Source organism: Paraburkholderia sp. Ac-20342 (assembly GCF_017104985.1).
Lineage (GTDB): Bacteria > Pseudomonadota > Gammaproteobacteria > Burkholderiales > Burkholderiaceae > Paraburkholderia.
On sequence record NZ_JAAGPQ010000028.1, the window covers coordinates 1 to 88,489 of the forward strand.

The 88,489-nt window shown below is 64.8% G+C and carries 78 protein-coding genes, 1 tRNA gene and 1 pseudogene; 37 read left to right on the forward strand and 43 right to left on the reverse strand.

The genetic code is table 11. The annotated features are described in order from the left end of the window. Positions 1-146, reverse strand: a pseudogene (locus tag G3N58_RS34175) (aldehyde dehydrogenase); the annotation flags it as partial. 275 nt (positions 147-421) lie between these two features. On the opposite strand from G3N58_RS34175, the gene ppa reads away from it, so the two are divergent. Both ppa and G3N58_RS13755 read left to right on the forward strand, forming a co-directional pair. Further along, complete coding sequence (ppa, locus tag G3N58_RS13750) at positions 422-949, forward strand: inorganic diphosphatase (RefSeq protein WP_167036799.1); 528 nt, start codon at positions 422-424, stop codon at positions 947-949. Between the two features lie 258 nt (positions 950-1,207). Further along, on the forward strand, positions 1,208-3,304 hold the full coding sequence (locus tag G3N58_RS13755; RefSeq protein ID WP_167283891.1) for an FUSC family protein: 2,097 nt from the start codon (positions 1,208-1,210) through the stop codon (positions 3,302-3,304). A 218-nt stretch (positions 3,305-3,522) separates the two neighbouring features. On the opposite strand, the gene G3N58_RS13760 is transcribed toward G3N58_RS13755, so the two are convergent. Both G3N58_RS13760 and G3N58_RS13765 read right to left on the reverse strand, forming a co-directional pair. Further along, positions 3,523-3,840, reverse strand: a complete 318-nt coding sequence (locus tag G3N58_RS13760) for a GIY-YIG nuclease family protein (protein ID WP_167036805.1) — start codon at positions 3,838-3,840, stop codon at positions 3,523-3,525. A 10-nt stretch (positions 3,841-3,850) separates the two neighbouring features. Then, positions 3,851-5,020, reverse strand: coding sequence for a GNAT family N-acetyltransferase (locus tag G3N58_RS13765; RefSeq protein ID WP_167036808.1), 1,170 nt, complete (start codon positions 5,018-5,020; stop codon positions 3,851-3,853). 140 nt (positions 5,021-5,160) lie between these two features. Here G3N58_RS13765 and G3N58_RS13770 point away from each other — a divergent pair, with 140 nt between their 5' ends. Then, on the forward strand, positions 5,161-6,849 hold the full coding sequence (locus G3N58_RS13770) for an NAD+ synthase (RefSeq protein WP_205999410.1): 1,689 nt from the start codon (positions 5,161-5,163) through the stop codon (positions 6,847-6,849). Positions 6,850-6,915: 66 nt separating this feature from the next. Then, on the forward strand, positions 6,916-7,254 hold the full coding sequence (glnK, locus tag G3N58_RS13775; RefSeq protein ID WP_006048444.1) for a P-II family nitrogen regulator: 339 nt from the start codon (positions 6,916-6,918) through the stop codon (positions 7,252-7,254). Positions 7,255-7,547: 293 nt separating this feature from the next. Here glnK and G3N58_RS13780 read toward each other — a convergent pair whose 3' ends face one another. The 4 genes from G3N58_RS13780 to hisQ form a co-directional block, all read right to left on the reverse strand. After that, the gene (locus tag G3N58_RS13780; RefSeq protein ID WP_167036814.1) at positions 7,548-8,702 is read right to left on the reverse strand and encodes a porin; all 1,155 of its coding nucleotides are present in this window, start codon (positions 8,700-8,702) and stop codon (positions 7,548-7,550) included. Between the two features lie 609 nt (positions 8,703-9,311). After that, a complete protein-coding gene (locus G3N58_RS13785) occupies positions 9,312-10,091 on the reverse strand; it encodes an ATP-binding cassette domain-containing protein (protein WP_167036815.1) in 780 nt (259 codons plus the stop codon). A 63-nt stretch (positions 10,092-10,154) separates the two neighbouring features. Further along, positions 10,155-10,868, reverse strand: coding sequence for an ABC transporter permease (locus G3N58_RS13790; protein ID WP_167036818.1), 714 nt, complete (start codon positions 10,866-10,868; stop codon positions 10,155-10,157). Continuing rightward, positions 10,865-11,554, reverse strand: coding sequence for a histidine ABC transporter permease HisQ (hisQ, locus tag G3N58_RS13795; RefSeq protein WP_167036821.1), 690 nt, complete (start codon positions 11,552-11,554; stop codon positions 10,865-10,867). Before hisQ ends, G3N58_RS13790 begins: the two co-directional genes overlap by 4 nt. A gap of 631 nt (positions 11,555-12,185) precedes the next feature. On the opposite strand from hisQ, the gene G3N58_RS13800 reads away from it, so the two are divergent. Further along, positions 12,186-12,896, forward strand: coding sequence for a pirin family protein (locus G3N58_RS13800; RefSeq protein ID WP_205999411.1), 711 nt, complete (start codon positions 12,186-12,188; stop codon positions 12,894-12,896). Between the two features lie 144 nt (positions 12,897-13,040). Here G3N58_RS13800 and G3N58_RS13805 read toward each other — a convergent pair whose 3' ends face one another. Continuing rightward, on the reverse strand, positions 13,041-13,583 hold the full coding sequence (locus G3N58_RS13805; RefSeq protein ID WP_167036827.1) for a periplasmic heavy metal sensor: 543 nt from the start codon (positions 13,581-13,583) through the stop codon (positions 13,041-13,043). Between the two features lie 220 nt (positions 13,584-13,803). On the opposite strand from G3N58_RS13805, the gene G3N58_RS13810 reads away from it, so the two are divergent. Both G3N58_RS13810 and G3N58_RS13815 read left to right on the forward strand, forming a co-directional pair. Then, entirely contained in the window at positions 13,804-14,529 is a 726-nt protein-coding gene (locus G3N58_RS13810) for a response regulator (RefSeq protein ID WP_167036830.1), read from the forward strand. Next, positions 14,513-15,829 carry an ATP-binding protein gene (locus tag G3N58_RS13815; protein ID WP_205999412.1) on the forward strand — a complete coding sequence of 439 codons (1,317 nt, stop codon included), beginning with the start codon at positions 14,513-14,515 and terminating at the stop codon, positions 15,827-15,829. Before G3N58_RS13810 ends, G3N58_RS13815 begins: the two co-directional genes overlap by 17 nt. Before the next feature lie 104 nt (positions 15,830-15,933). On the opposite strand, the gene G3N58_RS13820 is transcribed toward G3N58_RS13815, so the two are convergent. Both G3N58_RS13820 and G3N58_RS13825 read right to left on the reverse strand, forming a co-directional pair. Then, the gene (locus tag G3N58_RS13820; RefSeq protein ID WP_167036835.1) at positions 15,934-16,200 is read right to left on the reverse strand and encodes a hypothetical protein; all 267 of its coding nucleotides are present in this window, start codon (positions 16,198-16,200) and stop codon (positions 15,934-15,936) included. Between the two features lie 102 nt (positions 16,201-16,302). Further along, entirely contained in the window at positions 16,303-17,994 is a 1,692-nt protein-coding gene (locus tag G3N58_RS13825) for a sensor domain-containing diguanylate cyclase (protein WP_205999413.1), read from the reverse strand. A gap of 863 nt (positions 17,995-18,857) precedes the next feature. On the opposite strand from G3N58_RS13825, the gene G3N58_RS13830 reads away from it, so the two are divergent. Then, positions 18,858-20,609 (forward strand): ABC transporter permease subunit, encoded by a 1,752-nt coding sequence (locus G3N58_RS13830; RefSeq protein WP_167036841.1) that lies wholly within the window; start codon positions 18,858-18,860, stop codon positions 20,607-20,609. A gap of 101 nt (positions 20,610-20,710) precedes the next feature. Next, positions 20,711-22,057: a nitrate/sulfonate/bicarbonate ABC transporter ATP-binding protein gene (locus G3N58_RS13835; protein WP_167036844.1), complete on the forward strand. Its 1,347-nt coding sequence runs from the start codon at positions 20,711-20,713 to the stop codon at positions 22,055-22,057. A gap of 197 nt (positions 22,058-22,254) precedes the next feature. Here G3N58_RS13835 and G3N58_RS13840 read toward each other — a convergent pair whose 3' ends face one another. The 3 genes from G3N58_RS13840 to G3N58_RS13850 all read right to left on the reverse strand — a co-directional run bounded on the left by G3N58_RS13840 (position 22,255) and on the right by G3N58_RS13850 (position 25,002). Further along, positions 22,255-22,773, reverse strand: a complete 519-nt coding sequence (locus G3N58_RS13840) for a hypothetical protein (protein ID WP_205999436.1) — start codon at positions 22,771-22,773, stop codon at positions 22,255-22,257. Between the two features lie 170 nt (positions 22,774-22,943). Then, positions 22,944-23,522, reverse strand: coding sequence for a hypothetical protein (locus tag G3N58_RS13845; protein WP_167036846.1), 579 nt, complete (start codon positions 23,520-23,522; stop codon positions 22,944-22,946). A gap of 421 nt (positions 23,523-23,943) precedes the next feature. Continuing rightward, positions 23,944-25,002: a sigma-54 dependent transcriptional regulator gene (locus tag G3N58_RS13850; protein ID WP_205999414.1), complete on the reverse strand. Its 1,059-nt coding sequence runs from the start codon at positions 25,000-25,002 to the stop codon at positions 23,944-23,946. Positions 25,003-25,413: 411 nt separating this feature from the next. Here G3N58_RS13850 and G3N58_RS13855 point away from each other — a divergent pair, with 411 nt between their 5' ends. The 6 genes from G3N58_RS13855 to otsA all read left to right on the forward strand — a co-directional run bounded on the left by G3N58_RS13855 (position 25,414) and on the right by otsA (position 30,318). Continuing rightward, entirely contained in the window at positions 25,414-25,731 is a 318-nt protein-coding gene (locus tag G3N58_RS13855; RefSeq protein WP_205999415.1) for a DUF883 family protein, read from the forward strand. Positions 25,732-25,806: 75 nt separating this feature from the next. Then, positions 25,807-26,073 carry a hypothetical protein gene (locus tag G3N58_RS13860; RefSeq protein WP_205999416.1) on the forward strand — a complete coding sequence of 89 codons (267 nt, stop codon included), beginning with the start codon at positions 25,807-25,809 and terminating at the stop codon, positions 26,071-26,073. Between the two features lie 324 nt (positions 26,074-26,397). Next, on the forward strand, positions 26,398-27,798 hold the full coding sequence (locus G3N58_RS13865; RefSeq protein WP_167036858.1) for a sigma-54 dependent transcriptional regulator: 1,401 nt from the start codon (positions 26,398-26,400) through the stop codon (positions 27,796-27,798). A gap of 206 nt (positions 27,799-28,004) precedes the next feature. Further along, positions 28,005-28,307 (forward strand): hypothetical protein, encoded by a 303-nt coding sequence (locus G3N58_RS13870; protein WP_167036861.1) that lies wholly within the window; start codon positions 28,005-28,007, stop codon positions 28,305-28,307. Between the two features lie 143 nt (positions 28,308-28,450). Continuing rightward, positions 28,451-28,663, forward strand: a complete 213-nt coding sequence (locus tag G3N58_RS13875; protein WP_167283885.1) for a hypothetical protein — start codon at positions 28,451-28,453, stop codon at positions 28,661-28,663. A gap of 224 nt (positions 28,664-28,887) precedes the next feature. Next, on the forward strand, positions 28,888-30,318 hold the full coding sequence (gene otsA, locus G3N58_RS13880) for an alpha,alpha-trehalose-phosphate synthase (UDP-forming) (protein WP_205999417.1): 1,431 nt from the start codon (positions 28,888-28,890) through the stop codon (positions 30,316-30,318). Between the two features lie 293 nt (positions 30,319-30,611). Here the strand turns inward: otsA and G3N58_RS13885 are convergent, their stop codons facing one another. From G3N58_RS13885 to G3N58_RS13905, 5 genes are all read right to left on the reverse strand, one after another. Further along, positions 30,612-32,033, reverse strand: coding sequence for an MFS transporter (locus G3N58_RS13885; protein ID WP_167036869.1), 1,422 nt, complete (start codon positions 32,031-32,033; stop codon positions 30,612-30,614). Positions 32,034-32,124: 91 nt separating this feature from the next. Next, complete coding sequence (locus G3N58_RS13890; protein ID WP_205999418.1) at positions 32,125-32,628, reverse strand: YbhB/YbcL family Raf kinase inhibitor-like protein; 504 nt, start codon at positions 32,626-32,628, stop codon at positions 32,125-32,127. A 295-nt stretch (positions 32,629-32,923) separates the two neighbouring features. Continuing rightward, positions 32,924-33,370, reverse strand: coding sequence for a DNA mismatch endonuclease Vsr (gene vsr, locus G3N58_RS13895; protein WP_167036875.1), 447 nt, complete (start codon positions 33,368-33,370; stop codon positions 32,924-32,926). Between the two features lie 57 nt (positions 33,371-33,427). Then, on the reverse strand, positions 33,428-34,720 hold the full coding sequence (gene dcm / locus G3N58_RS13900) for a DNA (cytosine-5-)-methyltransferase (protein WP_205999419.1): 1,293 nt from the start codon (positions 34,718-34,720) through the stop codon (positions 33,428-33,430). Between the two features lie 278 nt (positions 34,721-34,998). After that, positions 34,999-35,361: a hypothetical protein gene (locus G3N58_RS13905; protein WP_167036880.1), complete on the reverse strand. Its 363-nt coding sequence runs from the start codon at positions 35,359-35,361 to the stop codon at positions 34,999-35,001. A 198-nt stretch (positions 35,362-35,559) separates the two neighbouring features. On the opposite strand from G3N58_RS13905, the gene G3N58_RS13910 reads away from it, so the two are divergent. The 3 genes from G3N58_RS13910 to G3N58_RS13920 all read left to right on the forward strand — a co-directional run bounded on the left by G3N58_RS13910 (position 35,560) and on the right by G3N58_RS13920 (position 37,136). Continuing rightward, on the forward strand, positions 35,560-35,751 hold the full coding sequence (locus G3N58_RS13910) for a CsbD family protein (RefSeq protein WP_167036883.1): 192 nt from the start codon (positions 35,560-35,562) through the stop codon (positions 35,749-35,751). A 296-nt stretch (positions 35,752-36,047) separates the two neighbouring features. Then, positions 36,048-36,269 (forward strand): hypothetical protein, encoded by a 222-nt coding sequence (locus G3N58_RS13915; RefSeq protein ID WP_167036886.1) that lies wholly within the window; start codon positions 36,048-36,050, stop codon positions 36,267-36,269. Positions 36,270-36,428: 159 nt separating this feature from the next. Beyond that, positions 36,429-37,136, forward strand: a complete 708-nt coding sequence (locus tag G3N58_RS13920) for a glutathione binding-like protein (protein ID WP_167036889.1) — start codon at positions 36,429-36,431, stop codon at positions 37,134-37,136. A 134-nt stretch (positions 37,137-37,270) separates the two neighbouring features. Here G3N58_RS13920 and G3N58_RS13925 read toward each other — a convergent pair whose 3' ends face one another. Next, the gene (locus tag G3N58_RS13925) at positions 37,271-37,798 is read right to left on the reverse strand and encodes a hypothetical protein (RefSeq protein ID WP_167036892.1); all 528 of its coding nucleotides are present in this window, start codon (positions 37,796-37,798) and stop codon (positions 37,271-37,273) included. 425 nt (positions 37,799-38,223) lie between these two features. Here G3N58_RS13925 and G3N58_RS13930 point away from each other — a divergent pair, with 425 nt between their 5' ends. Continuing rightward, a complete protein-coding gene (locus G3N58_RS13930; RefSeq protein ID WP_167036895.1) occupies positions 38,224-38,970 on the forward strand; it encodes a YoaK family protein in 747 nt (248 codons plus the stop codon). 34 nt (positions 38,971-39,004) lie between these two features. Here G3N58_RS13930 and G3N58_RS13935 read toward each other — a convergent pair whose 3' ends face one another. The 4 genes from G3N58_RS13935 to G3N58_RS13950 all read right to left on the reverse strand — a co-directional run bounded on the left by G3N58_RS13935 (position 39,005) and on the right by G3N58_RS13950 (position 41,458). Beyond that, the gene (locus G3N58_RS13935) at positions 39,005-39,532 is read right to left on the reverse strand and encodes a hypothetical protein (protein WP_167036897.1); all 528 of its coding nucleotides are present in this window, start codon (positions 39,530-39,532) and stop codon (positions 39,005-39,007) included. A gap of 808 nt (positions 39,533-40,340) precedes the next feature. Next, a complete protein-coding gene (locus tag G3N58_RS13940) occupies positions 40,341-40,796 on the reverse strand; it encodes an Arm DNA-binding domain-containing protein (RefSeq protein WP_205999420.1) in 456 nt (151 codons plus the stop codon). Positions 40,797-40,953: 157 nt separating this feature from the next. Continuing rightward, positions 40,954-41,028, reverse strand: a tRNA-Arg gene (locus G3N58_RS13945). Positions 41,029-41,266: 238 nt separating this feature from the next. After that, on the reverse strand, positions 41,267-41,458 hold the full coding sequence (locus G3N58_RS13950; RefSeq protein ID WP_167050023.1) for a rubredoxin: 192 nt from the start codon (positions 41,456-41,458) through the stop codon (positions 41,267-41,269). A gap of 295 nt (positions 41,459-41,753) precedes the next feature. Here G3N58_RS13950 and G3N58_RS13955 point away from each other — a divergent pair, with 295 nt between their 5' ends. From G3N58_RS13955 to G3N58_RS13975, 5 genes are all read left to right on the forward strand, one after another. Then, complete coding sequence (locus G3N58_RS13955; protein WP_205999421.1) at positions 41,754-42,155, forward strand: DUF4399 domain-containing protein; 402 nt, start codon at positions 41,754-41,756, stop codon at positions 42,153-42,155. Positions 42,156-42,425: 270 nt separating this feature from the next. Next, positions 42,426-44,360, forward strand: a complete 1,935-nt coding sequence (locus G3N58_RS13960; RefSeq protein ID WP_205999422.1) for an ATP-binding cassette domain-containing protein — start codon at positions 42,426-42,428, stop codon at positions 44,358-44,360. 398 nt (positions 44,361-44,758) lie between these two features. Next, entirely contained in the window at positions 44,759-46,744 is a 1,986-nt protein-coding gene (locus G3N58_RS13965; protein ID WP_167050016.1) for a DNA topoisomerase IV subunit B, read from the forward strand. Positions 46,745-46,814: 70 nt separating this feature from the next. Continuing rightward, positions 46,815-49,139 carry a DNA topoisomerase IV subunit A gene (gene parC, locus G3N58_RS13970; RefSeq protein ID WP_205999423.1) on the forward strand — a complete coding sequence of 775 codons (2,325 nt, stop codon included), beginning with the start codon at positions 46,815-46,817 and terminating at the stop codon, positions 49,137-49,139. Between the two features lie 373 nt (positions 49,140-49,512). Beyond that, positions 49,513-49,971 (forward strand): CopD family protein, encoded by a 459-nt coding sequence (locus G3N58_RS13975; RefSeq protein WP_167050012.1) that lies wholly within the window; start codon positions 49,513-49,515, stop codon positions 49,969-49,971. Positions 49,972-50,036: 65 nt separating this feature from the next. Here G3N58_RS13975 and G3N58_RS13980 read toward each other — a convergent pair whose 3' ends face one another. From G3N58_RS13980 to G3N58_RS14005, 6 genes are all read right to left on the reverse strand, one after another. Next, positions 50,037-51,248, reverse strand: coding sequence for a chromate transporter (locus tag G3N58_RS13980; RefSeq protein ID WP_205999424.1), 1,212 nt, complete (start codon positions 51,246-51,248; stop codon positions 50,037-50,039). A 33-nt stretch (positions 51,249-51,281) separates the two neighbouring features. Further along, positions 51,282-53,645, reverse strand: a complete 2,364-nt coding sequence (locus tag G3N58_RS13985; RefSeq protein ID WP_205999425.1) for an EAL domain-containing protein — start codon at positions 53,643-53,645, stop codon at positions 51,282-51,284. Positions 53,646-54,177: 532 nt separating this feature from the next. After that, entirely contained in the window at positions 54,178-55,077 is a 900-nt protein-coding gene (locus G3N58_RS13990) for a PhzF family phenazine biosynthesis protein (RefSeq protein ID WP_205999426.1), read from the reverse strand. Between the two features lie 254 nt (positions 55,078-55,331). Next, positions 55,332-55,796, reverse strand: a complete 465-nt coding sequence (locus tag G3N58_RS13995; RefSeq protein WP_167050004.1) for a RidA family protein — start codon at positions 55,794-55,796, stop codon at positions 55,332-55,334. Between the two features lie 98 nt (positions 55,797-55,894). Beyond that, positions 55,895-57,091: a PLP-dependent aminotransferase family protein gene (locus tag G3N58_RS14000; protein WP_167050002.1), complete on the reverse strand. Its 1,197-nt coding sequence runs from the start codon at positions 57,089-57,091 to the stop codon at positions 55,895-55,897. Between the two features lie 118 nt (positions 57,092-57,209). Next, complete coding sequence (locus G3N58_RS14005) at positions 57,210-57,899, reverse strand: VOC family protein (RefSeq protein WP_205989125.1); 690 nt, start codon at positions 57,897-57,899, stop codon at positions 57,210-57,212. Positions 57,900-58,190: 291 nt separating this feature from the next. On the opposite strand from G3N58_RS14005, the gene G3N58_RS14010 reads away from it, so the two are divergent. From G3N58_RS14010 to G3N58_RS14025, 4 genes are all read left to right on the forward strand, one after another. Further along, positions 58,191-59,645, forward strand: a complete 1,455-nt coding sequence (locus G3N58_RS14010) for a PLP-dependent aminotransferase family protein (RefSeq protein ID WP_205999427.1) — start codon at positions 58,191-58,193, stop codon at positions 59,643-59,645. Positions 59,646-59,851: 206 nt separating this feature from the next. After that, complete coding sequence (gene htpG, locus G3N58_RS14015) at positions 59,852-61,750, forward strand: molecular chaperone HtpG (protein ID WP_205999428.1); 1,899 nt, start codon at positions 59,852-59,854, stop codon at positions 61,748-61,750. Between the two features lie 274 nt (positions 61,751-62,024). Beyond that, entirely contained in the window at positions 62,025-62,741 is a 717-nt protein-coding gene (locus G3N58_RS14020) for a chorismate lyase (RefSeq protein WP_205999429.1), read from the forward strand. Continuing rightward, complete coding sequence (locus G3N58_RS14025) at positions 62,738-63,232, forward strand: DNA-deoxyinosine glycosylase (RefSeq protein ID WP_167049992.1); 495 nt, start codon at positions 62,738-62,740, stop codon at positions 63,230-63,232. The genes G3N58_RS14020 and G3N58_RS14025 overlap by 4 nt, the downstream gene beginning before the upstream one ends. 50 nt (positions 63,233-63,282) lie before the next feature. Here G3N58_RS14025 and G3N58_RS14030 read toward each other — a convergent pair whose 3' ends face one another. Then, entirely contained in the window at positions 63,283-63,597 is a 315-nt protein-coding gene (locus tag G3N58_RS14030; protein ID WP_167049990.1) for a CcdB family protein, read from the reverse strand. Further along, positions 63,597-63,842 carry a type II toxin-antitoxin system CcdA family antitoxin gene (locus G3N58_RS14035; protein WP_167049988.1) on the reverse strand — a complete coding sequence of 82 codons (246 nt, stop codon included), beginning with the start codon at positions 63,840-63,842 and terminating at the stop codon, positions 63,597-63,599. Before G3N58_RS14035 ends, G3N58_RS14030 begins: the two co-directional genes overlap by 1 nt. Positions 63,843-64,058: 216 nt before the next feature. Between G3N58_RS14035 and G3N58_RS14040 the strand changes: the two genes are divergently transcribed. The 4 genes from G3N58_RS14040 to G3N58_RS14055 all read left to right on the forward strand — a co-directional run bounded on the left by G3N58_RS14040 (position 64,059) and on the right by G3N58_RS14055 (position 67,821). Beyond that, positions 64,059-64,520 carry an MEKHLA domain-containing protein gene (locus G3N58_RS14040; protein ID WP_205193393.1) on the forward strand — a complete coding sequence of 154 codons (462 nt, stop codon included), beginning with the start codon at positions 64,059-64,061 and terminating at the stop codon, positions 64,518-64,520. Positions 64,521-64,788: 268 nt separating this feature from the next. Then, positions 64,789-65,733, forward strand: a complete 945-nt coding sequence (locus tag G3N58_RS14045; protein WP_205999430.1) for a spermidine synthase — start codon at positions 64,789-64,791, stop codon at positions 65,731-65,733. Positions 65,734-66,031: 298 nt separating this feature from the next. Further along, complete coding sequence (locus G3N58_RS14050; protein ID WP_167049982.1) at positions 66,032-66,274, forward strand: DUF3311 domain-containing protein; 243 nt, start codon at positions 66,032-66,034, stop codon at positions 66,272-66,274. After that, entirely contained in the window at positions 66,271-67,821 is a 1,551-nt protein-coding gene (locus G3N58_RS14055; RefSeq protein ID WP_167049980.1) for a sodium:solute symporter family protein, read from the forward strand. The genes G3N58_RS14050 and G3N58_RS14055 overlap by 4 nt, the downstream gene beginning before the upstream one ends. 282 nt (positions 67,822-68,103) lie before the next feature. Here the strand turns inward: G3N58_RS14055 and G3N58_RS14060 are convergent, their stop codons facing one another. From G3N58_RS14060 to G3N58_RS14080, 5 genes are all read right to left on the reverse strand, one after another. After that, positions 68,104-68,523, reverse strand: a complete 420-nt coding sequence (locus G3N58_RS14060) for a VOC family protein (RefSeq protein WP_167049978.1) — start codon at positions 68,521-68,523, stop codon at positions 68,104-68,106. A 485-nt stretch (positions 68,524-69,008) separates the two neighbouring features. Beyond that, complete coding sequence (tal, locus tag G3N58_RS14065) at positions 69,009-69,962, reverse strand: transaldolase (RefSeq protein WP_205999431.1); 954 nt, start codon at positions 69,960-69,962, stop codon at positions 69,009-69,011. A 226-nt stretch (positions 69,963-70,188) separates the two neighbouring features. After that, the gene (locus G3N58_RS14070; RefSeq protein ID WP_241017107.1) at positions 70,189-71,409 is read right to left on the reverse strand and encodes a benzoate/H(+) symporter BenE family transporter; all 1,221 of its coding nucleotides are present in this window, start codon (positions 71,407-71,409) and stop codon (positions 70,189-70,191) included. Between the two features lie 94 nt (positions 71,410-71,503). After that, positions 71,504-72,679 (reverse strand): VWA domain-containing protein, encoded by a 1,176-nt coding sequence (locus G3N58_RS14075; RefSeq protein ID WP_205999432.1) that lies wholly within the window; start codon positions 72,677-72,679, stop codon positions 71,504-71,506. Positions 72,680-72,775: 96 nt separating this feature from the next. Next, positions 72,776-73,618, reverse strand: a complete 843-nt coding sequence (locus tag G3N58_RS14080) for a MoxR family ATPase (protein WP_167049970.1) — start codon at positions 73,616-73,618, stop codon at positions 72,776-72,778. Positions 73,619-73,970: 352 nt separating this feature from the next. On the opposite strand from G3N58_RS14080, the gene G3N58_RS14085 reads away from it, so the two are divergent. After that, positions 73,971-74,339: a c-type cytochrome gene (locus G3N58_RS14085; protein ID WP_167049968.1), complete on the forward strand. Its 369-nt coding sequence runs from the start codon at positions 73,971-73,973 to the stop codon at positions 74,337-74,339. Between the two features lie 86 nt (positions 74,340-74,425). Then, complete coding sequence (locus G3N58_RS14090; RefSeq protein ID WP_241017111.1) at positions 74,426-74,779, forward strand: c-type cytochrome; 354 nt, start codon at positions 74,426-74,428, stop codon at positions 74,777-74,779. A 244-nt stretch (positions 74,780-75,023) separates the two neighbouring features. Here G3N58_RS14090 and G3N58_RS14095 read toward each other — a convergent pair whose 3' ends face one another. From G3N58_RS14095 to rsxB, 3 genes are all read right to left on the reverse strand, one after another. Continuing rightward, positions 75,024-75,458, reverse strand: coding sequence for a DUF1841 family protein (locus G3N58_RS14095; RefSeq protein WP_167049964.1), 435 nt, complete (start codon positions 75,456-75,458; stop codon positions 75,024-75,026). Positions 75,459-75,640: 182 nt separating this feature from the next. Next, a complete protein-coding gene (nth, locus tag G3N58_RS14100; RefSeq protein WP_167049962.1) occupies positions 75,641-76,285 on the reverse strand; it encodes an endonuclease III in 645 nt (214 codons plus the stop codon). A gap of 67 nt (positions 76,286-76,352) precedes the next feature. Further along, complete coding sequence (rsxB, locus tag G3N58_RS14105) at positions 76,353-77,222, reverse strand: electron transport complex subunit RsxB (RefSeq protein ID WP_167049960.1); 870 nt, start codon at positions 77,220-77,222, stop codon at positions 76,353-76,355. 241 nt (positions 77,223-77,463) lie between these two features. Between rsxB and G3N58_RS14110 the strand changes: the two genes are divergently transcribed. Continuing rightward, positions 77,464-78,096, forward strand: a complete 633-nt coding sequence (locus G3N58_RS14110; protein ID WP_167049958.1) for a TetR/AcrR family transcriptional regulator — start codon at positions 77,464-77,466, stop codon at positions 78,094-78,096. Between the two features lie 213 nt (positions 78,097-78,309). Here the strand turns inward: G3N58_RS14110 and phaZ are convergent, their stop codons facing one another. Both phaZ and G3N58_RS14120 read right to left on the reverse strand, forming a co-directional pair. Then, positions 78,310-79,590 carry a polyhydroxyalkanoate depolymerase gene (phaZ, locus tag G3N58_RS14115; protein WP_167283851.1) on the reverse strand — a complete coding sequence of 427 codons (1,281 nt, stop codon included), beginning with the start codon at positions 79,588-79,590 and terminating at the stop codon, positions 78,310-78,312. A 179-nt stretch (positions 79,591-79,769) separates the two neighbouring features. Then, positions 79,770-81,659: a glycoside hydrolase family 15 protein gene (locus G3N58_RS14120; RefSeq protein ID WP_205999434.1), complete on the reverse strand. Its 1,890-nt coding sequence runs from the start codon at positions 81,657-81,659 to the stop codon at positions 79,770-79,772. 257 nt (positions 81,660-81,916) lie between these two features. Between G3N58_RS14120 and G3N58_RS14125 the strand changes: the two genes are divergently transcribed. Continuing rightward, positions 81,917-82,162, forward strand: coding sequence for a hypothetical protein (locus G3N58_RS14125; protein WP_167049952.1), 246 nt, complete (start codon positions 81,917-81,919; stop codon positions 82,160-82,162). 406 nt (positions 82,163-82,568) lie between these two features. Here G3N58_RS14125 and G3N58_RS14130 read toward each other — a convergent pair whose 3' ends face one another. Then, positions 82,569-82,721 carry a DUF3096 domain-containing protein gene (locus tag G3N58_RS14130; RefSeq protein ID WP_167049950.1) on the reverse strand — a complete coding sequence of 51 codons (153 nt, stop codon included), beginning with the start codon at positions 82,719-82,721 and terminating at the stop codon, positions 82,569-82,571. 494 nt (positions 82,722-83,215) lie between these two features. Between G3N58_RS14130 and G3N58_RS14135 the strand changes: the two genes are divergently transcribed. Next, positions 83,216-84,397, forward strand: a complete 1,182-nt coding sequence (locus G3N58_RS14135) for a lactonase family protein (protein ID WP_241017108.1) — start codon at positions 83,216-83,218, stop codon at positions 84,395-84,397. A 201-nt stretch (positions 84,398-84,598) separates the two neighbouring features. On the opposite strand, the gene G3N58_RS14140 is transcribed toward G3N58_RS14135, so the two are convergent. Continuing rightward, the coding region (locus tag G3N58_RS14140; protein ID WP_241017109.1) for a DNA translocase FtsK at positions 84,599-88,489 on the reverse strand (3,891 nt) is incomplete at its 5' end.

Consider the following 88,489-nt stretch of genomic DNA (forward strand, 5'->3'; position numbering starts at 1 on the left):
CCGTGCACGGCGCTGTCGATGTCGGCCGCGGTGCCGCGCGCGAGGCGCGTGAACGGCTGGCCGTCCGAGGGATCGAGCACGGCGATCGTGTCGCCGCCGGACGCGGCGCACCACTCGCCGCCGATGAAATGCCGGGCTTCTTCCATGCAGGCTCCTTGACGGTGACGCGCAGCCGTCGTGCGGCGGCGCGAGGTTCGAAGGGGAGACACCAAACCGGAAACACGAGCGAGAGTCGCGAGACGATTATCGCGCCGATCGAACGGGAGAGGCCATTGGCCGATTGGCTATAATGGCGCATTCCGCATTGTCCGGTGCACGGTGCCGCTATCGGGGCGAGAGGGCGGGCAATCCGCACGCCTACCCTCGATCCCGGGCACACCGTACGCCGCATTCCGACTTCCATCCCCTTCAGAGAGCGCTCATGAGCTTCAATCACGTTCCCGCAGGCAAAGACCTTCCGCACGATTTCAACGTCATCATCGAAATCCCGGCGCAAAGCGACCCGGTGAAGTACGAAGCCGACAAGGATCTGGGCCTGCTCGTCGTCGACCGTTTCATCGGCACCGGCATGCGCTATCCGGCCAACTACGGCTTCATTCCGCAAACGCTGTCGGGCGACGGCGACCCGGTCGACGTGCTGGTCATCACGCCGTTCCCGCTGCTGGCCGGTTCCGTCGTGCGCGCTCGCGCGCTCGGCATGCTGCAGATGACCGACGAATCGGGCGTGGACGCGAAGCTGATCGCCGTGCCGCACGACAAGATCTGCCCGATGACGGCGAGCCTCAAGACCGTCGACGACGTGCCGGCTTACCTGAAAGACCAGATCAAGCACTTCTTCGAACAGTACAAGGCGCTCGAAAAGGGCAAGTGGGTCAAGGTCGAAGGCTGGGCGGGCGTCGACGCCGCGCACAAGGAAATCAGCGAAGGCATCGCGAACTACACGAAGTAAGCGCGCGGCGGGGCATCCCGCTCGCCGCAGGCAGGACGCAAACCGCGCGAGTCCGTGAGGGCCGCGCGGTTTTTTCATGGCGTTTGCGCTGCATTCGGCTACCGTGCAATACGACGGCGCTCGACACGCATAACCTCGATGCATCGCCGGAATGAAGCAAACGCATTGTTATAGTTAGGTGTAAACCCTTATCATTCGACACACCTTTCATGCGCGCGCCGCCTCGTATCGCGCGCCTTCTCGGGAACCGCCATCCGGATGACGAACCGCAGCAAATCCCACTCGAACTCGCCGCGCTGGTCGACCCGGCTGCACGCGGTCGTCACCGCGATCTACCGCAAGCGGCCAGTCTGGATGGTGTCGTTCGCGGCGAGCGAGGCGAGTCTGTCCGAGGGTTTGCGGGCCGCGTGCGCTTCGACGGCGATGCTCGCGCTCGGCAACGTGCTGCACGATCCGATCTTCGCGTGGGCCGCGATCGGCGCCTTCTGGACCTGCCTCGCCGATGCGGGCGGCTCGAACCGCGCGCGCTTCGCCTCGATGATGGGCTTCGCGTTGCTGTCGACGCTGTGCGGCGGCATGACCGCGTTCGCGTCCGGCATGGGGACCGCGTTCGCCGCGCTCGCGATGCTCGCGTTCACGACGCTCGGCGCGTTCGGCCGCATCTGGGGCGCGGCCACCTCGCAGGTGACGATTCTCGCGGCGACCGCCTGCGTCGTGATGGTCGACCGGCCGATGCACGACGCGCGCGCCGGGCTCGCGTTTCTCGGCGTCTACGTGGTCGGCTGTCTGTTCGCGGTCGTGCTGAGTCTGACGGTGTGGCGCATTCATCCGTTCGGCGCGAGCCGCGCGTCGCTGCGCGCGGTGTATCTGCGGCTCGCCGACGTCGCCTTCGACAGCGCGCGTCTCGTCGGCCAGCGTGCCGCGCCGGGCGAATGGGCCATGCACGCCGCGCGCTTTCGCGCCGACGCGCGCGCGGCGCTCGAACGTTCGCGCGATGCGCTCGCGAATTTGCCCGCCTCGCGCACGGGCGGCGCCGTCACCTACGACACGCTGCTCGGTCTGCTGACCGACGGCGAGGCGCTGTTCGCGTATCTGATCGCGGTGTCGGGCGCGAGCGAGAAAGTGCCCGACGACCTGCGCCGCACGCAGCGCGCGGCGCGGCTGCTGAATACGATCGGCGAGGTGCTGCGAGATATCGGCGTGGCGGCCGGCGACGCGCGCTGGGAGCGTCTCGCGGATCAGCAACGGCGCTTGCGGCGTCTCGCGAGCCGGCTCGAAGGCGCGTTGCTCGAACCGGTCAAGCTGCAATCGGGCTTCGAGCTCGTCGATTTCGCGCCGCGCGAGCCGCATACCGAACGCTGGAGCGAATGCGCGATGCGGCTCGCCGCGCGCGCCGGGGCGACGCTGAAGGCGAACCTGTCGTGGCAGTCGGTCGGCCTGCGCCATGCGGCGCGCGTGGGCGTGACGACCACGGCGGGCTTTCTCGTGATTCGCGCGCTCGGCCTGCCGTTCGGCTACTGGGCGACGATGGCGACGCTCCTGATCCTGCAGCCGTCGATTGCCGCGACGTGGCCGCGCAGCATCGAGCGCGCGGCGGGCAGCATCGTCGGCGGCGTACTGGCGGCGGCGATCGGCTATGCGATTCATTCGCCGCTCGGCATTTCGCTCGCGGTGTTTCCGCTCGTGATGGCGACGATGGCGCTGCGGCCCGTCAGCTACAGCCTGTTCGTGCTGTTCCTGACGCCGGCCTTCGTGCTCGTCGCCGACTTCGCGACGCCGGGCGCCAACGAGTTCGTGTTCGCGCTGACGCGGCTCGGCAACAACGTGCTCGGCTGCGTGCTCGCATTGCTCGCGACGTTCCTGTTATGGCCGACGCGCGAGAAGCTCGACCTGCGTGTCTATCTCGGCAACGCCGTGCGCGCGAATCTCGCGTATCTGCGCGCGTCGCTCGAAACGCCGTGGCGCCGCGACAAGGACATGGAGCGTCTGCGCCGCGCGGCGGGTCTCACCAGCAACAATGCGGAAGAGGCGCTCGGCCGCGTGCGCCTCGAAAAACTCGAAGACTCGATGGCCGATACGGTGACGCTGACGGTGCTGAGCCTGTTGCGCCGGATGGCCGGCACCGCGACGCAGTTGCGCCTGAGCGCGAACCGGCGCGCCATGCCTGCTGAACTCGGCGCCTGGGTCGCGGCGCTGAGCGAGGCGATCGAGGCCGCCCTGAATCGCACGCTGCAGCCCGTGCGGCTCGACTTGCCCGAGCGCGAGAGGCTGACCTCGCTCGAAGCGGATGCGGTTGGTGAACTGGCGCGCGTGCATCGTCTGTTGACGGAGAAGATGCGTGAGGCGAGGGGGTAGGCCGAGGCGGGGTGTGCTTGCCGCTTGCCGCCGGCTGCGCGGCAGCACGGTGCGGGATTGGCGGGGCGCAGTTATCGGACCGAAGTCAGCGGACCGAAGTCAGCGGACCGAAGTCAGCGGACCGAAGTCAGCGCTACGAAGCAAGCGGCACGAAGTGATCGCGACACAAACGGAGCCGCGCCGAACTCCGAGCCTCGGGTTTCAGGCTTCAAGCCGCATCAAACCACCTCGCCGTCATCCCCCGTTTCAGCCTCGGCAACCGGCGCCGTCGGCACCACCGATTCAAGCGTCCTCAACCCCGCCGCCAGCGCGCGCTTCTCGGGCGGCGCGAGCCGCTTGACCCAATACTCGGCGCGCGATGCGCTCGATCGATCCGCGAGTTCGAACGACGCCAGTACGCGCACCGGCTTGCGCGAACGCGTATAGCGCGCGCCCATGCCGCTCATGTGCTTGTCGAAGCGCGCGGCGACGTCGGTCGCGATGCCGGTATAGACGCTGCCGTCCGAGCATTCGAGCAGATAGAGAAACCACGCCATAAACGCGCCGTCAGCCTTTGAACGGATTGTGTTCGCGCAGCTCGTCCACATAAGCGTGGATGCTGTTCTTTTCGTTGTCGAGGAAATGGCCGACCGCGTCCGCGAAGGCCGGATGCGCGAGCCAGTGCGCCGAGCGCGTGACCGTCGGCAGAAAGCCGCGCGCCATTTTGTGCTCGCCCTGCGCGCCGCCTTCGAACGCGCCGAGCTTTGCCTCGATGCAGAATTCGAGCGGCTGGTAGTACGCGGTTTCGAAGTGCAGGCACGGCACGTGTTCGAGCGCGCCCCAGTAGCGGCCATAGAGCGTGCCGCCGGTTTGCGCGTCGCGCTGATAGACGACGAGCGAGCTCGCGATCGGCTTGCCCTCGTATTCGGCGATCACGAGCAGCAGGTTTTCCGGCATCGACGCGCCGATCATGCGGAAGAAGTCGAGGTTCAGATACGGACTCGAAAAGTGCTCGCGATAGGTTTGCCGATAGCACTTGCTGAAGAAGCGCCAGTCGGCATCCTGAATGTCTTCGCCGCGAATGCGCCGCATGGTGATGCCGGCGTCGTGTACCTTGCGGCGCTCGGCGCGGATGTTCTTGCGCTTCTTCTGTTCGAGCGTCGAGAGGAAATCGTCGAAGTCGCGATAGCCGTCGTTGAGCCAGTGAAACTGCACGCCTTCGCGTTGCATCATGCCGAGTTCTTCGAGCGCGGCGGCTTCGGTTTGCGTCGGAAACAGCACATGCAGCGAGGACACCTCGGCCTGCTCGGCGAACGCCAGCAGCGTGGCCGCGAGATGGCGCAGCGCGTGTTCGTCGGCCGCTAGCAAACGGTTGCCCTGCACCGGCGTGAACGGCACCGCGCACAGGAGCTTCGGGTAATACGGCAGGCCGTTGCGTTTATAGGCGTCGGCCCAGGCCCAGTCGAACACGTACTCGCCGTACGAGTGACCCTTCAGATAGACCGGCGCGGCCGCCGCGAGCTTGCCCGTGCGCGTGTCGGTGAGCGTGACGAATTGCGGCGCCCAGCCGGTGTCGGGCACCGCGCATTGCGTCGCGCTGAGCGCGCTCAGAAACTCGTGCCGCAGAAACGGCGTGGGCTGCGGCTGTTGCGCGAGAAGGGCGTTCCATTCGGCGGCGTCCACCTCGGAGGGCGATGCCAGAATGCCCGTGCGATAATCGATGCGTTGCTGGTTCAATCTGCGTGACTGTTTGCAATGAACGTGCGCTGCCGTGAAGATGCGCGGGCCACGCCGTTCGTTTATCCGGTTGTCCAATTCCGCCGAGCCATCGAGCCGCGGTACCCGCGAGCCGTAATGGCTTGCCTGTCGATCCTGCCATGAAGACCCGAATCGCTCTTGCTCAAATCAATGTCACCGTCGGCGACTTCGCCGGCAACGTCGCGAAGATCGTCGCCGCCGCGCGCGCCGCGCACAACGATGGTGCGAAGCTGCTGGTTGCGCCTGAACTTGCGCTGTCGGGTTATCCGCCCGAAGACCTGCTGCTGCGTCCCGCGTTCTATACCGCGAGCGCCGCGGCATTGGCCGATCTCGCCGCGCAGCTGAAGCCGTTCACGGGGCTGCATGTGATCGTCGGGCATCCGCTGCGGGATCGGGCGCACGGTCATGGTAATGCAAACGCGCCGATCGAGCGCGGCGTGCCACCCGTCGATACGTTCAACGCGGCCTCGCTGATCGTCGACGGCGAAGTGAAGGGCACCTATCGCAAGCAGGATCTGCCGAACACCGAGGTGTTCGACGAGAAGCGCTACTTCGCCTCGGACCCGCAGCCGTTCGTGTTCGAACTCGAGGGCGTGAAGTATGGCGTGGTGATCTGCGAGGATGCATGGCATGCGTCGGCCGCGCAGATGGCGAAGGCCGCCGGCGCGCAGGTGCTGCTGATTCCGAACGGCTCGCCGTATCACCTGAACAAGGAAGCCGTGCGCTTCGACATTCTGCGCGCGCGGATTCGCGAGACCGGCATACCGATGGTCTACGTGAACATGGTCGGCGGCCAGGACGAACTCGTGTTCGACGGCGGTTCGTTCGTGCTCGACGCGCAGGGCGAACTGGTCGCGAAGCTCGCGCAGTTCGAGGAAGCCACGGCGCTCGTCGAGTTCGACGGTGCCACGCCGGTGCCGGCCGCGATCGCGCCGGAGCAGTCGCTCGAAGCGCAGGTGTACGCGGCGCTCGTGATGGGCGTGCGCGACTATATCGGCAAGAACGGGTTTCCGGGGGCGCTGATCGGGTTGTCGGGCGGCGTCGATTCGGCGCTCGTGCTGGCCGTCGCCTGCGATGCGCTCGGTGCCGACAAGGTGCGCGCCGTGATGATGCCGTCGCGCTATACGGCCGACATCTCCACCACCGATGCCGCCGAGATGGCGCGTCGCGTCGGCGTGCGCTACGACGAGATCGCCATCGCGCCGATGTTCGACGCGTTCCGCGGCTCGCTCGCCGAAGAATTCGCGGGCCGCGCCGAAGACGCGACCGAGGAAAACATCCAGGCGCGCATTCGCGGCACGCTCTTGATGGCGTTGTCGAACAAGTTCGGCTCGATCGTGCTGACCACCGGCAACAAGAGCGAGATGGCGGTCGGCTACTGCACGCTGTATGGCGACATGGCCGGCGGCTTCGCGGTCATCAAGGACATCGCGAAGACGCTCGTGTACCGGCTGTGCCGCTATCGCAATGCGGCCACCACGTTCGCGACGCGCGATGTGATTCCCGAGCGCATCCTGACGCGCGCGCCGTCGGCGGAGCTGCGCGAGAACCAGACCGACCAGGACAGCCTGCCCGAATACGACGTGCTCGACGCGATCATGCGCATGTACATGGAAGAGGACCGCTCGCTCGCGGAGATCATCGCGGCGGGCTATGCGGCCGACGACGTGAAGCGCGTCACGCGGCTCATCAAGATCAACGAGTACAAGCGGCGTCAGGCGCCGATCGGCATTCGCGTCACGCATCGCGCGTTCGGCCGCGACTGGCGTTATCCGATCACGTCGCGCTATATCGAGCCGGTGGCGTGACGCGCGGCGTAGAATAAAAATCACCCATTTCCCTTTCACTTTCCCTATCACGAGACGAGGTTCGCCATGAAGCGCATCACCGCAGTCATCAAACCGTTCAAACTCGACGAAGTGCGCGAGGCGCTCGCAGAAGTCGGCCTCACCGGCCTGACCGTGACCGAAGTCAAGGGCTTCGGCCGTCAGAAAGGGCATACCGAGCTCTATCGTGGTGCGGAGTATGTGGTCGACTTTCTGCCGAAGGTGAAGATCGAAGTCGTCGTCGCGGACAACCAGTGCGATCAGGTGATCGATGCGATCATCGGCGCGGCGCGTACCGGCAAGATCGGCGACGGCAAGATTTTCGTCGCGGACGTCGAGCGCGTGATCCGTATCCGCACCGGCGAAGAGAACGAAGCGGCGGTGTAAGAGGGCGGTTTCACGGGCCGCCTGCGAGGTTCAAGGCCCACTTTCAAGGCCTGTTCACGCTGCATGTCCCGGCTGTCCTGCGCGGCTGCGTTGCGTGCATGACGAGCAAGCCGGCAAACCGTGGACACCCCACGGACTCGCCAGGCCGAAAAACTCGTCTCCAATAAAAAACGGTGCAATACCCTTGCGGGCATTGCACCGATACGCGCCTCTCGCAGCAGCGTGAAAAAGATTCTCTTGGAGAAATCTGTATTGACGCCCCGAGGGTCGTCCCCTCGGGGCACACCGTTCGCTTAGAACGAGTGCTGGATACCTGCGTACACGCCGGTTTGCGCGTGGCCCGGCAGCGGGTTATCCGTTCCGGCCGAGGTGCCCGCGTTGTTCGCGTTCAGGCCGAAGTTGGCGTTGCTGCTGTTGCGTACCGTTGCAACCTGCAGGTCGAGCAGTGTGCGCTTGGACAGGTTATACGAACCGCCGACCGTGTAGATCGTCGCATTGCCCGCGCCATTGTTGCCGTTCACGTGGTAGACCGCTGCGATCAGCGCAGCAGCCGGCGTGGCTTGCCACGTCACACCGCCCCATTCGTGATTGAGCGTGGTCGGCTGGCCATACGCGACGCCGGTCGCGCCGGCGGAGCGCACAGCCTGGTAAGCAGCCTGAATCTTGAACTGGCCGAGGAACACGTTCACGAGCGCCGAATATTCGCGCGATGCCGAGAATACGCCATTGCCCGTGTTAGCCGAATTGATGCCGTTGTTGGCGACCGCGCCGCCCCACAGGCCGCCATTCGTCGGGTTGCGGATTTCGTCGTAGAGGCCGCGGACCTGGAACAGCGAGTTCGTGTAGGTGACCTGAGCGCCTGCTTCACGGCCTTGCGGCGTCGTGCCGTTGCCGTTCCAGCTCGTCGCGTTCGACAGGGCGTACTGACCATAGAAATCGAAGCCGGCGATCTTCGGCGACTGGTAGGCGACGTTATTGCTCGACTGCGGCCAGTTGCGGCTACGCACGAGCGATGCCGATGACCAGTTCGATTGACCGAACGGGTCGAAGTCCCACACGCCGTTCGAGATGAAGAGCATGCGGCCCATCGTGAACGTACCGTACTGGTCGTTCGACAGACCCACCGTTGCCCAGCGATTGAAGAGGCCGCCGTTGCCCGGACCCGCGCCCGTCATCGTGTTGAACGAGCCCTCCAGCTGGAACAGCACCTTGTTGCCGCCACCGATGTCTTCGACACCCTTCAAGCCCCACAGGCTGGTACCCCAGTCGCCGCTCTCGGCCTTGAAGCGGTTGCCGCTGCCGGTGGCCGCGCCGTTGGCGGGACCGGTCGGCACGCCCGACATGTACTCGAGGCCCGCATCGAGGCGGCCGTACAGCGTGACGCTGCTCTGAGCGTGTGCGACAACGCCGGCCGACATCAGCGCCGCGGCGAGCAAAGCTTTCTTCATCTTCTCCTCCATACCCTGTCAAAAAATGAAACCCAGTACTGCGAGTGGTGTTCGGACGCGATCTGCACCGAACAGAAAGCGGTACCAGGGGAGATGGCGGGCGGATAGGGTCTCCTGCCGTGACGCGTAGCCTGGGGCTATCTGTGCGTCATGCCGATCCCTCGCCGACCGGTTCTCCTCTGTGTTTTGAAGTGAAACTACTTTTAATCAACTTTGTTTTGCTACTTTGGTTACTAATTTATCAAAAATAACTTTGGCTGGGAGAAGAAATTGGCGCCGTGCTCCGGCTGTGTCGCCAAATTGCAATACGAATGTGCGCCACGTCTCTCCGGTGCCGCTCGGGAAAACGCGCAAAGCCTTGTCTTACAAGGGACTCACGATTAGCCTGGGGTCGTATTAAGGATTGCCACTATTGACGCCCGGAAAGTGGCAGGTTAAGGCAAAAAAGCAACGCTTAGCGTTGTTTGGACGAGGTTTTTGGTGCTCCGAACGGTCGCCGGCGAACAGAAACGGGCAATAAAAAAGGCGCTCGTAAGCGCCTTGTAAAATTACTTCGACTACACATCACGGCATCGGTGCGATGCGGGATGCGTATCGGACTGCATCGGTTTATTTGAGGCTACCGGAAAGGAACTGCCTGAGGCGCTCGCTCTTCGTATTCTTGAACACTTCGTCGGGGTGGCCTTCTTCTTCGACGCGGCCCTGATGCAGGAACATCACGTGATTCGACACGTTGCGCGCGAAACCCATTTCGTGGGTCACGACGATCATCGTGCGGCCTTCCTCGGCGAGCTTCTGCATGACCTTCAGCACTTCGCCGACGAGTTCGGGATCGAGCGCCGAAGTCGGTTCGTCGAACAGCATCACGTCGGGATGCATCGCCAGGGCGCGCGCAATCGCGACACGCTGCTGCTGGCCGCCCGACAGGTGCGACGGATACTGCTTTTCGAGACGCGGCGCGAGACCGACCTTCTCGAGATATTCGCGCGCGCGGTCCTCGGCTTCCTTGCGTTTCAAGCCGAGCACATGCACGGGCGCCTCGATGATGTTCTCGAGCACGTTCATGTGCGACCACAGGTTGAAGTGCTGGAACACCATCGCGAGTTTCGTGCGCACGCGCTGCAACTGCTTCGGGTCCGACACGCGCAACGCGCCGTCCCTGGCCGTTTGCGTGCGCACTTCCTCGCCGTCGACGACGATGCGCCCGGCGTTCGGCTGTTCGAGAAAGTTGATGCAGCGGAGCATCGTGCTCTTGCCCGAGCCGGACGAACCGATCACGCTGATCACGTCGCCGGCATCGGCCTTCAGCGACACGCCCTTGAGGACTTCGTTGTCGCCGTACTTTTTGTGAAGCTCGTCGACGAAGAGCTTCTGCTTCTTGGTGTTCATCAGGATCCTTGACGAGCTTGCCTGCCCACGGACGCGGTCTCTAACCGCGATGTCCAACGTTACTTACTTGCCTTGCGGCCGCAGGTAAGCGAGCCAGCGGCGTTCGGCGCGGCGGAACAGCCACACGAGCGCGAAAGAGATGCACAGGTACAGCAGCGCGGCGATGCCGAACGCGTTGAACGACTGATAGGTCGCCGAGTTCACGTCGCGCGCGATCTTGAGAATGTCCGGCACCGTCGCCGTGAAGGCGACCGTGGTGGCATGCAGCATCAGGATCACTTCGTTGCTGTAGTAGGGCAGCGCGCGGCGCAGCGCCGAGGGCAGAATCACGCGCCGGTACAGCGTGAACGACGACATGCCGTAGGCGCGCGCCGCTTCGATCTCGCCGTACGGCGTCGCCTTGATCGCGCCCGCGAAAATCTCGGTGGTGTACGCGCAGGTGTTCAGCGTGAACGCGAGCAGCGTGCAATGCATGCCGTCGCGGAAAAACGCGTTGGTCAGCTCGTTGTTGCGGATGATGTCGAGACTGTAGAGACCGGTGTAGCAGAGCAGCAACTGCACATAGAGCGGTGTGCCTCGGAAGATGTACGTATACAGCCACACCATGCCGGAGAGCCATTTCTTCTTCGACACGCGCGCGACCGCGAGCGGCACCGACAGGCAGAAGCCGAGGCCGATCGACACCACCAGCAGCCACAACGTGATCGCGACGCCGGTGAAGCGATAGCCGTCGGTGAACAGATAGTTGCGCCAGTATTCCTGAATGATCTCGATCATAGATCCGCCTTTCGCACGCCGGTCGAGTAACGCTTTTCGAGGTACATCAGCACGAAGTTCGACACGGTGGTGATGACGAGATAGATCGCCCCGGCGAGCAGGGTGAAGAAGAAGAACCGCAGCGTGCCCTTGCCGGCGTCCTGCGAGGCCTTGACGACGTCGGCGAGACCGATGATCGACACGAGCGCGGTCGCCTTCACCATGACCTGCCAGTTGTTGCCGATGCCGGGCAGCGCGAAGCGCATCATCTGCGGGAACATCACGCGCGAGAACACCTGCCAGTTCGTCATGCCGTAGGCCGCGCCCGCTTCGAGCTGGCCGCGCGGCACGGCGAGGAACGCGCCGCGGAACGTCTCGGTGAAGTACGCGCCGTAGATGAAGCCGAGCACCGCGACGCCGGCCACGAACGGATCGATGTCGATCTCGTCCCAGCCGAGCGCGTCGGTGAGGTTGTTCAGCCAGATCTGGATGCTGTAGAACAGCAGCAGCATCAGCACGAGATCGGGCACGCCGCGCACGAGCGTCGTGTAGACGGTGCCGATGCCGTTGGAGAGGCGGTTTTTCGACAGTTTCGCCGCCGCGCCGAGCAGGCCCAGCACGAAGGCGAGCACGAGCGACAACACCGCCAGTTTGACGGTCTGCCAGGTGCCGCTGAGAAGCAGCGGGCCGTAGCCTTGAAGGAACATATGAAGTCCTTGACGACGCGCTTGTGACGCATCGCGAAAGACGCGGCCCGTGTTGCGCCGCGCGGGCCGCGAGCGTTCGGCTCGCCATGACGCGCGGCGCACAGCGTGCCGCTGTGCAAATCATGCCGTGGGAGCGTTGGCGTTCCCGCGGCGCGCTTTTGGGACTTTCGTCTCGAATGGGTTTGAATCTACTGCCGGTTTCTGCCACTGCCGCCGTTGCTGGCGACCGGGCTCGCCTTCCTTGTTGCCGACTCTAGTACGAAGCCCCGCTCACGCCCATGCGGGCGAGTCCCGAGTCTCGCGGATACTGCCTGCCGGTTCGTCTCGCGCGGTGTCGAGTGTTGTTTGCGCCGAGGTGTCCTGAAGGGCCCTGAGCGACGCATGGAACGTCCGAGCGCCTCGAAAAGGGCGGTATTTTACCCGAACAGCGCCGGGGTGCCAGTCCGGGACGTCCGTGGACCGGCACGAGCGGCGGCGGGCGTTGTGCGTGCGCGACGTTACGGCGGGTTTTGCCGCCGGCAGCGATTGCTCGCACCGGTGGAACGGTCCAGTGCATGTGCGCCGATTGTTTGGCGATCGCGTTGGCCCTACATTGTCTCCATCAACTTGTTTCTTTACCGGGAGATTTTCCATGATCGAGATTCGCCGTTCCGAAGAACGTGGCCATGCCAACCACGGCTGGCTCGACTCCTACCACAGCTTCTCGTTTGCCGATTACCGCGATCCGCGGCACGTGCATTTCGGCCCGCTGCGCGTCATCAACGAAGACCGCATCGAGGGCGGCCAGGGCTTTGGCGCGCACGGCCACCGCGACATGGAAATCGTCACGTACGTGCTCGAGGGCGCGCTGGCCCATCGCGACAGCATGGGCAACGGCTCGACGATCCGTCACGGCGACGTGCAGCGCATGAGCGCGGGCACCGGCGTGCAGCACAGCGAGTTCAACGCCTCGCGCGACGAGCAGGTGCATCTGCTGCAGATCTGGGTGCTGCCGAGCCGCGCGGGCGACCAGCCCGGCTACGAGGAAAAGCGTTTCGATGCCGACAGCAAGCGCGGCCGCCTGCGCGTGATCGCATCGCCCGACGGCCACGACGGCTCGGTGACGATCCACGCGGACGCCTCGATCTACGCGGGTCTTCTCGACGGCGCCGAGACCGCGCAGTTTGCGCTGCCGAAGGGGCGTCTCGCCTACGTGCACGTCGCGCGTGGTGCGGTGACGGTGAACGGTACGCTGCTCAAGGCGGGTGACGCCGCGAAGCTCAGCGACACCGACACGGTCACGCTCGAAAACGGCGAGGACGCGGAAGTGCTGCTGTTCGATCTGGGCCAGCTGAACGGCTGATTGCTGCCGCGCCCGCTTCGATGGTGAGGCTTTGGCGCGGCTTTAACCGCCACCAAAGAACAACGCCACGGAAGATTGCTTCCGTGGCGTTGTTTCATGCGCGAGGCGGCCTTTCGGCTGGCCCCGCGCTACCTAGCGTGACGCTTACTGACTGGCGGCCGGCGCCGACGCCGCGCCCTTCTGAGCCTTGTGATGCTGCCAGCGCTCGTGCATCTTCTCGCGGCGTTCTTCCATCCGCGCGAAGCGCTTCTTCAGCGCGGTGCTGACGGTGGTCTTCTGCTGGTCGTTCAGCGCGTTATAGAACTTGAGCCAGGTGTCGCTGGTTTGCTGGCGCAGTTGTGCGTCCTTCTGCTCGATCTGCTGGTGCGTCGCGGCCATCGCGTTCAGGTCGAGGATGGGCTGCTGCTGCGCCGCCTTGAACTGTTCGCGAGCCTGCTGGTGGTTCGCGCGCATCGCTTCGTGATTCTGCTTCATCGTATCGAGCGCGCTTTGCCACAGCTTTTCCTGATCCGCGTTCAGCTTCAGCTGGTCGTGGAGCTGGGTCAGTTCCTTCATGAAGTGGCCGTGCCAGCCGCCGGGGCCGCCGTGCGCGTGCTCCGCGGGCTGGGCGGCATAAGCGGCGCCCGCGCCGAGGGCGAGAGCGGTGGCGGCAACAGCGAGAACGCGCGACATCTTTTTGGTGGACATATAAGGCTCCTTGTAATGGAATAGCCGACGATGCAGCCGGTCATGAGGACTCGCCTGCATTCGGTAAGGCACAGCGTAGAGAACTGTGCCGGGCACTGTGTTACGTGCTCCGGTGCGGCTATTACCAGGCATTACGCGAGGCTTTCACCGTAACACCCGGTAACCCTTGACGCTGTTTGGAAAACGAAATCCCTTTCTGCTGCGCGTTAAACTTCATTCCATGGCTACTCAAATCCTGGTCGTCGACGACGACGTCGAATTGCGCGATCTTCTGCGCGACTATCTCGCCCGTCAGGGTATCGAAGTCTCGGTGCTGCACGATGCGGGCTCGCTCGAGCGCCGCCTCGAACGCGAGCGTCCCGACCTCATCGTGCTGGACCTCATGATGCCGGGCGTAGACGGGCTCACCGCGCTGCGCAAGCTGCGCGCCTCGGGCGACGATATCCCCGTCATCATGCTGACCGCGCGCGCGGACGACGTCGACCGCATCGTCGGTCTCGAACTCGGCGCGGACGACTATCTCGGCAAGCCGTTCAATCCGCGCGAACTGCTCGCGCGCGTGCAGGCGGTGCTGCGGCGCCGCCGCACGCTGCCGTCGGCGGCCGCGCCCGAGCAGCGCGAGCCGTTCAGCTTCGGCCGCTTCACGCTCGACTTCCAGTCGCGCACGCTGCATCACGAAGACAAGCCGCTCACGTTGTCGGGCAGCGAGTTCGCGCTGCTGAAGATTTTCGTCAATCATCCCATGCGCACGCTCACGCGCGAGCGCTTGCTGGAATTGCTGCATGGTCCCGAGTACGACGGCACCGACCGCGGTATCGACGTGCAGGTGTGGCGCCTGCGCCGCATTCTCGAAACCGATCCGTCCACGCCGCGCTTCATCCAGACGGTGCGTGGCCGCGGTTACGTGTTCGTGCCGGACGGCGAGCAGCATGCGTCGGCCCATTGATTCGCTGTTCGGGAGACTGGCACTGCTGGTTGTCGGCGTGCTGCTGCTGTCGCATTTTGCGTGGTACGCGCTGATACGGCTCGAACGCTCGCAGTTCCAGACGCGCTACGCGGTCGAGGAAGCGATCTTCCTCGTCGACGCGGTGCGTCAGCATGTCGCCCGTACACCGGATCAACCGTTGCCGTCGCGCGTGAAGCTCGTCGATCCGGCGAGCCCCGACGTGCCGCCGGCAAATTCCACCATGCCGGCGCCGCTCTCGCGTTTCGTCGAAGACGTGCGCGACCGCATGCCGGACGGCACCCAGGTGCGCGTGGGTCCGCAGGGCCATCCGCCCACGCTGTGGGTGCGCGAGGCGAACGATAGCAGCTGGATCGTCGTGCCCGTGCAGCCGCTGCGCATGCCGCACTCGCTCGACCGCACGGTGCTGTGGCTCGTCATGATTTTCTCGTTCGCGGTGATGGCCGCGGTGTTCGCCGCGTGGGCCTTGCAGCAGCCGCTGCGCTCGCTCGCGCAGGCGGTCACGCGCTTCGGCCGCGGCTTGCCGGTGTCGCCGGTGCCCGAGCGCGGCCCGCGCGAATTGCGGCAGCTCACGCACGGCTTCAATCAGATGGTGCAGGAAGTCGCGCGCACCGAGAACGATCGCGCGGTGATGCTGGCCGGTGTCGCGCACGATCTGAAAACGCCGCTTGCGCGCCTGCGGCTGCGTGCCGAGATGATGGACGACGCGAAGACGCGCGACGGCGTGGTGCGCGACGTCGATTCGATGACGCATATCGTCGAGCAGTTTCTCGTGTTCGCGCACGACGGCGCGGATCGCAGCGAACCCGTCGAAGTGGATGCGCAATGCGAGCGGGTCGTGCGCAGCTATCGGGCGGTGGCCTCTGGCGCGCCGACCGTGGAGACGGAACTCGCCGCGGGGCCGTCATTCCTGCTGCCGGCCGCCACGCTCGACCGGATTCTCTCTAACCTGCTCGATAACGCGCATGCCTATGGCGCGCCGCCGGTGATCGTGGCGACCGCGCGCACGGCGCAGGGCTTCATGCTATCGGTGAGCGACAGCGGCAAGGGCATTGCCGCGCAAGACATCATCAACGCGAGCCGGCCGTTCGTGCGGCTCGATCCGGCGCGCGGCGGCAACGGCCATAGCGGGCTCGGTCTCGCGATTGTCGAGCGGCTCGTGCGGCGCGCGGGCGGCGAATGGGAAATCGGCAATCACGATGGCCGTGGCTTGCGCGTGCTGATGAGCTTCTCGTTCGAGATGCTGCCGAAGGTGGCGGCAACTTCGGAGCATGCCTGGTAAATGCCACGATAAATGGCTGGGGAAGGCGAGGCACGGTGGGGGCGATGTTCGCGGCACGCGGCCTTGCGGCCACGTGACTCGCGCCTGATTGCACCCCCGGCGTCTTAATCCGAGAACAGCGTATTGAGCGCGTTGGCCGTTTCGCTGTCCACCGTATTCCACGTGACCGATTCCGCCTCGAAGATGTAGTGCGTCGTGTATTTGCCGAGGCGCGCCAGTATTTCCTCCTGAATCAGTTCCGGCGCGACCGCCAGTTTCAGATACCACGCGGTCGACGACAGGCGCGTCTGAAACGCACCGTATTCGGCCAGCAGGTGGTCGAATGCATCAGCATCCTGATCGCGACAGACGATGACCAGATTTCCCTTCATGCGAATCTCCCGTTAGAGCAGTAGCGACAATTCCAAGATCAGGATCGATGATACCTGCTTCGCTGCGAGAGGCTCGGAGATGGCGTCGACGGATGCGCCTGCTTACCAGGCGTTGACCGCCGTGCGCGTGGGCGGCGCGGTATCGTCGGGCGGCAGCGCCTCGGTGCGGTCGCGGCCGCCGGTCTTGGCCGCGTAGAGCGCGGTGTCGGCACGGCTCATGAGGCGCTCGGGCAGATCGTCCGGCGACAATTCCGTGATGCCGATGCTCACGCTCAGGCTGACCGAGGGCGGCAGCTTCGGCGACGGCGCGGCCTTCAGCGCGAGGCGCAGACGCTCGACCACTTCGCGGCCGCCGGCGAGACCGGTGGCCGGCAGCAGCAGGCCGAACTCCTCGCCGCCGAGCCGGCCGATGGCGTCCGAGCCGCGCAGCTCGGTGCGGCAGGTATCGACGAAATGTTCGAGCGCGCGGTCGCCGGCCGCGTGGCCGAAGCGGTCGTTGATCTGCTTGAAGTGGTCGAGATCGGCGATCGCCATGCACAGCGGCTCGCGGCCCGCCTGCGCGCGGTCGATCTCGCGGCGCAGCAGGTCGAGGAAGTAGCGCCGCGACAACGCGCCTGTCAGCGCATCGTGACGCGCCTCGGCCGACAGCAGCGTATTGGCCGATTGCAGCTGCTTCGCGAGATCGCGCGTCGCACGATGGTGGCGCCGCTCGCGCACGTAGGACACGGTAATCACCCACGCGAGCGCGACGGTGCCGGCCAGCGTCAGAAACACCAGCAGATGATCGCGCTTGTGATTGCGCAGCAACTCGGGCCACGCCGCGAGCGGATCGACCAGATGCGCGGACAGCCCCGAATTCAGGCCGCTGCGGTTCTGATACAGCGCCGGCGCCGGCTGTTCGCTCATGCCGAAGAACTGCGCGGCCGCGGCCGCCGGGACCCACGGCGCCTGCTCGCGCAACTGCGTGTCGACGCGGATGCGCATCTCGGGAAACGTCTCGCGCCGATAGATGATGCGCCGCTCGGCGGGGCTCATCTGCGTGATGCGCGAGCTCGGTATCGCGCGGCCTTCGAGCGCGCTGTCGTGCGCCATGATGATGACGCCGTTGTCGTCGGTGACGAAGGTGCCCGCGTGCGCTACCCAGTGACGCAGCCGCGCGATGCCGACCTTCGCGACCACCACGCCGACCAGCAAGCCGTCCGAGTAGACCGGCGCGGCGATGAAGATGCCCGGCTCGCCGCTCGCGCGGCCCACGCCGTAGGCTTCCGAAAACGCGCCGAGCAGCGCGTTGGTCATATAGCTGCGTGTGCGCATGTCCACGCCGACGAGCGACGGCTGGATGCCGGCCGGATTCGAGATCGTGGCGCTCGACGCCACGCAGATGCCGTTCGTGTTGACGATCCAGATCTGGTCGAGCCCGGAGAAGCCCTGCGCGTCATGCAGGAACTGGCTGACCGCCGCCATCTGCGGATTGCCGAGCAGCGCGGCGCGCAGGGCGGGTTCCGCCATCCCCGCGTTCACGGCATAATTCTGCGATTGCACGAGGGCGCGCTGGACTACGTCCATTTCGGCCATGGTCGCGGGGATGGCGCGGGACATCGCGAGGTCGCTGGCAATCACCTCGGCCATGTTGTCGACGATCGACGTGGACATTTGCCGCTGGCTGTGCAGAGCCGCATCCAGTTCCTGCTGTACCATCCGGTCCGCGACCATGCCAGCCACGAACCAGCAAACCAGTACGATCAGCGCGAAGCTGACCGGTCCGGCTATCTGGCGCAAGGTTGTCCTGTTCATCGACCCTCTGATCCGTCTGTCTGTGACATGCAACTTGCTCATTCGCGGCAACGCGCGGGTGCGGTCTGCGGCCCTTGCGTCGGCACCTGGCCGGGGCTGCTCGCCCGCCTTGCGGCCGATGCCCTGGTGGGTCCTATGGTCGATGTGTTTGCCGCTGGTCTGCCGCCGTGTTTGAAACGGCTGACGATTCAAACACGGCGCGAACACGGCGGCCCGGCAAGAATCGTTTGAAAACAGGTGCGTCGTTTCCTGATTCTAACCGTCATGAGGCCCGGCGCCATCCTTATTGCAGGGATGCGCACTGCATGGATCGGGCCGGTCAGGTTCATAACGGCAGGCGCCTCGTTTTCTTGATGGCTGCATCGGTCTCGCAGGCGGATTCGTCAGGATTCCCGATACGCTGCGATTACCGTGTATGTCGTTTGCGCGCCACGTCTTGCGATACGGTGCGCGCGCGGATCTGCCATCGCGCAGCGCGGCGAGGTACAGTGCGGCGCGCTGCCGATATGGCGCAAACAGGGGCGGTTGTAAGGCCCCGGTAACCCTGTCTCGCAATTTGCGGGGAAAGGTTGTATCTGAAACATAGGATGGTGTAGTGTCGTGCCGTCCAAAATGAGGAAAGCCCGCCGGCCTTCGGGCGGCGTCCGCGGCGACAGGTATCCGTGTGATGGTTGTGCTCGCGGGCGGCTCGTTCGCGAACATGTCCGTTGCCGGACCACGTGTCTTCAACGCTAACGATTTACCACGCACGCGCGTTTTGCCATGCCCGATTTCCACTTTCCGGACCGATCTGTTGACCGCCGCGTTCAAGTCGCGACCTCCTTCGAGCGATCGCATGCCTGTTTCGAAAGAGGGGGCATCTAATGGATTTCAGCTTTGACCTCAAACGCACCGCCAATGCGTCGGCATGGCGCGTGCTGCCCAACCGCTGGGACTTCGTCGCGTTTCCGCTGATCATCTGTCTGATCGCGATGGCGTCGATCGGCTTTCACGAGACGCTCGCGCCGATGTCGACGCTGAAGACCCAGGCGATCTCGCTCGATCCGTCGAACCTGCCCGAGTACGCGATGCGCACCACGCTGCGCATGCTCGCGGCGATGGTGGCCTCGCTGATCTTCACGCTCATTTACGGCACGCTGGCCGCCAAGAGCCGCCGCGCCGGCCTCGTGCTCGTGCCGATTCTCGACATCCTGCAGTCGGTGCCGGTGCTCGGCTACATTTCGTTTACGGTCACGTTCTTTCTCGCGCTGTTTCCGGGCCGCGTGCTCGGCGCCGAGTTGGCCGCGATCTTCGCGATCTTCACGAGCCAGGCGTGGAACATGACGTTCAGCTTCTATCAGTCGCTGCGCACGGTGCCGCGCGATCTCGACGAAGTTTCGCGCGGCTTTCATCTGACTTCGTGGCAGCGTTTCTGGAAGCTCGAAGTGCCGTTCTCGATGCCGGGCCTCATCTGGAACATGATGATGTCGATGTCGGGCGGCTGGTTCTTCGTGGTCGCTTCCGAAGCGATTACGGTCGGCAACAACACGATTACGCTGCCGGGCATCGGCGCCTATCTGGCGCAGGCGATCAGCGACAAGAACCTGCACGCGATCGGCTGGGTGATTCTCGCGATGACGGTCGTGATCCTCGCGTACGACCAGTTCCTGTTCCGTCCGCTCGTCGCGTGGGCCGACAAGTTCCGCATGGAAAACACCAGCTCGGGCGACGCGCCCGAATCGTGGCTGCTCGACCTGATTCGCCGCACGCACCTGATTCACCGGCTGCTCGTGCCGCTCGGCTGGCTGTTCGCGCACGCCGCGCGCATGCGTTTCCAGCTGCCGGCGTTCAGCGCGCCGCGCTTTCATATTCCGCAGAGCGAGAAGAACTCGAAGGTCGGCGACATCGTGTGGGCGGCGCTGGTGCTGATCGCCACCGCCTACGTGGTGTATCGCGTGTTTCTCTACGTGCGCACCGGCGTCACGCTCGACGAGATCGGCCATGTGCTCGTGCTCGGGCTCATCACGCTGCTGCGCGTCGTGGTGCTGATCGCGATCGCCTCGGTCATCTGGGTGCCGATCGGCGTGCTGATCGGCCTGCGCCCGGCGCTCGCGGAAAAGATCCAGCCGCTCGCGCAGTTTCTCGCCGCGTTTCCGGCGAACCTGCTGTTCCCGGTGTTCGTGATCGTGATCGTGCGTTTCCATCTGAACCCGGATATCTGGCTCTCGCCGCTGATCGTGCTCGGCACGCAGTGGTATATCCTGTTCAACGTGATCGCCGGCGCGAGCTCGTACCCGAACGACTATCGCGAGGCGGCCAAGAATTTCCATATCCGCGGCTGGCAGTGGTGGCGTCAGGCGATGCTGCCGGGCATTTTCCCGTACTACGTGACGGGCGCGATCACCGCGTCGGGCGGCGCGTGGAACGCGAGCATCGTGGCCGAGTTCGTGCAGTGGGGCGATACGAAGGTCGCGGCGCACGGGCTCGGCGCGTATATCGCGCAGACCACCGCGGCGGGCGATTATCCGAAGATCATCGTGGGCATCGCCGTGATGTCGCTGTTCGTCACGTTGTTCAACCGTCTGCTGTGGCGTCCGATGTACGCGTACGCCGAAGGCAAGCTGCGGCTCGATTGAGCGTCCCCGAACCTGTCGCTGCGCGCCGGGCCCTCGTGGGCGGCCAGCCAGACCCGAGGGGCGGCGCGGCGTTTTGATAAGAGAAATGAAGGCATAACGCGATGCAAAATCCTAAAGCTGCTATGACCGCCGCGCCGATCCAGACACCGCCGAAGCCCCCGCGTCTCGGCGACGAAATCCTGCGCGTCAAGGACGTGTGCCGCGGTTTCAACAAGACGCAGGGCGAGCTGCTCGTGCTCGACGATGCGAATCTGTCGCTGTGCGAAGGCGAGATCGTCGGGCTGCTGGGCCGCTCGGGCTCGGGCAAGTCGACGCTCCTGCGCATCATCGCCGGCCTGATCGAGCCGACCGGCGGCGAAGTCACCTATATGGGCAAGCCGCTCCAAGGCCCGGCGAAGGGTGTCGCGATGGTGTTCCAGACCTTCGCGCTGTTCCCGTGGCTGACCGTGCTGCAGAACGTGGAGGCGGGTCTCGAGGCGCAGGGCGTGGCCGCCAGCGAGCGCCGCACGCGCGCGCTCGCGGCGATCGACCTGATCGGTCTCGACGGCTTCGAGAACGCGTATCCGCGCGAGCTGTCGGGCGGCATGCGCCAGCGCGTCGGCTTCGCGCGGGCGCTGGTGGTCGATCCGACGCTGCTGCTGATGGACGAGCCGTTCTCCGCGCTCGACGTGCTGACCGCCGAAACGCTGCGTACCGACCTGCTCGATCTGTGGACGCAGGGCCGCATGCCGATCAAGGCGGTGCTGATCGTCACGCACAACATCGAGGAAGCGGTGTTCATGTGCGACCGCATTCTCGTGCTGTCGTCGAACCCGGGCCGCGTGATCGCCGAGATCAAGGTGCCGTTCAAGCATCCGCGCAACCGTCTGGACCCGGCGTTCCGCAAGCTGGTCGACGACATCTACGCGAAGATGACCGCGCGCCAGACCGACGAGCAGACCAAGAAGGGGCTCGAACTGCATAGCTGGCTGCCGCATGTGTCGACCAACCTGATGGCCGGTCTGATCGAAACGCTGGCCGCCGCGCCGTACCACGGCCGCGCGGACATGCCGGAAATCGCGCGCTCGCTGCATCTCGAGGTCGACGATCTGTTTCCGATCGCCGAAGTGCTGCAACACCTCGGTTTCGCCGACGTGCGCGAAGGCGATATTTTCCTCACGCCGCCCGCGCGCGTGTTCTCCGAGTTCGGCACGCAGGAACGGAAGATGATGTTCGCCGAGCATCTGCTGCGGCACGTGCCGCTCGCCGCGCGAATCAAGAAGGTGTTGAACGAGCGGCCGGGGCATCGCGCGCCGCGCGTGCGCTTCGAGCAGGAGCTGGAAGACTTTCTGTCGGATAGCGCCGCCGAGGAAACGCTCGATGCGGTCATCAACTGGGGCCGTTACGGCGAGATTTTCTCGTACAACGACCAGACCGAAATTTTCAGCCTGGAAGACGTGGAGTCGTAAAGCGCGGAATTTTGTGCGCGCGATTCGGCCGGCAGATTTGGCTTGCAGGTTCAGCCGGCAGGAAGCGATTCGAACGATAGGCTCGCTTGACCAAGCGGCGGGGCGGATTGAATCGACTGCGCCGCTCTTTGCCACCAACCAGATGGTCGGCCTGACGGAAACGGCCCGCCCGGCATAGCCGGGCGGGCCGTTTCTGCTTATTGCAGCGTGCCCCAGCGTGCGACCGCCGGCTCGGCCGAGGCCCACTTCCAGCCCTTGTCCTGATGGCAGGCGCTCGCCGTGAACCACATTTCCGGCGCGTTCGGACCGTCGCCGTCCTGCACCGAGAATACGAACTCCTTGCAGAGCGCGAGCGCCGAACTGAAGGCGCGCGTCACGCGCACCTCACCGTGGCCGTTCTCGATCGGCAGCGTATGCTTGACCGACCACGGCCGCGTTTCGCCGACCGGCATCGCGCCCGCCAGCGCCGCGATCAGGTCCTGCTGGTCCTGGTGCATGTTGCGCATATAACGGGCGACGACTTCATCGGTCGCGGCCTGCACGGCGACGCCGACGCCGAGCGCAACGGCCGGATTGCTCGTGACGATCCCCGACGCGACACCCGCCGCGGCACCGCTTGCCGCGCCGATCGAGCCGCAGCCGCTCGAGAGCAGGCTCGCGGCCACGCACAGCACGCCGGCCGCGATGTGGCGCAGGCGGTTGCCGGCCAGCGTCAGCGTGCCTGGGGGCGTGGCGGTGCCGGTAGCGCGAGGGGCTGGATCAGACGTGGCTTCGAGCGAAGCATGACGACGTACCTGACGCACGGGATGCGCGGCCCGAAACGGCAACCGGAGCCGGAGCGCAAACCAGGCTGGCCGGCGCCTCGCAGCCTTGAGCGAAAGCCTCGTCATTGCAGCGAGCCCCAGCGCTCGGTAGCCGGTTCGGCCGAGGCCCAGCGCCAGTTGCTGCCGTCACGGCAGATCGACGCGATATAAAACGCACTGCTCGCGGGCACATTCTGGGTCGCGTTCTGATCGACGGAGAAGACGATTTCCTTGCAGTCGAGCGGACCGGTGCTGATCAGGCGGCTGACTGTCACGCGGCCGTGTTCGTCGTCTTCGATCGGGAAGGAGTGCGTGATGCTCCAGGGGGCCACCGCGCCGACGTCGAGCGGTCCTGCCGCGGTTGCGATGCTGTTCTGGGTGTTTCTGTGGACCACGCGCTCCGAGTACTGCACTCCGGCACGCGCCGCGGCCACCGCGCCGAGACCGATGCCGGTCGCGACCGCCGCATTGCTGGTGACCTTCGCCGCGACCGCTGCACCCCCGATACCGGCGCCCGCCACCGCGCCTTCCGAGTACAGCGAGCTGCAACCACTCAATGTCGATGAGACCGCCAGCGCGAGCGCGACAAGCGCTGTTGCGTGAGGGCGCTTGCGCGCGGCAGCGGATTTCGCGTTGCCGGCCCACACCATGTTCTTTTGCATTTCTTTTGTCCCTGCTCGTACAGGTGTCGTCGCTCACGCGCCAGGCAGCATGTGAACGAGCGGCACGTCGTTCCTGTCGTTCCCGTCGTCCCAATACGCAGCGGAATTGTGCAGGATGATATTTGTAATGGGCAGTGGGAAAATGCAAGAAATTGCAAAACATCGTGCATGGCACGGCGTTTTCTGTTTTTTCTTCGGGGTTTGCCGGCGAATTGTATTGGCGTATTGGCGTTTGGGCGGATTCGCTCATCGGCGCGCGAGGCGGCTCGCACCATGCGGCGAAGCTATACGCGCGAACTTCGGCATCCCGGTGCGAATGGGCATCGTGCCCGGCAACGAATCGCGGCGCGAACAGCGGATTTACCACCGGCACATGTATTCGATGCCCGCCATCAATGCCCGTTATCGACGCACCGCCTCGCTACTGCTCGGCCTCCTCTTCGCCGTTCTCGTCGCCGTATGCGCTCAGGCGGTTGTACAGCGTTTTCAGGCTCACGCCGAGCGCTTTCGCCGCGCGCCGCTTGTCGCCGCCGCAATACTTGAGCGTGCCGAGAATGATCTGCTTTTGCGCATCGGCGAGCGGCGTGCCGATCCACACGCTCATCGCATCGCCCTGCGTGACCGCTTTCTTGACCCGCGATGCGAGATGCGGATGCGGCAGCTCGACCGTCTTCTCCGCGAGAATGAACGCGCGATACACGGCGTTCTTCAGTTCGCGCACATTGCCCGGCCACGACCAGGCGCGCAGCGTTTCGATCGAACGCTTGCTGAAGCTCTTGCCGGTGCTTTCCTGTTGATTCAGCTGCGCGAGGAAATACTGCGCGAGCAGTTCGCGGTCGTTTTCGCGCTCGCGCAGCGGCGGCGCGCGCAGCGGAAAAACCGCGAGCCGGTACATGAGGTCTTCGCGCAAGCCGTTTTCCTTCACGGCCACGGCGGGATCGCGATTGGTCGCGGCGATCACGCGCACGTTGCCGCTAATCAGCTCGTTGCCGCCGACGCGATAGAACGTGCCCGTCTCGAGCGCGCGCAGCAGTTTGACCTGGCGCACCGGCGCCATTTCGGTGATCTCGTCGAGAAACAGGGTGCCGCCGTTCGCGTGTTCGAAGTAGCCGATGCGGCCCTGGACCGCGCCGGTGAAGCTGCCTTTCTCGTGGCCGAACAGTTCGGCTTCGATCAGTTCATCGGGAATCGCGCCGCAGTTCACGGCGACGAACGCGGCCTCCTTGCGGCTGCTGCGCTCGTGGATCGTGCGGGCGATCAGCTCCTTGCCGGTGCCCGATTCGCCGATGATCAGCGCGGTCGCGTCGGTATCGGCGACGCGCTCTATCTGCTCGTAGAGATCGAGCATCACCGGCGACGAGCCGTATAGCAGCCCGTACGATTTCAGTCCCGCGACGCCGTCCGCGACGCGCTGCTTCGCTTGTGACGAAGCATGGCCGCCGGCGGAGACGGTGGGCGAGTCCAGATCGATTGACGCCATAAAGAAGGGGAGTCCTGTGCAAATGAAGTTCGTCTTGCGGCGCGCAGGCCTTGAGATGCGAGAGACCGTACAGCCACTATCCCACAAAAGTCGATTTAACCACTTCGGTACGGTTTCCGGCAATCGACGCGGCCGCGCGAGAAATATTGCCGCGCACAATCGGTCGAAACTGCCCGAATGCCGCATTTGAGCGCGATTAAAGCGGCAAATTTGCCGGGCATACGCTTTGCGCCATGGATTGGTTCATCGACTCGCGGGAGCTTCGTGTGGCTTGAGTGGCACGCAGAAGAGGGAACGAAGCGCGTGAACGGTGCCATCGCCGGGTTCCGCGATCGGCGCGCGCGTGCCGCGATCGGCGTCACCAAACTCATACGAATGACGAACCGGACGAGACCAAACAAGGAGTGAACGATGACCGACACGACGCAACAACTTGCACTCGGCAGCCAGAAGATCGTCGAGGATTTACGGGTGCTGCTGAGAGACTCGGAAGAAATGCTGCGGCTTGCCGGCAACGTGCCGGGCGAGGGCGTCGACGCGTTGCGCGAGCGGCTCGGCACGCATGTCGAGCCGCTGCAGTCGGCGCTCGGCGATGCGCAGCGCAACGTGCATCGGCGCTATCGCGGGGCGGCCGTCCGCACCGAACGCTATGTGCGCCACCACCCACGGCGTGCGATCGCGCTCGCGGCGGGCAGCGGTTTCCTGCTCGGCGCGCTGGTTGCGCGTTAGCCGTGGCGTGAAGGCGCATCGGCTCGCGGCATCCGCATGCCCGGCACTCTTCCCACTACGACCAAGGAGTTCACCATGGCACGACCCACGATTGGCATCTTCGGCGCACTGATGGCGCTGGGCGGTTTCCTCGCGATTCGCTATGTGCAGAACCGACGCGCGGGCCAGTTTGCCGCCGCTCGCGACCTGAGCCGCTGGGAAAACGAGGGCGGCGCGGTGGCAACGCCGCGCACCCTGGTGAGCGAGGCGGCGGTGACGTCGGGCGCGCACGGTACGAATGGCACGAACGGTTCGGGTCAGGCGCACGGCGAAGGCGGCGCATGGCCGTTTCCGCGCGGCTGAGTTGCGATCGGACCCAGGATCGGACCCGCGATCGAGCCGCACGCGCCTGCCGCGTGCCGCCTGAGCGGGATTGCTGGGCGGCGTCCCGACGGCGTTATTAAACGAATCCTATAAAGCCGTATAATGGGCAAATAGGCAACAATAAAGCGCCAATTCCGCAGGTTTTTCGCGATATTGTTGCGCTTTTATTCGCAGTGGTCGGCCGGACGTGAATTCGGTGTGACTCCAGCGCGGTTCCGGGTCACGCAGCCGGCCTGCCTGGCGGCATGCGATCCGCATGTTTCGCTCCTTTCTTGACCCACGCTTGCAGGCTTTCGAGACGCGATGCCACATGTACTGATTGTCGATGACGACGCAGCTACCCGCGAGGCGCTTTCCGCAATCATGGGGGGAGACGGCCTGACCACCGCCACCGCGGGCGATTTGCGCGAAGCGCGTATTCAACTGGTCCGGCAGATGCCGGACGTCGTATTCACCGACCTGAAGCTGCCTGACGGCAGCGGGGTCGATCTGTTCGAAGACCTCGATCCGCGCTCCGGCGTCGAAGTGATCGTGATTACCGGTCACGCGACCGTGGAGTCGGCGGTCAGCGCGCTCAAGATGGGCGCCGCCGACTACCTCGTGAAGCCGATCAACATGCAGCGCGTGAAGGCGATCCTCTCGCGCCTGCCGCGCGCCGGCGACCTCAAGGCGGAGATCGGCACGCTGCGCGGCGAGTTGCGCCGCATGGGCCGCTTCGGTCTGATGCTCGGCAATTCGCCGGCGATGCAGGAGGTCTACGACCAGATCAGCCGAGTCGCGCCGACGGCGGCCTCGGTCATGCTGGTCGGCGAATCGGGCACCGGCAAGGAGGTCGCCGCGCAGACGCTGCACGAGTTGAGCCTGCGTCGCAAGCATGCGTTTCTCGCGGTCAATTGCGGCGCGATTTCTCCGAACCTGATCGAGTCGGAAATGTTCGGCCACGAGCGCGGCTCGTTCACGGGTGCGGACCGCCAGCACAAGGGTTATTTCGAGCGTGCGAACGGCGGCACGCTGTTCCTCGACGAAATCACCGAGATGCCGATCGAGTTGCAGGTGAAGCTGCTGCGCGTGCTCGAAACCGGCATGTTCATGCGCGTCGGCACGACCCGGGAAATCGAAACCGATGTGCGCCTGATCGCGGCCACCAACCGTGATCCGGAGCAGGCGGTGCTCGAAGGCAAGCTGCGGCTCGATCTCTATCACCGCCTGAACGTATTTCCGATCAGCCTGCCGCCGCTGCGCGATCGCGGCAAGGATGTCGAACTGCTCGCGCAGGCGTTCCTCGACGAACTCAACGAGCGCCATGACACGAAGAAGCATTTTCCGGCCGCGGTCAAGGAGATGCTGCTGTCGTACCCATGGCCCGGCAACGTGCGCGAGCTGAAGAACTACGTGCAGCGCGCGCACATCATGTCGGGCGCCGATTCGGACAGCACCGCGACCGTGCCGTTGCAGATCACGCTGTCGAAGCCCGCAGCCGGCACCGCTATCACGATTCCGTTCGGCACGTCGCTCGCCGAAGCGGACCGTCAGCTGATCCTGGCGACGCTCGAACAATGCGGCGGCGTGAAAACGCGCGCCGCGGAAATTCTCGGCATCAGTCTGAAGACGCTGTACAACCGCCTCGTCGAATATGGCAACGATGCGCGTGAAGACGGCGACGCCGCCGACGAATCGCGCGCGCTGGGCGGCGCGAACGCCTGATTCGACGCGGCGATTGGCGTAGAACGCTGCGGGTTCGCGCCAGTCGCGTTGAGCGGCGCCGGTTCGCCCGGTGCTTCGCTTCGATAAGTCTGAATCAGCACGCTAACCCGGCACGCCAAACCTGACTCCCCAGACGACCGCGCGCGCATCGCAAAACGGCACAGCCTTTGCTGCGTTTCAACGAAACGCAAAACGAGGACACCGACATGCCGCGAGACGTTGCCGCTCCCGAGCCGCCGCTGCCGAAGCGCGCTCACCGGCCCGAGCCGGTCGAGCCGCCCACTGCGCCGCCCGATCCGGGCGAACCCGATACGCTTCCAACGCCGGGCCCCGACCCGATCGATCCCGACGAACCGTTTGCACCGCCGATCGGCGATCCGCCGCCGCAGCCGACGCAAGCGCCTCAGGCCAATGCACGTCCACTGCGGCCGATGCGCTTGCGCCGCCAGAAGCGCTGGCCGCATCGTCACGGCAATCCGCGCACCGGACCTCGCGCCGCGACAGGCTAAATCATGCAAAACGCCCCGTTCGCGGCGGCGAATTGATGTACTTGTTACAAAGCCGAGGCATTTTTTACCGGCAATTTGCCGTCACGCCCCCTAGACTGTATGAATGCCGCCACAGCGGCGAGCTTCCCCTGGAGGCATCGATCATGCGGCATCCCGCATTGCGACGTTCCGCGCGGCACTCGAAGCGCGGTCCCCGGCAGGGCGACGGCAACGCCGAGCCGGCCGTGTCGCCGGACCCGGCCGGGCAGAACCGGATCGCTCCGCATACGCCGCCGGACGGCGAACACAATCAGGGCGGGGTGCGTCAGGAAGGGCTCGAATACCAGCGCGACCTCGGCTCGGAGCAGGACGCCTGAGCCCCGGCGGCCACTTCGGGCAGGCACGAGGACCGGTAAACAAGGCTTCCTGTTTCATCATATAAGACAGAAAAAACTTCTTCGCGATGGTCTGTGGTCGCGCGTTTTTGCTCGTCCAACGCAGTTGAATATATTTTTATTTTCGAGATACCGCGGAAATCGGCACGCCACTTGCGTGCACCGTTTTGGCACATATCCGCATACAACGAAACAATGGAGTACCAATGAGCAGATTGATCGTGGTATCGAATCGTGTCGCACCGATCCAGGAGGCGCGGCCCGCGGCGGGCGGGCTGGCCATCGGCGTGCTCGACGCGTTGAAGGAGACCGGCGGCGTCTGGTTCGGCTGGAGCGGCGAAACGGTGGGCGAGCCGTCCGCCCCGGTGATCGAAAAACAGGGCAACGTGACCTACGCGACGGTGGGCCTCACCAAGCGCGACTACGATCAGTACTACCGTGGCTTCTCCAATACGACGCTGTGGCCGACCTTCCACTATCGCAACGATCTCTCGCGCTACGACCGCCAGGAGTACGCCGGCTATCAGCGCGTCAACGCGACGCTCGCGAAGCAGCTCAAGGAGCTGCTCGAACCGGGCGACATCATCTGGGTCCATGACTATCATCTGCTGCCGTTCGCGCGCTGCCTGCGCGAACTGGGCGTGCAGAACCCGATCGGCTTTTTCCTGCACATTCCGTTTCCGGTGCCCGAGGTGCTGCGCACGATTCCGCCGCACGACGAACTCGTCAAGGCGATGTGCAGCTATGACGTGATCGGCTTCCAGACCGAAGCCGACCGCCAGTCGTTCGTCGACTACATCGAGCGCGGCCAGCACGGCACATCGAGCGAAGACGGCATGGTCCACGCGTTCAATCGCTTCCTCAAGGTGGGCGCCTATCCGATCGGTATCTATCCCGATGCGATCGCCAGGGCCGCCGAGCAGTTCATCGACCGCAAGCCCGTGCGCAGCCTGCGCGACGGCATGCGCGGCCGCAAGCTGATCATGAGCGTCGACCGGCTTGATTACTCGAAGGGGCTCGTCGAGCGTTTCCAGGCATTCGAGCGGCTGTTGCTGAACGCGCCCGGCTGGCATGGCCGCGTCTCGCTCGTGCAGATCGCGCCGCCGACCCGCGCCGACGTGCAGACCTATCAGCGCATCCGGCAGACGCTGGAGGGCGAGGCGGGGCGCATCAACGGCCGTTTCGCGCAGCTCGACTGGACGCCGATCCAGTATCTGAACCGCAAATACGAGCGCAATCTGCTGATGGCGCTGTTCCGCCAGTCGCAGGTCGGCTACGTGACGCCGCTGCGCGACGGCATGAATCTCGTCGCGAAGGAGTACGTGGCTTCGCAGGACCCGGCCGATCCGGGCGTGCTCGTGCTGTCGCAGTTCGCGGGCGCGGCCGAGCAGTTGCCGGGCGCGCTCGTCGTCAATCCGTTCGATCTCTCGCAGATGGCCGAAGCGCTCGAACGTGCGCTCTCGATGCCGCTCGCCGAGCGCCAGGCGCGTCACGCGGACATGATGAAGCCGATGCGCGAGAACAACCTGTCGGTGTGGCGCGATACGTTCCTCGACGATCTGCGCAACGTCGCGACCGCGTCTTCGGTGAGGGCCAAAGCGGTAAAGCTCGCTGACGTGACGGCATCGTCGTCGTAAGCGCAGGGGCGTCGTCCGCGCTGGTGGCCGCGGATGGCGCCCATGCCGATCACGTCTGATTCGCGGTAGCGCGCCAGGAGACCTGGAGCAATACGTGGAGCAATGAAGGAAGGGCGCGCATCGCGTCGTGCGATGCGCGCCCTTCGTTTGCGTGGGCCTATGGGCCGCGTGTGTTTCTACGCGTGTTCATGCGCTTGCGTGCACGCGCATGAACACGCGTATAGGCACGCAAGCACGACCGCGGGAACGTGAGTACGCGACTAGGCGACCACACGACCACACGCGCAGCAACCTCAATCCGGCTGCGTCACCTTCTGCATGATCCGCATCGTGCTCACGAGCGCGGCTACTGCCGAAAAACCCGCGGCGACATACAGCGCAACGATCGGCCCGTTCTGCGGCGCGACGCCGAAGATCAGCGCGACCAGGGCCGCGCCCAGCGTCTGTCCGGTCAGGCGCGCGGTGCCGAGCATGCCGCTCGCGCCGCCGCTGCGCTCGCGCGGCGCCGAAGACAGCATCGTGCGATTGTTCGGCGACTGGAAGATGCCGAAGCCCGCGCCGCACAGCGCCATGCGCCAGGCGATCTGCAGCGCGTCCGGATGCGGGCCGAGCGTGGCGAGCAGCAGCAGCCCGGCCGTCATCGCGGCGAGCCCGATGCCGCCGAGCCAGCCGGCCGACACCTTGTCCGACAGCACGCCGGCAATGGGTGCCGCGATGATGATGATCGCGGGCCACGGTGTCATCAAAATACCGGTTTCGACCTGCGACAGGCCGAGCGTTTCCTGCAGCATGAACGGCAGCGACACGAACGCGAGCATCTGCGCGCAGAACGAACAGACCGAGGTGCCGATCGACAGCGCGAACACCGGGATGCGCAGCAGGTCGATCGGCAGGAGCGGCGCGGACTGCCTGAGCTGACGGCGCACGAAGAAGTAGCCGATCACGAGTGCGCCGAGCGCTTCGAGCGTCACGTAGCCGAAGAGCTCGCCGTGACCGAGGCCATCGACCGCGAAAATCAGCAGGCCGAACACGAATGCGTTCATGACCGCGCTCAGATAGTCGTACGGCGATTCGTGGCCGCGGTTCAGCGGCAGTGCCTTGATGGCGCAGACGATCGCCGCGACGCCGATCGGCACGTTGATCGCGAACAGCCACGGCCACGAGGCGACGGCAAGCACGCCCGAGGCGACCGTCGGTCCGATCGCCGACGACACCGCGACCACCACCGCGTTGATCGAGACGCCGCGCCCGAGCTGCGCGGGCGGATAGATCATGCGCACGAGCGCGGTGTTCACGCTCATCACGCCGGCCGCCCCGAAGCCCTGGAACACGCGCGCGAGCGCGAGCGTCGTCAGCGAGGTCGAGACCGCGCAGCCGAGCGAGGCGACCGTGAAGACGATCAGCCCGGACAGATAGATGCGCCGGTAGCCGATGCGATCGCCGAGCGAGGAGAACGGCAGCAGCGTGATCGTGATCGCGAGCTGGTACGCGTTGACGACCCAGATCGACGAGGCGGCGCTGGCGTTGAGGTTGCGCGCGATGGTCGGCAGCGCGACGTTGGCGATTGCGCTGTCGAGCACCGCGAGCGTGAGCCCGAGCGCGATGACGAGCATCGCCCAGTAGCGTTGCGGAATCGGCAGACCCTGGTGTTCGGCACCTTGTGCCGGCGAGGCGGCGAGGGTGGAGCCGTCGTTGCGCGAGGATTGTGCGTGCATCGATTGTTCGAGTTGTGATGGGACGGCTGCGCAGTCGCGCGACCCGGCGTGAAGGCCGCTTCGGCCCACGCCGGCGCCGCATCCTGCTGCGTTATTTGAGTTCGTAAAGGCCCGTGTGAGTGGTCGAGTCGATTTCGTTCAGGTGGGTCATGAAGCGCGCCACCGCGTTGGTGGTGTCCGCGTTGACCGGCAGATGCGGCACCTTCAGCGCATGCAGCCGGAAGATGTAGCGATGCGTGCGATCGCCGCGCGGCGGCGCAGCGCCGCCGAAGCCGACCGTTCCGTAGTCGTTGCGCACCTGCAGCGCACCTTGCGGCAGCAGCGCGCCGTCGGCCTTGCCGGCATTGCGCGGCAGCGCGCGCGCATCGGCCGGAATGTTGACGACGACCCAGTGCCAGAAGCCGCTGCCGGTCGGCGCATCGGGATCGTGAACGGTGAGCGCGAAGCTTTGCGTGTCCGCGGGCGGAGCTTCCCATTGCAGCGACGGCGAGATGTTTTCGCCGTCGACGCCGAATGCCTTGTCGTCGTATTCGTGGGCTTTCGGCATGAAGCCGTTGGTGGGAAAGTCGTCGGACCAAAGACGGAAGTCAGCCATGATGTGCCTCCCTTGTTGATTGGTTCTGCGAGCGTCGGAGCGTGCGCCTGCGAGGCGGACGAAGGCACCTGGGCGGCCCGCCGACGTGTTGCGCAACGTGCGGCGCAGGCGCCTGCACGCATTGCGGATGCAGGGCGATACGTACGCCGATACGCATTCCGGGAACCCCTCGACAGCCCCCCGAAAGCGCTCCGAACAAGCCTTTCGAGTGTATCACCAGCGGCCGCCGGACTACCGCACGAGACGTGGGCAGCGCGCGCTTTTCAGCCGTCCTGGCGCGTTCTAACGCTGTTTTTCATCCGCGTTCTTCGAACTCCGGCGCGTCGCTTTTGAGCCATGCGACGAGCCGTTCGAGCACGCCCGCGATATCGCGATTCGCGCCGCGCAAAGCGCATTCCCATACCACGGCGACGCGCCAGCCGCTCGCGAGCAAGGCGGCGTGCACCTTCTCGTCGTTGCTGCGATTGCGGCCGATCTTCTCGCGCCAGAACTCGGGCCGCGTCTGCGGCCATTTGAACAGATGGCAGTCGTGGCCGTGCCAGAAGCAGCCATGCACGAACACGACCGCGCGATAGCGCGGCAGCACGATGTCGGGCCGGCCCGGCAGATCGCGGGCGTCGAGCCGGAAGCGAAAACCCTGCCGGTGCAGCAGGCTGCGGATCAGGATTTCCGGCTTGGTGTTGCGCCCGCGAATGCCGGACATCATGCGGCTGCGGGTCGCGCTATCGACGATATCGACCATCGTCAGCGTCCCGGCGAAGCATGCGCGGCGCGCCGGCTGCCTCGCGTGCGGGACCGCTCACGCATGGAGCGGCCAAGACTGTTTCGAACCATGGCGGGTCGGACTCGCGAGTAGGGTTTGCAGATGCGGCTGCATGATACGCGCCACTTCGCGCATCACCGGCATCACGACGCTGTTGCCGAACTGGCGGTAGGCCTGCGTATCGCTGACCGGAATCCTGAAGGTGTCGGGAAAGCCCATCAGGCGCGCGCATTCGCGCGGCGTGAGACGGCGCGGCCGCAGCGCTTCGCCCTGATAGACGAGGATCTCGGAGCCGTCCTTGTGATAGCGCGCCGAGAGCGTGCGCGTGACGCTATCCGGATACGCCATGCCGAAGCCGAAGCCGTTGCCGGCCGCACGATGCTTTGCCGCGTAGTTCTGCAGATAGGCCCATAGCTTCGGTGTGAGCGTGTACTTCGGCTGTACGCGGCGCGCGGCGTGGTCGAAGAAACGGTCGTGGTCCCACGGCAGCACGGGCTCGCTGCCGTCCGTGCGATGCAGGATCGAGCCGAGGCGCGGGCCGTGCTCAGGCAGGCGCAGGTCGTCCCACGAGAACCCAGTCTTGCCGCGAAAGCCGACGATGATGATGCGCTCGCGATGCTGCGGCGTGAAATGCTGCCCGTCGATCACGCGGTAATGCACTTCGTAGCCGAGTTCGTCGCGCAGCGTTTGCAGGATCACGTCGAAGGTGCGGCCCTTGTCGTGCGAGAGCAGGTTCTTCACGTTTTCGAGCAGGAACGCGGCGGGGCGCTTCGCCGCGATGATCCGCGCGACGTCGAAAAAGAGCGTGCCCTGGGTCGTGCATTCGAAGCCGTGCGGACGCCCCAGCGCGTTTTTCTTGCTGACGCCGGCGATCGAAAACGGCTGGCACGGAAAGCCGCCGAGCAGCACGTCGTGGCTCGGCACGTCTTCGGCGGGAAAGGCGACGATGTCGCCGATCAGCTCATGCTCCGCGCTGCCGGAATAGTGTTCGCCGTAGTTCTCGCAGTAGGTGCGTGTCGAGAACTCGTTCCACTCGCTCGTGAACACGCATTCGCCGCCATGCGCCTCGAAGCCCATGCGAATGCCGCCGATGCCCGCGAACAGATCGATGAAGCGAAAGCGCGCCGCGCCGCTCGTGTGGTTCGCCGTGCGCGCGCCCTGTTGCAGCAGATCGCGCAAAGCGGGCTCCAGCATCGCGGGACAAGGCGTTTCGCCTTTTTCCCAGCGCCGTACCGTTTTGATGTCCTTGCCGACGTGGGCGGCGATTTCGCGTTGAGTGAAGCGGGCGCGCGCCTGCCGGAGCAGGTCGAGCGGAGCGGCGAGGGTCACGTGGCGTCCTTGCTGGGAATATTTGCGGACATTATGACCTAAGGTTGTCCCATTTCCCTATTTTTACCGCCGATGCTCAAGGAATTCTCCGCGGGTTCGCTTCGTCACGACATTCATCGGTGGAGAAATGTGCTTGTCACGGTTCGGCGTGTAGGCTTGTCTTGTGACGCCGGTTCCCTGCGTTGCACTGTGTGTTTATGGCCGCGCCCCGTGACGGTGTGCGCGGCCAATTTTTTTGCGGCGGCGCTTGCAGAGCGACGAACGTGGAACGCAGCGCGTCAGACGGGGCGGCCCGTTTGCGAGGAACCGCTGGAGCGCGCCGAATACGCCGCACCTGACGCGTGCTCGTGCGGCAACGGCGCGGCCGCCGCCGGAGCGAACCGCTCCCATTCGGGCAGCGGCGCCGATTCGAGGCGGTCGAGTTGCAGCAGCAGGCTGTCGACCTTGCAGAACTGCGCGTGCGAGAGATGGCCGACGTCGAACAGCGCATGCAGGCGCTTGCGCCAGTAAACGGCGGGCAGAATCGGACCGCCGAAATCGCCGCGCAGCGACACCGGCATGACGCGTGCGATGTGCGCGAGGTCCTGGTCGATCAGCGCGGCTTGCGATGATCCCGAAAGCGTCGTGAGCAGGTTGTCCATGGCTCCTCCATGATTTTTGTTACGGCCGTGCCCGGCGCGACTTTAGGCTGCTCATGAGAAATTTTTCGCTATCGCGGGCATGCGCGGCGCGATTCCGCGCCGCGCATGACGGCGTTCTCGGGCATAGCCGTTGCTGTACCGCGATACCGGCGCAATGCCGCGCCGGCATGTGGGCTTATCGCGGAAACGGAGTCGCATATGAACAAGGATCAAGTGAAGGGCGTAGGCGAACAGATCAAAGGCAAGATCAACGAAGCCGTCGGCAAGGCGACGAACGACCCTGCCAAAGAGCTGAAGGGCCATCTGCAGCAAGGCGCCGGCAAGGTGCAGAAGGCCTACGGCGACGCGAAGGAAGAAGCGAAGGACGAGGCGAAGCGCAACAAGCCGTAAATTTTGCCCGGTGTGGTTTGCCGTCGGAGCAAAGGCGTCGCCGAGGCGGCGGCGCCTTTGCGTTTTATGCGGTGCGTACCTTGATGTGCTGGTTTGACGTGGCGGTGCCGTGCGTCGACACAACGCGGACGGCAAGCGGACGGAGAGCGGACGGCTCGTGACGGGTATTGCAGATACGGCGGTTTGCGCCGTGGCGTGTGCCGGTGCCTGGGAGTAACCCGCGATGTCGATGGCGGACGTTCCGTGCGCGGCGTGTCGCCTTTAGACTGGGCGCATCCCACAAGGAGATCGCGCCCATGACACCCGAAAAAATGCTTTCGATGTTCGAGCGGCAGTACCTGGAAGGCAAGACACCGGCCGATCTCGAAGCGGCCTGCGCGAGCTTCGCCGCCTGGCTCGCGGCGGCGTGGGAATTGCTCGACGGCAACGAAAAGACGCTGCTGCTGACGGTCGGCGCGGCCTTGTGGCGCGACGGATATAACGTGCGAGCAGGGACCGCGACCAAGGATTTATGGTGAGCGGTCCGGTGTGGGCGGCGACGCGAGGCCGGGGAGCGAGGTAGCGAAGCCGGAAGGCGACGGCGTCGCCCGCGAAGATTTTGTCGCCGCGCGCGTTGCGCCGTGTCGGTTTATATTGGCCGGTCTTGAAATTTCTCTCGCATGAGGCGACCCAATCCCATGACCGATTTGTCCGCTTTCCCGATTACGAAGAAATGGCCCGCCGAGCATCCGGAGCGGATTCAGCTCTATTCACTGCCGACGCCAAACGGCGTGAAAGTCTCGATCATGCTCGAAGAGACCGGCTTGGCGTACGAGCCGCATCTGGTGCGCTTCGATACCAACGATCAGATGACGCCGGAATTCCTGTCGCTGAACCCGAACAACAAGATCCCGGCGATCCTCGATCCGAACGGCCCCGACGGCAAGCCGCTGCCGCTGTTCGAATCGGGCGCGATCCTGATCTATCTTGCCGACAAGAGCGGCCAACTGATCGCGCAGGACGCGGCCGGCCGCTACGAAACGCTTCAGTGGGTGATGTTCCAGATGGGCGGCATCGGCCCGATGTTCGGTCAGGTCGGCTTCTTCCATAAATTCGCCGGCAAGGAATACGAGGACAAGCGTCCGCGCGATCGCTACATCGCCGAGTCGAAACGGCTGCTCGGCGTGCTCGAACAGCGCCTCGAAGGACGCAAATGGGTGATGGGCGATCAGTACTCGATCGCCGATATCGCGATCTTCCCGTGGGTGCGTAATCTCGTGGGCTTTTACGAGGCAGGCGAGCTGGTCGGCATTCAGCATTTCCCGAACGTGAGGCGCGCGCTCGCTGCTTTTATCGAGCGGCCGGCCGTCGCGCGCGGCTTGAATATTCCGCAGCGTCCGGCTTGATCGCGGGGCTCGGGCCGGGCGGGTGACGTTGAGCCCGGCCTTGAGTGGAAGCGGGTAGGGGGAACACGGAGGAACGCGGATCGCCGGGTTGGGCCGCCGCGGGGCCGTGCGACGGCGGGCGCAGCGGCGAATGCTCAGGCCGCTTCGACGAATACGCCGTCGGCAAACACGATCCACGTTGCCTTGTCGTGACGGGCCCGCTCTTTCACGATCTTCAACTCGTTTTCGGTCAGTGCCAGCACGTTGACCAATTCCATCATGAAGTGCACGGCTGGAGCGGGGGCAGGGGCATGCCCCAAGCCGGCTTTGTGCGCGGCCACGATTTTTACCTGGGCTCGTCGGAACTCGGCGGAAAGATCCACGGGCGGTTTCTTCTCTCTTGCAATCTTCTCCTGCAACGAGATGTTGACCGACGCCGCGATGAAATTGCCGGCGACGCCGCTGAAGAGCGCGAGCATCGAGGTCATGAAGATCTTTTGAGCTTCTGTCCAGCCCGGCAGAATGAATGCGCCCGTCATGAAAGCGATAAAAAACATGACGATGCCGCTAAAGAGCACGATGCGCGCGTTCTTTTTCTCGATGTTCGATGCTGCCCAAAAGGCAACGGCAAGAAGCACGAGATTGATAGCCACGCCGATAGCGATGGTCGATGTCGCAGACATGTTCATGTTCTGTATGTAGTCGGTTGAGTGTGCGAGCGTGTTGGCGGTTTATGGTAATGGAAGTGGTTGGGGCTTTTTATGCGGCGGCGATAAATAACGAAAAAAGAACTCGCGCCACGAAATGCAAGTACATCGCTAATTTCAATGGGACGCCTGGCGATTGCACGACGAATCCGTTCTGCTTTTCAGCGTGGTCCGCGAATAGGTTCGGGAACGTTCTCGGTGCGAGCAGCTTTGGCGATACCTTTGCCACGCTGATCGGGCGTTTTCATATCTGGTGCTCACGCGTCCATGTCGTGTGACGTGCCGCGAGCCGGCGGCACGGCACGGTGCGGCGCGGTTCCGGTGCCGAGGCATGCTAGGATCGTCAGCCGTCGGTCGCCTTTCGGTCGGTCCACCCCATGCGATGAAAGCGAGTTACCAGGATGCCCATCAACTATCTCCGCAGCTTCACGGCGCCTGAACGGACGGACGCCACGAATCGCCGCCTCGGCCGATCATTGGCGTTTGTCGCGGGGGCGGCGAACGCCGGCGGTTTTCTGGCCGTTGGCCAGTACACCTCGCACATGTCCGGGATCGTCTCCTCGCTGGCCGATAATGCCGTGCTCGGAGAGGCGGGCCTGTTCGTTTCGGGGCTCGGTTCGCTGCTTGCGTTTCTCGTTGGCGCGGCCGCGTCGGCCATCCTGATCAACTGGGGGCGTCGCCGGCGCCTACGCAGTATTTACGCGACGCCGCTCGCGATCGAGGCCGTTCTTCTGCTGTGTTTCGGGCTGCTCGGCGCCAATCTTGAACATCATCGCCTGCTCTTTCTGCACCTGACTGTCGGCGTGCTTTGCTTCGTCATGGGACTGCAAAACGCGATGATCACGAAAATTTCCCGCGCGGAAATTCGCACCACTCACGTCACCGGCCTGGTCACCGACGTCGGAATCGAACTGGGCAAGATGTTCTACTGGAACAGGCGACCGGTGGCCGGCGAAGGTAGCGTCCAGGCGGATCGGCAAAAGCTCGCGCTGCTTGGTTCGCTGCTTCTGGCGTTCGTCGCCGGCGGCGTGGCTGGCGCATTGGGTTTCAAGCATCTGGGATTCATATCGACGGTGCCGCTTGCGATCGTCCTGCTCACGTTAGCGGCGGTGCCGCTGCTCGATGATCTATGGGGCGAGCGCTGTTAGTCCGGCGAGCGCACAGGGTCGCCCACGAACCCGACTATTCCTTTGCCTTGGTTGCCGGGGCGGCGCGCTTGAGTTTTTTCGGGGCATCGCTTTTCCCCAAGCCCCAGTCGTCATACTTTTTCATGCAGAACATCAGCACGAGAATGCAGAGCACATAGACGCCGACGGTCCAGTTGTTATCGGGGTGCTCGGAAATCGTTAAGAATGCCGCCGAGGAGATGCCAAGCATCAACGGCGTGAGGGCTTCATCCGGACCCTCGGTGAAGAGCATGTAGCCCAAGTCAATCCCGGCCGAAATCCCCAAGGCTTTGCCGATGTATTGGAACGTGTGGATCGAAAGCAGGTGCGCCATAAACGTCGACTGCTCAAGCGCCTTTTGGTCCCACACATGGGGAATCTGCAGCGTTTGCATGAGTTCCGCCGCGCCCTTGAGCAGGAGGGTGGCCATGAGGGTCGCACCGATCAGGCATTGAAGCCCCACTTTGACTGTGTGCGCTATGCGGGTAACGGGATTGAGTGCCTCTGTGTGTTCGTCGTTTTCGGTGGTCGTTTGGGAGTTCATTATGGGTTTGCCTGATGCGGTGACGGTATTGCCTGCTCGTCATAACGACCTCGTTGGCGAAAACTGAAGACTTCGTGCTCGTCTGTGCGAATGCGGGGGTGTGGTTTATCGGGTGTTTTGTGCGGTTTTTCTGTTATTGGGTCAATGAGCGGGGTGACCGCGTTCCGGACATGCCGGGTAATATCCGTACCATGATGGAGACGATGGGCGGGACTGTCGAGATTGATGAGTATCGGTAGGGTACGGGTTGGCGCGGGCAGAAAAAAGCCCCGCAGTGCAAGGCGTACGGTTTTTTCTCCGGGAAACCTTGGGGGACGCACACGCTCTATCAGGTTTCCGTGAGCGAAAGCTTCTTCGAGCAGTTTCCCGAGTGGCGCGTATACCTCAAGCCGTAGCGGGCGAGAGATCAAGTCGTTCAAAGAGGGCCTTTAGCGCTAGCCAGGACATTGCTCAATGTCCATGGCCGCCGCCGTGACCTCCGCCGCCATGTCCACCGCCATGGCCGCCGCGACCGCCTTCCCAGCGCCCGTGGCCGTGATTCCAGTCTCTATGACGGTAGTCGCCACGGTGGTAACCACCTCCACCGCCTACCCATACGTTGACGCCACCATAGCCGTAGCCGGGCGCATAGCCAGGACCGTAAGCGTATCCAGGGTCGTTGTATCCATATCCCGCAGGGTATGCGGCGCAACCCGAGAGTGCAGCCAACAACCCCACTACCAACGCGATTCTAATCATGATGTGCTCCTTTCTTCCTTGTAAGAAAGGGCACTCACGGCCTTAGTTCGCGAGGAATTGTGACCGCTGATTACGGTTGCTTACGAGTCGTCCTGCCGGCGACTCCGGTGCTCGGCGGGAAGCGCCGGCTAAATACGATAATTGATGACCTCCGAATCGCGATTCTCGCAATCACTATCGGTTTTTTGCAGTGGCTCGCTTCTTCATACGTTGCGGTGGTTTCGGATTCCAGTGCCCGCGCACGCTTCACTTCCTTCTTCTGCTCCGACGGATCAGTGCCCGCGGTCAATAGTTGCCGAGCGACTAGGCATGCCTTTCTGGCGTCTGCGAGACTTACCTCAGGATAAACGCCGAACGAGGCCAGTTTTTCCTTGTCGTCAAACCGGTACTTCATCCGCCAGTAGCGCGAGCCGTTTGGCATCACCTGAAGGTAGAGCCCCTTGCCATCGGCCAAGCGGTAGGGCTGTTCAGCTGGCTTGGCCTTGCGGATTTGAAGCTCGGTCAGCGGGGCAATCTGCTTGGGCATGGTTTTGGGGGTATCGATTTTGGGGGTATTCGGAGATATCCCCAAACAATCTGGCTTGTATTGGGAAACCTTGGTCAATGATTGGCAGCAAAAAGCCCCGCAGCGCAAGGCATACGGGGCTTTTCTGGGAAACATTGGGAGACGCTGGGAAGCTATCTGGTCCCCCTGACAGGAATCGAACCTGTATCTAGCGCTTAGGAGGCACTTGTTCTATCCATTGAACTACAGGGAGAGAGGACCGAAGCGGATATAGCGGATATCCGCGAGGACATGAAGTCCAAATTCGCCAGCGAGGGCAAAGTATATCAAACCCGCTCCGGCAAAAGGAGCGCCTGCCCACGACCCCGCAAAAACAAACAGCCCGGCAGACATCGTCTGCCGGGCCGCATGGCCTTTCTCCGGGCCAACCGCGCGGCGCTTATTCACACGCCCAAGCGTGCCGCGCCGCCGTGCAATTCAACCCGCCTGCCTCAAAACTCCACCACTGCGAACTCTGCCTTGCCGACATCGCACAGCGGGCAGCGCCAGTCTTCGGCGATATCGGCGAAGCGCGTGCCGGGCGCGATGCCTTCCTCGGGCAGGCCTTCTTCTTCGTTGTAAATCCAGCCGCAAATCAGGCAGACCCAGCTCTTGTATTCAGTCACTTCGATTACTTCACTCACGACGTACTCTCTCTTTCAATGCAATGGCCGGCTTGGTCCGCCCCTTTTTGGGGCGGCGCGGCGACCCGCAATATTACCGGAATTCGTCACCCCGGCCTCGAACGGCCCGGGCTACGCCTCGCGCAACGCGCCTTCGCTATCGTGGACGGGCCTCGTCATACGCAGCGTGTATGCTTGATCCGCAGCTATTTCATTCGACAGGCGCGCCGCGTGCTTCGCACGCATTGCGGCGATTCGCCTCAGGCGAGCGTGGCGTCACCACGTGCGCGATTGTCCTTTCTGAAAGGAGAAAACGATGTTTAAAAACAGTTGGTTGGCAGGTATCGCAGCGGTAGGGCTGCTGGCCGTTTCGGGTGTGGCGCAGGCCGCGAGCGTCTACTTCGTGCAGCCGGCCGATGGCGCGACGGTGAGCAATCCGGTGCATGTCGTGTTCGGTCTCGACGGCATGAAGATCGCGCCGGCCGGCACGATGACGGAAGGCACGGGGCACCACCATCTGCTGATCGACGGCAAGCCGCTGCTGAAGGGCGAGGTTATCCCCGCGACCGACAAGTCGCTGCACTTCGGCAAGGGACAGACCGAAACCGATCTGACGCTGCCGTCGGGCGACCATACGCTGACGCTGCAATTCGGCGACGGCATGCATCGCTCGTATGGTCCCGAGATGAGCAAGACGATCACGGTTCACGTGAAATAAGCACGTCGAGCAAGCACGTGAAATAAGCCGCCGTTCCGGCAAGCAGGGCAGGCGCGCACGCTGCCTGCCCGCGCCGTTTGTGTGGCGCGTGCTCGTGCCTCGTCCATGCGTTGCATGGCGCGTCGCTCGTACGAGTTCGCCCGCGCTTCCCTCACGTTTCCCCACGCTTCCCTCGCGTGTCCCCCCGGACACATCCCGGCGACCGGCTCCGCGCCCGGCACACCCGGTACAATGAGCGGCTTCGGCTCATCGCTGTCTTTTCCCATTCCCATGTCGCTTTACACCATCACCGGAGCCCAACTGGCGTTCGGTCACGTCGCGCTGCTCGATCACGCGGATTTCTCGCTCGAAGCGGGCGAGCGCGTCGGACTGATCGGGCGCAACGGCGCGGGCAAGTCGTCGCTGCTGAAGATCGTCGCCGATCTCGCCAAACCCGACGACGGCCTCATCACGCGTCAACAGCATCTGAGCACGGTTTACGTGCCGCAGGAGCCCGAGTTCGACGCCGACGACACCGTGTTCGACGCGGTCGCCGCCGGTCTCACGGAGGCGCGCGCGCTGCTCGACGAATACGACGCGGTCGCGCATCAGCTGGCCGACACGCCCGAGGGCGCGGAACACGACGCGCTGCTTGCGCGCATGAATACGCTGCAATCGTCGCTCGACGCGACGGACGCCTGGAGCTGGAGCACGCGCGTCGCCACCACGCTGCAGCAGATCGGCCTGAACGGCGAGGCGCGCGTCGGCTCGCTGTCGGGCGGCATGCAGAAGCGCGTCGCGCTGGCGCGCGCGCTCGTCGTGCAGCCCGACGTGCTGCTGCTCGACGAACCGACCAACCATCTCGACTTCGACGGCATCCGCTGGCTCGAAGAACTGCTGGTGTCGCTGCGCGCGGGGCTGCTGTTCATCACGCACGATCGCGCGTTTCTCGACCGCGTCGCGACGCGCATCGTCGAACTCGATCGCGGGCGGCTCCTGTCGTATCCGGGCAATTTCTCGGCCTATCAGACCCGCAAGGCCCAGCAGCTCGAAGTCGAGCGCATCGAGAACGAGAAGTTCGACAAGCTGCTCGCGCAGGAAGAAGTGTGGATTCGCAAGGGCGTCGAGGCGCGCCGCACGCGCAGCGTCGGCCGTATCGCACGGCTCGTGCAGATGCGCAACGAACGCGCCGAGCGCCGCAACGTGCAGGGCAACGTCAAGCTCGACGTCGGTCAGGGCGAGAAGTCCGGCAAGATCGTCGCGGAACTGACGGACGTGACGAAGCGCTACGGCACGCGCACGGTGATCGACCGCTTTAGCGCCACGGTCATGCGCGGCGACAAGATCGGCTTCGTCGGTCCGAACGGCGCGGGCAAGACCACGCTGCTCAAGACGATCCTCGGCGAACTCGCGCCGGACGAAGGCAAGGTGCGCACCGGCACGAATCTGCAGGTCGCGTATTTCGACCAGATGCGCGCGCAGCTCGACCTCGAAAAGAGTCTCGCGGACACCATCAGCCCCGGCAGCGAGTGGGTCGAAATCAACGGCCAGAAGAAGCACGTGATGAGCTATCTCGGCGACTTCCTGTTCGCGCCGGAGCGCGCGCGTTCGCCGGTCAAGTCGCTGTCGGGCGGCGAGCGCAACCGGCTGCTGCTCGCGCGTCTGTTCGCGCGGCCGGCCAACGTGCTGGTGCTCGACGAGCCGACCAACGACCTCGACATTCCCACGCTCGAACTGCTCGAAGAACTGCTGATCGACTACGACGGCACGGTGCTGCTCGTGAGCCACGACCGTGCATTCCTCGACAACGTCGTGACCTCGGTGATCGCCTCGGAAGGCGAGGGCAAGTGGCGCGAATACGTCGGTGGCTTTACGGACTGGCAGACCCAGCGCGATCGCTCGGAGCAGCTTGCGCTCGACGCGCAGAAGGACGCGGGCAAGGAAGCGCCGAAGGACGCCGCGGCGAAGGACAGCGCCGCGGGCCGCAATGCGCAGCGCACCGTGAAGCTGTCGTTCAAGGAGCAGCGCGAACTCGAAGCGCTGCCGCAAATGATCGCCGACCTCGAAACCGAGCAGAAAGCGATCGGCGCGCAACTCGAAGACGGCTCGGTGTTCGCGAGGGATGCGCGCGAAGGCGCGCGTCTGACCGAGCGTTATGCCGAGATCGACGAAGAGCTGCTGGTTGCGCTCGAACGCTGGGACGAGCTGGAAAACCGGCGCAAGTAATCGGTTCGGCGCAGGGCGGCGGGCGTGCCTGCACCCGCCGCCCCGCGCCATGCAGCGCTTTTCCGCACCTCGTGCGCGCCGCCGCGCGCATGTCTCCGTGCCCTGGCGGGCCTTGTCCGGACGGCCAATTCCGCGCGCCGTCAATTGCCGACGTTATCGAAATCAGTACAATACCCCGCGAACAGGCTGCCCCGGCAGGCGCGCCGGCCGGGTTGCGCGAGACCGCGCGAGCGGGTGCGCCAGCGGCAAGCCGCGCGACAAAACAGCTTGCCCGCAGCGCGGGCACCTCGCCTAACCCCGTTGTTTCGTTTCGCTTTTTTTGAAAACTCAACGTATTGTCCACGGACCTGTCCACAGGACCTGTGGACAACGATGAACCGAGACGCACCGAGTCAATCATGTCCACGAAAAAGCCAAACGCCGCGTATAGCGAAGCGTCGATCAAGGTGTTGAAGGGTCTGGAGCCGGTCAAGCAACGACCCGGCATGTATACCCGCACCGAGAATCCGCTGCACATCATTCAGGAAGTCATCGACAACGCCTCGGACGAAGCCCTCGGCGGCTACGGCCGGCAAATCACGGTCACCCTGCATGCGGACCATTCGGTCTCGGTCGAGGACGACGGCCGCGGCATTCCATTCGGCATGCATCCCGAAGAGGGCGTGCCGGTCGTCGAAATCGTGTTTACGCGCCTGCACGCGGGCGGCAAGTTCGACAAGGCCGCCGGCGGAGCCTACACGTTCTCGGGCGGCCTGCACGGCGTCGGCGTGTCGGTCACGAACGCGCTGTCCACGCGGCTCGACGTCACCGTGTGGCGCGACGGCAAGGTCGCCGAACTGAGCTTCGCCAACGGCGACGTTGCGAAGCCGCTCGTCACGCGCGCCGCGGCGAAGGGCGACAAGAGGTCGGGCACGCGCGTGACCGCATGGGCCAATCCGAAATACTTCGACTCGCCGAACCTGCCGCTCGGCGAATTGCAGCGCCTGTTGCGCTCGAAAGCAGTGCTGCTGCCGGGCGTCGAAGTCACACTCATTAACGAAAAAACCGGCGAACAGCAAAGCTGGAAATACGACGACGGCCTGCGCGGCTATCTGCTCGAAGGCATGAACGGCAGCGATCTGCTGATTCCGCTGTTCGAGGGCGAGCGCTACGCGGAAAGCTCGCGTTCGAGCGAAGAGACGTTCGCCGAAGGCGAGGGCGCGGCATGGGTCGTTGCATGGAGCGAGGAAGGCCCGCTCATGCGCGAGTCGTACGTGAACCTGATTCCGACGCCCGCGGGCGGCACGCACGAGTCGGGTTTGCGCGATGGTCTTTACCAGGCGGTCAAGAGCTTCGTCGAATTGCATAACCTGCAGCCGAAGGGCGTGAAGCTGCTCGCCGAAGACGTGTTCGCGCGCGTGTCGTTCGTGCTGTCGGCGAAGGTGCTGGACCCGCAGTTCCAGGGACAGATCAAGGAGCGCCTGAATAGCCGCGACGCGGTCAAGCTCGTGTCGTCGTTCGCGCGGCCCGCGCTCGAACTGTGGCTCAACCAGCACGTCGAGCACGGCAAGAAGCTCGCGGACCTCGTCATCAAGCAGGCGCAGGCGCGCACGCGCGCGGGGCAGAAGGTCGAGAAGCGCAAGAGTTCGGGCGTGGCCGTTCTGCCGGGCAAGCTGACCGATTGCGAATCGACGGAAATTGCGCGCAACGAGCTGTTCCTCGTCGAGGGCGATTCGGCCGGCGGCTCCGCGAAGATGGGCCGCGACAAGGAGTACCAGGCGATCCTGCCGCTGCGCGGCAAGGTGCTGAACACGTGGGAGACCGAGCGCGATCGCCTGTTCGCCAACAACGAGGTGCACGATATTTCGGTGGCGATCGGCGTCGATCCGCATAACCCGGACGACAAGGTCGATCTGTCGAACCTGCGCTACGGCAAGATCTGCATTCTGTCGGACGCGGACGTCGACGGTTCGCATATCCAGGTGCTGCTGCTCACGCTGTTCTTCAAGCATTTCCCGCAACTGATCGAGCGCGGCCATGTGTGCGTCGCGCGCCCGCCGCTGTTCCGCGTCGATGCGCCCGCGCGCGGCAAGAAGCCCGCGCAGAAGCTCTATGCGCTCGACGAAGGCGAGCTCGAAGCGATTCTCGACAAGCTGCGCAAGGACGGCGTGCGCGAGAGCCAGTGGTCGATCAGCCGCTTCAAGGGTCTCGGCGAAATGAGCGCCGAGCAGCTGTGGGACACGACTATGAATCCCGACACGCGCCGCCTGCAACCGGTCGCGCTCGGCGAACTCGACTACGACGCGACCGTCGCGCGCATGACGATGCTGATGGGCAAGGGCGAAGCGGCGTCGCGCCGCAGTTGGCTCGAAGAGAAGGGCAACGAAGTGGAAGCGGACATCTGAGCGCCGCGTTGCAGCTTCAGCGCCACCGCCGCATACGACACTTCAAGCCAAACACGGATACGGAATCTAGATGGACGACGATAACACTCTCGACCTTTTCAACGAGCCGCCGCCTCCGGAGGGCGACTTTCTGACGCTCGGCAACTACGCGGAACGCGCCTACCTCGAATATGCGGTCAGCGTGGTCAAGGGCCGCGCGCTGCCGGACGTTTGCGACGGCCAGAAGCCGGTGCAGCGCCGCATCCTGTTCGCGATGAACGAGATGGGCCTCGGCGACAACGCGAAGCCGGTCAAATCGGCGCGCGTGGTCGGCGACGTGCTCGGTAAATATCACCCGCACGGCGACCAGTCCGCGTACGACGCACTCGTGCGTCTCGCGCAGGACTTTTCGATGCGCTATCCGCTGATCGACGGCCAGGGCAACTTCGGCTCGCGCGACGGCGACGGCGCGGCGGCGATGCGCTACACCGAAGCGCGCCTCACGCCGATCGCGAAGCTGCTGCTCAGCGAAATCGACCAGGGCACGGTCGACTTCATGCCGAACTACGACGGCTCGTTCGACGAGCCGAGGGTCCTGCCGGCGCGTCTGCCGTTCGTGCTGCTGAACGGCGCATCGGGCATCGCGGTTGGTCTCGCAACCGAAATCCCCTCGCACAACCTGCGTGAAGTCGCGGGCGCGGCGGTCGCGCTGATCCGCAATCCGAAGCTCTCGCATGCGGAGTTGATGCAGCACGTGCCGGGCCCGGACTTTCCGGGCGGCGGCCAGATCATTTCGAGCGAGGCGGAAATCGCCGCTGCTTATGAGACCGGCCGCGGCAGCCTGAAGGTGCGGGCGCGCTGGAAGATCGAAGACCTCGCGCGCGGCCAGTGGCAACTCGTCATCACCGAACTGCCGCCGAACACGGCCGCGCAGAAGGTGCTCGAAGAGATCGAAGAACAGACCAACCCGAAGATCAAGCTCGGCAAGAAGGCGCTCACGCCCGAGCAGTTGCAGACCAAACAGACGCTGCTCGCGCTCGTCGACGCGGTGCGCGACGAATCGGGCAAGGATGCGCCGGTGCGTCTCGTGTTCGAGCCGAAGTCGAGCCGCATCGACCAGACCGAGTTCGTCAATACGCTGCTCGCGCATACGAGCCTCGAATCGAACGCGCCGCTCAACATGGTGATGGTCGGCGGCGACGGCCGGCCGCGTCAGAAGGGCTTGAGCGAAATCCTGCACGAGTGGATCGCGTTCCGCTTCGCGACGGTCACGCGCCGCACGCAGTATCGTCTGTCGAAGGTCGACGACCGGATTCATATTCTCGAAGGCCGGATGATCGTCTTCCTGAATATCGACGAAGTGATCCGCATCATCCGCGAATCGGACGAGCCGAAGAGCGCATTGATGGCCGCGTTCGGGCTCACGGACCGCCAGGCCGAAGACATCCTCGAAATCCGGCTGCGTCAGTTGGCGCGGCTCGAGAAGATCAAGATCGAGAAGGAGCTGGCCGAGTTGCGCGACGAGAAGGCCAAACTCGAAGAACTGCTCGGCAGCGAATCGGCGATGAAGCGTCAACTCATCAAGGAAATCGAAGCCGACGCGAAGCAGTACGGCGACGAGCGCCGCACGCTGATCCAGCAGGAAAAGCGCGCGACCTTCGAAGCGCGCGTGGTCGACGAGCCGGTCACGGTCGTGGTGTCTCAGAAGGGCTGGGTGCGCGCGCTGAAGGGCCACGGGCTCGACGCGGCGGGCTTCAGCTTCAAGGCCGGCGACGGCCTCTATGCGGCGTTCCAGTGCCGCACGCCCGACACCTTGATCGCGTGGGGCAGCAACGGCCGCGTCTATTCGGTCGCGGTCGCGCAACTGCCGGGCGGGCGCGGCGACGGTGTGCCGGTCACGTCGCTGATCGAACTCGAATCGGGCAGCCATCTGATGCACTACTACGCGGCGTCGGCGGATCAGGCGCTGCTGCTCGCGTCGAGCAACGGCTTCGGCTTTATCGCGAAGGTCGGCGACATGGTGAGCCGCGTGAAGGCCGGCAAGGCGTTCATGACGATCGACGCGGGCGCCGCGCCGCTCGCGCCGATGCCGATGCTGCCCTATGCGGTGCAGGTCGCGTGTCTGTCTTCGGGGGGACGTCTGCTCGTGTTCGGTCTCGACGAGATGAAGACGCTCTCGGGCGGCGGGCGTGGCGTCACGCTGATGGCGCTCGACGACAACGAGGCGCTCGTGCAGGCGCTCGCGATCGACAAGGCCGGTCTGGTGCTGATCGGCACGCGTCGCGGCGGCCGCGTCGACGAAGAGAAGCTGGCCGGCGCCGAGCTTGCGGCGCACGTCGGCAAGCGCGCGCGCAAGGGCCGCGCGCCCGGGAGCAAGATGAAGCTCGACGGCATGCGTCCGGTGTTGCCGGCCTGACTCACGAAGCCGATGAGGGCGCCACTGAAAGAGCCGCCAAGCCCGTTTAACAAACTTTGACATGAGAAACCGGTGCGCGCCTGCTAGCATGCGGGGCGCTCGCGGGTTATCGCAAAAAAGTTCGTGCGGGACGTGGCAGCAGACTGTCGCAAGCGAACGCACAGCGATGGTGTCGCGGCGGCCCGCCGGCGCCGCGACAGAAATGAAGCAATGCAACGTAGCAATACGGCGAAGCAATATAACGAAGCAATACGGCACAATTATTCGCAGGCCCCCGGAACTGCCCGCATCACGCATGGTCGAACGCGCTCAGTGGCGGCTGAGCAAGATCAAGTGTCCTAAACGGTATGGCGTCGTGGGAGAGGAAAACTAAATGAACAAGGCTATCGAGGCGGCGCTCTTTCTGCATCTGCTCGGCGTGGCGGTGTGGGTTGGCGGCATGGTGTTCGCGCATTTCTGCCTGCGTCCGGCGCTCGGCGATCTCTCGCCCCAATTGCGTTTGCCGCTATGGGAATCGGTGTTCGGCCGCTTCTTCAACTGGGTCGGCGTCTCGGTGCTGGTGATTCTGATCAGCGGTGGCTTCCTGCTGATGCAATTCGGCGGCGGTCATGCCACCTGGCCTTTGCATGCGATGGCCGGCCTCGGCATCGTCATGATGCTGATCTTCGGGCATATCCGCTTCGCGGTGTTTCCGCGCATCCGCCGTGCCGTGCAGGCGCAGAAGTGGCCCGACGGCGCGCGGGCGGTCGGCACGGTCCGGCGTCTCGTGCTGATCAATATCGTGCTCGGCGTGGTGACGATCGGCGTCGCGGTGCTGTCGCGCGGGTTCTGAGCTTCATGTGAGCCCGGGCGGCTCCATCGCTCCAAACAGACAATGGCGAAGGCGCGCCAAGCCGTCTACCCGCTCGGCGCGCCGAACGCGAGCCACAGTCCGCACATGACCGCCACGGTCCCATACACGGCATACACCGGTACCTTGAGCTTCGCGAAGCAGGTCGCGGAGAACAGCGCGGTCAGCAGATAGATCGGCTTCAACGGCACATGCGCGGCGATGCGCAGCACCGCCACCGCGAGAAACGCGGTTGTGACCGCGCGCAAAATCTTCATGCCATGCTCGAAGCGCGGGTTCGTCTTCAACTGATGCAGATGCCGCTGCGCCAGCACGACGAGGCAGCCCGACGGCAGGAACAGCGCGAGCGTCGCGATCAGCGCGCCGGGCCAGCCGCCGATGAGATAACCGAGGAACGGCACCACGTTCAATAGCGGCCCGGGCGACAACGGCGACAGCGAGAACGCCAGCGTGAAATCGTTATCCGATACGCCGATCGCGGGCGTCACGAACAGGATCTTCAACACCGGTAACGCCGAGAAGCCGCCGCCGAACAGCGTCATGCCCGCGCCCGCGAGGCGCGGCCACAGCAGCGCGAGTTCGTAGCGATGCGGCACGGGCAGCGCGAACAGCACGAGCAGCAGACTGAGCGCGGCGAGCAGCCGGTAGTCGCCGCGTGCGAGCGACACCGCGAGCCGCGTGTCGCGCTCGCGGCTCGCGAACCAGCCGGTGCCGAACGCCGCGCCGAGCATCACGACGTAGGCCGCCGCATTGTGCGCATAGAAGAGCGCGACACAGCCGAGCACCGCCGCGCTCCATTCGAGCTTGCCGCGCACGAGCGCGCGCGTTTGCTTGTACCAGGTTACCGCGATCAGCGTCGCGAGCACGACGCTGAAGTGCTGCAACAGCGTTTGCGAGGCGATCGCGTGGATGAGCGGGGTGCGGTAGAAGATCGCGAACAGCGTCATCAGCGTGAAGAAGGGCAGCACGCTAGCGATGCCCGCGACCCAGGCGCCGGCGCGTCCGCGCAGCGCGTGGCCGAGTTGCACGGCGACGTTGCAGCCGACCGGCCCGGGCACCATCCACGCGAGCGCGATCAGGTCCGCGAAGGCGACGCGCGAGAGCCGCTCCTCGCGTTCGACGTAGTGATGTTCGAGCTGCGCCATCAGCGCGAGGCCGCCCCACGAGAGCGCCGACAGGCCGAACACGACCCGGAACAGCGTCCCTAGCGGCTCCGGCTGCCGGCGTCCGGCGGCATCTTCGTTCGTGACGGTCTGCATGGCGCCACGGGAGCCCGTGCGCGGGCCCCGTCCTTAAGGGTTGGTGCTCGACACGCTGCTCGTGTTGTCGGTTTCCCGCGTGGCGTGGCGGTCGCCCGCGTTGCCGGGGCCGCATACGCCGAAGCGTTCGAGCAGTGCCGGGATCGCCTCCACCGGCACCGGCCGCGAGAACAGGAAGCCCTGCGCCTCGATATGGCCGAGCGCCGCGAGCCATGCAATCTGCTCTTCGGTTTCCGTGCCCTCGACCACCACCGTGAGTCCGAGCGAGCGCGCGAGATTGACGATCGCCGTGACCATCACGCAGACGCTGCGGTCGCCCGGGATGGCCTGGACGAACGAGCGGTCCACCTTGAGCGTATCGACCGAGAAGCGGTTCAGATACGAGAGCGACGAATAGCCGGTGCCGAAATCGTCGAGCGCGATACGCACGCCGAGACGCTTGAGCGCGAAGATTTTTTCGGAGACGACTTCGGGATATTCCATCATCGTCGTCTCGGTGATTTCGAGTTCGAGGCGGCGCGCCGAGATGCCGGTTTCCTCGATCGCGTGCGAGATCGTTTCGTACAGGTCGCCGCGCCAGAACTGCACGGCCGAAATGTTCACCGCGAGCGACAGCGTGTCGTAGCCCTGTTGCTGCCACTGCGCGAGTTGCCGGCAGGCGGTTTCGATCACGAAGTCGCCGATCGGCACGATAAGGCCGGTCGATTCCGCAACCGGAATGAACTCGTTGGCCGGAATCAGCCCGTGCTGCGGATGATTCCAGCGCACCAGCGCTTCGAAGCCGGTAATGCAGCGCTGCGTCAGATCGATCTTCGGCTGATAGGCGAGGAACAGCTGGCCTTCGCTGAGCGCGACGCGCAATTGCTGTTCCCACTTCATCAGATGGTCCGCGCGATGCGACAGATGCGGCGAATAGAACTGGTAGCAGTTCTTGCCGGCGTCTTTCGCGCTGTACATCGCGAGGTCGGCTTTCTTGAGCAGGTCGATTTCGTTTTCGTTCGCGACCGAGTACAGCGCGATGCCGATGCTCGCATGCAGTACGAACGAGCTGCCGCGGACCTCGAACGGTTTCGAGAACGCTTCGCCGGCCGCTTCGGCGAGCGCGACCGCGCGCTTCTCGACGTCGTCGCCCTTGAGCACGACGACGAACTCGTCGCCGCCGATGCGCGAGAGCGCGCCGCCTTCGCCGACCGCCGCGGCGAGGCGCGAGGCGGTCATCTGCAGCACGATGTCGCCGGCATTGTGGCCGAGTGTGTCGTTGACGGTCTTGAAGTTGTCGAGATCGATGAAGAGGATCGCGAGACGCCCGAGATTGGACGGCTGCGCGACGTCGTGGCGCAGCGCCTGCAGCGTCGCGTAGCGGTTGCGCAGGCCGGTCAGCAGATCGTATTCGACGAGGTGCGTCATCTCGCGCTCGCGGCCGAGCAGCTTGCCGATCAGTCCGGTCGCGACCGCGAAGAAGCTCAGCATCGCGAGCGAGATGAAGCTCGCCATCAGCAGATAGACGTTGCGCGTGTGGTTGTAGTCGGCGAATTCTTCGGCTTGCGAAAGACCGACCAGCACGCCGAGCGGATAGCCGTCGATATGCCGGTACGAGACGATGCGCGTGACGCCGTCGATCGAATCGACGTAGGTGCCCGACACGTGTTCCGAAGTCGGATACGTGCCGCTCGCGGTGAAGGTGCCGCTCGCATCGTTGGTGCGGCCGGTGCGCCGCGCGAGCACGGTGCCGTTGTCCGAGATCACCGCGATCACGCCTTCGCGGCCGATGGCGGCGTTGTTGTAGAAGTCGGACGTGAAATAGCCGGGGTCTTCCGAGACCACGACGACGCCCGCGAACGAGCCGTCCGGATGATTGAGGCGGCGCGTCATCTGCAAGGTCCAGTGACCCGACACGCGGCCGAGCACCGGCTTGCTGATGTACAGCTGGTCGTCGTTCTCGTGTTCGTGGACCTTGAAGTGCTCGCGGTCGGACAGATCGATGTGCTTCGGGTTGAGTTCGGCCGTATTGGCGATCAGCTTGCCGTGTTCGTCGATCAGCGAGACCTGGACGAGTGTTTCGCTTTGCACGACGCCTTTTTCGACGGTGCTCGCGAGATCGAAATGATTCGGCGTTTTTTCAAACTCGTATTTGACGAAGCGCGTGATCTGATCGACCTGGTGAATCGCCTTGATCGTATGCTGTTCGAGTGCCGCGGAAAGAATCGCGGAAGAGGCCATGGCCTCGCGGTAAGTCGCCTCTTTTTCCACCGACAGCCGCGCGAAAATCACGGTCCAAAGCAGGATCAGGACCAGCACGCCGAGCGCGGGAATGACGAGCAACGCCCGCCGGCGCGTGAATGCCGGGTCGCGGCGCGGCCTGGCTTCGCGCGGGTCGGAGAAGCGGGACTGACTCATCGTGAGGCCCGTTGCCGGGTATGGGCTCGGCATGAATGCCCGGGCATCGACTGCGCTGATTTCATGGATGGCTGCATGGTGACCGAGAGGGTGCCAAAGCTGCTGCGCAGAAGGGGCGGGCGTGGCGCCGTGCCTGACAGTCCACAGATCATCGAATTCCTTCCGATATTACTGAATGAGGTTGGATTAAGGAAGCGTCAGGGCATGGGGTATACGCTGGCGCGGCGCGCACTTGCCTTGAACCGGATTGGCCCTGCATGCCGGCAATGTTTATGCCGCAATACATGCGTGATTTCTCGAATAGGTTTTCTCGAACGGCATGGACCTGCGTGGGTTTTCCGGTCGCGCATCGGTCATTCAATATGCATCGGTTGCAATTGCCATGCCTTACGATGCGGCCTTTTGTGGTTCGGCGCGGCAAGATAGGGCGTCAGGTGATGCCGCCCGAGCGTGCCTGCGCCTTGCCCGAGTGATGTCGCTATGCAACGTGCGTTGCTTGCGGCGTCGCTCATCGGGCCGCTTATCGGGCCATTCACGTCAGCCGGCACGTACCGTCGACGATCGTCACCGAAGGCCCGCCGATCCAGATCTTGCCGCGCGCATCGTCGTAAAGAACCGACACCTCGCCCGCGCGCCCGAGCACGGTGCCTTGACGCACCGTGTAGCGCGGGCCGGGCCGCCGTTGCTGCGCGTTCAGCAGACCCGCGAGCGCGGCGTTGGCGCTGCCCGTCACCGGGTCTTCGCCGACGCCGAAAGCGCGGCCCGCCATCAGGCAGCGGACTTCGAACGTCGCGGGACCCTCGGCATCGTGCGGGCCGTAGACCGCGAGCCCATGCGTGTCGGCCGCGTGCACGAGGTCGGCGAGCGCGGCCGCGTCGGGTTCGAGCGCGAGACAGCTGCGCGCCGAATCGACCCGCACGACGAGCCACGGCGCACCGTTGTCGACCGCGCACGGGGCGGCGCTGAAATCGATCGCATTGCTACGTAAAGCCGCCGCAAGTGTTTCGTAATGGCGTTCGGCCAGCGGCGTGACGCGCGCGGGCGGCGCGGCGAAGGCCCATGCGTTGCGTGTGCCGTCGGCGTCATGCAAGGCTTCGAGTTCGATGAGCCCGACGCCGCACTGCTGGATCAGCTTGCCGTCCTGCTTCGGCCGATAACCGCTTTCGAGCAGCGCATGCGCGGTGCCGAGCGTCGGATGGCCCGCGAACGGCAATTCGCCGCCCGGCGTGAAGATGCGCACGCGATAGTCGGCGGCCGGATCGGTGGGCGTCGAGAGAAAGGTGGTTTCGGACAGATTGGTCCAGCGCGCGATGGCCTGCATCTGCTTCGTATCGAGCGCGTCGGCATCGAATACGACGGCCAGCGGGTTTCCTTTGAACGGCGTCGACGTGAAGACGTCGACCTGTTTGAAACGGACGGTGTGAGCGGGCATCGGCATGATTCGGCGCATCCGGCGTGAAGGGCGTTCGCGGATTCTATCCGTGTCCGCGCTGCCGATCCAGTTCGCTCGATAAGCCAAACGCGCCGCAGGTGGCTCACACTCTGCGGCGCGTTTCAAATGCCATGCGCGGTGAATTGCGCGTGAACGGTTCGTTAATTGTTTGCGACGGCGGGCCGATGCCGACGGCATCGCCGTGCCATGTCACGCTCCGCGCGGATCGGCACGACCCGTCGATGCGCGATGCCTTATTCGACCTCGGCGATCATCTCGATCTCGACGCATGCGCCGAGCGGAATCTGCGCGACGCCGAACGCCGAGCGCGCATGCTTGCCGCGCTCGCCGAACACGTCGGCGATAAGTTCGGACGCGCCGTTCGTGACCAGATGCTGCTCGGTAAATTCGAGCGTCGAATTGACGAGGCTCATCAGCTTGACGATGCGCTTGACGCGGTTCAGATCGCCGACGTGCGCATGCAGCGTGGCGAGCAGATCGATCGCGATCGAGCGCGCCGCAGCCTTGCCTTCTTCGGTATCGAGCGTCGCACCGAGCTTGCCGGCCCACACCTTGCCGTCCTTTTTGGCGATGTGGCCGGACAGGTAAACCGTGTTGCCGCTTTGCGCGCTCATCACATAGGCGGCGGCCGGCGCGCCCGCCGACGGCAGTTCGATGCCCAGTTCCTTGAGCTTGTCGTACACGTTCGATTGAGCCATGTTGAGTCCTCGATTCAGTGAGATTGCGTTAATGAAGACGGGGCGAAGTTTGCGCGTACAGCGCGCCGGCTTCGCCCCGATGCCGCCTGGGCGGGCGTTCAGAGCTTCGCGCGCACGAGCGCGGCGAGACGCGCGACACCTTCGTCGATTTTAGCCGGCGGCACCGTGACGAACGACAGGCGCAGCGTATTGTGCTGGGCCTCGTTCGCAAAGAACGGGCCGCCCGGCACGAACGCGACGTTCTGCGCGACCGCTTCCTCGAGCAGCTTCATGCTGTCGATCTGCGCGGGCAGATCGACCCAGATGAACATGCCGCCTTCCGGACGGTTCCAGCTCACGCCCTCAGGCATGCAGCGCGCGAGCGCGGCGAGCATCGCCTCGCACTGGTTGCGATACAGCTCGCGGATGGTCGGCACGTGCGTGTCGAGAAAGCCGTCCTTGATGACTTCGTGGACGATGCGCTGCGTGAAGCTCGGCGTGTGCAGGTCGGTGGCCTGCTTGGCCTGCACGAGCTTGAAGATCAGCTCTTCGGGCGCAATGATGAAGCCGACCCGCAGACCCGGTGCGAGCACCTTCGAGAACGAGCCGAGGTAGACGATGTGATCGGGCGCCATCGACAGCATCGTCGGCAGCGGTTCGCCCGCGTAGTCGAGCGCGCCGTAGGGGTCGTCCTCGATCACCGGGAACGGTGCGGTCTTGGCGAATTCGGCGAGCGCGCGGCGGCGCTCGACCGGCAGGCGGCGGCCGGTCGGATTCTGGAAGTTCGGCTGCGCGTAGAGCAGGCGCGCGCCCTGGGTCAGTTCCGGCTTCAGGCCTGCGGGGATCAGCCCTTGCTCGTCGGTCGGCACCTGCACGTAGCGCGGCTCGTACATCGAGAACGATTGCAGCGCGCCGAGGTAGGTCGGCGTTTCGACCAGCACCGGGCTATCCGGGCAGACCAGCACCTTGCCGAGCAGATCGAGCGCCTGCTGTGAGCCGGTCGTAATCAGCACCTGCGACGCTCGGATCTGCACCCCGTTGCTCGAATAGCGCTGCGCGATCCATTCGCGCAGCGGCAGATAGCCTTCGGTCGCGCTGTATTGCAGCGCGGCGGCGGGCGTGTCGCGCAGGATGCGGTCGGCGGCTTCGCGCATGCGCTCGGCCGGGAAGGTGGCCGGCGCGGGCAGGCCGCCTGCGAACGAAATGACCTCGGGCCGCTCCGTTACCTTCAGGATCTCCCGAATCGCGGAGCTCGTGAGCTTGCGCGCGCGTTCGGACAATTGCCACGTCGGGGCTTTCAGGTCGCTTTGGTCCATGCTCTCCTCTGCTTGGTATTTCTGGAACCGGTCAAATTATCGATTATCGCGCGACTCGGCGGGGAGCGCCGCTGGAGCAGGCCACCGGGCACGAAACCGCGGGGTCGCACGCGCTGCTTTATGCGAGGGTCCGCGGGCCCTCGGGTGTTTCGAATTCGGCGACGAGCGCCGCGGCGCCGTCGCCAGGCTGCACGTCGAGCAGATGCGCGGCGCCGAGCCAGCGCAATTGCTCGCCGATCAGTTTGGCCTGCGGATGCACGGCTCTCAGCGTCTTCAACGCGAGATTCGCCGGCGCCAGCACCTGCGACGGCTGCCGCGTCGTCTCCCACTGGATCAGCGAGGGCAGCACGCCGTCGCCGGCACCTTGCCAGGCCGGGAACGCGCCGTCGTCGGGCACGGTCAGGCCCCATGTGAAATCGCCGCGCGTCATCGGCACGACCGGCGCAATGCGCTGCGGATACTGCGCCTGCCAGGTTGCGAGATGCCTCGGCCGCTCGACGCGCGCGACCCAGTGCGACAGATACGGCCCGTTTTCGAGCCGCGCGTGCGTCGCCGGGTCGTCGAGCGCGAAGAAGCGCGGGCGCGGCGTGCCGCTCCCGGCCTCCGCCGGCGCATGCGGATCGAGCGCAATCACTTCCAGATAGACGCCGCCCCACAGGCTCAGCAGGCGGTTGTGCGTGCGCATCAGCGGATGCGCGCCGCCGCCCGCCGGCGCGACGCCGAGTCTCGCGGCGACGTACTGGACACCCTCGTCGAGGGTGCGGGCGGAAATCACGAGGTGATCGAGACTGAGCGAATGAGCTGTCATGGCTAAGCGACGCGGAGCGGCGAAAACGGGGGGCTGGCAACGAGGCCGCAGCGCGCGAGGTGTAATAAAGGCGGCGCTGCCGGGGCCGTAAGCATAACCGTTTGCCGGATCGGCGGGCCATGCGGATGGCTGGCGGAGCGTGGTTTGCAGTCCGCGGCGGCGCGCTTGCAACGTATTTGCGAGGTCTGCGCGCCGCGCCATCACGCTTCGTGACGCTTCAATGTAGCGGCCGCAACCGGCACAGTAACGGTACAATCGACACGATACTATTCGGTACAGTTGGAGCCCGTCATGTCCGTCCCGCTTGCCCAGATTCCCGCCCCACACGACACGGCGTCGCTGACGCTGGTCGAGCAGCTCGTCCAGTGGGCGTGCCGCCGCATCGAGGAGCGCGTGTTCCGCCCCGGCATGCGCATGCCGTCGATCCGCAAGCTCGCGCTCGACAAGGGCGTGTCGCGCTTCACGGTGGTCGAGGCGTACGAGCGGCTGGTCGCGCAAGGCTATCTGGAATCGCGGCGCGGCTCCGGCTTCTACGTGCGCGAGCGGCAGAGCAGCGCGACGTTCAGCGAACGGCCCCCGCGCGCCGAAACCTTGCCGGCGCCGGCGAATATCGACGTGGTCTGGCTGCTGCGCAACATGCTCCACACCGGCGCGCGGCCCGAGCGCAGCCCCGGCCTCGGCTACCTGCCGGCGCGCTGGCTCGACGGCGACCTGATTACCAACGCGCTGCGCACGCTCGGCCGGCAAAGCGGCGCGCAGATGCTCGGCATCGGCACCGCGCAGGGTTTTCTGCCGCTGCGCCAGCAATTGCAGACGCGGCTCGAGGAACTGGAGATCGGCGCGTCGCCCGAGCAGATCGTGATGGTGTCGGGTGTCACGCAGGCGATCGACCTGATTTCGCGCATTTACGTGAAGCCGGGCGATGCGGTGATCGTCGGCGATCCGGCGTGGTTCCAGATGTTCGCCTGTTTCGCCGCGCAGGGCGCGCGGCTCGTCGGCATGCCGTACACGCCGGACGGCCCCGATCTCGACGCGCTCGAAGCGCTCGTGCAGGAATGGCGGCCGAAAATGCTCGTCATCAACTCGGTGCTGCAGAACCCGACCGGCACGTCGCTCTCCGCCGCCCAGGCGTTCCGCATCCTGCGCCTCGCCGAGGCGTACGACTTCATCGTCGTCGAGGACGACATCTACGGCGACCTGTGCCCGCCCGGCTACCCGGGCACGCGGCTCGCGAGCCTCGATCAGCTGAAGCGCGTGATCTACCTCGGCAGCTTTTCGAAGACGCTCGCGCCGAATCTGCGCGTCGGCTTTATCGCGTGCGGGCCGGACGTCGCGCGGGTGGTCAGCAACCAGAAGATGCTGGTCGGCATGACGAGCCCCGAGCTCAACGAGCGCGTGATCTACAAGATTCTGACCGAAGGCCACTACCGGCGGCACGTCGAGCGCGTGCGCGCGCGGCTCGACGGCGTGCGCGACAAAGCCGTGCGGGTGCTCGAAAAGACCGGCCTGAAACTGTTTCTGACGCCGACGGCCGGCATGTTCCTGTGGGCCGACACCGGCGTCGACGCGGGCGCGCTCGCCGCGGCCGGGCACGAGGCCGGCTTCCTGCTGACGCCGGGCGGGCTGTTTTCGCCGCAGCAGTCGCCGAGCACGTGGATGCGCTTCAATATCGCCAATTGCGGCGATCCGGAATTGCCGGCGTTTCTGAGCCGCTATCTCGACGGCGTCGCGCGCCGCCCGGCCTGAACTGTCCGGCCCCCCTTGAAACCGCGCCGGGGCGTCCCCATTTGCGCGAACGATCCGGCGCGGCCTCGCTCGCACTTTGATGTGAGCCTCGGCCCGCCCGCGGGACCCGGACGCGGGTTCGAACCCCGGTTCGCCGCGGTTCGATACCTTGTCGCCCGGCACCCCATCGCCCGAAACCTGATTCGCAACAGAGAGGAAGTCCGACCATGGCCCAAGAAACCATGAGCTTTCAGGCAGAAGTGAAGCAGCTTCTGCAACTGATGATCCATTCGCTGTACAGCAACAAGGAAATCTTTCTGCGCGAGCTGATCTCGAACGCGTCCGACGCGGCCGACAAGCTGCGCTTCGAAGCGATCGAAAACAGCGCGCTGTACGAAAACGATCCGAACCTGCGGATTCGCGTCTCGTACGACAAGGCTGCGCGCACCGTCACGATCGACGACAACGGCATCGGCATGAGCCGCGACGAAGCGATCGCGAACCTCGGCACGATCGCGCGCTCGGGCACCAAGGAGTTCTTCGGCAAGCTGTCGGGCGACCAGCAGAAGGATGCGGCGCTGATCGGCCAGTTCGGCGTGGGCTTCTACTCGGGCTTTATCGTTGCCGACAGGATCACGGTCGAGACGCGCCGCGCCGGTTTGCCGGCCGCCGAAGGCGTTCGCTGGGAAAGCGCGGGCGAGGGCGATTTCGCGGTCGAGCAGATCGAGCGCGCCGCGCGCGGCACGACCATCACGCTGCATCTGCGTGCCGACGAGGACGAACTGCTGTCGTCGCATCGCCTGAAGTCGATCATCCAGAAGTACTCGGACCACGTCGCGCTGCCGATCCTGATGCAGAAGGAAGAGTGGGACGCGGAAAAGAGCGAGATGGTCACGAAGGACGAGGACGAGACCGTCAACCAGGCGAGTGCGCTGTGGACCCGCTCGAAGAACGACATCAGCGACGAGCAGTACAGGCAGTTCTATCAGCACATCTCGCACGATCATCAGGACCCGCTCACGTGGACGCATAACCGCGTCGAAGGCCGCAGCGAATACACGCAACTGCTGTACGTGCCGGCGCACGCGCCGTTCGATCTGTGGAACCGCGAGCAGCGCGGCGGCCTGAAGCTGTACGTGAAGCGCGTGTTCATCATGGACGACGCCGAGCAACTGCTGCCCACGTATCTGCGCTTCGTGAAGGGCGTGGTCGATTCGGCCGATCTGCCGCTCAACGTATCGCGCGAAATCCTGCAGGAAAGCCGCGACGTGAAGGCGATTCGCGAAGGCGTGACGAAGCGCGCGCTGTCGATGCTCGAAGAACTTGCCAATTCGGACAACGACGCCGACAAGGAAAAGTACGCGGGCTTCTGGAAGGAATTCGGCCAGGTGCTGAAGGAAGGCATCGGCGAGGATTTCGCCAATCGCGAGCGCATCGCGAAGCTCGTGCGCTTTGCGACGACGCATACGGGCACGGCCGAACAGACCGTGGCGCTGGCCGACTACGTCGCGCGCATGAAGCCCGAGCAGAGCAAGATCTACTACGTGACCGCCGATACCTGGCAGGCCGCCGCGCATAGCCCGCACCTCGAAGTGTTCCGCAAGAAGGGCGTCGAAGTGCTGCTGCTGACCGATCGCGTCGACGAATGGATGCTGTCGTTCCTCAACGAATTCGACGGCAAGCCGCTGCAAAGCGTTGCGCGCGGCGACCTCGATCTCGGCGCGCTGGACGACGAGGAAAAGGCGGCGCAGGAGAAGGTCGGCGAGGAGTTCAAGCCGCTCGTCGAGAAGATGAAGGACGCGCTGAAGGACAAGGCGAAGGACGTGCGTCTGACGTTCCGCCTGACCGATTCGCCGTCGTGCCTCGTCGCCGACGACGGCGAAATGAGCGGCTACCTGCAGCGCATGCTGAAGGCCGCGGGCCAGGATGCGCCGTCGTTCCATCCGATTCTCGAAGTGAATCCGGAGCACGCGCTCGTGAAGGGCCTGCATGCCGATAGCGCGAATTTCGACGACTGGTGCCATCTGCTGTTCGATCAGGCGCTGCTCGCGGAAGGCGGCTCGCTCGAAGACCCGGCGAGCTTCGTGAAGCGCACCAACGCGTTGCTGCTGTCGCGCGCGGGTTGAACGTGAGTCGGGGGCGTTGATGCCGTTGCTGGATTGACGCTCCTTGGTTGAAAAATGCGCTGCTTCGGCAGCGCATTTTTTTTGCGCCCGAGGTTTTGCGCCCGATCAGGCGAACGGGTGCGGTGAGTTGTTTCGCTTGGCTGGTTTTTGTCTGACGCGTTTTTCGCATGCACTGGTGCGTTTGCATTTGCGTTATGCGTCAGATTGCAGAAGTGGCGTCGTGAACTGCCGCGATGAAGAGGGCTGCAAGACCGCGCCGCTATAATCCGACACCATGCCTATCCGTTTCGATCCCGCCGACGCGCACTGGCGTGTCGCACCTTTGCCCACCTTCAGCGCCGCGCAGAAAGACTGGCTGACTCGCGGCGGTTCCCTGACTGCTCATCTGCGTGCGCTCGGCGCGGTCGCGGTGCGCGTGACGCGCGAAGCGGTCGCGCTGCCATGGGCCGACGAAGCCGCCGCGCTCGGACTCGCGCCGCGCGCGCCCGTGTGGGTGCGCGAGGTCGTGCTGTCGGTCGAGGGCGTGCCGTTCGTCGCCGCGCATAGCGTGACGCCGCGCGCGGCGAGCGTCGGCGTGTGGCAGGCGACGCGGCGGTTGCGCACGCGGCCGCTCGCCGAATTGCTGTATAGCGACACCAGCGTCGCGCGCTCGTCGCTGGTGAGCCGCAGGGTGGGGGCGCGTCATCCGCTGTATGCGCTGGCGGCGCGGGAAATCGGCGCGGGCGTTTCGCGCGCGCCGCATGCGCTGGTCGCGCGCCGCTCGGTGTTCGAGCGGCATGGCGCGCCTTTGATGGTGACGGAGTGTATGTTGCCGGCGCTGTGGGAGTGCGTGGGGGCTTGGGGTGTTGCTGGGGCTTCCGGGGTTTCGGATGAAGAGCGCGGTGCCGGCGCACGCGGAGATCCCGTGCACGCCGCGCATACGGCCTATGCCCACCAGCGCGAACACGGCCGCCCGCTCGCGCGATGCCGTGACGAAGGCCATCGCTCATGACGCTCAAGCGCTGCTTTCCGCCGGTCGTCGATGCCCATACGCGGGTGCTGATTCTGGGCAGTTTGCCGGGCGAGATGTCGTTGGCGCATGGGCAGTACTATGCGCATAAGCAGAACAAGTTCTGGGCGCTTGTTGGGGAGGCAATAGAGCAAAATCTGGTCGGTATGGACTATGCAACTCGTCTCGATAAGCTGCTCGAATACCGCATCGGTTTATGGGACGTCGTTGCAGAGGCCCGTCGTATCGGGAGTCTCGATAGCCGCATACGCGACCATGCGAGCAATGACCTGGTCGCTCTTGTCGATACATTGCCGAATCTGGTCACCATCGCCTTCAATGGCGGGACCGCAGCCAAAATCGGCATGAATGCGCTTGGCGAGCGCGGTGGGCAATATAGACTGCTCCGCCTGCCATCAAGCAGTCCCGCCTATGCCACAGTCCCATACGCAGAAAAGTTGGCCGTTTGGCGGCAACTGCGGGAATCGAATTGACGCGTCCGAACGTGGTCTCGCGTCAGCGGGAATCCTGGCGTGTCTGGTGGTTACCAACGGCCAAACAATCGGTCTAGCGCTGAAATAATCTCGTCTTGCCGGTGATGCAGCGACGTAACGGATTGGCTTAATTCAGTGCGTGGAATCGCGCTCAGTGTCGGCGTATCCAGCATGCACTCGATGCCTTCGATCGTGAAAACAGGTATCAGGTCAGGCGGAAGAGGAACTGGGGCAAAGCTGTCCAATCGTCGCAACGGGATAACCACGCGTGTCGCCAGACCGGATAAATGGTTGCCTTGGACATCAACAACATAAGGCACCGCTGGACGTTGGCCCGGATTGGGAAATACGTCGAAACGGGCCATCAGAACGCCCGGTATTGAGCGAGCGGCAGGCCATCGCGCTCAACCATCTCGTTATAGGCCTCGATAAAACCGGCGTACTTGATGGCCCACTGGCGATCCTTTTCCACTTGAACGGCTTGACGCAGTGCCCGCTCGCAAGTTTGCGAGAAATTGATACCGAGTGCCTTGGCATCCTTGTAGACGTCTTCGGGCAGGCTAATGTTCGTGGCCCGACGAGGAGTCACATCGGCGGCTGGATGACGCATGGCGTTGCTCATTATGTGGGTGAATTATGCGCATTTTAGCCCACATAAAAACGTTGAATCTTGATTGGTGAGCGATTGGCCATGCGAGCAACGATTTGGCCGCTTTGGCCGTACGGTTGAACGACGGTACTGTCGGTCAGGCCTGCGGGGTTGGGAGCGGCGGAGTTGGCCCCTTGATAGAATCGCCCGCATTCAATGACAACGGTAACCGATACGATGACGGCATCTCTGAGCAGCGACCTCGACTTCTTCAATCTGCTGGCGGATAACCATTTGCGGCTTGTCGGCACGCCGCTGGTCGAGGGCGGAATCTCCGGCGCCGACGCGGCCCGCTGGCTCTACGAAAGCGCGCCGTTCTGCGTGCTCGCGCACAACACCGACGCCGACCCCCGTTTCATCTACGCGAACGAAGCGGCTCAACGCTGCTTCGAATACGACTGGGACGGCATGACGGCCTTGCGTTCGAGGCTTTCGGCCGAACACCCGAATCGGGACGAGCGCGACAGGTTGCTCGAATCGGTGCGATTGCACGGGTTCGCGACCGGTTATCGCGGCCTGCGCATCTCGAGTTCGGGAAGACGATTCTGGATCGAGGACGTCACGGTCTGGAATCTGCTCGATAGCGAAGGCGTTTATCGGGGGCAGGCCGCAACGTATCGCAACTGGCAGGACGCCTGAGCGCGGCGACAGACGCTTCGGGAGCATCGTATCGGTCTACGGGACGTCGCTGCCAAGGCGCGTCGCGATGGCAGTTTCGCTAGCCGTGTAGTCGATCGATACCGGCTTCTGCGTCTGCCATCGAGCCACCCCGCGCATGCTTGCGTTCCCCATGCGCGCCAGTTCGAAGTAGGGCGGCAGCTTGTCTGCGATTGACGCCGAGTGTTGCCCCGTCGAATGCTATGCTCTCGTTCGACCAAAAATTGCGCCCGTGGCGCGACATCCTCACATGACGAAACTGATCAAGCGCGCTTCGGCCGAGGCGCGTGCTTTCCGTAACCGCGATGCCGACGCCGATGCCGTTGGCGGCAAGCAGAAAATCGCCCGTAATGCCCGCAGTACTTCCCGCGGCGCGGGCCGCACGAACGGCGCCGATAACGACCTGCGCGACGCGCCGCAAATCGAAGCCCCGCGCAAGCCGCGTTTCGCGCCGGTGACGTTCTCGGAAGAGGGCGGCGTGCGCTACCTGCATTTCGGCACGGAATGGGTGCAAGGCGCGATGCGTCTGCGCAAGCCCGATCACATCGAACTCGAATACGCGCAGCAGATGATGGCCTGGCTGCTGTTCCTCGAAACGCCGAAGCGCATCGTGCAGCTCGGTCTCGGCGCGGCCTCGCTGACCAAGTTCGCGCACCGCTTCCTGAAGCGCGCCAAGGTCGAGGCGATCGAAGTGAATCCGGCGGTCGTCGTGGCCGCGCGCACGATGTTCGAGTTGCCGCACGACGACGCGCGCCTGACCGTGCGCGAAGCCGATGCCTGGGACTTCGTCAACGACGGCGCGAACCACGGTACGATCGGCGCGCTGCAGATCGACGTCTACGACGCGACCGCGCGCGGCCCGGTGCTCGACAGCGTCGCCTTCTATCGTGCGGCGCGTGCGTGTCTGAGCGACGCGGGCATCGTCACGGTGAACCTGTTCGGCGACCATCCGAGCTTCGTGCGCAACATGAAGCGTCTTAACGAGGCATTCGACGGCCGCGTGGTTGCGCTGCCCGAAGTGCACGACGGCAATCGCATCGCGATCGCATTCTCGGGCCCGGCGCTCGAGGTGCCGTTCGCGAGGCTCGAAACCCGCGCGAAGCTGATCGAAGCGCAACTCGGCTTGCCGGCGCGCAAGTGGATCAGGGGGCTGCGCGAATCGACGGGGCAGAGCGGCGCTTCGTTTGCGATCTGATCGCCGTAGCGGCTGGCTGAGGTAAGCCGGCCGGCGAGCCGCATCGCGGCGGCGCGTTGCCGCCGCATGGCCTCGCGTGCCGCTACGTGCCCCGGCATGCCGATACATACCGCTACGATATGCGCCTTGCCGCGCGCCGTTGCGCCTCGGGTCGTCCCTGCTTGACCGGGCGTTCGGGGCTCCTATACTCTTTCGAAGCTTTCGGGGCGTCCGTGGCCGACCGCGGGACGACCACCCGCTGTGATTCCACCTCCCGTCGACCACGGGCAAACAATTCAAATAGGAAAGAGGAGACGTCATGGCTCACGACGCCGACGTGAAGAAGGCCAGCAAGCACTGGCTCTGGCTGTTGCTGCTGCCCTGGATCGCGATGATCTGGGTGCCGTCCTACAACAAGGTCGAGCCGCAGCTGTTCGATTTCCCGTTCTTTTATTGGTATCAGCTTCTCTGGGTGCTGATCAGCGCGGTCATTACCGCGTTCGTCTACAACAAGACCAAATCCCGCTATACGGGCCGCTCGCAAGGGGGCGCACAACAATGAACCCCATTGCAACGTTCGTCTTCGTTCTGTTTTTTATCGGCGTCACGATTCTCGGTTTCGTCGCGGCGCACTGGCGGCGCGGCGATCTGGCCCATCTCGAAGAGTGGGGGCTCGGCGGCCGGCGCTTCGGCACGATCGTCACGTGGTTCCTGCTCGGCGGCGACCTCTACACCGCCTACACGTTCGTCGCGGTGCCGGCGCTCGTGTTCGGTGCGGGTGCAACCGGTTTCTTCGCACTGCCGTACACGATCCTGATCTATCCGTTCGCGTTCGTCGTGTTCCCGAAGCTGTGGAGCGTCGCCAAGCGCCACGGCTACGTGACCTCGGCCGACTTCGTCTCGGCGCGTTACGGCAGCCGCATGCTGGCGCTCGCGATCGCCGTGACCGGCATCGTCGCGACGATGCCGTACATCGCGCTGCAACTGGTCGGTATCGAAGTGGTGATCGGCGCGCTCGGTTTCGACACGACCGGCTTCGTCGGCGATCTGCCGCTCATCATCGCGTTCGCGATCCTCGCGGCCTACACGTACACCTCGGGCCTGCGCGCGCCGGCGATGATCGCGGTGGTCAAGGACATCCTGATCTACGTGACGATCTTCGCCGCGATCATCGTGATTCCGCCGCAACTGGGCGGCTTCGGCCATATCTTCGGCGCGGTGCCGCCGGCCAAGCTGCTGCTGAAGTCGCCGGACGTCTCGAATCTGAACGGCTATAGCGCCTACGCGACGCTCGCGGTCGGCTCGGCGCTCGCGCTGTTCCTGTATCCGCACTCGATCACGGCGGTGCTGTCGTCGAAGTCGGGCAACACGATCCGCCGCAACATGGCGCTCTTGCCGGCCTATTCGCTCGTGCTCGGTCTGCTCGCGCTGCTCGGCTTCATGGCGCTCGCGGCCGGCGTGAAGGACATGCCGGAGTTCGTGCCGTATTTCAAGGCATTCGGCCCGAACTTCGCGGTGCCGGCGCTGTTCCTGCACTTCTTCCCGTCGTGGTTCGTCGGCGTGGCGTTCGCGGCGATCGGTATCGGCGCGCTGGTGCCGGCGGCGATCATGTCGATCGCGGCGGCGAACCTGTACACGCGTAACGTGCACAAGGAGTTCATCAACCGCAACATGACGCACGAGCAGGAGACCAACGTCGCGAAGCTGGTCTCGCTGATCGTCAAGGTCGGCGCGGTCGCGTTCATTCTCGGCCTGCCGCTCACGTACGCGATCCAGCTGCAACTGCTCGGCGGTATCTGGATCATCCAGACGCTGCCGGCGATCGTGCTCGGTCTCTACACGCGCGTGCTTGACTACCGGGGCCTGCTGATCGGCTGGGCAGCAGGCATCGCGACCGGCACGTGGATGGCGATTTCGCTGAAGCTCGCCGGTTCGATCTTCACGATCCACCTGTTCGGCATGGCGATTCCGGGCTATGCGGCGGTGTGGTCGCTGATCGTGAACCTCGTGGTGGCGGTCGTGGTGAGCCTGCTCGTGCGCGTGGTCGGCATGCAGGGCGGCGAGGACCGCACGAGTCCGGAAGACTATCTGGACATGGCCGAAAGCTGATGGATTTGCGGCTTCCGTCGTTCCGGAGCGGTTCCGGATTTTGATGGCATGCTGAAAACGCAACGCCCGCAGACGAAAGTTTGCGGGCGTTGCTGTTTGTGTGGCGCTTCGTGGCGGGGTGGCGGAGTCGTTTTGCGACGCGTTCATGGTGCGTCACCAGGGCTTGGCTTTGGTTTTGGCCTCTGGCCGGTGCCCCGGCCGTGACCGCCTACCGTGACGCCCGGCGCTGGGCCGGATGATGCCGCGCGGTACGTTCGCCGTATGACTGCCGCGATGCGCCGCTCAAACCTGCGGCGGCAGCGTGACCATCCACTTCAGGCCGAAGCGGTCTTCCACGATGCCGAACCCTTCGCTCCAGAACGTCTTCTGGAACGGCATCACGACCTGACCGCCATCGGCGAGTGCGTTGAAGCTTTTTTCGGCGATGGCGCTGTCTTCGACGGTCAGCGACAGACTGAAGCCGTTGAACGAACCGGCTGCGGGATCGCAGGCGCCGTCGGAGGCCATCCAGAAGGTCGTGCCGAGCTGCACGTTGGCGTGCATGATCTTGTCCGCGAGTTCGGGGCGCGGCGGGTTGTTCGGGTCGGGCGGCGCATCCCTGAAGTGCATCTTGAAGATCACCTGAGCGCCGAGCTTTTCGCTGTAGTAGTCGAGCGCTTCCTCGCAACGGCCGTTGAAAAACACGTAAGGCTGAACGTACATGATCGTCTCCTTGAAAGATCAGGCGTGGGCCGACTGCCGCCGTTTCTCCGCGCGTGACGGCGAGACGGGGCGGGTGTGGGGTCGATTGTAGTCGTCTGCCGTGCGTGGTTTGTGACGGTGAGGCGCAGGAGTAGGCGGCGTGGTGTGGGAGCGTGCGGACGTCGGGTGCCTTGCGAGTTGGGTATCGGCTTGGGCTGCACAAACGGCAAACGGCGAGAGGCAAACGAAACGGCCCTGAACCGCGAGGTTCAGGGCCGTCCTGTGATGATGCCTTGCGTTGCCGCTGGCCGCCGCGCGACTGGCCGCTTCATACTGCAGAGCGGCAGAGCGGCAGAGCGGCAGAGCGGCAGAGCGGCAGAGCGGCAGAGCGGCAGAGCGGCAGAGCGGCAGAGCGGCAGAGCGGCAGAGCGGCAGAGCGGCAGAGCGGCAGAGCGGCAGAGCGGCAGAGCCGACGGGCCACCGCAACCGCGGCTACGCTCCGCTCATCAACGCAGCGCGTCGATCAGCTTCTCCAGCTTCACCGCATCCGCCGCAAACGCGCGGATACCCTCGGCGAGCTTCTCGGTCGCCATCGCATCGTCGTTGACGAGGAAGCGGAACGATTTTTCATCGACCGGCACGCGCTCGATGTCCGCGTCGCCCGACATTTGCGCCGACAGCTTGCGCTCGACCGGGTCGCCGCTCTCCTGCAGCTTTTGCAGCAATTCCGGGCTGATGGTCAGCAGATCGCAGCCGGCCAGTTCGAGAATCTGCGAGGTCGTGCGGAAGCTCGCGCCCATCACCTCGGTCTTGTAGCCGAACTCCTTGTAGTACGCGTAGATGCGGCGCACCGACTTGACGCCCGGATCGTTGGCGCCGCCGTCTTTCGCTTCGTCCCACGCGCTGCCGGCGTTCTTCTTGTACCAGTCGTAGATGCGGCCGACGAACGGCGAAATCAGTTGCGCGCCCGCTTCCGCGCAGGCGGCGGCCTGGGCCAGCGAGAACAGCAGCGTCATGTTGCAGTGGATGCCTTCTTTCTGCAGCACCTCGGCCGCGCGCACGCCTTCCCAGGTGGACGCGAGCTTGATGAGCACGCGCTCGCGGCCGATGCCATGGTCCTTGTACAGCGCGATCAGCTCGCGGCCCTTGGCGATCGAGCCTTCGATGTCGAACGACAGGCGCGCGTCGACTTCGGTCGACACCCGGCCCGGGATGATCTTGAGGATTTCGGTGCCGAACGCGATCAGCAGCTGGTCGATGATCGCGCCGACCGGCTTCGACGCATGCGCCTTGACGGTCTTTTCGAGCAGCGGCCGGTAATCGTCCTTCTGTACGGCCTTCAGAATCAGCGACGGATTGGTGGTCGCGTCCCGCGGCTTGTATTGCGCAAGCTGCTGGAAGTCGCCGGTGTCGGCCACGACGGTGGTGTATTGCTTGAGTTGATCGAGTGCGGTTGTCATGTTCGAGCCTTCTGGGCGCGCGTGCGCCGTGGTTCAGGAGAAATGAGATTGCCGCCGTACCGGCAGGAAGAGCCGGTGCCGGCGGCCGCGGGTCACGCCGCAGCGCGTCCCATGATAGGGCTGGGACGCGCTGCCGGATGCATCTATTCTATGGCGGATCGTCGAGGACGGCATAAACGGCGGGCCTTTGCGATCCGTTCGCGCGCATAGGCCGTGCCTGGGCGCTTCAGGCGCGCCGCGCGTTCAACACCACTTGCGTCACCACGCCTGCGACCAGCCCCCAGAACGCCGAGCCGATCGACAGCAGCGTGAGCCCCGAGGCGGTCACCATGAACGTGACGAGCGCGGCTTCGCGCTGCCTCGCGTCCTGCATCGCGTTGGCGAGGCCGCTCATGATCGAGCCGAACAGCGCGAGCGCCGCGACCGACACGACCAGCGCCTTCGGCAACGCGGCGAACAGCGCGGCGATCGTCGCGCCGAAGATGCCCGCGAGCAGATAGAAAATGCCGCCCCAGACCGCCGCCGTGTAACGCTTGGCGGGATTCTCGTGGGCTTCGGGGCCGGTGCAGATCGCTGCCGTGATCGCCGCGAGATTGATGCCGTGCGAGCCGAACGGCGCGAGTAGTAGCGAGGCGATGCCGGTCGTCGCGATCAGAGGCGCGGACGGCGTCGTGTAGCCGTCCGCGCGCAGCACCGCGATGCCGGGCACGTTCTGCGAGGCCATCGCGACCACGAACAGCGGAATGCCGATGCTCACGCTCGCCGCCACCGAGAGCGCCGGCATCGTGAACACCGGATGCGCGAGCGCGATGTGAAAGTGGCTGAAATCGAGCAGCCCGAGGGCGCCGGCGGCGATCGTGCCGGCCACGAGCGTCGTGACGATCGCGTAACGCGGCGCGAAGCGTTTGACGATCAGGTAGGTGAAGAACATCGTCAGCACGAGCGCGGTCTGGAACTGCGCGGCGCGGAAAATCTCGATGCCGATCTCGAACAGGATGCCCGCGAGCAGCGCCGCCGCGATGCCGGCCGGAATCTTCTTCATGAGCGTGTCGAACCAGCCGGTCAGGCCGACCAGCGTCAACAGCGCCGCGCAGACGATAAAGGCGCCGATCGCCTGCGCGTAGTCGACATTCGGCAGCGACGATATCAGCAGCGCCGCGCCCGGCGTCGACCACGCGATCACGATCGGCGCGCGAAAGCGCAGCGACAGGCCGATCGTGCACAGCGCCATGCCGATCGAGAGCGCCCAGATCCACGAGGAAATCTGCGCGTCGCTCAGATGCGCGGCCCGGCCCGCCTGGAACATCAGCACGAGCGAACTGGTGTAGCCGGTCATCGCCGCGACGAAGCCGGCGACGATCGCGGACAGCGACGTATCGGCGAGCGGATTGAGACGCCCGGGCGGCGTGGTGGCGGGGGACAGCTGGGGTGAAGGAGGCGAACTCATGCGAATACTTTCTTGTTGTCGAAGTTAAAGCGGAGTGATTCTGCTGCGTGGGCGACGTCGGCCACGCGGAGGCGGGTGGCCTGCGCCCAGGGTGTCATTTGCTCAACACGCGCATGGCCGTCTCGAGCCCCGCGAGCGTGAGCGGATACATGCGATGCCCGAGCACCTCGCGGATCGCGCTAACCGACTGCCGGTACGGCCATAGCGCTTCCGGCTCGGGATTGAGCCACGCGAAGTGTGGGAAATGATCGGCGAGGCGGCGCAGCCACACCGCGCCGGCTTCGGCGTTGTTGTACTCGACCGAGCCGCCCGGCTGCAAAACCTCGTACGGGCTCATGGTCGCGTCGCCGACGAAGATCAGCTTGTAGTCGGGCGTGAACTTGTGCAGCACGTCCCACGTCGGCGTGCGCTCGGCATGGCGGCGCCGGTTGTTCTTCCACAGGAAGTCGTACACGCAGTTGTGGAAATAGTAGAACTCGAGGTGCTTGAACTCGGCCTTGGCGGCGGAAAACAGCTCCTCGGTGCGCTTGACGTGGTCGTCCATCGAGCCGCCGACGTCGAGCAGCATCAGCACCTTCACGTTGTTGTGCCGCTCGGGCACCATCTTCAGATCGAGCCAGCCGGCGTTCGCCGCCGTGCTGCGGATCGTGTCGGGCAGATCGAGTTCCTCGGCCGCGCCTTCGCGCGCGAAGCGGCGCAGCCGCCGCAGCGCAACCTTGATGTTGCGCGTGCCGATTTCGACCTGGTCGTCGTAGTCGCGATAGGCGCGTGCTTCCCAGACCTTGACCGCCGTGCGGTTGCAGGCCGCGTCGCCGCCGATGCGCACGCCTTCCGGGTTATAGCCGCCGTTGCCGAACGGCGACGTGCCGCCCGTGCCGATCCATTTGCTGCCGCCTTCGTGGCGCTCCTGCTGCTCGTCGAACAGTTCCTTGAGGCGCTCCATCAGCTTGTCGAGGCCGCCCATCGCCTCGATCTGCGCCTTTTCCTCGGGCGACAGATCGCGTTGCAGCTTCTTCTTGAGCCAGTCGAGCGGAATGTCGAAGGCGAGTTCCGAGGTGGCCGCGACGCCGTTGAAATAGGCGCCGAACGCCTGGTCGAACTTGTCGAAGTACTGTTCGTCCTTCACGAGCGTGATGCGCGCGAGGTAGTAGAACTCGTCGAGCGACGGCGCGATCACGTTGGCCTTCAGCGCTTCGAGCAGCGTCAGGTATTCCTTCACCGAGACCGGCAGCCTGGCGGCGCGCAGCGAGTAGAAGAAGTCGATCAGCATGCTGGGTGTCCTGCGGCGGCGGAAGGTCGGGCGGCGCTGCGGCCGGGCGGGCTCGAAAGGGCCCGGTGGCGATCGGCAGCGCCCACGCGACGCGGGTTAGCGGTTGTTACGGTTCATGAAGAGCAGCCGCTCGAACAGGTTCACGTCCTGCTCGTTCTTCAGCAGCGCGCCATGCAGCGGCGGAATGATCTGCTTCTGGTCGGCCGAACGCAGCGCTTCGGGCGGGATGTCCTCGGCGAGCAGCAGCTTGAGCCAGTCGAGCAGCTCCGAGGTGGACGGTTTCTTCTTGAGCCCCGCGACGTTGCGCAGTTCGAAGAAGCTCTGCAGCGCCGCGGCGAGCAGTTCCTTCTTGATGCCGGGGTAGTGCACCTCGACGATCTGCTGCATCGTCGTCGCGTCCGGAAACCTGATGTAGTGGAAAAAGCAGCGGCGCAGGAACGCGTCGGGCAGCTCCTTCTCGTTATTCGACGTGATGATGACGAGCGGGCGATGCTTCGCGCGTACCAGCTCGTGCGTCTCGTAGACGTAGAACTCCATGCGGTCGAGTTCGCGCAGCAGGTCGTTCGGGAATTCGATGTCGGCCTTGTCGATCTCGTCGATCAGCAGCACGCTCTGCTCGTCGGACTCGAACGCCTGCCACAGCACGCCCTTGACGATGTAGTTGCGGATGTCCTTGACGCGCTCGTCGCCGAGCTGCGAATCGCGCAGGCGCGAGACCGCATCGTATTCGTACAGGCCCTGCTGGGCCTTGGTGGTCGACTTGATGTGCCATTGCAGGAGCGGCATGCCGAGCGCGGCGGCGACTTCCTCGGCGAGCATGGTCTTGCCGGTGCCCGGCTCGCCCTTGATGAGCAGCGGACGCTTGAGCGTCATCGCGGCGTTGACCGCGAGCTTGAGGTCGTCGGTGGCGACGTACTGCGATGAGCCTTCGAAACGCATGGCGAGATGCTCGTGTTCGGGAAAAAACCCAGTATAAGTCAGAAGACCTGTTGCCCTGAAACCGGCTCGCGTAAGGTGTCGGGCGGTATCGGGCCCCGCCGTGTGCCGCGTTGCGCGGGCGCCGCGCCACGCCCGTGCGTGGGCGCGTGCGGACGGCCGTAGAAGCGCCTGCGCGGCATGCTGGACAAGGCGCGCGGGCAGGTGGCGCGGCGCTTCGGCGTCTGTGGACGTTCGGCGCGGCGTCGCGGTACAATGGGCCCGATTTTTTGCCTGCGTGGCTACCCTACAAAAAGAACGGCGCGGGCCGTTGCCTTTCTGGGCGCCCGTTTCCCCTCAAGCCAGGTTACATGCTATGAACAAATTCGTCGGCAAACACGTCGTGATCGCAGCGTTGTCGGTGCTCGCGGGCTATGCGGCCAGCGCGCAGGCAGCGGATGTCGTCGGCAATGCGAAAGCGGGCCAGGACAAGGTCGCGATGTGTATCGGCTGCCACGGTATTCCCGAATACCGCACGGCATATCCGGAAGTGTTCCGCGTGCCGAAGCTGGGCGGCCAGAATCAGGCCTACCTCGAAAACGCGCTGCATGCCTACAAGAAGGGCGACCGCCATTTCGACACGATGCACGCCATCGCGGCCTCGCTGTCGGATCAGGACATTGCCGACATCGCCGCTTACTACGCCGCGCAAACTGCCGCTTCGCAAAACAATCCCGACAAGTGATCGGCGTCGTTAGGCGTAGGTCACCAGCTAATCAAATTCGCGGGATAGGAGATCTCATGATTAAGCCCCAACAGGCACTCCACACGATGTTCAAGGCTGCATGCGCGTCGGCGGCAGTGATCGGTCTGGTTGCAGCGAACGCCGCGCACGCGGCCGACGCGTCCAACGGCAAGGTGCTGGCCGACAGCCACAACTGCGCGGCCTGCCACGGCGTCAACCTGAACAAGCCCGTCAGCCCGGAGTATCCGAAGCTGGCCGGTCAGCATAGCGACTACGTCTACTGGGCGCTGCGTCAGTATCAGATGGGCACCGGCAATCCGCATTTCGGCCGCAACAACGCGATCATGCAGGCGCAGGTGCAAAGCCTGTCGCTCAGCGATATGAAGGACATCGCGGCGTATGTCGAATCGCTTGACGGCGATCTCGTGCAGAAGAAGTAAGCCCGCCTGAAGTCAGGTCGACGTGGGCGCCGGGTGGCCGGCGCTTGCTCCCGCGAGATTCGTCGTGCAATCGTGTGATTGCACGAACGGAGAACGAAAAACACCCCGCCTTGGCGGGGTGTTTTGCTTTGGGGGCCAGGCTTTGGCTGGCTCTCGGGTGCGTACCTGAGGTGTGTTGCGTGTCGATGAACGAGCCCGGGCCGGCGCCTCGCGCGCAGTCATGCTCGGCAGGTGCAACGTGGGCTCAGTCGCGCGTCGCGCGCCGTTCGATCCGTTGCAGATACGCGTCGGTGTCCGGCGGCGTGCCGGTGCGCTGTGCTTCCCAGATGGTCTCGCCGAGGCAGTCCATGATCGCGTGCTGCGCGTCGTGCGTCGAGCCGAGGCGGGCGGCAAGCCGGTCGTGCGCCGCGCGGATGCCGGGCGGCTGGTCGATCGACAGTTGCTCGGAGATCGCCAGATGCATCGACAGATGCAGGAACGGGTTGGTTTGCCCGCGCTCGGGCGAATAGTCCTGCGCCTGGGCGGCGGCGCCGTCGCTCAGATCGGCGTGATATTCCGGATGCTCGACGATCCAGTCGGCGGCGATGGCCTCGAGCGGCGTCAGAATTTCGCCCTGACGCTGCTTGCGCCAGGTATCGGTGAAAAAGAGGCGGACTTCGTCGCGGCTGGGATTGAACATCGTGGAACCGGTGCGTGGGAGTGGGCGCGTCGCGTGCGCGAGCCCGTTATTTTACGCCGGGGGGGCGATGGGGTGCGGGTGGGCGCTGGCGGTGCTTCCGACGGAGCGCGGCCGAGCCGCGTCGCGCGGGCGCCGCACCGTTGTTTGCGCCACGCCGCATCGCCTTTCAAACCGCAAACCGCTCACAGATCGGGCGGCGGCGTCTTTGGGCGGAACTCGCACAGCGGCTCGATCGCGCAATGCCAGCATTCGGGCCGGCGCGCCTTGCACACGTAACGCCCATGCAGGATCAGCCAGTGATGCGCATCCTGCCTGAACTCGGCGGGGGTGAATTTTTCGAGCGCCGTCTCGACCGCGCGCACGTCCTTGCCCGGCGCGAGCCCGGTGCGGTTGGCGACGCGGAAGATGTGCGTATCGACGGCGATGGTCGGATGGCCGAACGCCGTGTTGAGGATCACGTTGGCCGTTTTCCGGCCGACGCCGGGCAGACTTTCGAGCGCCTCGCGATCCTCGGGGACCTCGCCGCCGTACTGGTCGAGCAGGATGCGGCAGGTCGCGATGACGTTCTTCGCCTTCGTGCGATACAGGCCGATCGTCTTGATGTAGTCCGCGACGCCTGCTTCGCCGAGATCGAAGATTTTCTGCGGCGTATTCGCGACCGGAAACATCTTGCGCATCGCCTTGTTGACCGACACGTCCGTTGCTTGCGCGGACAGTAGCACCGCGATCAGCAGTTCGAACGGCGTCGTGTACTCGAGCTCGGTGGTTGGATGCGGATTCAGGCTCTGAAGCGTTTCGTAGATAGCGCGGCGTTTGTTCGCGTTCATGCGGAGCGTGTCGGTGGGTGGGGGGCGGCTCGGCTAACCGGGCGAATGTGCGCGGTTTCGCATGCGCTCAGCGCGGCTCGGACGGTTTGGGCGGCTTGCCGTTCCCGGGCGCCGTGCCGAGGCCGAGACGGTGGCGGCGCGCTTCGGCGGCGTCGATCTGGGCCTGCACGTCGGCGCTGACGTTCTCGGTGTTGAGCGGTCCCTGGCCTGTCGCGGTCATTTCTTCCTTCTTCTTGCGGGCGCGTTCGAGCGCGGCCTGGATGATTGCGCGTTTCTTCGCTTCGGCGTCGGCGGCGGTAGCCGTAACCGGGGCGGCAGGCGCTGCCGCGCCACCCTCGGCTGACGCCGCGGCCGCTACGCTTGCCGGACTCACCGCGGCGCCGGCGCTGCCAGCTCGCCGCGCCGCAGCACGCGCTTCGGCGGCGTCGCGTTCGCGCGCAAGACGCGTTTCGTGGCGGTGATGCCGCTCGCGCGCGGCATCGGCCTGGCCTTGGCTCCACGCATCCCAGCCGGTCGCCTCGCCGGTGACGGGCAGCATCGCGATGCAGTCGACCGGGCAGGGCGGCACGCATAGATCGCAACCGGTGCACAGTTCGGCGACGACCGTGTGCATCTGTTTCGGTGCACCAACTATTGCATCGACTGGACATGCTTGCATGCAAAGCGTGCAGCCGATGCAAACCTGTTCGTCGATAACCGCCAGCGGCCGTGCGCGTTCGACGCCATTGGCGGAATTGAGCGGAAGCACCGGTTTGCCGAGCAGCGCGGCGAGGCGCGCGATGCCTTCGGCGCCGCCGGGCGGGCACTGGTTATAGTGCGCGGCGCCGCTTGCGACGGCTTCGGCATAGGGGCGGCATGCGGGATAACCGCACTTCGTGCATTGCGTTTGGGGCAGCAGATCCTCGATGCGATCCGCGAGTGTTTTGACGTCTGTCACGGTTGCGGCGTGGGGGTTGGGTGTGCGTGCGCACAGCCTGAACTAAATAGCACATTATCGCCGATTTCCCCGATTGCCATTCGCAATCCATGTGCCATAATCGAAGCGCTTTTTCGAAAGACCGCAGAAAAGGGTGTGTTCCCCAACCATAACGCGCCCGCTCAACGCCGCCAGCGCGAAGTCCGAGGAGAGAGGCTGGCAGCGCGATCCGGATAACGCGGCTCACGAAGACGATGCCACCATGAATCAGCCGAAAATCAAAAGAGATCCTGAAGGCACGCGGCGGCGCATTTTGCTTGCGGCAGCCGAAGAGTTTGCAAATGGTGGGCTGTTCGGCGCACGCGTCGACCAGATTGCCCGCCGCGCGGAAACCAATGAACGCATGCTCTATTACTACTTCGGTAGCAAGGAGCAGCTGTTTACCGCGGTACTCGAGCATGCGTTCAGCGCGCTCAACGAAGCGGAGCGCACGCTCGAACTCAACGGCGTCGCACCCGTCGAGGCCGTTACGCGTCTTGCGCATTTCGTTTGGGACTACTATCGCGATCATCCCGAACTGCTGCGTCTCATCAACAACGAGAATCTGCACGAAGCACGCTATATGCAGAAGTCGACGCGCATCCGCGAAATGATCTCGCCGATCGTCGCGACGCTCGGCGGCATTCTCGAACGCGGTCAGCGAGCAGGGCTGTTTCGCACGAACGTCGATCCGCTGCGCTTTTACGTGACGCTTTCGGGCATGGGCTACTACATTGTGTCGAACCGCTTCACGATCGAAGCGACGCTCGGCCGCGATTTCAGCAGCGCCGCCGAACGCAGCGAAGTGATCCAGATGAATACCGAGTTGCTGCTCGCGTACCTGTTGCGCAAGTAGCCGGGTGGGGCGAGGCGATCCGAGGCGGTGCGCGCCGCGAACGGCTATCGCAGCGGAGTTTTGGGCGCTCGCAACCGGCCACGCAAAAAGCGAACAAAAATCAGTATCACGAACCAGGTTGAGAAGCACCGGGTTGAGAAGCCGGCTCAATAGAAAAGCCAACGGCCTCAGTAGAGGCCGTTGGCTTTTTCAATGCTATTGCACGTTTAATGCTTAGGCTTCGACTTTCTCTTTCGTCGTCCTGGTGGTCTTGCTGTTGTGCGCGAGAATGAAGTCGCGCAGTTGCGGATAGATGATCGTGCGCCAGCGGCGTCCCGAGAAAATGCCGTAGTGGCCGCATTTTTCCGCGGTGAAGTGCTGTTTGTGCTTCGCGGGAATGCCCGAGCACAGATCATGCGCGGCGTAGGTCTGTCCGTCGCCGGAAATATCGTCCAGCTCGCCTTCGATCGTAAACAGCGCGGTTGTCTTGATGTCCTGCGGCCGCACGCGTTCGCCGCCGACATCCCACGTGCCCTCGGCAAGACGGAACTCCTGGAACACGACGCGGATCGTGTCGAGGTAATAGTCGGCATCCATGTCGAGCACGGCGTTGTATTCGTCGTAGAAGCGGCGATGCGCTTCGGCGTCGTCTTCGTCGCCGCGCAGCAGGCTCTGGTAGTAGTCCCAGTGCGAGGCCGCGTGGCGCTCCGGATTCATTGCGACGAAACCGGTGTGCTGCAGGAAGCCCGGATACACCTTGCGGCCCACGCCCGGATAATTCGGCGGCACCGTGAAAATCACGTTGTTTTCGAACCACTCGTACGAATGCTGCGTGGCGAGCGAGTTGACCGAGGTCGGGCTCTTGCGCGCGTCGATCGGGCCGCCCATCATCGTCATGGTGCGCGGCGTGTCTTCGCCGCGGCTCGCCAGCAGCGCAATGGCGGCGAGCACCGGCACGGTCGGCTGGCACACGGAGATCACGTGCAGATTCTTCGCGCCGATGTGGCGGATGAATTCCTGGATATACGCGACGTAGTCGTCGAGGCGGAATTGGCCGGCTTCGAGCGGCACCATGCGCGCGTCGATCCAGTCGGTGATGTAGACCTTGTGGTCTTGCAGCAACGTGCGCACGGTGTCGCGCAGCAGCGTGGCGTGGTGTCCCGACAACGGCGCGCAGACCAGCACGGCCGGCTCGTCTTTCAATTGATTGACGGCATCGCTGTCGTCCGCATAGCGCTTGAAGCGCATCAGGCGGCAGAACGGCTTCTCGATGATGGTCTGCTCGACGATCGGGATGTTATGACCGTCTTTGACAATCTGGTGGATGTTGAACTCGGGCTTTTCGTAATCCTTGCCGAGCCGGTACAGCAGTTCGTAACCGGCTGAGAGGCGCGTGGCGCCCGGCACGTAGGCTAAGGGACTGGCAGGATTCGCGAATGATTTCGACGCGGCCTGGGCCCAGGCGGTGAGGGGGCTCAACATCGCCCGCTGGAATTCGTGCAGTTGATAGAGCATGGGTGCTCCGTTTTAGGCGGTTCGCATTGGGCTTCGCAAACACGCGTGAGGCGTTGCGGCGGGCCATTTTGGTTGTGGGCGCATTGTTTTTGGCCGACAGTCGGATCGATGATATCGAACTATGTAAATTTGTGCAACGCAACAATTCGCGCACACACGGTACGCAAACTGTCACTGGATCATGCTAGTGGCGATGCTGCTGCGCCGCTATCAGGGCTTGCCTCACCCTCGAGGGCCATCTCGCGTGCGCCGTTATGCGGCGGCTGGCCGGTCGCCAGGGCCATTTCCTGCTCGTGTTTCATCAGGTTCAGCCCGGTGTGCACGAGCGCTACATGCGAAAACGCCTGGGGGAAATTGCCGACGAGCCGCTTCGCGGCCGGGTCGTATTCCTCGGCGAGCAGACCGACGTCGTTGCACAGCGCGAGCAGGCGCTCGTACATCTCGATCGCTTCGCTCACGCGGCCCTGCAGCGCGAGGTTGTCGACCATCCAGAACGAGCACGCAAGAAAGGTGCCTTCGCCGGGCGGCAGGCCGTCGTCGTATTCGGTGGTGCGGTAGCGCATCACGAAGCCGCCGTGCATCAGGTCCTTCTCGATCGCCTCGACGGTGCCCTTGATGCGCGGATCGCGCGGCGGCAGGAAGGCGACCAGCGGCATCAGCAGCACGCTCGCGTCGAGCTGGTCGCTGCCGTAGTGCTGCACGAACGCATTGCGCTCGGGATTCCAGGCTTTCTCGCAGACTTCCGCGTGAATCTCGTCGCGCGTCGCGCGCCATTCGTCGAGCGGGCCGTCGAGCGCGAACATGTCGGCCGAGCGGATCGCGCGATCGAACGCGACCCACGCCATCACTTTCGAGAACGTGAAGTGCCGGCGTCCGCCGCGCGTTTCCCAGATGCCTTCGTCGGGCTCGCGCCAGATCGTCGCGAGGTGCCCGAGCATCGCGCATTGCACGTTCCAGGCGGTGGCGTCCGCCTGCAGGCCGCCGACGCGCGCGAGATGCAGCGCGTTCATCACTTCGCCGTAGACGTCGAGCTGGCGCTGGCCGACCGCGTTGTTGCCGATGCGCACCGGCTTCGCGCCCTGGTAGCCCGGCAGCCAGTCGATTTCGAATTCGGGCAGGCGCCGCTCGCCGGCGATGCCGTACATGATCTGCAACTGATCCGGCGCGCCTGCCATCACGCGGCCGAGCCAGCTGCGCCACGCGCGCGCTTCGTCGTAGTAGCCGCCGCGCATCATCGCGAGCAGCGTGATGGTCGCGTCGCGCAGCCAGCAGTAGCGGTAGTCCCAGTTGCGCGAGCCGCCGAGCTGCTCCGGCAGCGAGGTCGTGGGCGCGGCGACGATGCCGCCGGTCGGTTCGTAGGCGAGCGCCTTGAGCGTAATCAGCGAGCGGCGGATCGGTTCGGCCCAGCGCCCCTCGACGGTGCCGCGCGCCGACCATTCGAGCCAGTGATTCTCGGTGCGCGCGAGCGCCGTATGCGGGTCGCGCGCCGGCGGAATACGCAGATGCGACGGCGCATAGGCGAGCGAGAACGGCACGCGCTCGCCTTCGGTCACGGTGAATTCGGCGATGGTTTTCATATCCTCGCCGCGCAGCTCGACCGGCGTGCGCAGCACCGCGTTGTCCGGGCCGACGATTGCCTTGATGCCGCTGTCCTGTTCGAGCCGGTCGACCCACGGAATCGAGAAGCCGTAGTCGAAGCGCAGCACGAGCTCCATTTTCATGCGCACGGTGCCGCGCTTGCCGACGACGATGCGGATCATTTCCGACCAGCCGTTGCCGGGCGGCATGAAGTCGATCAGCGTGACGGCGCCCTCGGGCGTTTCGAAGTCGGTTTCGAGGATCAGCGTTTCGCCGCGATAACGGCGCGTGACGGTGGGCGCGGCATCGTTGGCCGACGTGTCGGGCGCGATCAGCCATCGGCCGTTGTCGGGCGTGCCGAGCAGCGCGGCGAAACAGGCGCCGGAGTCGAAGCGCGGCCAGCAGAGCCAGTCGACGGAACCTTCGCGGGAGACGAGCGCGGCCGTGTGGCCGTCGCCGATGAGTGCATAGTCTTCGATGAGTGCGGGCATGTCGGAAAACGTGTCGTGATGGCGGACGGCCGGAAACGGTACTGCGGGTGGGTACCGCGGGTGCCGCGCCTCGAAAGCCGGTTATTACCGGACCTGCATGAACTGGGTTGGTTCATCGCGTGGTGCGGCAAAACGCGATTGGTAAATTGTCAAATCCATGCTTAGAATTGAACCTCATGCCGATGTCCGGTGCATACCGGGCTGCGAATCGGCCTTGCTCATGGCGCATCGAGACGCCGTTTCCGAGGACGAAAGCCATGCTGAACCCGTCGAAATCCGATTGCATCACGATTCTCTCGGCCGCCAGCCAACTTGCCGACGACTCGATGCTGCCACTCGATCATGGCCACCTTGGCCTGAGCCGCAACTGCATGCTCGCGACCGCGGCGTTTCTGGTCGAGCGGGCCTGCTTCCGGCGCTATCAGGAAGACGACGGTCATTATGCCGTTGGCGCCTTGTCGCTGCAGGGGCGTTTGCGTCTCGACCAGCTTTCGAACGGTTGAGCGGCACTGCGTACGCACGCGGTTTGACGCGCCGCTTTATCTGAATCGGGTTCTATCGTTCCGCTCACGACCGACACGGGGTGCGCAAGCGTGGGTGGCGCGCTCGCGTGGTTGCTTTGGGCCGCTTTGCGCGTGTTGCCCGTAGCCGATAGTCCGTGGCATGTACCGCCGGGAGTGCGTGCTTCGTTGCGCGCTATTGCCATTGCCATGTTCATGCTGCGCAGCGACATGCGCGGTAAGCGGCACTGTGCGAGACGCAGTGCGATGCGCGGCGACAGGCTCCGCGGCGTTGTTGCAGCCGCACTTGCGCTACGCCGCCGCAACTTCTCCACCGCGCACTTCGTGGCGCGCGAAGCGTTCCGCTGCCGGACGCAAGCCGCGCTCCCGATCTCGCGTTACGCGCCGCTCACAGGTGCGACGACCCCACGCCGAAGATGCCGATAATGCCGATGATGATCAGATAGAGCGCGACGATGTAGCTCAACAGGCGCGGCATGACCAGAATCAGAATGCCGGCGATCAGCGAAACGAGCGGACCGAGGCTCAGTGTGACGTTCATGAAGACTCCCAGGGTGAGACGCGTGATACGCGATTGGAAATTGAAAAATGTCCCGTGGTGCGGGACGGTGATTGTCGGCGAAAATGGCTTCGCATGAGTTTGTCTTTACCTGGGATCGGTCTCGCTCAGGTCTCCCCCCGGTCTTGCCTAGGCCGCATGGCTGGCTGTATTCGCTGCATGATCCGACCGGACGCTCTTATACTGGCTTTGGCAAGAACAACGCAGAACGACGCTCGACCCCGCGCGCGGCAGACGGGGCAGACCAGACACCGCGATTACTGCTATCACCGTTCTTACCCGCCGACCGATGTCGAGGAGGTTCCATGCTTCGCCGTTGCCGTGCCGCCGCGCGTAGTGTCATACGCCGCGTGATGCCTCGTGTTTGCGCTTCAGCCTGTGCTCCCGCTCCGGCCGTCCCCCCTCGCGCGGACCGCGCCGCCAAGGCGGCTTCATGGCGTGCAACGTGGCCCGTGCCACGCCACGCCGCCCGTTCGATGATAAAAGGTTTCGTGCTTATGGTCTCGATTGCTGCTTCGCCAGCGTACGCGCAAGATTCCGGCCCGGTCCCCGCCGACGGCGTCTACAATCTGCTGGTCGGCACTTATACCGGCGGCAAAAGCGAGGGCATCTACGTCTATCGTTTCGACACGAAGACGGGCGCGGCGACCCAGGTGTCGGTCGCGAAGACGGTCAATCCGTCGTTCCTCGTCGTGAGCCGCGACCGCCGCTTCGTCTACGCGGTCAACGAACTGCCCGGCGATAACGGTCCAGCCACCCAGCGCGGTGGCATCAGCGCATTCGGCTTCGATGCCGCGCGCGGGCAACTGAGGTTTCTCAACAAGGTGTCCTCGGATGGCAACGATCCGTGCTACCTGAGCTTTTCGCCCGACCAGAAGTTTCTGCTGACCGCGAACTACTCGGTCGCGCCCGACCCGGGCGGCAGCTTCGCGGTGTTTCCGTTGCAGTCCGACGGCCAGGTCGGTGCGTCGGTGCAGACCGTGCACCACGAGGGCGGCGGACCGGTGAAAGGGCGGCAGGACGACTCGCACGTGCATTCGACCGTGTTCTCGCCGGACGGCCGCTTCATGTTTGCGCAGGACCTCGGCGCCGACAAGCTGTACGCGTACCGCTACACGCCGCAGGGCAGCCCCGGCCCGTTCGCGCCGGCCGACTGGAGCTACGCGCAGCAGAAGGCCGGCACGGGCCCGCGCCATCTGGTGTTCGGCGCGGACGGCAAGCATGTGTATCTGACGAGCGAACTGGCCGGCACGGTCAGCACGTTCGACTATCGCGACGGCCGGCTCGCGCTCGCGCAGACACTCTCGCTGAGCCAGCCCGGCTTCAAGGGCGCGGTGGGCGCCGCGGCGATCCATCTGTCGCCGGACGGGCGCTTCGTCTATGCATCGAATCGCGGCGACGCGAACGAGATCGTGATCTTCGCCGTCGATCCGGCCAACGGGCATCTGAAGCCGATCGGCCATCAGTCGAGCCTCGGCAAATCGCCGCGCGAGTTCGCGATCGATCCGAGCGGCAACTGGCTGATCGTCGGCAATCAGTTGAGCGATACCGTGTACGTGTTCAGGCGCGATCCCCGGACCGGTTTGCTCGATCCGACGCCGAAGCAGCATTTCGAGCTGGGTTCGCCGGTGGATTTCAAGTTCGCGTCGCCGTCGTGATGAGGGATGCACGCGCGTGATTCGACGGAGCGCGTGCAATAAGAAAACGGACCGCTCACAAGCCCTGTGAGACGGTCCGTTTTTTTATTGTTCAGCCGACTTTTCCTGGTCTTCCTGGGTCGCAGCATGGCTGCGAATCGCAGGCCGATCGCTCGCTGTCCGGTTTCATGCTGCGATCCGTTCTGCCGATGCCGCCGGGCGTTACTCCGCCGGCCCCGGCGCCAGCACTTCGCGGCTGCCGTTAATGCTCATCGCCGATACGAGCCCCGCCGTTTCCATCTGCTCGACGAGCCGCGCCGCGCGGTTGTAGCCGATGCGCAATTGCCGCTGCACCGACGAGATCGACGCGCGCCGCGTGCGCACGACGAACGCGACCGCTTCGTCGTAGAGCGGATCGGCTTCCGCATCCGGCGTTTCGCCGAACAGGTCCTGGGCCGCGCCGCCGTCGGCGGCGGGGCCGTCGAGAATGCCTTCCTCGTACTGCGGCTCGCCGAACTGCTTCAGATACTCGACGATCGCATGCACTTCCTCGTCGGCGACGAACGCGCCGTGCACGCGCTGCGGGTAGCCGGTGCCCGGCGGCAGGAACAGCATGTCGCCCTGGCCGAGCAGCGACTCGGCGCCCATCTGGTCGAGAATCGTGCGCGAGTCGATCTTCGACGACACCTGGAACGCGACGCGCGTCGGAATGTTCGCCTTGATGAGGCCGGTGATGACGTCGACCGAGGGCCGCTGCGTCGCCAGAATCAGGTGGATGCCGGCCGCGCGCGCCTTCTGCGCGAGCCGCGCGATCAGCTCCTCGATCTTCTTGCCGGCGACCATCATCAGGTCGGCGAGTTCGTCGATTACGACGACGATCAGCGGCAGCGGCGCGAGCGGCTCGGGCGCGTCGGGCGTCAGCGAGAACGGGTTGCCGAGCTTCTTGCCCTTGGCTTCGGTGTCGCGGATCTTCTGGTTGAAGCCCGCGAGGTTGCGCACGCCGACCGCCGACATCAGCCGGTAGCGCTTCTCCATTTCGCCGACGCACCAGTTCAGCGCATTGGCCGCGAGCTTCATGTCGGTGACGACCGGCGCGAGCAGGTGCGGAATGCCTTCGTAGACCGACAGCTCCAGCATCTTCGGATCGATCATGATGAGGCGCACTTCCTCGGGCGTCGCCTTGAACAGCAGCGAGCAGATCATCGCGTTGATCGCGACCGACTTGCCCGAACCGGTCGTGCCCGCGACCAGCATATGCGGCGCCTTGGCGAGATCGGCGACGACCGGGTGGCCAGTGATGTCCTTGCCCATCGCGAGCGTCAGTTGCGAATGCGAATTCTGGTAGACGCTCGCTTCGAGGATTTCCGAGAGGCGGATCGTCTGTCGCTTCGCGTTCGGCAGTTCGAGGCCCATGCAGGTCTTGCCGGGGATCGTCTCGACCACGCGGATCGACGTGAGGCCGAGACCGCGCGAGAGGTCCTTCATGAGACCGACGATCTGGCTGCCGCGCACGCCGAGCGCCGGCTCGATCTCGAAGCGCGTGATGACCGGCCCCGCCGATGCGCCGACCACGGTCACGGGCACCTTGAATTCCTGCAGGCGCTGCTCGATCAGCTGGCCGGTCTCGCGGAGCTTTTCGTCCGAGATCGGTTCGACGCCGGCGTCCGCGCGCGCGAGCAGATCGAGCGGCGGCAGTTCGACTATCGACGCGGCCGGTGCGTGGAATTCGAAGCCGTTGACCGGAGCGTGGCCGCGCAGCGGCGGGCGCTGGGCGGTGGCCTCGGCGGGGGCGGCTGCGCTGTCTGCGCTGTTTGCGCCGTTTGCCGTGGGGGGCGTGTCGGCGATCGGCGAGGCGGGTGCAGGCGTCGGGCCTGATGCGGTGGATGGTGAGTTCGCCGCGAATGCGCCGGGTGCGGCGGGTGTTGTGGCCGTTGCCGGTGCGGCAGGTGTCGCGGTGGGAACGGTGGTTCCGGCAACCTGCGTGGGTAGCGCGGTGGCGAGTGCGTCTGGCGTAGCCGGCGCGATGGGCGCCAACGACGATGTGACCGGCGTTGGCGTTGGCGTCGGCGCGGTCAGCGTGCTCGGCTCGACTGCGGACGAGGCCGGTACGGTTGGCCCGAACGACGGTACGGGAGTGGCCGGTGCCGCTGCGGGTGTTGTGGCGATCGGCGGGACAGTGGCCGGGGTGTTGCCGGTGGCGCTTCCATGCGCGCCGAGCGACGGCCCGACGCTGGGTGCCGTCGCGCCGAAACCCGGGAAGCGCACGACGTTCGAAGCGACGCTTTGCGCCGGGGTGGGTGTGGCGGGGAGCGCTGCGTGGGTTGCCGTTGCCGCTGTCGCGGTCGCCGTGTGCGTTACGTCAGGCGTCGGCGGTGTGCTCGCGGGTTCGGTCGCCGTGGGCAGGGCAGGGGAGCGTGCGGCCATCGTCGAGGACGATGTTGCAGGTTCGCTTGCCTGCGCGCCCGTACCCATAGTCGCGCTTGCAACGGGAGACGACAGCGTGGCGGGAGAAGACTGCGCAACCGCACCGGGCGATGCGACCGCCCCGGATTGCGACGCATCGGGTTGCGACGAACCCGACGGCGACACGGGGCGTTGAGCCGCCACGGCCCCGAGCTTGCTCTCCCAAGGCACGAGCGTTTTGTCGACCACGATTTCGGCGGCGGGAGCCGCCGGCTGCGTCGGTGCCCCGGTTGCGGTGGTGGCTGAATCGACGGTTGGCGCGGGTTCTTCCTTTCGCGGCGCTGGGGCGACTGTGCTCGCGGCGGCGACTACGGTCTGCGCAGCGGCGAGAGATTCCGCGCTAGGTCCGCTGACCGGTTTGATCGTTGCATCGGCTGGTGCCGTGTGACTGCTGTCCCGCGTCGCCGAGTGTGTCGCATCGTTAGCGACGGGCGCTGCGTCTTCCTGTGAGGCATTGCCCTCCAGCTGTGCAGCAAAACGCTGAAACGATGTCGACGCGCCGCCGATTGACGCCGGATATTGCGGCGCGGACGAGAGCGGTGGCGTTTCGATCGGCGCCGACTCGCGAGGCGCGGATTCGGCGCGAACAGCCGCAGCGGACATAGCCACGACAGGCGCGGCTTGGACAGCCGCGGACTCCACCAAAGCCGCCGCCGATACCGCCGACGCATGCACCGCCTCTCCACTCGTCGCGCTTGCGTTTTGCACGGCCGCCGGAGTTTCGGTCGTGTTGGCGTCGGCCACCGACTCGGCAGTCTCCATGACCTGTGACGCAACGGCTCCCGGCGCCGGAGTTTCGGTCGTGTTGGCGTCGGCCACCGGCTCGGCAGTCTCCATGACCTGTGACGCAACGGCTCCCGGCACATGAATAACTGGCGGCTCGGTCGGCCATTGCGCGACAGGCGCGTTGCTGTCCTCGACGGGTGCATCGGAAGCGGCTATCGCCGTTTCCTCAGCCACGGCAGCAGCGGCTGGCAATGCAACCGGCGCTGTTTCGACCGACGGCTCGGCCGGCGTTACCGCCGGTGCACGCCCGACCACCGGCTCCGCAGATGCCTGCGCGACAGACCCGGCCGAAACCGCCTGGACCGGATCGCTACCCGGCGCCTCGCTGGCCGGCCTGGGCGCCTCGACCGGCATCGCCGCCTGCGCGACATCGCCAGGCTTGACGCCATCCACGCCACGGCTGCGCGCGAGGCTCACGCCGGCCATATCGGTCCAGCGCGCGGTGTTTTCCGCGATGCTGCGCAGTGTTTCCTCGACGCTCGCGGGCTCGGCAACGTTCTGCGAGTTCGTCGCCGAGTGCGCGAAACCCGGCGCGGGCCTGCGCGTATCGGACGGCGGCGTGACGCCGCCGGCGTGCGCCGCGTTTGAGAGCGGCTGACGCGATGTCGTTGTCCGGTTGAACGAACCCGCCGCATCCGCCGCACGTTGCAGCGACGCCGCGCGGCTGCCGCGCGTCGAAGCATGGATCGATTCCCCCGCCATGCCGCCGCCCGGCGCAGAGCGTACCGCCATCGCCTGCGCGGCTCTGGCCGACACGCCGGATGCGGCGGCGGCCGTTGCCGCCAAAGCCGCACTGGAGCCGATCGGGCGCTGCTCGCCGGAGGCGCGCCGGCCAACCTGCAACGCTGCGTCGCGAGCCACGGC

What these genes read in the sequence shown, in the direction of transcription:
- ppa (WP_167036799.1), top strand. Translation starts at nt 422, where the DNA reads ATGAGCTTCAATCACGTTCCCGCAGGCAAAGACCTTCCGCACGATTTC.
- G3N58_RS13755 (WP_167283891.1), top strand. Translation starts at nt 1,208, where the DNA reads ATGACGAACCGCAGCAAATCCCACTCGAACTCGCCGCGCTGGTCGACC.
- G3N58_RS13760 (WP_167036805.1), bottom strand. Translation starts at nt 3,840, where the DNA reads ATGGCGTGGTTTCTCTATCTGCTCGAATGCTCGGACGGCAGCGTCTAT.
- G3N58_RS13770 (WP_205999410.1), top strand. Translation starts at nt 5,161, where the DNA reads ATGAAGACCCGAATCGCTCTTGCTCAAATCAATGTCACCGTCGGCGAC.
- glnK (WP_006048444.1), top strand. Translation starts at nt 6,916, where the DNA reads ATGAAGCGCATCACCGCAGTCATCAAACCGTTCAAACTCGACGAAGTG.
- G3N58_RS13780 (WP_167036814.1), bottom strand. Translation starts at nt 8,702, where the DNA reads ATGAAGAAAGCTTTGCTCGCCGCGGCGCTGATGTCGGCCGGCGTTGTC.
- G3N58_RS13785 (WP_167036815.1), bottom strand. Translation starts at nt 10,091, where the DNA reads ATGAACACCAAGAAGCAGAAGCTCTTCGTCGACGAGCTTCACAAAAAG.
- G3N58_RS13790 (WP_167036818.1), bottom strand. Translation starts at nt 10,868, where the DNA reads ATGATCGAGATCATTCAGGAATACTGGCGCAACTATCTGTTCACCGAC.
- hisQ (WP_167036821.1), bottom strand. Translation starts at nt 11,554, where the DNA reads ATGTTCCTTCAAGGCTACGGCCCGCTGCTTCTCAGCGGCACCTGGCAG.
- G3N58_RS13800 (WP_205999411.1), top strand. Translation starts at nt 12,186, where the DNA reads ATGATCGAGATTCGCCGTTCCGAAGAACGTGGCCATGCCAACCACGGC.
- G3N58_RS13805 (WP_167036827.1), bottom strand. Translation starts at nt 13,583, where the DNA reads ATGTCCACCAAAAAGATGTCGCGCGTTCTCGCTGTTGCCGCCACCGCT.
- G3N58_RS13810 (WP_167036830.1), top strand. Translation starts at nt 13,804, where the DNA reads ATGGCTACTCAAATCCTGGTCGTCGACGACGACGTCGAATTGCGCGAT.
- G3N58_RS13815 (WP_205999412.1), top strand. Translation starts at nt 14,513, where the DNA reads ATGCGTCGGCCCATTGATTCGCTGTTCGGGAGACTGGCACTGCTGGTT.
- G3N58_RS13820 (WP_167036835.1), bottom strand. Translation starts at nt 16,200, where the DNA reads ATGAAGGGAAATCTGGTCATCGTCTGTCGCGATCAGGATGCTGATGCA.
- G3N58_RS13825 (WP_205999413.1), bottom strand. Translation starts at nt 17,994, where the DNA reads ATGAACAGGACAACCTTGCGCCAGATAGCCGGACCGGTCAGCTTCGCG.
- G3N58_RS13830 (WP_167036841.1), top strand. Translation starts at nt 18,858, where the DNA reads ATGGATTTCAGCTTTGACCTCAAACGCACCGCCAATGCGTCGGCATGG.
- G3N58_RS13835 (WP_167036844.1), top strand. Translation starts at nt 20,711, where the DNA reads ATGCAAAATCCTAAAGCTGCTATGACCGCCGCGCCGATCCAGACACCG.
- G3N58_RS13845 (WP_167036846.1), bottom strand. Translation starts at nt 23,522, where the DNA reads ATGCAAAAGAACATGGTGTGGGCCGGCAACGCGAAATCCGCTGCCGCG.
- G3N58_RS13850 (WP_205999414.1), bottom strand. Translation starts at nt 25,002, where the DNA reads ATGGCGTCAATCGATCTGGACTCGCCCACCGTCTCCGCCGGCGGCCAT.
- G3N58_RS13855 (WP_205999415.1), top strand. Translation starts at nt 25,414, where the DNA reads ATGACCGACACGACGCAACAACTTGCACTCGGCAGCCAGAAGATCGTC.
- G3N58_RS13860 (WP_205999416.1), top strand. Translation starts at nt 25,807, where the DNA reads ATGGCACGACCCACGATTGGCATCTTCGGCGCACTGATGGCGCTGGGC.
- G3N58_RS13865 (WP_167036858.1), top strand. Translation starts at nt 26,398, where the DNA reads ATGCCACATGTACTGATTGTCGATGACGACGCAGCTACCCGCGAGGCG.
- G3N58_RS13870 (WP_167036861.1), top strand. Translation starts at nt 28,005, where the DNA reads ATGCCGCGAGACGTTGCCGCTCCCGAGCCGCCGCTGCCGAAGCGCGCT.
- G3N58_RS13875 (WP_167283885.1), top strand. Translation starts at nt 28,451, where the DNA reads ATGCGGCATCCCGCATTGCGACGTTCCGCGCGGCACTCGAAGCGCGGT.
- otsA (WP_205999417.1), top strand. Translation starts at nt 28,888, where the DNA reads ATGAGCAGATTGATCGTGGTATCGAATCGTGTCGCACCGATCCAGGAG.
- G3N58_RS13885 (WP_167036869.1), bottom strand. Translation starts at nt 32,033, where the DNA reads ATGCACGCACAATCCTCGCGCAACGACGGCTCCACCCTCGCCGCCTCG.
- G3N58_RS13890 (WP_205999418.1), bottom strand. Translation starts at nt 32,628, where the DNA reads ATGGCTGACTTCCGTCTTTGGTCCGACGACTTTCCCACCAACGGCTTC.
- vsr (WP_167036875.1), bottom strand. Translation starts at nt 33,370, where the DNA reads ATGGTCGATATCGTCGATAGCGCGACCCGCAGCCGCATGATGTCCGGC.
- G3N58_RS13905 (WP_167036880.1), bottom strand. Translation starts at nt 35,361, where the DNA reads ATGGACAACCTGCTCACGACGCTTTCGGGATCATCGCAAGCCGCGCTG.
- G3N58_RS13910 (WP_167036883.1), top strand. Translation starts at nt 35,560, where the DNA reads ATGAACAAGGATCAAGTGAAGGGCGTAGGCGAACAGATCAAAGGCAAG.
- G3N58_RS13915 (WP_167036886.1), top strand. Translation starts at nt 36,048, where the DNA reads ATGACACCCGAAAAAATGCTTTCGATGTTCGAGCGGCAGTACCTGGAA.
- G3N58_RS13920 (WP_167036889.1), top strand. Translation starts at nt 36,429, where the DNA reads ATGACCGATTTGTCCGCTTTCCCGATTACGAAGAAATGGCCCGCCGAG.
- G3N58_RS13925 (WP_167036892.1), bottom strand. Translation starts at nt 37,798, where the DNA reads ATGTCTGCGACATCGACCATCGCTATCGGCGTGGCTATCAATCTCGTG.
- G3N58_RS13930 (WP_167036895.1), top strand. Translation starts at nt 38,224, where the DNA reads ATGCCCATCAACTATCTCCGCAGCTTCACGGCGCCTGAACGGACGGAC.
- G3N58_RS13935 (WP_167036897.1), bottom strand. Translation starts at nt 39,532, where the DNA reads ATGAACTCCCAAACGACCACCGAAAACGACGAACACACAGAGGCACTC.
- G3N58_RS13940 (WP_205999420.1), bottom strand. Translation starts at nt 40,796, where the DNA reads ATGCCCAAGCAGATTGCCCCGCTGACCGAGCTTCAAATCCGCAAGGCC.
- G3N58_RS13955 (WP_205999421.1), top strand. Translation starts at nt 41,754, where the DNA reads ATGTTTAAAAACAGTTGGTTGGCAGGTATCGCAGCGGTAGGGCTGCTG.
- G3N58_RS13960 (WP_205999422.1), top strand. Translation starts at nt 42,426, where the DNA reads ATGTCGCTTTACACCATCACCGGAGCCCAACTGGCGTTCGGTCACGTC.
- G3N58_RS13965 (WP_167050016.1), top strand. Translation starts at nt 44,759, where the DNA reads ATGTCCACGAAAAAGCCAAACGCCGCGTATAGCGAAGCGTCGATCAAG.
- parC (WP_205999423.1), top strand. Translation starts at nt 46,815, where the DNA reads ATGGACGACGATAACACTCTCGACCTTTTCAACGAGCCGCCGCCTCCG.
- G3N58_RS13975 (WP_167050012.1), top strand. Translation starts at nt 49,513, where the DNA reads ATGAACAAGGCTATCGAGGCGGCGCTCTTTCTGCATCTGCTCGGCGTG.
- G3N58_RS13980 (WP_205999424.1), bottom strand. Translation starts at nt 51,248, where the DNA reads ATGCAGACCGTCACGAACGAAGATGCCGCCGGACGCCGGCAGCCGGAG.
- G3N58_RS13985 (WP_205999425.1), bottom strand. Translation starts at nt 53,645, where the DNA reads ATGAGTCAGTCCCGCTTCTCCGACCCGCGCGAAGCCAGGCCGCGCCGC.
- G3N58_RS13990 (WP_205999426.1), bottom strand. Translation starts at nt 55,077, where the DNA reads ATGCCCGCTCACACCGTCCGTTTCAAACAGGTCGACGTCTTCACGTCG.
- G3N58_RS13995 (WP_167050004.1), bottom strand. Translation starts at nt 55,796, where the DNA reads ATGGCTCAATCGAACGTGTACGACAAGCTCAAGGAACTGGGCATCGAA.
- G3N58_RS14000 (WP_167050002.1), bottom strand. Translation starts at nt 57,091, where the DNA reads ATGGACCAAAGCGACCTGAAAGCCCCGACGTGGCAATTGTCCGAACGC.
- G3N58_RS14005 (WP_205989125.1), bottom strand. Translation starts at nt 57,899, where the DNA reads ATGACAGCTCATTCGCTCAGTCTCGATCACCTCGTGATTTCCGCCCGC.
- G3N58_RS14010 (WP_205999427.1), top strand. Translation starts at nt 58,191, where the DNA reads ATGTCCGTCCCGCTTGCCCAGATTCCCGCCCCACACGACACGGCGTCG.
- htpG (WP_205999428.1), top strand. Translation starts at nt 59,852, where the DNA reads ATGGCCCAAGAAACCATGAGCTTTCAGGCAGAAGTGAAGCAGCTTCTG.
- G3N58_RS14020 (WP_205999429.1), top strand. Translation starts at nt 62,025, where the DNA reads ATGCCTATCCGTTTCGATCCCGCCGACGCGCACTGGCGTGTCGCACCT.
- G3N58_RS14025 (WP_167049992.1), top strand. Translation starts at nt 62,738, where the DNA reads ATGACGCTCAAGCGCTGCTTTCCGCCGGTCGTCGATGCCCATACGCGG.
- G3N58_RS14030 (WP_167049990.1), bottom strand. Translation starts at nt 63,597, where the DNA reads ATGGCCCGTTTCGACGTATTTCCCAATCCGGGCCAACGTCCAGCGGTG.
- G3N58_RS14035 (WP_167049988.1), bottom strand. Translation starts at nt 63,842, where the DNA reads ATGCGTCATCCAGCCGCCGATGTGACTCCTCGTCGGGCCACGAACATT.
- G3N58_RS14040 (WP_205193393.1), top strand. Translation starts at nt 64,059, where the DNA reads ATGACGGCATCTCTGAGCAGCGACCTCGACTTCTTCAATCTGCTGGCG.
- G3N58_RS14045 (WP_205999430.1), top strand. Translation starts at nt 64,789, where the DNA reads ATGACGAAACTGATCAAGCGCGCTTCGGCCGAGGCGCGTGCTTTCCGT.
- G3N58_RS14050 (WP_167049982.1), top strand. Translation starts at nt 66,032, where the DNA reads ATGGCTCACGACGCCGACGTGAAGAAGGCCAGCAAGCACTGGCTCTGG.
- G3N58_RS14055 (WP_167049980.1), top strand. Translation starts at nt 66,271, where the DNA reads ATGAACCCCATTGCAACGTTCGTCTTCGTTCTGTTTTTTATCGGCGTC.
- G3N58_RS14060 (WP_167049978.1), bottom strand. Translation starts at nt 68,523, where the DNA reads ATGTACGTTCAGCCTTACGTGTTTTTCAACGGCCGTTGCGAGGAAGCG.
- tal (WP_205999431.1), bottom strand. Translation starts at nt 69,962, where the DNA reads ATGACAACCGCACTCGATCAACTCAAGCAATACACCACCGTCGTGGCC.
- G3N58_RS14070 (WP_241017107.1), bottom strand. Translation starts at nt 71,409, where the DNA reads ATGAGTTCGCCTCCTTCACCCCAGCTGTCCCCCGCCACCACGCCGCCC.
- G3N58_RS14075 (WP_205999432.1), bottom strand. Translation starts at nt 72,679, where the DNA reads ATGCTGATCGACTTCTTCTACTCGCTGCGCGCCGCCAGGCTGCCGGTC.
- G3N58_RS14080 (WP_167049970.1), bottom strand. Translation starts at nt 73,618, where the DNA reads ATGCGTTTCGAAGGCTCATCGCAGTACGTCGCCACCGACGACCTCAAG.
- G3N58_RS14085 (WP_167049968.1), top strand. Translation starts at nt 73,971, where the DNA reads ATGAACAAATTCGTCGGCAAACACGTCGTGATCGCAGCGTTGTCGGTG.
- G3N58_RS14090 (WP_241017111.1), top strand. Translation starts at nt 74,426, where the DNA reads ATGTTCAAGGCTGCATGCGCGTCGGCGGCAGTGATCGGTCTGGTTGCA.
- G3N58_RS14095 (WP_167049964.1), bottom strand. Translation starts at nt 75,458, where the DNA reads ATGTTCAATCCCAGCCGCGACGAAGTCCGCCTCTTTTTCACCGATACC.
- nth (WP_167049962.1), bottom strand. Translation starts at nt 76,285, where the DNA reads ATGAACGCGAACAAACGCCGCGCTATCTACGAAACGCTTCAGAGCCTG.
- G3N58_RS14110 (WP_167049958.1), top strand. Translation starts at nt 77,464, where the DNA reads ATGAATCAGCCGAAAATCAAAAGAGATCCTGAAGGCACGCGGCGGCGC.
- phaZ (WP_167283851.1), bottom strand. Translation starts at nt 79,590, where the DNA reads ATGCTCTATCAACTGCACGAATTCCAGCGGGCGATGTTGAGCCCCCTC.
- G3N58_RS14120 (WP_205999434.1), bottom strand. Translation starts at nt 81,659, where the DNA reads ATGCCCGCACTCATCGAAGACTATGCACTCATCGGCGACGGCCACACG.
- G3N58_RS14125 (WP_167049952.1), top strand. Translation starts at nt 81,917, where the DNA reads ATGCTGAACCCGTCGAAATCCGATTGCATCACGATTCTCTCGGCCGCC.
- G3N58_RS14130 (WP_167049950.1), bottom strand. Translation starts at nt 82,721, where the DNA reads ATGAACGTCACACTGAGCCTCGGTCCGCTCGTTTCGCTGATCGCCGGC.
- G3N58_RS14135 (WP_241017108.1), top strand. Translation starts at nt 83,216, where the DNA reads ATGATAAAAGGTTTCGTGCTTATGGTCTCGATTGCTGCTTCGCCAGCG.